Origin of the sequence: Streptomyces sp. NPDC002730, from assembly GCF_042888805.1 — a bacterium.
In the GTDB taxonomy this organism is placed as follows: domain Bacteria; phylum Actinomycetota; class Actinomycetes; order Streptomycetales; family Streptomycetaceae; genus Streptomyces.
The window spans coordinates 113,850-226,780 of record NZ_JBIAQG010000014.1 but is presented as its reverse complement, the minus strand read 5'-3'; the positions used below and the strand labels follow the sequence as shown (position 1 = coordinate 226,780).

Sequence of the window (112,931 nt, the reverse complement as noted above, 5' to 3'; positions counted from 1 at the left end):
TCGAAGGGGTGCAGGCGTTCGGCCGCGTGGATCCAGGCCGGCCGGTACCGCCGCATGTCCTGGGCCGCCTGTGCCGGGTCCAGGGTGTCGAGGACGGACAGCAGGGCGCGACGAAGGGGCCGGGGTACGGCTGCGAAGCGCGGGATCTCGACGAGTCCGGCGTCTCCGCCGGAGCGGACCGCGAGCACGCGCAGCACATCGGTGGCGGTATCGATCAGGCCGGCCGCAACGGGAAGGGCCTGTGGCACGGCAGTCGGGTCGGCAAGCAGCCACGCGACCAGGCGGGCCTTCGTCTCCCGGCCGGGCACGGTGGTCGGCAGCCGGTCGAGGTCGTCGCGCGTCCTGGCTGCCAGCAAGGCTTCCAGGTCGTCTGTGTCCTGGGGGCTGAGGGCGCCGGTGCGGGCGAGCAGCGTGTCCAATTCGAGAGCTGCGTCGGCGTCGCGGGCGGTGAAGTCACCGCCGAAGGACAGGAGACGCAGCCGCTCGGGCGGCGCGGCGCGGCGGAACAGCTGCCGGCGCGGGCGCCTGGGGCGCAGGAACGGGTCGGAGGGATCGATACGGCGCTCGCACACGGGGCACGCCGAGAAGTCGGCGCCGTCGAAGCACGAGCCGCACACCAGGTGGGCGCACGGCGACACGGGCACGACGCAGTCCACCGTGCCGCACAGCACGCACGGCTGCTCGGGGCGCTGGAACAGCACGGTGAGCACGCGGTCGACATAGTGCGCGTACGTGTCGTGCGGGGTGCTGTCCGGGAAGTCGCGCAGCAGGGGCACGTGAGGGCGATCAGCGCCGAGAGCGCTGTCGATGTCGTGCAGCAGTGCCCGGCCCACCGCGCCCATGGCCCGTGCGTCGAGCGCGGCAAGCGCGGCGCGCAGCGGCGGGGCCAACAGGTAGCCCCGGTCGACGAGGTCGGCCTCGAGCAGCACTGCTCCGCTGTTGCCGGCCGGATCCGAGACCACTGCCGGTGTCGGCAGATATACGGCTCCACGGCGCGACAGGAGCACCGTGGCGAGGGCCCGTGGACGGGCGGTGGTGGTACGACCGATGACCTCGGTGTTGGACAAGTCTCTTTCTCCCCCTCCCGGATGACCGGGTGTTGCGCGGGGCGGGAAGTGAGCACGCTGATTCATCAGAAGAAGTGAGAAGGAAGCACACTCGGGAGCCGCCCCGCGCCCCGCGAACCTAACAGCCGTCGGGCCTGCGGCTCATCCTGTTTTCAGGCGTGTGTCGTCCCTGCGCGAAAACCTCCCGTGCCTCACCGAGGCGCCGCCGCCCCAGCAAGGCGGCCGACGATCGGCTCCCAAACTGAACTCGAGCACGCCGCCGTGCAGCGCGCGACGACGTCCCGTCCCCGGTCCGCGATCCCTAGTCTCGGCATCTGTTTGGAGGACACGACTGTCGCCACGGCGCACAGGGCGCCGCTGCATGATGCTCCGGCGGCCGAACTCCCGCGTCACCGCAGCCTTTGAGTGCATGGCATACGCGAACACGACTATCAGGGCCGACCCCCCCTGCTCATCCACGAGTGGTTGCTTCGTGCGTGTGGTGAAGCCGTACCGTAACGGCAACAGAATGCCCACCCCATGACGTCCCCTCAGGTGAGCAAGGGTGATCGGGTAGCCTCGTCTCCCGAACACGAGCACGGGGGAGGACGACATGGGCGATTCGGGCAAGATTCTCAACATCTCGACCCAGGACCTGAAGAAGGCTGCGCCGACGTTCCAGGAGCAAAGCACGGCTCTCGCGAACGCGGCGAAGGCGCTCAAGGAGTCACTGGACGGGATGGGTTCGCCGTGGGGGGACGACGAGCAGGGTCAGAAGTTCGGTGACGCGTACTCCCCGAAGCGCAAGGAGATCGAGAGAGCGGTGGGCGTCCTCGCTCTCGGCCTGAAGAGCATCCACGCAGCCATGACCGACATGGCCGACGGTCACATAGAGAACGAGAAGCTGATCGAAGGCATGTTCAAGAAGGTGACGCCCGTCGCCGACGGAGGCAAGGGCGCCAAGTGAGCGTTGAGGACATCGCCAAGGACCTTCTCATCAAGGCCGGCATGTGGTGGCCGGACGCGAACTCCGGCACGCTGAGGTCGGCTGCGAAGGCGTGGCGGACCTTCGCCGAGGCAGTGGACGACGTCATCGGGCCGGTCAACAACAAGGCCGGTTCGATCATCCTGAACAACAAGGGTGAGGCGATCGACGCCTTCGAAACGTTCTGGGGTCGCTACCACAAGAGCGAGGGCGTGGGCTGGCTGGATGATACGGCCGAGGCTGCACGAGCCATGGCCACGGCGCTCGACGAGTTCGCCGACGCCGTGGACGACGCCATCGAACGGCTCTGGACCGAAATAGGCGTCGCGGCCGTGGTCATCGGCGCGGGTGTGGGACTGGCTGTTTTCACATTCGGTGCCTCCACGGCGGCCTCGGCAGCGGCGACCGCGGCCATCATCGAGATCGCCGCCGGGCTCGGCGTGACAGTGTCCACAACTGTCGCCACCATCGCCGCGACCACTCTGACCGGCATCGCCTTCGGCACGATAGAGGGCATCACCATCGACCTGGCCGTCGCCCAGCCGCTCAAGGTGGCGACCGGACTGCAGGACGGTTTCAGTCTCGACTCTGTGGCACAGGCCGGCGTCTACGGCGGCGTGTTCGGCGGTGCCTTCGGAGGTGCCGCAGGAGCGTCCCGTGCCGCGGGAGAAGTCGGCGGGTTCCGTAACCTCTTCGCGGGACAGGACATTCCCATAGGCGTAGTGAACCCGAATCTCGCCGGAGTCGGGCGGCTGCCGTCGGCGCTCGACAACATGGGGAAACGACGCACCTGGGACTTCTTGCGGAGCGAGGACTCGAAAATACCCGCGCCTCCGAGGGTGCCGGGCGACCATGCGCTCATTTCCGGCGACCCCGTTTATTTCGGTAAGCGGACCACGACCATCGGATATGACGAGCGCACGCTGGGAAACGCGCAACGCGTCGCACGCGAACCCGGGAAGCACGACGTTATCGTCCATGGCACGAACGAGGGCGTCTTTCTGCCCGGCCGGGTGAACAGCCAGGGCAAGACCCTCATGGATTTCGAGGTGCATCCGACCCATATCTCGGACGCCATCCGCAGCAACCCGAACTACGACGGCGGCCCGGTACGTCTCATCTCGTGCCACTCCGGCTACGCCGCGCCGAACTCCGTGGAACTCCCTCTCGCCCAGCGGGTGGCCAACGACCTCGGGGTGCCGGTGTACGCACCGACCAACAAGGTGGGAACATCGCCCAACTTAGGCCCGGGGCAGACACCTCAGATTGGCAACGACGGCTATTGGCGAATATTCTTGCCGATGGCCGAATAGCGGAACGATCAACGGAGACACAATGATCAAGCGAGTGGGGTTCTTTCGCGAGTTCGAGCCTCAGGACGCGGACCTCTCCGCTCCGTCGATTCATGATGCTGTACGACCGCATGGAATGGACGACGAGTCCGGAATCCTGGCGTACCTTTCATCGGGGACCGAGATCTTCAGCGCCATGGGGGCGGAACGGGATGTCATTACGGGTGACGAGTGGCTTCCTGGAGCCGGATCACTCGTCACCGACGGCACTTGGATGTGGCCGATCGAACTACACCATTACGTGAAGCGGCACCACGCAGAATTGCCGGAAGATTTCCTGGCGACTGTGCGCTCCACGCGCTACACCGCTCCGGCAGTGTCACGCGACCGCGTCGAGGAGATCGTTCGGGAAGTCTTCGGCGGACTTCCCTTCGCCACTGGGGCGAGCGGCAAGAAGGACACGGGCGGTTTCTTCTCCTGGTATCTGTCCGATCTGACCCCGCAGAGCTGCAGCAGGCTGCTGAAGATTCTGGATACCGCGGGGCTGAAGGCCCGGCATCCGCTCACCGGCGACATCTCCTTTTCCCGTACCGGGAACGGCGGTGTGGATGCCCAGCCCGTGCGCGACGCGGAGGACCTGGCCGACCTCCTGGCCGATCCCGGTGACGTCGAGATCGCCCTCCACCTGTGGTTCGCGGCGGACACCTTCACGGTGGTCCGGGTGCGTCGACTGGACGACGCCACGGCGGTTGTCGTCCACGAACTCGGCGACCTTCAGGAGCCGGAACGTGAGCAGGTGGTAGCTGCACTGGTTCGAGCCCTCGACCAACTCCGCGACCACTGCCGGGGATTCGTACTCGACCGCGCAGGACGCAGCCCACGTGTCGCCTGGGACTCGGTGATCTGCGAGGGCGCGTCGCCGACCGCGCCTCTCCCCGACAGCGTCGCGGTCGACGCGACCCGCTTCGCGCAGCCCTCCGGGTTCGGCACCATGACACGCACCTCGTACGGACACCTGACGGTCTTCAGCAGGAGTGCTACGGGCGAGGGCCGGCCGTAGCGTCGGAGACGTCCTCAGCGTCGAGCCGCAACATCGAACCGCCGGGTACGGCTTCGTCCTGGCGCGCGCAGTTGACAGCCACGTCATGCACGGCAGGCCGCTGCTCCTGCGGAGACGGTGCCGGCCGGGGGGCTTCCGTGGCCCTCACCGGCGGTGGGGTCGGGGAGCCGGGCGGGACACTTCGTACGCCGCGTACATTGGGCCGACGCCCGCGTACACCGTGTGTCCGTCCGCCCGTCGCCGCTGGTCAACGGTGGTGGCGAAGCGGAAGCGTTGACAGCATGAATCCGGCAACCACCCCGCCCGGGCGGCTCGTTCACGACCCCGCCACCACCCACGAGTTCACGATGCGGCTCACCTCGACACCCCGCGGCGCGCGCCTTGCTCGTCGGCTGGTCTCGCACCGGCTGCACGAGTGGGGCCACCCGTACGACTCCACCGCCAACGAGACGATCACGCTGATCGCGGCCGAGCTCGTCGCGAACGCCGTACGTCACGGGCACGTACCCGGGCGGGACTTCCGCCTCCGCCTTGCCGCGAGCCCGGCCGCCCTGCGCATCGACGTCACCGACACCCGCACCGAGAAGCTCCCGAGCCGGGTTCTTGCTCCCATGCCTGTCGAGGAAGAGTCGGGGCGAGGCCTGATCCTCGTCGACACGCTCGCGACCAACTGGGGCATCTCACCGCGCACCGCAGCGCCCGGCAAGACCGTCTGGGCCTCGGTGGATGTCGTCCCGTTCCCGTCATGATCCGGGTCCGCGCATGGTCCATGTCATCGCGCTCGACGCCACTGGATGACAGACGCCCCGTTCACACACCTTGCCGACGCCATGAGGCCCGGTCACGCGAGATGACCGCACCCCAATGGTGGGCCAGAACTTGTTCCCGTCGCAGCCTTGGACCTTCGCCGAGGCGTGCCCCGCCGGCCGCAGCTAGTACTTGGTGGTCGCCGGGGGCGGTGTCACGCCGGGCTCGATGGTCGACCTGACGTAGATACGGGTGGTGCCCGGCTTGAATTCGTGCGCAAAGAGGTCGACGCAACGGCGAAGGTACTGGCCTTCAGGGGTCTTGAGGTCATCAGGGCAAAGGCTCACCTGCCGCAGCCCTTCGACGAAGATCTCCGGCTCGGGCAGCTCGAGGTGGGCGAAGGCGGCCGCAGGACGGTAGTCCTTCTTCTCGGGATGGAAGTTCCGGATCATCTTCGTACCCTTCCGAATCAGCCGGGACGTGTACGCGTCCGCCTCCTGACTGGGAAGGGTGAAGGCGAGCAGCCCCGTGTCGTAGCGACTGCCGGTCTTGTAGCCGGCCCGCCGGTCCGAAGCCGTCTTCGGGATGCGGATGCCGATCTCCTCGCTCATCCAGGCAGGAGTGGCGCGGCTTTCCCAGCAGCAGTTCATCTCCTTGTCGGTCTGGGCCGACTCCACTTCGTCGGCAACATACGCGAACACGCCGACTGCCGCGGCGACGCAGGCGATTACCGCCAGCACCACGACACCCAGGACCTGCAGGCGGCGACGTGCAGTCCGCTCGCGGGAGGACTCATTGCTGGGGCTGTTCATGGGTGGACCTCTACCGGCCTTCCTGCTGTTCACGACCGGGATCCGTACGCCCGCCCTCACGCCCCGGCTCGTCGGGCTTCGGGAGCGGGTCGCCGTTCGGGGCGGAGGCGCCCAGGTCGTAGTGCTTGACCGAGCTGCTGCCCGCCATGTCGAACTCCTGGGCAATGCCAGTGGTGTGCAGGCGCGCCATCTGTCCATCCGGAATACTCATCGACGGCGCCCCCGGAATCTCGATGGTCACCCCCTTGTCCTTGTCCCAGTTGTAGCGGTCCCAGGCGTTGGCCTGGTAGTCGAGGCCGACCTTGGGCTCGCCGTTCGCATCCGGCACCACGGTGACCACTCCGGTGACGTTCGACCGGGTGGATCCGACCGCGTAGAACCAGTTCTTGTCTTCCTCCTTCTGGAAGCTGTAGTCGCGGTTTTCCGTCTCTACAGGCATCGAGACCGGCTGTCCCCCGTTCCTCTTGAACTCCGCGAGCGCTTGCTCGCGCCACTCGTCCTGGCGCTCTCTGATGTCGGACTCGATGTGGGTCCTGAACCCGGCGTCGTCGGTCATCATCTTGTCGACGGGCAGGTCCATGTCCTCTCCGCTGTTTCCCAAGTAGTGCGCCATATGGCGCGAGGCGTCGTTGTCGCCCTTCCAGTCGGCCAGCTCGGCGATCAGGTTCATCTTCTCCCGCGTCCTGCGCTCTGCCGCCCCGGGCTCCTCGACCCCGTGCGACCCTGCCCCCCGGTCGGGGGCGGCCTGCTTGACCGTCGGTGTCAGCAGACCCGCCGCCAGGAGATCGTCCTTGTGGCCCGTCCAGAGCTCAGCACGGGCCTGCGGACTCAACGACTGCCACAGCCGGCGCAGTTCAGCCCGCTGCGCCCCGTTCGCGTCGTCGCCGAGCGAGGCCAGCTTCGTGGCGCGTGGCAGTTGGTCCTCGTCGAGCGAGGTGTACGTCGCATGGCCCGCGTTGTTCGGGTCGCCGCCGTGGCTCCTCTTCAGTGCCCGGGTCACCGCCGCGTCGATCTCCGCCGCGTGGGTGACCAGCCCGGTGAGAGTGTCGGCGTACCACTGCATCAGGTCTTTGGTGCGCTGCGAGGTCCCCTTGACATCGCAGATCGCTTCCATCACCTTCACCGTGCCATTGGGGCCTTCCATCACCAACAGGCCGGGATCCGGTTCATCCGGTCTGTCCGGATCTCCCTTCCGGGCTTCCGCGGCCAGGTCCTTGGCCCGCTTCTGGATGTGCGTCAGTTCGCTGTGCGCGTCCTCCAGCACGCTCGAGATGCTCTTGGCCTCCCGGTACAGGTCCCAGACCTCTTTCGCCGTCATACGGACGAAGTCCTTGGTGACCCCGGCGTTCACACCGGCCCATTGCGCACCGTCGGACAGCTGCACCAGACCGCTGTAGACGTCGGACCTCAGCTTTTCCAGTCCGCCGGCCATGGTCTTCCAGTCGCCAGCCGCCGCATCCAGCTTCCCGAGGTTCACCTCGATGAGATCCGTATACGTGAATGCCCCCACTGCCCCCGCCCCTCTTACTTGACGTACTTCGATATCTCGGACACCGACACCGCCGAACCGTCCCGCCGCTTCAGCGAGGCAACGATCTCCGCCTCGTCGTTGGCGTGCATCTTCTTCGAGTAGTCCAAGTGGTTCGAGATGTGTGCGCACATCTGCAGTACGGTCTTGACCTGCGTACTCCAGACCTCGAGCGTGGTGTACAGCTCGTCGCCGGCACCGAAGTTCCGACCCTTCAGTTCCGCGGCAGCCTGGGCGGTCGACCCTGCCCCGCCCTTGCTCACGCCCGCGCCCGCGATGTCAGCCTTCTTCTGCAGCTCACCGTGGACCCGGAACGCCTCACTGCCGACCTTGCCCAGATCGTCCTGGTGCACCACCAGATCAGCCTTCGTCCCGGAACCGGACCCGCCAGGATCGGGCGCCGCCGCATTGAGTCGCATCTGCGCAGGTTGCCTGTCCTGAGCCTCGGACTTCAGCTCTGCCCACTCATCGTTGAACGTCATCGTTGCCCCCGCCCCGATCTGCATCAACGGCCAACATTATCAATGATGTTGTGGGGCTTCACTGCAGTTGCCGACCAACGGGATCGCGTCAGCAAACGACCGAGATCGCACCTGCGCGTGGTGAATCAGCGTGCACATGACGAGGATCCGACGTGCCTGCAGGCGTGTGCGCGAGGTGACATGCCCCGCATCACCGAGGCACGCGCGACAAGACACCCGGCTCGCGCTGGAGCGGTTCCTCGGCCATCCGGAGAGCGGGATCTTTCGGGGCCGTAGCTGCGGATCAGGACACCGTTCCACACCGCGCGAGACGGGTGGCAGCGCCATCTCGGGCTTGTTCCACGCGAGGCGATCCTGCGCCTGCAGCCGGTCGACGCGCTGCGCCACCGCAAGGAGTTGCAGCGGGCCCGCTCCCTGCTCTTCGTCGCCGCGACGCGTGCCCGTGACAGCCTCGACATCTTCTGGCACGGCAGTCCGAGCCAGTTCCTGCGGCCCCTCCTCTCCGCCTGAGCACGCGGGGCATGTGAGCCGTCATGCTGCCGCGGAGTATCCGGGGGTAGCCGAACGGAGTCTTAGGGCTTTCTTAGGGCTTCTTGAAGAAGGCCTGGCAAGAGGCCTCTCCACGCCGAATCGCGCCTACGCTCTCGTCAACCCCCCACAATCCCGGCGGGCGCGGTCGCGCCTGCCGGGGTTTCCCTGCTTCATTCGACTCCTCCCGAGGTGCCGTACGCATGAGTTCCCGCCGAGCCGCTCGACCCCAGCCCCGCTCCCACGCCCGCCCCAAGGGCGGAATCCGAGCGCGCAATGTCGTCCTGGCAGTGGGCGCACTCACCGTGACGGCCGGTGTCGCCGTCACTCTTGCCACCGGCGGTTCAGATCCGAGCGGCGACACGGCGGATCGGGTCACGACCAACGCTGCCGGGGATGTACCCGGAGGCACCGATGCCGGCGCGGACAGCGCTGATCCCCTCGCGCTGCCCTCCGCGAGCCCCAGCGTGGCCGCCTCTCCCACCCCGAGCGTGAAGGCCTCCGCCAAGCCCAAGCAGCCGGCGAAACCGGCCACGTCACCGAAGGTGGAGGCGAAGAGCGGGAGCGGCACGGGTGGTTCGGGTAGCGGGGGGCGGCCGGCCGTCACGCCTCGCAGCGGCTCGGGCTCCGGGTCCGGCAGCTCGGGCGGATCCTCGAACGGCGCCGAGGCCCAGGTCCTCGCGCTCGTCAACAAGGAGCGTGCGTCGGCCGGTTGCTCGCCGTTGACGTCGAACGCAAAGCTGGTCGAGGCCGCGGACGACTACAGCGATGTCATGGCCAGCAGTGGCGTGATGTCCCACACCGGCCCTGACGGTTCCACCATGTCCGGCCGGGTGGACGCCGCCGGATATGTCTGGTCCACGCTGGGCGAGAACATAGCTCGGGGCCAGTCCGACGCCGCAGCGGTCATGGACGCGTGGATGCACAGCCCCGGCCACCGCGCCAACATACTGAACTGCTCCTTCAAGGAGATAGGCATCGGCGTGCACTTCGGCGACGGCGGTCCGTGGTGGACGCAGGACTTCGGGGCGGGCCGCTAGGTTCCGTCAGCGGTCGGCGCCCGCCAGCCCGAACGCCACCTGCACCCGCGCCCCGCCCATGGGAGCGCGGGTGATCTGCATCTCTCCGTCGGCGGCGCGGGCGGCACGGGCCACGATGTCCAGACCGAGGCCGGTGGAGCCGCCGACGCTGACTCCGCGGGTGAGCGCGGCGTCCGGGTCGGCGACGCCGGGACCCGCGTCGTCCACCGTCAGAAGCACATGCCGGTCGGTGCGCTCCACTCGTACGGCGAAAGCGGTGCCCTGCGGGGTGTGCCGAAAGACGTTGCCGATCAGGGCGTCGACGACGGCTGCGAGATCGTCCTCCGGGAACCGGACGGGTGTCGGCCGCGGCGTGAAGGAGCGTTCGCAGGGCCGGTCCTGCTGGGTGGCGAGCACCGACCAGAAGTCGAGCCGGATCGCGACCACTTCGGTCACGTCGCACGGCCTCGCCGGTACTGTCCCGGTGGCCGGTCCGGCGGCCAGGGGAGTGCGGGCCGCGGTGATGATCGAGTCGAGTTCACTCTCCAGCTGTGCGACCGCTTCCGTGACCCGCCGGGCGCCCGGTGAACTGCCCATCAGGTCCGCTTCGAGATACAGGGCGGTCAGCGGTGTCCTGAGCCGGTGCGAGAGGTCTGCGACCATCTCCCGTTCGATGGCGAGGAGTTCCACCACCCGGTCGGCCATGGTGTTGAACGCGACGCCGGCCTCCTTCAGTTCCGGTGGCCCGTCGGGTTCCACCCGTACGTCCAGGTCCCCCGACCCCAGTGCCAGCGAGGCGCTCGACAGGCTCCGGGAGGAGCGGACCACGCGGGCGCCCAGCCGGTCGGCGACCAGTACGGAGCCACCCACCAGGCCCAGTGCGAGCAGCGACATGACGCCCCACGAGGCCCACACTCCCCGGGTCAGATCCGCACCCGGCACATAGGCCTCGACGACCGCGACGCGGTCCTTGGCGAGGACGACCGGCTGGAGATAGACCCACCCCTGAGCGGTGTCCAGAGCCAGCGTCTCCCGGTGGTCGACCGCACGCTGCAGAGCCTCCGGCGGTGCGTGCAGCGTGCCGACGAGTCCTCCGTCGGGAAGCCGTACGGCGAGCCGGTCGTCCGAGCCAAGCCCCGAGACCGCCTGCTGGACATCGGCGGGCCGGGTGGTCAGGGCGAGGACCGGCGAGAGAGCGGCGGCACGCTGTTCGGCGGCGGTGGTCACCCGGTCCCGCGCCTGTTCGCGCACGAGCAGGGCGAGCGGGATGAGGAAGGACAGCGCGACCATCAGCGTCGCGGACAGGGCGATCCCCGCGAGGGCACGTCTCATGAGGAGGTGACCAGTTTGATCCCGATACCGCGCACTGTGTGCAGATAGCGGGGGTCCGAGGGTCTTTCACCCAATTTCCTGCGCAGCGCGGAGAGATGGACATCAACCGTCTGGTCCTCCAGATACGGCTGCTGCCACACCTCGGCGAGTATGCGTTTGCGGGATATGACCTGGTCGGCGTTTGCCGCGAGGTAGGCGAGCAGGTCGAACTCCCGCCGGGTCAGCGACAGCTCACGGTCGGCGAGATGCGCCGTGCGGGCCAGCGGGTCGATCCTGAGGTCCGCGACCTGCATCACCGGCTGTCGGCCCCGGTCGTCCGCGGCCGGGACGGACCGCCGCAGTACCGCGGCGAGCCGGGCGGCGAGTTGGCCGCCCGAAAAGGGCTTGACCATGTAGTCGTCGGCTCCGGCGTTGAGCAGCTTGATGATCTCCGTGTCGTCGTCCCGGGCCGTGGCGACCAGTACAGGCAGCCGTGAGATGCCCCGGATCATGCGGAGCACGTCGAGGCCGTCCAGATCGGGCAGCCCCAGGTCGAGCACCACGATGTCCGGCGGGGACTGGGTGATCTCGCGCAGCGCCTCGAAACCCTGGTGCGCGGTCTTCACCGCGTAGCCGTGCGCGGTGAGCACCTCGATCAGCGCGGCCCGGATCACAGGGTCGTCCTCGACGACAAGTACGGAGGCCATGAGCAGGCACGTTAGCGGGTCCGCCACTATGGTGTCGTGTCCCGGTATCTGCGCTACCTGCTCATCTGGCTGTCGTGCACGGCGGCCAGTGTCACGGCCGTCATCATCACGGTCCACTTCGTGGTGGGATCGACCAGACCGACCGCGCCGGTCGCGCAGTCCGCGCCAACGGACTTCGCCGCCTCGGCGACACCGCGCCCCGGGGTCTCCCCGAGCCCCACGCCCGCACGGAGCAGCTCTGCCCCCGCTCCGGAGCCGTCCAGGAAGACCGAGAAGCCTCGTAAGGCATCGCCGACTCCCGTGGCCCGGAAGACCCTTCGCCCACCGGACGAGCCGTCCGGGACGAACCAGGTGCAGGGCTGCGAGGAAGGGGGCTCGGGTGTGCACACCATTTCGTCCCAGGGCGGGACGGTCACCGTGCGCTACGGAAGTGGCGGGGTGTGCCTCATCTCGGCGGTGCCGAACCAGGGCTTCACGGCGAGCACCACACAGAGCGCGCCCGACACCTTGACGGTGACCTTCGCGGGCGACCGGCATCGCTCGGAGATCACGGCGACAACAGTGCCCGTGGACCGGGCGAGTGTGCGGGAAACATCCTTCTAGTGCTCTGACCGGCGCCTCCCCGAACCTCGGACGGAACCTCGGACGCCTGCCCACAGCCAACCGGTCCGGACCGTGCCACCGCCAACCCGGTAAATCCATGCACCGCCAACCCGGTGAACCAATGCACCGTCATGCGCGGGGCTTCGCGCGGACGTGCATGCGCTCCCCCTGCCTCCCGAAGAGGCTGAGGATCTCGACGGGCCGCCCGTCCGCGCTGCTGAACCAGTGGGGCAGCCGGGTGTCGAACTCGGCGGCCTCGCCGGGGCCGAGGACCAGATCGTGCTCGGCGAGGACGATCCGTAGCCGGCCGTCCAGCACATACAGCCACTCGTAGCCCTCATGCGTACGGAGATCCGGCTCGGCACCCCGGTCGGAGATGATCATCTTGTACGCCTGGAGGGGGCCCGGGCTCCGGGTCAGAGGGACGAACGTACCGCCGCTCGGCAAGGGGTGAGGTGTCAGCCGTACCCGGGGATCCCCCACTTCGGGGGCGCCGACGAGGTCGTCCAGGGGCACGTCGTACGCACCGGCGAGCGGCAGCAGCAGTTCCAGGCTCGGGCGGCGCTGTCCGGACTCCAGCCGGGAAAGAGTGCTCTTGGAGATGCCGGTCACCTCGGAGAGCGCGGCCAGGGTGAGGCCGCGCTTGGCGCGCAGCCGTCTGAGCCGGGGGGCGACCTCGTCGAGGACCGCTTGGTAGGGCGGTGGTTTGTCCATGCGGGCATTCCACCCCGCTGTCCCGGAATCGGCAACAAGAGTTGCCGTCGCCACCCGGCGGCTGCACGCTCCTCGGCATGAGCCCACACAACGATTCCGGACACGGACACCACCACACCGACATCGACTGGGAGGTCATGGCCACCCAACTGGAGAACAGCGGCGAACTGCAGCTCCCGGTCCTCCGCCGGACGGCGGCCCGCCTGAGGGAACTGCTCGCCCCGGAGAAGGAGGTCCGGCGCATCCTCGACATCGGCAGCGGGCCGGGCGTGATGACCTGCGTGCTCGCCGAGGCCTTCGCGGACGCCGAGGCGGTCGCCGTGGACGGCACGCCCGGGCTGCTGGACCGCGCCCTGGCTCGCGCCGAGCGACTCGGCCTCGGCGGCAGGGTGGCCGTCCGGCACGCGGAGCTGCCCGAGGGCCTGGACGACGATGACGAGCATGGGGAAGGCGGCCTCGGCACGGCGGATCTGGTCTGGAGCAGCAAGGCCGTCCACCACCTCGGCGATCAGCAGGGGGCGTTGAACGCGCTCGCCGGTGTGCTGAGGCCGGGCGGCTTGCTCGCCGTAGCGGAGGGCGGCCTGCCGATGCGCTTCCTCCCACGCGACATCGGCATCGGCAGGCCGGGTCTCCAGGCCCGCCTCGACGCCGCCCTGGAGCACTGGTTCGAGGTCATGCGCGCCGAGCTGCCCGGCAGCACCACCGTGGTCGAGGACTGGCCCGCGATGCTCCGCCGCGCCGGGCTCACCCGCGTCGGCAGCTTCACTTCCCTCCTCGAGCTGCCGGCGCCTCTGGGCGAGACGGCTCGCGCCTTCCTGCACACCCAGCTGACCCGGCTGCAGGAGACGATGAGCGATTTCCTGGACGTGGAGGACCGCAAGACACTCGATGTGCTGCTCGATCCCCGGGCACCGGAGGGCATCCTGCGGCGGCCCGACGCCTTCCTTCTCTCCGCCACGACGGTCTTCACGGGCGTGCGCTCGGCTCGGTGACCGTGCCGGACACGGGGGGGGCGGCGCCCGGGCCGGAACGGGCTTGCGCACGCAGAGGGTCGGGCGGAATGAACCCGGTGGTAAAGGCAATGGCGTCCGGCGGGCCCTCGGAGTCGGTCGTGACCACTGCCCGGCACACCCGCATCCCGGGAAACCGGTCGGACTCCTCCGGCCATCCCCTCAGCCTTGGCCCACAGCGTCCACCACCTGCCGACACGTCCGGCTGCCCTGCCCGCCGTCGCCTGACGACCGGGCTTCGGGAGTCACCAGAGAGCGGAGTTCATGTTGAAGCCAATCAGTGCAGGACAGGATGAGGCAGCAGCCAGAAGTGCCGAGCGGACACCATCGGTTCGGTGGGCGCTCGCCGGCCTTTCGCTGTCCATGTTGCTGTCCTCGCTCGGCACCAGCATCGCCAATGTCGGCTTGCCGACGTTGGCACAGGCGTTCACCGCCTCCTTCCAGGAAGTCCAGTGGATCGTCCTCGCCTATCTCCTCGCCATCACCACCCTGATCGTCAGCGTCGGACGGCTCGGTGACATCATCGGCCGTCGACGGCTGCTACTGGCCGGAATCTTCCTGTTCACAGTGGCCTCGGTCCTGTGCGGCGTCGCGCCCACGCTCTGGCTGCTGATTGCCGCCCGGGCGGCGCAGGGCCTCGGAGCGGCCATCATGATGGCCCTCACCATGGCGTTTGTTGGTGAGACAGTTCCGAAGGCAAAGACCGGCAGCGCCATGGGGCTGCTTGGAACGATGTCCGCGATTGGCACCGCTCTCGGTCCATCGCTGGGCGGCGTTCTGATCTCCGGACTCAGTTGGCGGGCAATCTTCCTCGTCAACGCACCGCTGGGTATCCTGGCTCTTCTTCTCGCGTACCGCTACCTGCCCGTTGACCGGCGGGAGCCCAGGACCGATCGGGCCGGCTTCGACAATGTGGGCACATTGCTGCTTGCTCTGACGCTCGCGGCTTATGCACTCGCCATGACAATTGGGCGCGGCAGTTTCGGTTCGCTCAACATGGCTCTGCTGTTGGCCGCTGCCTTGGGAGTCGGCCTCTTTGTGCGCGCCGAGGCGAGAGCGGCATCACCCTTGATCCGATTGGCGATGTTCCGCGATCCAGTGCTGAGCGCGAGCCTCGCCATGAGCGCCCTCGTCTCGACGGTGATGATGGCTACGCTGGTGGTCGGGCCGTTCTATCTCTCTCGTACGCTCGGGCTCGATGAGGCTCTTGTTGGACTCGTCCTGTCGGTCGGTCCGCTTGTCACTGCGCTGACCGGTGTGCCGGCCGGTCGTATTGCGGACCGTTTTGGCGTACAACGCATGACCATCATCGGGCTCATCGGAATAGCGGCCGGTTCCTTCATTCTGTCGATGACGTCGGCGACGCTCGGCATCTTCGGCTACATCGCCCCCATCGTGGTCATCACCGTCGGCTATGGGTTGTTCCAGACGGCCAACAACACCGCCGTCATGACAGATATCCGCCCGGATCAGCGCGGCGTCACTTCCGGCATCCTCAACCTGTCGCGCAATCTCGGGCTCATCACCGGCGCATCGGTCATGGGCGCTGTGTTCGCGCTCGCCTCGGCGTCGACCGACGTCACAACGGTGCGTCCCGAGGCGGTTACTACCGGTATGCGGATCACGTTCGCAGTCGCGGCGATTCTGATCGTCGTCGCGCTCACCATTGCGGTGGGAAGCCGTGCTCTCTCGCGACACATTTCGAGCGGATGATGGTAGATGCGGAGCAGCAAGGCGGCCGCCGGCCCCACCCGGCCACGAATGACTCGGTCGAAGGAGCGATGACTTTCGACGGGCCGACACGTCTGCACTGTATGGACACCACATCACAGACCTCCTACCCCGACCTTCACCCCGCCGCCCGCGCCGTGGCTCAGCTGATCGACGGCGTCGACGACGCCCGGCTCGATGACCCGACCCCTTGTCCCCAGTACGCCGTACGGGAGCTGCTGGGCCACCTCGTCGGGCTGTCCACCGCCTTCCGGGACGCCGCACGGAAACACTTCGGGCCGTCGACGAACACCGACCCCGGGTCCGTGCTGCCCGTCCTCGACGACGACTGGCGCACCGTCCTTCCCCAGCGACTGGACGAGCTGGCGGAATCCTGGACGGCGCCGACGGCGTGGGACGGCGACACCCAGGCCGGTGGCATCACCTTCCCGGCCGCGATCGCCGGTCGGGTCGCCCTGAACGAACTCGTCATCCACGGCTGGGACCTGGCTCGCGCGACCGGGCAGGAGTACGCCCCCGAGGAGGCAAGCCTGGAGGTGTCGTACGGCGTGCTGAAACCGGCGGACGACGACCCCGGCCGGGGCGGGCTGTTCGGCCCCGTCGTGGAGGTGCCCGAGAACGCGCCGCAGCTCGAGAGGGTTGTCGGGTTCAGCGGCCGCCGCCCCGACTGGCAGCCGGGGGACTGACCGCCCGTGGGGCGCAGGAGGCGTCCGCCGCCTCAGGCGCCCAGGATCGCCCGGGCCCGTTCGCGGAGGCGTTCGTCCGCGGGGACTATTTCGGGCTCCAGGCCCGAGGTCACCACCCGCAGGTCGCGTTCGGCGAGCGACGTCAGTCGGGCCCTGGACTCCGGGGTCAGCGCCTCGGGGCCGAGCGCGAGCAGGGCGTCGAGTGCCGTTTCAGGGTCGGCGTTCCGTTCGGCCGAGTCCAGGAGGAGGCCGGCCGCGCGGGTGCGGTCGAGGTCATGGCCGAGCGCGAGGAGGGCGAGGATCGCGGCCGGGGACTGGTCCGGGTCGTCGAGGAGGCCTTCGAGCGCGGGGGCCAACGCGTGGGCTTCGGGTCCGAGTTCGGCGGCCGCCCGGGATGCGTGGCGGGCCGACCAGCGGGTCCAGGGGCTGTCCGCCGCCTCCGAGAGGACTCCGGCGAGGACCGGGACCGCCTCGTCCGCGGCACCGGTCAGCCGCCACAGCGCGAGGGCTATCTGTACGTCCGTGTTGAGTTCCGGCGTGGTGCGCTGCTTGCCGGGGGCGGTCAGGGCGGCCCGCAGCTGCGGCAGCAGAGCGATGCCGTCCGGGCCCAGACCGGCAGCCGCCCTGGGCGTCTCCGGGCGGATCGTGTCCGTCAGAAGGCGCTGGAGCTCTCTCACCAACGGGCCTTTCTCGCCGGTCAGTTCGCGAAGGGCTTCGGCTGCGGCGAACCGGCCTTCGTTCGGCCCCGACTCTGCTGCCCGGCGCAGCACACCGGCGGTGCGGTCGCGGCTCTCCGGCGGGCAGACCGCCGCGAGCGCCCCGGGGGCGAGGGACGGAAACCGCTCCAGCGCGGCGGTCAGTTCGGGCAGCGCGGCTGCCGCCTTCGCGCCCCATCTCGCCAGCAGCGCGGTCAGCCGCACCGGTTCGTTGCCGGCCAACCCGTCGGCACGCAGCCGGGTGCGGATCGCGTCGAGCAGCTCGGAGTCGTACGAAATCGAGGGCGCCGGCCGGACTCCCCGGAAGCCGCACGCCGCTCCAAGCGCACGGGGCCGGTCCGCCAGGTCGCGGGCGAGCAGCGGGGCTGCCTGCTCCGGAGCCACCCGTACAAGCACCTCGAGCGCACGGTCGGCGAGCTCACCGTCCGCAGCCACGAGCGCGGCCAGCGCGGGCGCGGCAGGGGCGGCATGAGCGCCCAGCTTGTCGAGGATCGGCAGCAGCGATGCGGTGTGCGTGGACGAAGGATCGGCCAGCAGGGCAAGAATCGCCTGCGCCAGCCGTGCCGGGGCGCTCCGGGAGATCATGCAGGCGTGCTCGACCGCCCACAGCGCCTCGCGCCGCGTATCGAGGTCCTCAAGGCGGAGCGCCGCCTCGATCAGCTCGTACGCCGACGAACGGTCCTCGGCCGTGTCGCGGCGCAACAGCGCGTCCACGACGCAGTGCAGCGGCTCGGTCCGGTCCTGGTCGAAGCGGCCGGAGACGAGCGGATCTGCCGGCAGCAGCGACAGCATGGTGTCCCGGTGCGCAGGCGACCACGGCAGCCCCGCGTCCAGGCACGCCAGGACGGCGACGATGCGCAGTGCGTCCGGCTCATCGGGCGCCATCGCCGCCAGGGCCGTCGCCGCGGCGGCCTCCGGGTCGAGGCGGACAAGCGCGGCGAGCAACTCCGCCCGCACGGCCGGATCCTGCTCCCCCACCCATCGCTTCCGCAGCGTGGGCAGGGCCCGTTCGGCACCGGTCCGCCCTGCCGTCCAGACCGCGGCCTGGCGCACATCCGCCTCCGGAGAGGCGATCAGAGGAAGTATCAGCGGCAGTTGAGCCGCAACGGCGGCCCGGCACGCCCCGGGCTCGTCGAAGCCGTACTCGTCCTCGCTCTCGGCTATTCCGCCAAGGAGGACCAGCAGATCCACGGGCCTGACCCCGGCCGCGACCATCTGCGCGAGAAACGGCACGGCCGAAGCGGTCGCTGCGTACACAGTGCCCTGATGCAGGATGCTGCCCCACAGCTCGTCGAGCGCTTCAGCCGCCTGCTCCTCGTCGCCCGCCAGCGCGCGCAGCACGCCCGGCAGATCCTCCGCGCTGCCGTACGCATGCTCCAGCTCGGCCCAGCTCACGCTGTCCAGATCGGCGAACACCCGTGCAAGTTCCATGCCAAGGATCATGGCAGCAGGGTCTGACAACGCCCTCCCGGCCAGGGCACAGGCGGGCTCAGGCCACGCCGCGCTCCTCGTCGTACGCCGCGCGCGACTCCGCGATCGTCACGCGGTTCCGGTCCGCCCACTCGGTCAGCGTGAGGAGCGTGCAGTGCAACTCCCGGGGCTATCACGTCGCCTTCGGGAGGGCTTCCGCGGTGGCGGTCGCGCTGATCCTGGCGGCTGTGGCGCTCCGCGCTCCGCGGGCCGGAAAGCCCCAAGCGGTCGGCGCAAGCAGCGCGTCCCGGAGCCCGGAGCCGGATAGCGTGTGATCATTCGCGCGGATCCGTGGGAGAACAGGTACAGCGGATCACATGCATGCGGATCAGGACATCTGAACCAGGTACATCTGGATCAGGTGCATGACGTCCCGGGGGGGGAACCGGGGGGACGGAGAGTCTGATGACGACGGCAGCGAGAGCACATGCCTGGAGGCGAACGACCAATCCACTGCTCGCCGTGTTCGCACTGCTCATCTCACTGCTGGCAACGGCCGGCCAGGCCCGTGCGGCAGCCGTGGCGCTGCCCGGCGGCAAGGCCAACTGGGTCGTCTCCGTGGGCAGGATGGACCTGCCCACGGCGAACAACTACCGCAACTGGGTGCGACTCGGGTATTACACCTTCAAAACCGACGGCACTGTCGTCACCAGCTACTGGAACTGGAATCAGCGCGACCAGCCCATGCGTGTGAACACGGTGACGGCCGACTGCGGCCAGCCCGTCCCCACGTGTGCGGTGAAGACGGTCGACGGCTTCCAGAGCGAGCCGAAGGGCGGGCTCCAAGGCACATACGCGTACACCGCGGACGAACGGCTCGCCGTGACCTGGAGCAAGGACGCAGCCGGCGGCGCCGTGGACGCGATGACCGAGTACTGGAAGCTGGAGACCGGCGTCGGCCCAGGGGGCCTGGCCCGTATCACCAGCCCCACCTTCTACGGCGCCATCCCCTCCAACAACGTGGAGATCCCGGCACCCGACGCCTTCTCCACCTACTCGGCCAACTTCGGCGTCGGCTATGGCAGTAACGCCTCACTGGGCCGGGAGAGCCGGGCGAGCATGACCGCGCTGCTCAAGGACGGCCGGTACAACAACCGTCCGTACAAGGGGTCGTTCGTCGTCGCCAAGGCGGGCCTGGTGGGCCGGGAAGGCGCGGGAGGCGACTGGAGCTTCAAGTCCGGTTCGCCGAAGGAAGAGAGCCCCGACCACAACAATCCGTGGCGTGGCTGCGCGAACGGCCTCTGCATCGGCTGGAACCAGCACAACACCGGCTGCCACAGCGACACGGACCCCGACAAGGACCGCATCCGCTATATCGCGGAGATCGGCGGCGGCCGCCGGAACACCGAGTGGTACTGGTGCCAGCTGCTCGCCCAGGGCAAGGACTGCTACCAGTACAACTCTCACCCTCGGCCCATGCTGCAGATCGTCGACGACTCCGGGACGTTCCAGGGCTGGGTGGGCGTCGAGGCATTCACTCATGTCGCCACCGCCACCGGACAGCCGAGCGGCGATTTCGCCCAGGGGTACTTCGGCATCTTCGACATGGTGCCGACCGCCTGAACTGCTGGCCCTACGCAGCTTGCGCGAAATCCGGATGTGCCGGGAGCAGCGCCGATGCGATGCTCCCGGCATGGCACGTCATGTAAAGCCCAGCCTCTATATCTCCGTCGACATCGAGGCCGACGGCCCGATCCCCGGCCCGTACTCGATGATCAGCTTCGGCGCGGCGGTTGCCGGTCGCCAGGATGCCGCGAGCTATACGCCGACCGACCCCGAGGCGCACACCTTCTACCGCGAACTGCGGCCCATCAGCGAAGACTTCGTGCCCGAGGCCCTCGCGGTCAGCGGGCTCGACCGGGATCGGCTGGTCGCGGAGGGCAGTGAACCGGCTGCCGCGATGGCCGAGTTCAGCGCCTGGGTGCGCGAGGTGAGCAGCGAGGTGGGCGAGGGCGCGCAGCCGGTGATGTGCGGCTACCCGGCTTCGTACGACTGGACCTTCCTGTACTGGTATCTGATGCGCTTCACCGGGGCGAGCCCCTTCGGGCACTCCGGATGTCTGGACATGAAGACGTTGTACGCGACCAAAGCGCGGCTCCCTCTGCGCGCCGTCGCCAAGGGCACCATGCCGCGCGGACTGCTCTCCAAGCGGCGGCACACCCACCATGCTCTGGACGACGCGATCGAGCAGGCGGAGCTGTTCAGTAACCTCATGGCGTGGCCGGGGCGCTGACCCCGGGAGGGGGAAACGTCATGAAGTCCTTGTTCAGAGCGCTGCTCGCGCTGGTGCTGCTGATGCTTGCCGGGTGCGCGGGGTCCGATGAGAAGCCGGCCGCCGCCGGGCTGGACGATCCGGCGAAGAAGGAGATCGCGATGCGGCTGGTCTCCAGCGCCGAGAACTCCTCGCTGGACTGGAAGGCCCAGTACAAGTACATCGAGGACATCGGCGACGGCCGCGGCTACACCGCCGGCATCATCGGCTTCTGTTCCGGCACCGGCGACATGCTCGCGGTCGTCGAGCGCTATACGAAGGCGCGGCCCGGCAATGCGCTGGCGCCGTTCCTGCCCGCGCTCCGGGCGGTCCGTGGCAGCGATTCGCACGAGGGCCTCGGCCGTCCGTTCACCGAAGCGTGGGCGCGCGCCGCCGTCTCCGACCCGGCTCTCCGGGCCGCGCAGGACGCGGAGCGGGACCGGGCGTACTTCACGCCCTCGGTGCGGCAGGCCGAGCGGGACGGTCTTGGCGCGCTCGGGCAGTTCATCTATTTCGACGCGTATGTGATGCACGGGTCGGGCGACACGAAGGGGTCGGTCGGCTTCCGCACGCTGCGGGAGAAGGCCCTGCGCACCGCGAAGCCGCCGGCGCGGGGCGGCGACGAGAAGGCGTATCTGAACGCGTTTCTGGACGCGCGGGTGGAGGCGATCCGGCGGGAGCCTTCACACACGGACACCAGCCGCATCGAGACGGCTCAGCGCGTCTTCGTACGGGAGGGCAGGCTCGGCCTGGAGCCGCCGCTGCGCTGGAAGGTGTACGGCGACAGTTACCGCATCGACGCAGAATAGGGCCATGGGTGAGAACCGGACAGGCTCAACCGTGCTCGACGACCAGCTGTGCTTCGCGCTGTACTCCGCCTCCCGGGCGGTGACCGCGGCGTACCGGCCGGTGCTGGCGGAGCTGGAGCTCACCTATCCGCAGTATCTGGTGATGCTGGCCGTCTGGGAGCGCGGCGAGGTCCCGATGAAGGAGCTCGGCGCGGCACTCGGTCTCGACTACGGCACGCTGTCGCCGCTGCTGAAGCGGCTGGAGTCGGCCGGGCTGCTGCGGCGGGAGCGGCGGACGGACGACGAACGGCTGGTCATGGTGGCGGCGACGGAGCGCGGCGAGGCGCTGCGGGAGCGGGCCGAGCGGGTGCCGACGGCGATGGGCCGGAGGTACGGGCTGACCGCGGACGAGGCCGACCGGCTGCGGGACCAGCTGCGGCAGCTGGTCGACCGCCTGAGCTGAACCCGGACAGAAGCACGGCCGACCAGAAGCACGGCCAGAAGCAAACCAAAAGCAAGCCAGAAGCACGCGGCGATGCGACGTGGCGACTGTCACAAGCAGTTACATCGTGCACAACTTAATTGCAGGCTATCTTTCTCGTAGAACACGCGACAGAGGAGAGGCCCGCCATGGATTTCGTCAGGTACGAGACGTACACCCCCGTCGAGCGACCCACCTACCAGCAGGAGCTGGACGAGGTCGTCAGCAACGTCGCCCGGCGCACCCGGAAGTCCGTCGAGCGGCAGGGCGTGGGCCGCGCGGTCAGGACGGCACACGGCAAGACGTACGGACTGGTGAAGGCCACCGTCACGGTGGGTGAGCTGCCGGGGCCGTACGCCCAAGGGATCTTCGCCGAGCCCGGTACGTACGACGCCGTCGTCCGCTACTCCAACGGGCTCGGGCATCTGCGGGCCGACTCGCTGCTCGGTGCGGCCTGCGGCATGGGAATCAAAATGTTCGGGGTGCCCGGCGACTCGCTGCTCACCGATGAGGCCGAGGCGACGACCTTCGACCTCAACCTGATCAACAACCGGGTCTTCTTCGCCAATACGGCGTACGACTACATGGTCATCGAGGAGCTGTTCGGCGAGCTGCCGGACGCGCTGGTGAACCCGGCTCGACGGAAGTCATGGATGGGCGAATTCCTCACCAGGCGGGGGACCTTGGAGACCTCGGACGAGTGGCTGTGGGACGAGCTGTTCGCGATGCTGTCCTTCACACAGGTCCCGCGGCAGAACCTCCTCTCGTACACGTACAACAGCATGGGCGCCTTCCGGCACGGCGACCACATCGCGAAAGTGCGGACCGTTCCCGTCTCGCCCGTCACGCATCTCACGGTCGATGTGCAGGCGGACGGCGAGGCGTTCCGCAACACGCTGGTGGCGGAGGCCGGTGAGCGCGACCACGAGTTCGAGCTGCAGGTGCAGCTCAACACCGATCTGACGCGGATGCCGGTGGACAACACCTCGGTGGAGTGGCCCGAGCAGCTCTCGCCGTGGGTGACCGTCGCCCGGATCGCGATCCCGCGGCAGGACATCGGCAGCGAGGAGAATCTCTCCGCCGCGGACGGTACGTCGATCACCCCCTGGCGCACGCGCGAGGACCACCGGCCGATCGGTGAAATCCAGCGGGTGCGCGAAGAGGTCTATCGCCGCTCCTCGATCGAGCGGCACCGCATCAACGGGCAGCCTCGCGTGGAGCCGGCGAGCAGCGCGGAGCTCCTGGACCGAGACAACTGAACCCGGGCAACCGAACCGGGACCAACTGAACCCGGGCAACTGAGGCGCAGGTCGGTGCGGCGGGCCCCAACTCCCGCACGCAGAAAGGGTGTACGCCGCTTCCGCACTCTGATAGGAAAGCTTCCTAACAGAACACCGGAACGACGAACTCCCTATGGAGGCAAGGTGCCCACCCCCCACGTACGCGCCCCACGTCCGCTCAGGTTCCTCCCCCGCATCGCGCTCGGCGTGGCGCTCCTCGCCGTGCCGGCCACCGCCGTCGCGGCCACCTCCGACGAGCCCGCCGAGCATGTCGGCGCCACCGCGGCCCCCGCCGCCATCGGGCTCGACGACCCGGCGAAGAAGGAGATCGCCATGCAGATCGTGTCCAGCGCGGAGAACTCCTCGCTGGACTGGAAGGCCCAGTACAAGTACATCGAGGACATCGGTGACGGCCGCGGCTACACCGCCGGCATCATCGGCTTCTGTTCCGGCACCGGCGACATGCTGGATCTGGTCGAGCTCTACACCGACCGCAAGCCCGGGAACGTCCTGGCCAAGTACCTGCCCGCGCTGCGCCAGGTCGATGGCAGCGACTCACACGCCGGTCTCGACCCGAACTTCACCAAGGACTGGAAGAAGGCGGCGCAGGACTCGGAGTTCAAGAAGGCCCAGAACGACGAGCGCGACCGGGTCTACTTCAACCCCTCGGTCAACCGCGGCAAGCAGGACGGTATCGGCGTCCTCGGCCAGTTCATCTACTACGACGCGATCGTGATGCACGGCGACGGTGGCGACAGCACCAGCTTCAGCAACATCCGCAAGAAGGCTCTCGCCAAGGCCAAGCCGCCGGCGCAGGGCGGCGACGAGAAGACCTATCTGAACGCCTTCCTCGACGCCCGGGTCTGGGCGATGAAGCAGGAGGAGGCGCACGAGGACACCAGCCGGGTCGACACGGCCCAGCGGGTCTTCGTCAGGAAGAACAACTTCAATCTGAACACGCCCCTGGACTGGAAGGTCTACGGCGAGAGCTTCCACATCGACTGAGCGCCGAGCGAAGGGGCCGGGGCCCGAACGGGACCCGGCCCTTTCGACCTTCGGGGATCCGGGCGGCACCGCCGGCGCCACTCAGGAGATCACCGTCAGGCTTGGCCGACCGCCTGGTCAGCGGATGGATCAGTGGACCGCGATGGGCTCCGAGCCAGTCGTGGTGGCCACCGGCTCCTGCGAACTCCCCTTCTTCCCCAGGTGGTTGAAGGCCAGGTTGAGGACGATCGCCACGATGCATCCGGTGGAGATGCCCGAGTCGAGAACGACGAGCGCGTCCTTCGGGAAGGCGTGGTAGAAGTCCGGCGCGGCGATCGGGATCAGGCCGATGCCGACGGAGGCCGCGACGATCAGGGCGTTCTCGCCCTTCTCCAGAGCGGCCGAGGCCAGCGTCTGGATACCGCTGGCGGCGACCGAGCCGAAGAGCACGATGCCCGCGCCGCCGAGGACCGGCAGCGGGACGAGCGCGATCACGGAGGCGGCGACCGGGCAGAGGCCCAGCAGGATCAGAATGCCGCCGCCCGCGGCGACGACGAACCGGCTGCGCACCTTCGTCATCGCGACCAGGCCGATGTTCTGGGCGAAGGCGCTGCACATGAAGCCGTTGAAGAGCGGGCTGATGGCGCTGCCGAGGGTGTCGGCGCGCAGCCCGCCCTCGATGATCCGCTCGTCCGCAGGCCGGTCGACGATCTTGCCGAGCGCGAGCATGTCGGCGGTGGATTCGGTCATACAGACCAGCATCACGATGCACATCGAGACGATCGCGGCGATCTCGAACTGCGGTGCGCCGAAGTGGAACGGCGTCGGGAAGCCGACCGGATCGGCGTTCTTGATGGCGTCGAAGCTGGTCATCCCCATCGGAATGGCGATGAGTGTGCCGGCGGCGAGTCCGAGCAGGATGGCGATCTGCTGCAGGAAACCGCGCAGCAGTTTGCGCAGCGCGAGCACGATCACGAGGGTGAGGGCCGCCATGCCGATGTTCTTCATCGAGCCGTAGCCGTCGGCGGTGGGGTTGCCGCCCTGCGACCAGTTGAAGGCGACGGGGAGCAGCGAGACACCGATCAGAGTGATGACGGTGCCGGTGACGACAGGCGGGAAGAAGCGGACCAGTTTCGAGAAGTACGGAGTGAGGACGAAGCCCAGCACGCTGGCGACGATGATCGCGCCGAAGATGACGGTGATGCCGTCGGCTCCGCGGTCCTTTCCGATGGCGATCATCGGGGTCACACCGGCGAACGAGACTCCGTTGACGAACGGGAGCCGCGCGCCGACCTTCCAGAAGCCGAGCGTCTGCAGAAGGGTGGCTATGCCTGCGGTGAAGAGGCTCGCCCCCATCAGGAAGGCGGTCTCCTTGGCGCTGAGGCCCACGGCGGGCCCCACGATCATGGGCGGGGCCACCACGCCCGCGTACATCGCGGCCACATGCTGCAGCCCGCTGGTGAACATCTTCAGAGGAGGCAGCGTCTCATCGACCGGATGCTTCTGCTCCGGTGCTGCGACTGCATCTTCTGCGACTGCATCTTTCGAAAACCTGGGCTGTGCGACCACGGGTGGTTCCTCCGGTCGGGTACACGTCGGCGGTGACGTGGGTGTCAGGGAGGTGGTGCGATGGTGCAGCGGTGAGCGCGGGCTTCTGGGGTGTGAAGACACGAGTCACCGTCCCGGGAGGTGCGGCACCGATGGGCGGTGCCGCACCTCCCGGTCACGGCTGCCATGGACCCCGCTCGGGTCCACGGCCGCCGGTCGAGGGCCGTCCCCCTCGACCGGACTTCCTTCGGGTCAGTCCTGCGCGGCGATCCGCGCCAGGCGCTGTGCCTCGTCCCGCGCGGAGCGGGCGATGGCGTCCTCGTCCACCGTGGTCAGGTGGTTGTCCTCGACGACGGTCTTGCCGTTGACGAGGGAGAGCGAGACGGGGGCGGCCGCGCCGAAGACGAGAGCGATCACCGGGTCGGCGATGGAGGAGTGGGCGAGTGTGTCCAGCTTCCACAGCACCAGGTCGGCGAGCTTGCCGGCCTCGATGGAACCGATCTGGTCGGCGCGGCCGAGGACCTGGGCGCCGCCGTACGTACCGAGGCGCAGCGCCTGCCGCGCGTTCAGAGCGGCTTCGCGGTGGGCTCCGAGGCGGTTGATGAGGAGCGCGTTGCGCAGCTCGGTGTGCAGCTCACCCGACTCGTTGGAGGCGGTGCCGTCGACGCCGAGGCCGACCGGGACGCCGGCTTTCAGCATGTCGGGGACCCGGGCGATACCGGCGGCGAGGCGGGCGTTGGACGACGGGCAGTGCGCGACGCCGGTGCCCGTACGGGCGAAGGCGGCGATGTCCGAGTCGTTCATATGGACGCAGTGCGCCATCCACACGTCCGGGCCGAGCCAGCCGGTCGACTCGAAGTAGTCGGTCGGGCCCATCCCGAAGAGCTCCTTGCAGAACTCCTCCTCCTCGACGGTCTCCGAGCCGTGGGTGTGCAGCCGAACGCCCTTGCGGCGGGCCAGCTCGGCGCCCTGCCTGAGCAGTTCGGTGGAGACGGAGAAGGGGGAGCACGGCGCGACGGCGATCTGCGTCATCGCGTCGAAGGAGGCGTCGTGGTGCTTGTCGATGGTGGCCTCGGTGGCGGCCAGCGCGCCCTCGAGGGACTCGACGGCGAAGTCCGGCGGCAGGCCGCCGTCCGACTTGCCGCGATCCATGGAGCCACGGGCGAGGGTGAACCGCACACCCATGTCCGAAGCGGCGCCGATGATCGCGCCGGTCAGGTCGCCGGAGCCCTGCGGGTAGACGTAGTGGTGGTCCATCGCGGTGGTGACACCGCCGCGGGCCATCATCGCGAGGGAGCCCTGCGCGGCGGCGCGGACCATCGGCTCGTCGATGCGCGCCCACGTCGGGTAGAGCGCGACCAGCCAGTTGAAGAGGTTGTGGTCGGTGGCCAGACCACGGGTGATCCACTGGTAGAAGTGGTGGTGCGTGTTGATCAGGCCGGGGGTGGCGAGATGGCCGGTGCCGTCGATACGGCGGACCACGTTCTCCAGGTCGGAGGGGGCCTTGCCCGCTCCGACCGACTCGATCCGGTTGTCCGCGACGACGATGTAGCCGGAGGCGTACTCGGTGTCGTTCGCGTCCACGGTCGCGATGGAACAGTTCTCGATGACGATGCGCGAAGCCGCCATGGCGGGTCCTCGTTCTTCCCAGTTGATTGAACGGACCCGGGGGGCGAGCGGGGTGACGACCGGGTCCGGGGTTCTGTTGTTGCGCAGATGCCCCCGCTCTCCCCCTGGGACTGACGCCGGCGCAAACGTCGGGGGTACAGCAGAACTCCTACAGGTTGGTCATGTCGACCGGGATCCGCGGCTCGATGCCGTCCCGCAGGATGGTGGCCTCGATCAGGCCGTACGGGCGGTCGGCCGCGAAGTACACCTCATTGTCGTTCTTGAGCCCGAAGGGCTCGAGGTCGACCAGGAAGTGGTGGTTGTTCGGCAGCGAGAAGCGGATCTCGTCGATCTCGCTGCGGCTGTTGATGACCCGCGAACCCATTTGGTACAGGGTCTGCTGCAGCGAGAGGGAGTACGTCTCGGCGAAGGCCTGCAGGATGTGCTTCTTGGCCTGCTCGTACGACTTCTCCCAGTTGGGCATCCGGTCTTCGTCGCTGGTCCAGTTGTAGCGCCAGGCGGCGGAGACATCGGTGCACAGGATGCGGTCGTACGCCTCCTTGAGCGTCGTGTACTTGTCCTTGACATAGCCCCAGAACTCCGAACTGGTGGAGTTCATGACCGTGAGGTCCTTGAGACCGGAGATGATCTCCCAGTTCTCACCGTCGAAGGTGATCTGGCTGGTGCGCAGCTCCTGGCCCTTGCGGACGAAGGAGTGCCGGACCTCGTCCGAGCCGATGAACTTGGAGTTGGCGTCGGAGGTGGCGATCCGCTCCCAGGAGTACTCCTCGATGCGGATGCGCGCCCGGTGGATCGGCTCCTGGCTGGTCACGAAGTGACGGGCGAGGTGGATGCCGAACTGCTCGGCCGATTCGATGCCGTGCTCCTTGGCGAACGCGTACACCGTGTTCTTGGTGGTGTCGGTCGGCAGGACGTTGGCGTTGGAGCCGGAGTAGTGGACGTCGTCCATGTCGCCGGAGAGGGCGACGGAGACGTTCAGGTCCTTGATGTGGTGGGTGTCGCCGTCCCGCGTGATCTTGACGACGCGGTTCTCTGCTTTGCCGTACTGGTTCTGGCCGAGAATCGTGGGCATGTCTGCTAGCTCCCTCGGTAAACGGAGTAGCCGAACGGGTTGAGCAGCAGCGGTACGTGGTAGTGCTCGCCCGGCTCGACGGCGAAAGTGATCGCCACCTCCGGGAAGAACGCACCGCTGTCCCTTACGCGGGGGGCGTCCTGCTGCGCCTCGGCTTGCTGGTTGGCACTGTGCTTGTCTGAGAAATACGCCTCGGTCTCGAAGTCGAGACGTACATGGGTCGTCCCTTCCGGCAGCGCCGGCAGGTCCTTGCAGCGCCCGTCCGCGTCCGTCTTCGAGCCGCCGAGCGCGACCCACTCCGCGTCGAAGCCGCTGCGGGCCGCGAGCGAGATGGCGACACCCTCGGCGGGGCGTCCGATGCTGGTGTCCAGGATGTGCGTGGACACCGACGCGGTGGTCTCGGTGCTCAAGACGTCATTCTCCTTCTTCTGCGAGGCGGGCCAGCCGGATACGGTTGATCTTGCCCAGCTCGGTGCGGACAATTTCCCGCTCCTGCTCGGGCGAGTTGCCGATCCGGGTCCTGAGCGCCTCGAGCATCTGCTCACCGGTCGCGCCGGTGGCGCAGATCAGAAAGACATGGCCGAACCTGTCCTGGTAGGCCAGGTTCCGCTCGAGCATTTCGGCCTTGAGCTCCTCGGAGGCGCCGGCCATCCCACGCTGCTCGCGGGATGAGGTCGGGTCCCCGGGCTTCGGCCGGCCGATCGGCGGGTGCCCCGCCATCGCCTCGGCCAGATCATCGGCGCTCAGCTCGGCCATGGCGGCGTCGCTGGCGTCGAAGAGGGCTTCCACGGTGGCGTACGGGCGCTGGGCGAGCAGCTTGCTCCCCCACGCCGAACTGGCGCACACCTCGTGCAGTGCGGCCAGGGCCGCGCTGTCCGGTGAGGTGTTGAACCGGGTGAGACCCGCCGGGGGTTCGGGGGCCTCCCCCGGCAAGCGCTGTGGACTCGAAGTCACGCGAGCCTCCGTGGCTGTTTTTCGCTGTGCGTTGGACGGGCTGCGGCTAGCTAACGCCCTCCGGCAACACAACGTCAACACTTTGTTGAAAACTCGGCAACGCAAAAGCCGCCGCCCGGACATCCGAACGGCGGCTCGCGACGGTGCGTTCTCAGCCGTTCTTCGCGGCGTTTTCCCTGTTCAGGTAGTTGTATACGGTGAAGCGGCTGACCCCGAGGGCCCCCGCCACCGTCTCTACACCGTGTCGTACGGAGAACGCGCCGCGCGCCTCCAAGGTCCGTACGACCAGCTGTTTGGTCTTGCGATCCAGCTCGGACAGGGGCATGCCATGCCTGCGCTCCATCGCGGCCAGGATGTGGTCGAGGGAGTCCGCGAGCTGTGGAAGGCGTACGGCGAGGACCTCCTCGCCCTCCCAGCTGAGTATGACGTCGTCCTCGCGGGCCTCACCGGGTGCGAGCAGCTCTCCGCCCATGGCGTCCACGAGCGGCTTGACCGCCTGCGCGAGTGCGTGGTCGGCGGGCCCGGTCATTCCTCGCCCTCCACCACATTGACCTGCAGCGAGACCCGGGTGGCCCCGGCGTCCAGGGCCCTGCGCAGCAGCGCGTCGACCGCGCTCAGCACCTCATCGGCGCCACCCTCGGCCGTATTGCCGAACGGGCCGACGTCCACCTTGTCCAGATCCGCGCCCTGGACGACCTCGCGGACGGCCAGGGCATGCGCCGGCGGCTCGTCCAGGTCGAACGGCTCGGTCGTGAACTCCACTCTCAGTCGCACCATGCCCCCACGTTAGCCGCGCGCTTCCGCGCCGTCGTCGGCCCTCCCGGCACGGAAAAAGTACGACTCCGTGCGACGGACCTGCGCCGGTGCCGCGTAGAGCAGGTGAAGAAACGCCGCGCGACAGCGGCACTGGGAGGGGTCTGCATCATGACAGGGCGCAAGCGCAAAGGTGTCAAGGCGACAGCGGTCGTTACGGCGGCCATGGCGGCACTGACCGCCTCGCAGGCACCGGGACCGGCGGCACACGCCGCGGCCCCGGCGAAGGCTCACCCGGCCTCGCCGGGGCCGAGCGTCTCCGGCGACACCCCGTACCGCACCGAGTTTCCGCCGCTGAGGGCGCGCGGAACGGCAGGCGGCACCGACGGCAGGGAGGCCGCGGAGGGCTCCGGAGCAGCGGTCGGCGGCCTGCTGCCGGCCACCGTTCTGGCCGCGTACCGGCAGGCCGAGAAGGAGCTCGCGGACAGCAGGCCGGGCTGCCGGCTGCGCTGGCAGCTGCTTGCCGCGATCGGCCAGGTCGAGTCCGGGCAGGCGCGCGGCGGCCGGGTGACCGCGGACGGCACGACGCTCACGCCGATCCTCGGCCCGCGGCTGGACGGCAATGGGTTCGCCGCCATCGGGGACACCGACGGCGGGGTGTACGACGGGGACGCCGTGTACGACCGTGCTGTCGGCCCGATGCAGTTCATCCCGTCGACCTGGGCCGTCTGGGGCTCCGACGGCAACGGCGACGGACACCGCGATCCGGGCAACGTCTACGACGCGGCGCTCGCTGCGGGGCGCTATCTCTGCGCGGGCGGGCGGGACCTCTCCGAGGCGGCGGACCTGGACCGCGCGATCCTGGGCTACAACCACTCCACTGCGTATCTGCGCACGGTCAGGGCTTGGTTCGCGTACTACCTCGAAGGTCACCGGGTCGTGCCGGACCACGGCTCCGGACCGGCCGTCCACCCCAAGCCGAAGCCGTCCCACACACCTCGGCCGCGGGTGTCCTCCACGGCTCCCGCCCGCCCGGCAGACCATGACGGCGAGCCCAAGTCCTCCCCCACGCCCGCCCCTTCGCCCTCGCCCTCCAAGAGTGCGGACGGCGCCGCGGAGCCTGCAGCGCCGCTGCTTCCGGTCCCGAGTCCCGTCGCCGGGCTGCCCGGCGTCGGTGCGTTGACCAGCAACGGAAAGGACTCGATGCGCGCCTCCCCCTCCACAAGCCCGGATACTGGGCGGTAATCTCCCCCGCGCCGGGCCTTGCGCCTGCCCGGCCGGGGTGAGTGCGAAGGGGCCCTCATGACGATGGATACGAACGCGGCCCACAACCGGTGGCAGCGCGCGTGGAGCCACCGTGAGCAGCTGCTCAAGGTCGCCCGCCGCAGATCCATGAGCCAGGAGGACGCCGAGGACGCCGTGCACGAGGCGATGCTGCGCGCCGCGGAGCACCCCGATCTGGACGACGAACGGCTGGGCGCGTGGCTGACGACAGTGACGATGCGGCTGTGCGTGGACCGGTACCGGCAGGTCAACCGCGAGACCGAGGTGCGCAGCAGCCCCACGCTGCTCACCCCGGTCCCGGTGCCGGTCGAGGAGGCGGTCTGCGACCGGGCAGAGGCAAGGTGGCTGGCGCGCCGGAGCGGTGAGCTGCCCGCCCGCCAGGCCGAGGCCCTGTGGCTGAAGTCCGAGGATCTGGACGTCGGCCAGGTCGCCGTGAAGATGGGGCTGAGCTACCGGACCGTCGAGTCGCTGCTGGCACGGGCCCGCCGGACGCTGCGCAATTCGCTGGCCGCCACGCTGGGTCTTGCGCTGTGGCTGATCGGCCGTGGCCGCCCACGGGGCGGGAACGCGCAGGCGGTGGCGGTGGCTTCGACCGCGGCGACGCTGGCGATCGCGGGCCTGATCCTGCCGTACGCCCACGACGGGGACGGGCCGCACCGATCGCGCCCGGCGATCCCCGCCGTCTCGGAGTCCGCCGATGTGCAGTCGCCGACGGCGGGTGGCGTGACGCCGGCCCCCGGCAGCCGCACGGATGCCGGGCAGGGTGCCGGGCCGGCCGGGACGCAGCGGTACGGCGGCCCGGGGATCACCGTGCCCTCGCTGCCCGCGCTGCCGGAACTGCCGCTGCCCACGCCCGACATTCCGGATGTGTCGACCCTGCCGAAGGTCCCCGTCCCGGACCTCACCGGCGTGCCCGACCTCGCGTCCGCGCCGGACCTTCCCGCCGTACCGGATCTGCCCGCGGCGTCGGGCGTGCCGTCCGCGCCCCTGCCGAAGCAACCGCTCCCCACGGATGTGCCGGAGGCGAAAACGTCGGTGCCGCAGGTGCTCCCGAAGCCCTAGCACACCAGCGTGCATCTCCTGTTCCGCCGTGATTCCGCCCTGATTCCAGGCCCGTAAAAAAATCTTCGCCTCGTTGCGACGGACGGGCCCTCCCTCCCCGTAGAGCAGATGTCGGACCGCTCCACGGCTGAAGGGTGAACCGGATGGGTGTCGAGATCTGTGTGGAAGGGCTGACCAAGTCCTTCGGCCACCAGGTCATCTGGCAGGACGTTTCACTGACGCTGCCCGCCGGGGAAATCTCGGTGATGCTCGGCCCTTCGGGCACGGGCAAATCGGTGTTCCTGAAGACGCTCGTCGGGCTGCTGCGGCCCGAACGCGGGTCGATCCGGATCGCAGGCACGGACATCACCGCCCTGCGCGAGCACGACCTGTACGAGGTGCGGAAGCTGTTCGGCGTGCTGTTCCAGGACGGTGCGCTGTTCGGCTCGATGAATCTGTACGACAACATCGCGTTCCCGCTGCGTGAGCACACCCGCAAGCCGGAGAGCGAGATCAGACGGATCGTGCTCGAGAAGATGGACATGGTCGGACTGATCGGCGCCGAGGAGAAGCTGCCCGGCGAGATATCCGGCGGTATGCGCAAACGAGCCGGTCTCGCGCGCGCCCTGGTACTCGATCCGGAGATCATCCTTTTCGACGAGCCGGACTCGGGGCTCGACCCGGTGCGGGTGGCCTATCTCAACCAGCTGATCGTCGACCTCAACGCGCAGATCGACGCGACCTTTCTGATCGTCACCCACGACATCGCGTCGGCGCGGCAGGTGCCGGACAACATCGGGCTCCTGTTCCGGCGCGAGCTGGTGATGTTCGGCCCCCGGGAGAAGCTGCTGACCAGTGAGGAGCCGGTCGTACGGCAGTTCCTCAACGGGCGGATGCAGGGTCCGATCGGGATGGCCGAGGAGAAGGACGCGGCCCAGGTCGAGCAGGAGCTGGCGCAGCTCGGCGCGGGCGCGGATCCCACGCCGCCGGGCATACCGGATCTGACGCCGCGTCTTCTGCCCACGGCGGGGATCACCCGGCCGCCTCGCTGGGAGGCGATCGCCGAACGGGAGTCGCTGCGGCAGGTGCGAGCCACGGTGCGCGGGAAGGCGGCCGGCGCATGAGCCTGTCCCCCACCGGAGCCCTCAGGCATACGGGCAGCCTGTTCGCGATGGGCCTGGATGTCGTACGGACCCTGCCCAGGCGCCCGTTCCAGATACGCGAGTTCATCCAGCAGGCCTGGTTCATCGCGAGCGTCACGATCCTGCCCACCGCGCTGGTCTCCATCCCCTTCGGGGCGGTCATCGCCCTGCAGATCGGCAGCCTGACCCGGCAGCTCGGCGCCCAGTCGTTCTCGGGCGCGGCTTCGGTGCTCGCGGTACTGCGGGAGGCCTCACCGATCGTGACCGCACTGCTGATCGCGGGGGCAGGAGGCACGGCGATCTGCGCGGACCTCGGGGCGCGCAAGATCCGCGAGGAGATCGACGCGATGCAGGTGCTGGGCATCGACCCGATCCACCGACTGGTCGTGCCGAGAGTGCTGGCCTCGATGGTGGTGGCGGTGCTGCTCAACGGACTGGTGTCGGTCGTCGGTGTGGCCGGCGGCTACTTCTTCAACGTCATCCTGCAGAACGGCACGCCGGGTGCGTATCTCGCCTCCTTCACCACTCTCGCCCAGCTGTCGGATCTGTGGGCGGCCGAGCTGAAGGCCCTGGTGTTCGGCGCCATCGCCGCCATCGTCGCCTCGTACAAGGGCCTGACCGCCAAGGGCGGCCCGAAGGGCGTCGGCGACGCGGTGAACCAGTCGGTGGTGATCACCTTCATGTTGCTCTTCGTGACGAACTTCGTGATGACCGCGGTGTACTTCCAAATCGTTCCGCAGAGGGGCTGACCGTGGCGCTCATCAGTCGATTCGTGGGGCTTCCGCTCCGCTCCCTGGAGGAGCTCGGCACCCAACTGTCCTTCTACGGGCGCTCGCTGGCCTGGACCGGCCGCACCCTGCGCCGCTACAAGAAGGAGATCCTGCGTCTGCTGGCCGAAGTGAGCTTCGGCCGCGGCGCGCTGGCCGTGGTCGGCGGCACGGTCGGCGTCATCGCCTTCCTGTCCTTCTTCACCGGCACCGAGGTCGGCCTGCAGGGGTACGCGGCGCTCAACCAGCTGGGCACCTCCAACTTCGTGGCGTTCCTGTCGGCGTACTTCAACACCCGTGAGATCGCCCCGCTGGTGGCCGGCCTCGCTCTGTCCGCGACGGTCGGGGCCGGGTTCACCGCACAGCTCGGCGCGATGCGGATCAGCGAGGAGACCGATGCCCTCGAAGTGATGGGCGTTCCCTCGCTGCCGTTCCTGGTGACCACCCGGATGATCGCCGGTTTCGTCGCCGTCATCCCGCTGTACGTGATCGGGCTGCTGTCCTCGTACTTCGCCGCACGCACCATCACCACCGGCTACTACGGCCAGTCCGCGGGCACCTACGACCACTATTTCCAGCAGTATCTGCCGCCGGTGGACGTGCTGTGGTCCTTCGGCAAGGTGATCGTCTTCGCCGTCGTGATCATCCTGGTGCACTGCTACTACGGCTACTACGCAAGCGGCGGCCCGGCAGGCGTCGGGGTCGCGGTCGGCCGTGCCGTGCGGACGTCCATCGTCGCCATCAACCTTCTGGACTTCTTCCTCAGTCTGGCGATCTGGGGCGCCAACACGACCGTACGGATTGCGGGGTAGTGCCGATGCGCATTCCAGGACTCGTCCCGACGCGCGGCGCGCGACTGCGGCTGTACGGCCTCGTCTTCATCGCCGTCATCGCGCTCCTGCTGTCGCTGTCCGTCGCCGTCTACCAGCAGGCGTTCACCTCCGTCGTACGGATCACTCTGGAGGCCGACACCCTGGGCAACCAGCTGGATCCACGGGCTGACGTCAAACTGCGCGGGCTGCTGGTCGGCGAGGTGCGAGAGGTGCGGGCCGACGGTGAGAAGGCGACGCTCGACATCGCGCTCAAGCCGGAGCACATCTCCCGTATCCCGGCCGATGTGCAGGCCCGGCTGCTGCCCAAGACGCTGTTCGGCGAGAAGTTCGTCGATCTGATGCCCCCCCGGGGGTCATCGGCCCGGCACATCCGCGCCGGGGACGTCATCACGCAGGACCGCACCAAGGCCGGTATCGAGGTGCAGCAACTGCTGAACGATCTGCTGCCGCTGCTGCGGACCGTGCGGCCGGCGGATCTCAACGCCACGCTCTCCGCGTTCTCCACCGCTCTCGAAGGGCGGGGCGACCGGATCGGCGCCAACCTCACCCGTCTGGAGGGCTATCTGAGCAAGCTCAATCCGCATATGCCGTCCCTCAAGGAAGACATTTCACGGTTCGCCGATGTGGCCGAGGTGTACGGCGACGCGGCGCCCGATCTGATGCGCGTCCTGCGGAACTCCGTCACCACGAGCCGCACCCTCGTCGAGAAGCAGGGCCAACTGGCCTCGGCGCTCACGGCGACGGCCACCACCGCCGGTACCGCCGACGCGTTCCTCGACGAGAACGGCAACCGGCTGATCACTCTCGGCCGCGTCTCCCGCCCCACGCTGGCGCTGTTCGCCCGCTACGCGCCGGAGTACCCCTGTCTCCTCGACGGCCTGGTGCGGCAGGAGGCCGCATCGGAGAAGGCCTTCAGCGGCGGGGAGATGCGCATCACGCTCGAATTCGTCCGCCCACGATCCGCGTACCGACCCGGCGAGGAACCGCGCTATGCAGAGCGCTCAGGACCCGATTGCAGAGGTCTGCCCCACCCCCAAGTGCCCGCACCGGACGTCAAGCTCAATGACGGTACGTCGGGGACGCACTCAGGCGGTGCACTGCCCGGCGGGGCCAATGTGTCCGCCACGGAGGCCGAGCAGCGGGCCATCGGCTCGCTGGTGGCCCCGGTCATGGGAGTTCCCGCCGACCGGGTTCCGGCAGTCGCCACGCTGCTGTTCGGCCCGATGGCACGCGGAACGGCGGTGAGTGTCGCATGAAGGTGAGCCGAGCCACAGACACTGCGGCACCGCTGGTCAAGTTCATTCTCTTCGCCGTGGTGACCGTGCTGGCGACGACGCTGCTCGCGGCGACGATCGTCAATATCTCCTTCGCCCCCGAGCACACGTACCGCGCGGTCTTCAGCGATGTCACCAGCCTGGAGGAGGGCGACGACATCAGGGTGGCCGGCGTGCGGGTCGGTGAGGTCCAGGAGGTGAAGATCAAGGACCGGACGCTGGCCGAGGTGACCTTCAGCGTCACCGACGACCGCCCGCTGCTCACCACCACGGGCGCCGTCATCCGCTACCGGAGCCTGGTGGGGCAGCGGTACATCGCGCTGACGGAAGGTGCCGGCAGCGGTACGCAGTTGAAGCCCGGCGGCCGGATCCCACTGTCCAGGACCCAGCCCGCACTCGATCTCAATGCGCTGCTCGGCGGTTTCAAGCCGCTGTTCGCGGCACTGAGCCCGAAGGACGTCAACCAGCTCGCCACCGAGATCATCAAGACCCTGCAGGGCGAGGGCGGGACGGTCAACAGCCTGCTCGCCCACACGGCGTCGCTGACCACCACACTCGCCGGCCGCGACAAGCTGATCGGGTCCGTGATCGACAACCTCAACGAGGTGCTGAAGACCGTGGACAAGCGCGGCGCCCGCTTCTCCGCCCTGCTCAAGCAGTTGCAGCGGGTGATATCCGGGCTGTCCGCCGACCGCAAGCCCATCGGCGAATCACTGGTGAACATCGGTGCCCTGACCGACGCCACCTCGGGTCTGCTCGAGGACGCCCGTCCGCCGTTGCGGGACGACATCGCCGAGCTGACCGACCTCACCGGAACGCTGAACGACAACGAGAAGACCGTGGAGGGCGTGCTGAAGCGGCTGCCGAGCAAGCTCAACAAGCTGACAGGGACGGCCTCGTACGGCTCCTGGTTCAACTTCTACCTCTGTGACTTCGACGGCCGGATCGTGCTGCCGAAGACCAGGCAGGTCATCACTCCCGAGCTTCACGTCGCCCGGGCGAGGTGCTCATGATTCCCTTCCGTGAGCGCAATCCCGTGGTGATCGGGGCCGTCGGCATCGCCACGCTCGCGCTGCTGGCCGCGGCCGCGTTCAATGCCGACAGCCTCCCGGTGATCGGCAACGGTGACACGTACACCGCGGCCTTCTCCGAAGCGGGCGGGCTCAAGCCCGGCGACGAGGTGAGAATCGCCGGGGTCAAGGTCGGCAAGGTCGACGAGGTCGATCTGGACGGCGACCATGTGAAGGTGACCTTCCGGGTCAAGGGCGACCCGGCATTCGGCACCAGGACCGGAGCGGCCATCCGGATCAAGACGATCCTGGGCGCGAAGTACCTCGCACTGCAGCCGAAGGGGACGGGCCAACTGCGGCCGGGCAGCGAGATCCCGCTGAACCGGACGGTACCGGCGTACGACGTCGTGGCGGCATTCAGCGAGCTGACGACGACCACGGAGAAGGTCGACACAGCCCGGCTGGCGACCGCCCTGGACACCATTTCCACCACCTTCGAGGACTCGCCCTCCGAGGTCCGGGCGTCCATCAAAGGTCTCTCGAAGATCTCCCGGACGGTGGCCTCACGCGACCAGGCCCTGCGTGAACTCCTCGACCACGCCAACGGAGTCACCGGAGTGCTCTCCGACCGCTCCGGCGACCTCGGCGTTCTGATCAAGGACGGCGACAAGCTGTTCAAGGAGATCTCCAGGCGGCGGGCGGTGATCCACTCGCTGCTCAAGAGCTCCGCCGCGCTCGGCATCCAGCTCTCCGGCCTGGTCGCGGACAACCGCAAGGAGATCGGCCCGGCGCTCAAGGGCCTGAATTCGGTGGTCACCATGCTCGAACGCAATCAGGCGAGCCTCGACCGGAGCGTCAAGCTGCTCGCTCCCTATGTGCGTGTCTTCACGAACACCCTCGGCAACGGCCGTTGGTTCGACAGCTACATCCAGAACCTGGTCGCACCCACTCCGGTGGCTCCGCGGACTGGAGGCTCACGATGAACGGCCGCTTCCTGCCGAAGGGGCGCTTCCTGCCGAAGAGGCTCGTGCCGAAGGGGCGTCTCGCGCGCTGCGTGGCGCTCGGCGTCGCGCTGGCACTCGTCGCCGGCACGGCGGTCGTGCTCTGGCCACGATCGTCGCCGGTCCGCGTCACGGCGTACTTCCCGCGCACGGTCGGCATCTATCCCGGCTCGGACGTACGAGTGCTCGGTGTCCGTATCGGCGAGGTCAAGAAGATCACGCCGGAGGGGAAGCGGGTGCGGGTGGAGCTGGAGTACGAGTCCGGGCGCAGGATCCCGGCGGATGCCCAGGCGGCCATCATCAACTCCTCGGTCGTCAGCGATCGTTACGTCCAGCTGCTGCCGGTGTACCGGAAGGGGCCGGCCATGCGCGACGGCGCTGTCATCCCCGAGAGCCGCACGGCCGTGCCGGTCGAACTGGACCGTATCTTCGACAGCCTGCATACGACGGCCGAGGCATTCGGCCCGCGCGGCGCGAACGCGGACGGTTCACTGGCCCGGCTGCTCGGCGTGAGCGCGGACAACCTCCAGGGCCAGGGTCAGCAGCTGAACCAGACGGTCGAGGACCTGTCGCTGGCGGTCACCACACTGTCCGACGGCCGGAAGGACCTGTTCGGCACCATCCGGAATCTGCAGGTGTTCACCGCCGCGCTGGCGTCCGACGACACCAATGTCCGGTCGTTCAACGACAGCCTCGCCAAGGTGGCCGACCAGCTCTCCGGGGAACGCAAGGACCTCGCGGCGGCGCTGCGGAATCTGGGACCGGCGCTCGCGGACGTGGCCGACTTCGTGAAGAAGAACAAGAAGGCGCTGACAGCGGATGTGAAGGGCCTCAGCAAGGTCACCAAGGTGCTGGTCACCCAGCGCGCCGCGCTCGCGGAGCTGATGGAGGTCGCACCCACCGGCCTTTCGAATCTGCAGAACGCCTACAACCCGTCCTCCGGCACCCTGGACACCCGCAACAACCCGGACAACCCGCAGGACCCGGCCGCGCTGCTGTGCTCCCTGCTCAAGACGACCGGAGACGCCGGAGGGAAGAACCCCGACTGCGGAGAACTGACGAAGCTGTTCGACTCCCTGCCGGAACTGCCGTCGGCCAAGCCGGTGTCGGGCGCGGGTTCGGTCGACAGGACGCTCGGCGGAATCCTGGAGGCCCGAGCATGAGGGTACGGCGCAAGACCGTGGTGGCCGCGTGGGCGGCTGTCGGTTCGGTGCTGCTCACCGGCTGCGAGTTCAACGGCCTGTACGACGTCCAACTGCCTGGGGGCGCAGCCGCCGACGGCAACGCCTACCGGGTCACGGTCGAGTTCAGGGACGTCCTCGATCTGGTGCCGCAGTCGGCCGTGAAGGTCAACAACGTCACGGTGGGCAGCGTCGAGAAGGTGGAGCTGGTCGGCTGGCACGCCCGGGTCCGGCTGCGGGTGGCCGACTCGGTGAAGCTGCCCGGGAACGCGATCGCCGAACTGCGGCAGACAAGCATGCTGGGCGAGAAGTACGTGGCGCTGTCCGCCCCAACCGGCACCTCGCCGGCCGGCAGGCTCGCCGACGGCGACCGGATCCCGCTGTCCCGCAGCGGCCGCAACCCGGAGATCGAAGAGGTGCTGTCGGCGCTGTCGGCGCTGCTCAACGGCGGCGGGGTGGCCCAGCTCAAGACCATCACCACGGAATTGAACAAGGCCCTCGATGGCCGGGAGAACCGGGTCAAGTCCCTGCTCACCGAGCTGGACACCTTCCTCGCCGGCCTGGACAGCCAACGCGCGGAGATCATCCGCGCGCTCAAGGGCATCGACCGGCTGGCCGCCCGACTCGGCGGTGAGAAGAAGACGATCGCCCTGGCCGTCGACACCCTGCCGCCCGCCCTGAAAGTGCTGGACGGCCAGCGCCGCAATCTCACCCGGATGCTCACCTCGTTGTCGAAACTCGGAGTGACGGGCACCAAGGTGGTCAATGCCTCGCGGGACGACGTGGTCGCCAACCTGCGGAATCTGCGGCCGATTCTGGAACAGCTGAACAAGGCGGGCAGCGATCTGCCCAACTCCCTGGAACTGCTGACGACGTATCCGTTCCCGCGCAATGTCTCGGACGCCATCAAGGGCGACTACGTCAATCTCAAGATCACCGCCGATCTCGATCTGGCCAGTATCTACGGGAATCTCGCCGACAAGCCCAAGAAGCCGGGCGTCCCGGCGAAGCCCGAACTCCCGAAGGTCCCGGAGATCCCCGGTCTCCCCCTGCCCACCTCACTGCCGGACGCGCCTGGCCTGCCCACGACGCCCCGCGCCCCCTCGGCGCCCTCAGGCTCTTCGGGCGGCGGCGACCCGCTGTGCCCGCCGGTGTGCACCAGCAGCTACGCCGCGTACGGAAGCGGGGACGGCAACCGCTACCCGGCCGGGGTCGATCTCGCCCTCGCCGAGCTCATGCTGAAGGGGATGCAACTGTGATCACACCTACGGTCAAGGCCCAGTTGCTCGCCTTCGCCACCGTCACTGTCGTCGGCGTCTCGTATGTCGGCGCCCAGTACACAGGGCTGGGCGACAGCCTTCTCGACCGTGCCTACACCGTGCGTGCCGACTTCGTCGATTCCGGGGGCGTCTTCCCGGGCGCCGAAGTCACCTATCGCGGGGTGCCGGTGGGCCGCGTCGGCGAACTGCGGCTGACCGGCTCCGGCGGAGTGTCCGTGGCACTGGACATCGAGGACGCATCGCGGATCCCGGCGGACAGCCTGGCCGTCGTGGCGAACCGTTCGGCAGTCGGCGAGCAGTACGTGGATCTGCAGCCGCGCGCCTCCGGCGTCCCCTATCTGCGGGACGGCAGCACCATCGCCCGCCGCGATACGCGGGTACCGCTGCCCACCTCGGATCTGGTCCTCAGCCTGGACCGACTGGTCAACTCGGTGGGCAAGAAGGATCTGCAGATCACCGTCGACGAGCTGGGCAAGGCGTTCGCCGGGACGGGCCCGCACCTGAGCCGGCTCGTGGACTCGGGCAACGAGCTCGTCGAGTCGGCGTCCGGCTCGCTGCCGCAGACGATCGCGCTGATCGAGGACTCGCGGAAAGTCCTCAAGACACAGGCCGATCAAGGCTCGGCCATCAAGTCGTTCTCACGTGACCTGGCCGATCTCACGGGCCAAATGAAGGCGAGTGACGGTGACCTCCGCAGAGTCATCGGCTCCGGCGCCCCCGCCGCACAGGAGGTGAACTCGCTGCTCCAGACCAACCGGCCCCATCTGCCGGTCCTGCTGGGCAATCTGATCAGCGGCGGCCAGATCACGGTGGCCCGGCTGCCCGGCGTCGAGCAGGCCCTGGTCACCTTCCCGCTGGTGGTCGCCGGCAGCTACACCGTGATCCCCGGCGACGGCACCACCCACTTCGGCATGGTCGCGGGCGCCGACGATCCACCGCCGTGCCGACAGGGTTACGGCACGCAGCGGCGCGACCCCTCGGACACCGGCGAGCGGCCCGCGAACACCGGCGCGCGCTGCACGGCTCGCGGCGGCGGCACATCGGTCCGCGGCGCCCAGAACGCCCCCGGCGCCTCGGGACACGGCAGCACCGGCGGAGCGGACCCTGCCGCGTACATCACCCCGTACGACCCGGAGACCGGCACCGCCGTCGGCCCGGACGGAACGCCTGTCGAGATCGGCTCGACGGGCGGCGAACAGAACGTGTTCGGAAAGGACTCGTGGCAATGGCTGCTCGTCGGACCGATGGCATGAGCAAGGGCCCCGTCGCGTACGCGATCCGGCCGATCCGCCGCCTGGGTGCCAGGCTGATGGGCGCCGCGCGCCGCGGCAGGGCGCTGCCCGCGGCTCTCGCCGTGGCGACGGCCGTGACAACGGCCCTGAGCGGCTGGCTGTGCGTCCAGCTGTTCGAGCAGCGGGCGCAGGAGCATCGGAACCAGGACATTCTGGCCGCGGCCCGCCAGTCGGCGCTGAACTTCACCTCGCTCGACTACCGGCACTACACGCGGGACAGCACCAACGTACTGAAGGGTGCCACCGGCGACTTCAAGGAGCAGTTCGCGGCGCAGACCGCGGAGCTGACGAAGCTGGTCGCCGCGAACAAGTCGGTCTCCGAGGGACAGGTGCTCGAAGCGGGCATCACCCGGGCCGACGAACGCAAGGCCCGCGTCCTGGTGGTGGCCGACAGCAAGGTGACCAACACCGCCGCTCCCCAGGGACAGGCCCGCACCTACCGGCTGCAGCTCGATCTCGTCCACGAGGGCGGTCGCTGGCTGACGTCCTCGGTCGAGTTCGTCGGCTGACCGCGCGCCCGAGCACACACCCGTAACACCAGCAGTGAGGAGCAAGACCGTGGCGAACCTGACTGGACGAGGCTCCGGCGTCGCATCCCCCGGCCGCCGCTCGATGGCCGCGGCCGCCCGCGCGGCGGCCAAGCGCACGGAACGGGTCGGGCCCGGACCGGACGCACCGGTCCGCGTGGCGGAGCGCAGTGCCGCAACGAGTACGAGGGCGGGCGCGGCAACGGACCTGGCGGAGCCGGACGGGATACGGCTGGAGGCGCCGGACGACGTGAGCCAGGCGCGGCGGCCGGACGAGCAGCACGCCGGCCCTGTCCTGCACGCCGACGACCCGGTGGCCGACGCGGCACGCCGACGCCGGCGTGTGCTGGGCAGTGCGGCGCTCGCCGTGCTGGTCGTGGCCGGGCTGATCGCGGTCGCGGTGCTCGGCTCGGCGTACCGGGACAGCCGGCAGGCGGATACGGCGCGGGTGCAGGCCCTCGCCGCCGCTCAGAAGGCGGCCCCGGTCGTCCTGTCGTACGACTACCGGCGTCTCGACAAGGACTTCGCCGCGGCACTCGGCCATCTGACCGGTGCCTTCCGCGACGAGTACCGCAGAACGACCACGACGGTGGTCGCGCCGACCGCGACGAAGTACCACGGGGTGGTCAAGGCGACGGTGGCGAAGCCGCAGGGCGGCGGCACCCCCGCGGCCTCGGTGGTGTCGGCCTCGCCGGACAAGGCCGTCGTTCTGCTCTTCGTCAACCAGGTCACCCGGAGCACCCAGGTCACGGGAGACCGCGTCGACCTCAACCGGGTGCGGATGACCCTCACCCGCACCTCGCACGGCTGGAAGGTGAGCGCCGTCGACGCGCTGTAGCCCGGTACGGCTGCGCGCGGGACCGCGTGCCGCCGTACACCCTGTGCGCGCCCGCCCGGACACTCCTGAGTGCCTCCTGAGCGGGGACGACAGAAGCCTGGAGAAGTGCTTCTGTCGTCCCCGCTCGGGGGGCACTTTTTCGTGTCCGCTCTTGACAGTCCTCCCCCGCTCCAGGCAGTCTTCCATCAAGCAGAAATTAACTTCCGCAATACGGAAGGAGCGCAAGCCCCTCATGGCCCCTCTTTTTCGGGACAAGCGCGGCGCGGACCAGCGCTTCGATGTGAACCTCTCGATCCTCTTCACGGAACTCCCGCTCCTGGAGCGCCCCGCGGCCGCGGCCGCGGCGGGCTTCACGGCGGTCGAGCTGTGGTGGCCCTGGATCGAGACCCCGACCCCGCCGCAGGCCGAGCTCGACGCCCTCAAGAAGGCGCTCGACAACGCCGGCACCCAGCTGGTGGGACTGAACTTCTACGCCGGGCAGCTGCCGGGCCCCGACCGCGGCGCGCTCTCCGTGCCCGGCGACGAGTCAGACCGCTTCCGCGCCAATATCGAGGTGGCCGCGGACTTCGCCGCCTCGGTGGGCTGCAAGGCGCTCAACGCGCTGTACGGAAACCGCGTCGAGGGCGTCGACCCGCAGGTGCAGGACACCCTCGCCCTGGAGAATCTGGTCCTGGCGGCCCGCGCGGCCGACCGGGTCGGGGCGATCCTGCTGGTCGAGACGCTCAACAAGCCGGAGTCCCCGCTCTACCCGCTGGTGAGCGCCCCGGCCGCGATCGAGGTCGTCGACAAGGTGAACGCGGCGACGGGACTCGGCAACGCCAAGTTCCTGCTGGACATCTACCACCTGTCGATGAACGGCGAGGACGTCAGCCAGGTCATCGCGGCCTACGCCGACAGGACCGGCCACGTACAGATCGCGGACAACCCGGGCCGTGGCGCGCCGGGCACCGGCTCGCTGCCGCTGGAGCAGCTCCTCGACGAGCTGACAAAGGCCGGTTACGACGGCTGGGTCGGCCTGGAGTACAAGGCCGGCGACCGCCCGAGCGCCGAGTCCTTCGCCTGGCTGCCGGCCGAGGCCCGCGCCGCCAACTGACGTGACGTACAAAAGTTTTGAGAGAGGCACCCTCATGAGCACCCCCGCAGCTTCTTCCCACCCGGCCCGACCGGCGATTGCCTGGATCGGTCTCGGCATCATGGGCTCGCCCATGTCCGAGAACCTGCTGAAGGCGGGTTACGACGTCACCGGTTTCACGCTGGAGCAGGACAAGCTGGACCGTCTTGCCGCGGCGGGCGGCACCGCCGCCGGCTCGATCGCCGAGGCCGTGAAGGACGCCGACGTCGTCATCACGATGGTGCCCGCATCCCCGCACGTCGAGGCCATCGCGTACGGCCCCGACGGCATCCTGGAGAACGCCAAGCAGGGCGCCCTGCTGATCGACATGTCCTCGATCACCCCGCAGACCTCGGTCGACCTGGGCAAGGCCGGTGCCGAGAAGGGCATCCGCGTGCTTGACGCCCCGGTCTCCGGCGGCGAGGCCGGCGCGATCGAGGCCGTACTGTCGATCATGGTCGGCGGCGAGCAGGCCGACTTCGATACCGCGCTGCCGATCCTCGAGGCTCTCGGCAAGACCATCGTGCTGTGCGGTCCGCACGGCTCCGGTCAGACGGTGAAGGCCGCCAACCAGCTGATCGTCGCGGTCAACATCCAGGCCTGCGCCGAGGCCGTCGTCTTCCTCGAGAAGTCCGGCGTGAACCTCCAGGCCGCCCTGGACGTCCTGGGCGGCGGTCTGGCCGGTTCCACGGTCCTGACCCGCAAGAAGGACAACTTCCTGAACCGGGACTTCAAGCCCGGCTTCCGGATCGACCTGCACCACAAGGACATGGGCATCGTCACCGACGCCGCCCGCAACGTCGGTGCCGCGCTGCCCGTCGGTGCGGTCGTCGCCCAACTGGTCGCCTCCCTGCGCGCGCAGGGCGACGGCGGCCTGGACCACTCCGCCCTGCTGCGCTCCGTCGAGCGCCTCTCCGGTCAGCAGGTCTGAGTGACCGAGGCTCATCGCCTCACCCCCTGATCTCCGGGCCGCGGCAGCGCTGACACCTGTCCTGTCGCGCCCAGGCGCTGCCGCTGCCCGGGAACCACAACTTCAATTTCAACAAACTGTTGACGTTACATTCTCCGCGAATCTACGCTCCAGGGGCCGTCAGCAGCTCCAGCCCGGAAGGTCAATCCCGCCACCATGACGCAGCGTGTGCTTACGACCGAGTCAGGCGCCCCGGTCGCCGACAACCAGAACTCCGCCACCGCCGGCGTCGGTGGCCCGATCCTTCTCCAGGACCAGCACCTGCTGGAGAAGCTCGCCCGCTTCAACCGGGAGCGCATCCCGGAGCGCGTCGTGCACGCCCGCGGCAGCGGCGCGTACGGCTACTTCGAGGTGACCGACGATGTCACCGGCTTCACCAAGGCCGACTTCCTCGGCAAGGTCGGCAAGCGCACGGAGACGTTCATCCGCTTCTCCACCGTCGCCGACTCGCTCGGCGGCGCGGACGCGGTCCGTGACCCGCGCGGCTTCGCGCTGAAGTTCTACACCGAAGAGGGCAACTACGACCTCGTCGGCAACAACACCCCGGTGTTCTTCATCAAGGACCCGATCAAGTTCCCCGACTTCATCCACTCCCAGAAGCGCGACCCCTTCACGGGCAAGCAGGAGCCGGACAACGTCTGGGACTTCTGGGCGTACGCCCCCGAGGCGACGCACCAGGTGACCTGGCTGATGGGCGACCGCGGCATCCCCGCCTCGTACCGCCACATGAACGGCTACGGCTCGCACACCTACCAGTGGACGAACGCCGCCGGCGAGGCCTTCTTCGTCAAGTACCACTTCAAGACGAACCAGGGCGTCCGCTCCCTGTCGAGCGAGCAGGCCGCCGAGCTCGCGGGCAAGGACGCCAACAGCCACCAGACGGACCTGCTGCAGGCCATCGAGCGCGGTGTGAACCCGTCCTGGACCCTGTACGTCCAGGTGATGCCGGCCGCCGAGGCCGCGGACTACCGCTTCAACCCGTTCGACCTCACCAAGGTGTGGCCGCACAGCGACTACCCGCTGCAGCGCGTCGGCCGTCTGGTCCTGGACCGGAACCCCGACAATGTCTTCGCCGAGGTCGAGCAGGCCGCGTTCTCGCCGAACAACTTCGTTCCGGGTATCGGTCCTTCGCCGGACAAGATGCTCCAGGGCCGGCTGTTCGCCTACGCGGACGCGCACCGCTACCGCCTGGGCGTCAACCACACCCAGCTCGCGGTGAACGCGCCGAGGGCGACGGTTGCCGAGAACTACGGCCGCGACGGCCTGATGGCGACCCGCAACGGCCGCCGCACCGACAAGAACTACGAGCCCAACTCGTACGCCGGTCCCGCACAGACGGACGCCGCGCTGTCGGCTCCGCTCGCGGTCCAGGGCTGGACCGGCACCCACGCGGCGCCGGCCCACGTCAAGGACGACGACTTCTTCCAGGCGGGCGAGCTCTACCGCCTGATGTCGAGCGAGGAGAAGTCCCGTCTGATCGCCAACATCGCCGGCGGTCTCTCGCAGGTCACCCGCGACGACGTGATCGAGAAGAACCTCGCCCACTTCCACGCCGCCGACGCCGACTACGGCAAGCGCGTCGAGGAAGCGGTCCGCGCCCTGCGCGAGGACTAACAGCAAAGCTGCGCCCGGGATCTGACAGAAAGCCAGATATCCGGGCGCCGAGCCCGCACCGCAAGATCCGGATGAGGGGTGGTCATGCGGAGCGGGTGGAGGCGAGGACCGCAGCGGCAGGTGATGCCAGTGCGGTGGTGAAGGTCTCCAGGTCCCCTTTCTGACCTGAAGGAAGGGGAGCCCGGGGAGCAATCACCGCCGCTGCGGTCCCAGCCCGCCCCACAGTCTCCGCCCGGCGGCGCGAACGTCCTGTCGCGCCAGCCTCGTGCCGTCGGGCGGTAACAACTTCACAGCCTGAGCGCCGAGTACGGACAGCCCCGTACTCGGCGCCCTCCTTTGCCCCGGCGGCCTCACACGGCCAGCGCCCGGCGGCCCAGGCCGGTGACGGCGAGGGCGATCAGACCCGCGGCGAAGGCGAAGAGGAAGCCGGCCGCCGAGCCGTACGCATCGACCAAGTGGCCCGCCAGGGGCGCGCCCAGGGCCGTGCCCGCCGACGCCGCGGTGCTCAGCCAGGTCATGCCCTCCGTGCGGGAGTTCCGCTACGAACGCGAACCGGTGGGCGCGCTGCAGGGCCTGGCCGCGGACCGGGTGGTCGCGATCGGTACCGTCAGCAAGTCTCTGGCGCCCGCGATACGGCTCGGCTGGGGTCTCTGCCCGCCGGCACTGGCCGTCGCGGTCGCCGAGCTGAAGCGGCGCCACGACCGCGGCTGCCCCGAACTCGACCAGCTCGCGCTGGCCGCGCTCATCGAATCGGGCCGCTACGACCGGCATTTGCGCCGGATGCGCACGGTCTACGCGCAGCGGCGTGCCGCGCTCGTCGAATCACTCACCGAGCACGCGCCCGAGGTCCGGCTGACGGGTCTCGCGGCCGGCTTCCATGCCGTGGCCCATCTGCCGCGAGGCGCCGACGAGCAGTCGGTGATCACCGCGGCCGGGGCACGCTCGGTGGGCCTGTACGGCATGAGCCCGCACCGCTCGTCGGGCGCGACGGACCCGGCCCAACTCGTCCTGGGCTTCGGCAATCTCGGCGAGCGCGCCGTCCGCGCGGGTATCGAGGCCATCGGCGGCCTTCTGCGCGGAGACGGCGCGGGCAATGAGGCGGACAACGAAGCGGCCTCCGTCCGGAGTGACTCCGGGACGGAGGCCGTTCGTGACTGCGGCATTCCACACCGCGGCATTCGACACCGCGGCATTCCACACGGCGGCATCGGACGCCGCGGGGTGAGCGTCAGACCTTGAGCGGCTTGATCGAGGTCGGGGCGTGACCCGGCTCGGTGGCGAGCTCTTCCCACTCGTTCACGCCGTCGATCTGGACACCCATCGAGATGTTGGTGACCCGCTCCAGGATCGCCTCGACCACGACCGGGACGCGGAACTCCGCGGCCAGCTTCTTGGCCTCCTCGAAGGCCGGCAGCAGTTGGCCGGGCTCGGTGACGCGGATCGCCTTGCAGCCCAGGCCCTCGACGACCTTGACGTGGTCGACGCCGTAGACGCCCAGTTCCGGGGAGTTGATGTTCTCGAACTCCAGGTTGACCTGGAAGTTGATGTCGAGATTGCGCTGTGCCTGGCGGATCAGGCCCAGGTACGCGTTGTTCACCAGGACATGGACGTACGGGATCCTGTGCTGCGCGCCGACCGCCAGCTCCTCGAGCATGAACTGGAAGTCGTAGTCGCCCGAGAGCGCGACGACCGGAGTCTCCGGGTCGGCGGTGGCGACACCGAGCGCGGCCGGGATGGTCCAGCCGAGCGGGCCCGCCTGGCCGCAGTTGATCCAGTGGCGCGGCCTGTAGACGTGCAGCATCTGCGCACCGGCGATCTGGGAGAGGCCGATGGTGGTGACGTAGCGCGTCTCCGGACCGAAGGCCTTGTTCATCTCCTCGTACACGCGCTGCGGCTTCATCGGCACGTTGTCGAAGTGCGTACGGCGCTGCAGCGTGGCCTTGCGCTCCTGCGCGGAGGCGGCCCACTCGGCGCGCTCCGGCAGCCGGCCGGCGGCCTTGAGCTCCTTCGCCACCTCGATGAAGAGCTCCAGCGCTGCCTTGGCGTCGGAGGCGATGCCGTACTCCGGGGCGAAGATCTTGCCGATCTGGGTGGGCTCGATGTCGACGTGGACGAACGTGCGGCCCTTGGTGTAGACGTCCAGGCCGCCGGTGTGGCGATTGGCCCAGCGATTGCCGATGCCGAGGACGAAGTCCGACTCGAGGAAGGTCGCGTTGCCGTAGCGGTGCGAGGTCTGCAGACCGACCATGCCGGCGTTCAACTCGTGGTCGTCGGCGATGATGCCCCAGCCCATCAGGGTCGGGACGACCGGGATGCCGGTCAGCTCCGCGAACTCGACCAGCAGCTCGGAGGCGTCGGCGTTGATGATGCCGCCGCCGGCGACGATCAGCGGGCGCTCGGACGCGTTGAGCAGCTTGATGGCCTTCTCGGCCTGGGCGCGGGTCGCGGACGGCTTGTAGACCGGCAGCGGCTCGTACGTCTCCGGGTCGAACTCGATCTCGGTCAGCTGAACGTCGATCGGCAGGTCGATGAGGACCGGTCCGGGCCGTCCTGACCGCATCAGGTGGAAGGCCTGCTGGAAGACGCCGGGGACCTGCGCGGCCTCCAGGACCGTGGTCGCCGCCTTGGTGACGGGCTTGGCGATCGAGGCGATGTCGACGGCCTGGAAGTCCTCCTTGTGGATCACCGCGGTCGGCGCCTGGCCGGTGATGCAGAGGATCGGGATCGAGTCGCCGATGGCCGAGTAGAGGCCGGTGATCATGTCGGTGCCGGCCGGACCCGACGTACCGATGCAGACACCGATGTTGCCGGGGTTGGCGCGGGTGTAGCCCTCCGCCATGTGGGAGGCGCCCTCGACATGGCGGGCGAGCGTGTGGTCGATGCCCCCGCCGGCCTGCAGTGCCTTGTAGAAGGGGTTGATCGCCGCGCCCGGCACACCGAACGCGTTCGTGACGCCTTCGCGCTTGAGGATCTCAACTGCCGCTCGGGCAGCGGTCATACGAGGCATGGGTGCTCCTGCTTCGGCCAGGCGGAGTCGGGCTCTTTCACGTCACTCGAGAGCATCGATTCCATAATGCGGAAGTTTAGTTCTGCTATACGGAAGTAATGTAGGACGCCTACGGAGGGACGTCAAGGGATGCCCGAAGTCGCTCCCCAAGGCCTCGCGCTTGGTAGACGATGGACCGGAGCACCTGGGGAAGGGGGACCGCGATGGCCGAGACCGTGCCGGTGCGCTGTCCGGCCTGCCGCCGCGACCACCTGTACGCGCCGACGCTCTATCCCTGCGCGTGCGGTGCCCCGCTCGCACCGCCGCTGCTGCGCGGCGCTCCCCCGGAACGGATCACCCACCGCACCTGGACGGACGACTGGGTGACGGTCCGCTGCCAGGAGTGCGGGCGCCAGGACCAGTGGCCGCAGCCGGAGCTCGGCTGCCCCTGCGGCATGGTGCTGCGTATCCCGGTCCGCCCGGTGAGCGCCCCGCTCCCTGCGTCACCGGCCGCCACGTCGGCCGCCCCGCTCATGCGCCCGGCGCCCATGCCGTTCCCCCGTACGGTCACCGCGCCGCGCCCCACCTTCCGCCCGGTCACCATCCGCACGGCGCGCGACGCGGTGACCGCGGCGGCGCTCTATCTGAAGTGGCTGGGATTCCGCGATGTCGTCCAGCCGGAGGTCAGGCCCTCGTCCGGAATAGATCTGCGCGGTCCCGGCCTGGTCGCCCAGGTCGACCCGTCAACCCACCCCGCCACTCTGCGCGATGTCGAATGCCTCTGGCTGAACGGGCTGAGCATCTCGGCCGCGAGCGTCTTCTTCTCCCTCGCGGGGTACGCGGAGGACGCCAGGTCCCGCGCCGACCACCTCGGCATCCCGCTCTTCGTCATGGACCTCACGGGCAGCCCTCAGCCGGTCAACGCCCCGGCGGACGAATTGATCTCCACCGGCGTATAACGGCATGGAATGTCGGTCGCGCTGTACGGGGATCCGGCCCCGCTCCGGTACGCACCGCACTTCGCCCGGAACGGCGCACTGCTCGGGCGCGGCAGCAACGATCCCGGCTTCTCCGTGCACCACAACCCGACAGGCGACGGAGCGAGCTGCGGGGCTTGAAACCGCTGGGTCATACTCCCCGTATGCGTATCCGACCGGCCGCACTTGCCGAACTCCCCCTGCTCCAGGACATCGAGAGGGCTGCCGGAGAGCCCTTCCGCGGCCTCGGCATGGCGGCGATCGCCGACGACGAGCCCCCGGCTCTCGATCTCCTGGACCGCTACCGGCGGCGGGGCCGCGCCTGGGTGTCGGCCGACGGATCGGGCCGCCCGCTCGCGTATCTGATCTCCGACGAGGTCGACGGCGCGGCCCATATCGAGCAGGTGTCGGTCCATCCGGACGCCGCCCGTCGCGGGCTGGGCAGCGCCCTGATCGACCACCTCGCGGCGTGCGCCGTCGCCGACGGGCTGACGGCGCTGACGCTGACGACGTTCACCGAGGTGCCGTGGAACGCGCCGTACTACACCCGCCTGGGCTTCCGCACGCTCGACGAGGACGAACTCACCGAAGGACTGCGGGAGATCAGACGTGCGGAGGCCCGGCACGGCCTGGACCACTGGCCCCGGGTGTGCATGCGCCGGGAACTGGGCGCTAGCTCTCCTCAGGGCCGTACCGCCGGCGCAGCTCCACCTTTCTGACCTTGCCGCTCACCGTCATCGGGAAGTCCGCGAGGACCTCCAGCCTGCGGGGAATCTTGTAGTGCGCGAGCTGTTCGCGGCAGTACTCGGCGAGGTCCTCCAGCGTCGGCGGGTCCGCCGGATCGCGCGGGATCACACAGGCCAGGATCTCCTCGCCGTACTTCTCGTCGGGGACACCGACGACCTGGACGTCCGCGATCTTGGGGTGGCCGTACAGGAACTCCTCGATCTCGCGCGGATAGACGTTCTCTCCGCCCCTGATGATCATGTCCTTGATCCGGCCGACGATCTGGAGACAGCCGTCCTCGCGCATCACCGCCAGGTCGCCGGTGTGCATCCAGCGGCCCGCGTCGACCGCCTCCGCGGTCTTCTCCGGCTCGTTCCAGTAGCCAAGCATCACGCTGTAGCCACGGGTGCACAGCTCGCCCGCCGCCCCGCGCGGCAGGGTCACGCCGCCGGCCGGGTCGACGACCTTGACCTCGACATGGGGCAGGACACGGCCGACGGTGCCGGTGCGGCGTTCCAGGTCGTCGTCGCGACGGGTCTGGGTGGAGACCGGGGAGGTCTCCGTCATGCCGTAGCAGATCGACACCTCCGCCATGTTCATCTCGGCGACGACCCGTTTCATCACCTCCACCGGGCAGGGCGAGCCCGCCATGATGCCGGTGCGCAGCGAGGAGAGGTCGTACGTCGCGAAGTCGGGAAGGTTCAGCTCGGCGATGAACATCGTCGGGACGCCGTAGAGCGAGGTACAGCGTTCCTCGGCGACCGCGCGGAGCGTGGCGGCCGGATCGAAGGACGGCGCCGGGATGACCATGCACGCGCCGTGCGAGGTGGCCGCGAGGTTGCCCATGACCATGCCGAAGCAGTGGTAGAAGGGCACGGGAATGCAGATCCGGTCCTGCTCGGTGTAGCCGACCGACTCCCCCACGAAGTAACCGTTGTTGAGGATGTTGTGGTGGGAGAGCGTGGCGCCCTTCGGGAAGCCGGTGGTGCCGGAGGTGTACTGGATGTTGATCGCGTCGTCGCAGGACAACTGGACCTCGCGGGCCGCCAGTTGCTCGTCGGTGACCGTGCCGGCCGCGTCCAGGAGCACATCCCAGGAGCCGTCCTCGATGTAGTGGACGGCCCGCAGCTCGGGGCAGCTGGGGCGCACCTGCTCCACCAGTGCCCGGTAGTCGCTGGTCTTGTGCCGCTGCGAGGCGAACAGCACCGAGATCCCGGCCTGTTTCAGCACGTACTCGAGCTCGTGCGCCCGGTACGCCGGATTGATGTTCACCATGATGGCGCCGATCCGGGCGGTGGCGTACTGCACGAGCACCCACTCGGCACAGTTGACCGCCCAGATCCCGACCCGGTCGCCCTTGGCGACCCCGGTCCCGAGCAGCCCGCGCGCCAGCTGGTCCACCGCCGAGCCGAATTCGGCATACGTCCAGCGGGTGCCCGCGGGTACGTCAACAAGCGCCTCGCGGTCGGGGTACGCGTCGATCGTCCGGTCGAGGTTCTGGCCGATGGTGTCACCGAGCAGCGCCGTCGTGCCGGTGCCGTGCGCGTACGAGAGTGCCGTCGTCGCAGGTGCCGTCATCGCAGGTCCCCCTCGTCGTACTCGACGGCCGAGCCCTCGGCCGTACGCTCGCGCAGCTCGATCCGGCGGATCTTCCCGGACACCGTCTTCGGCAGCTCGGCGAACTCCAGGCGGCGGATGCGCTTGTACGGGGCGAGGACGGCGCGCGAGTGCTCGAAGAGCAGCTTCGCCGTGTCCGGCCCCGGCTCCCAGCCCTCCGCCAGCACGATGAACGCCTTGGGCACGGCGAGCCGCACCGGGTCCGGGGCCGGTACGACCGCCGCCTCCGCCACCGCCTCGTGCTCCAGGAGCGCGCTCTCCAGCTCGAACGGCGAGATCTTGTAGTCGGAGGCCTTGAAGACGTCGTCGGAGCGCCCGATGTAGGTGATGTATCCGTCGGCGTCCCGCGCGCCGATGTCACCGGTGCGGTAGAAGCCGCCCGCCATCGCCTCGGCCGTACGCTCCGGGTCGCCGTGGTATCCGGTCATCAGACCGACCGGACTGCCGGACAGGTCGAGCGAGATCTCGCCCTCCGTCGCGCCCGGCCGGCCCGTCACCGGGTCGAGCAGCTCCACCTTGAAGCCGGGACAGGGGCGGCCCATCGAGCCGGCCTTGAGCAACTGGCCCGGAGAGTTGGCGACTTGGACGGCGGTCTCGGTCTGGCCGAAGCCGTCCCTGATCACCACGCCCCACTCCCGGCGGACCGTCTCGATGACCTCCGGGTTGAGTGGTTCGCCCGCCGCGACGACCTCGCGCGGCGGCGTGTGCAGCCCGCTCAGATCGGACTGGATCAGCATCCGCCAGACGGTCGGCGGGGCGCAGAAGCTGGTGACGCCCGCCCGGTCCATCTCGGACATCAGCCGACCGGCGTCGAAGCGTGTGTAGTTGAGGATGAAGACGGTCGCCTCGGCGTTCCAGGGCGCGAAGAGGTTCGACCAGGCGTGCTTGGCCCAGCCGGGCGAGGAGATGTTGAGGTGGACGTCGCCGGGCCTGAGGCCGATCCAGTACATGGTCGACAGGTGGCCGACGGGGTACGAGACATGGGTGTGCTCGACCAGTTTGGGGCGGGCCGTGGTGCCCGAGGTGAAGTAGAGCATCAGCGGGTCGTCCGCATGCGTGACGCCGTCGGGCTCGAAGTCGCCGCGGCCCGGCACGGAGAACGCCTGGTGGAAGTCGAGCCAGCCCGGCACACCGGCCGCGCCCCGGTCCGCCACCGCGATCCGGGTGTAATCGCCCGGCACCTCGGCGAACTTGGCGGTGTCCGCCTCGCGCACGACGACATGCCGTGCGCGTCCACGTTCGATCCGGTCCCGCAGGTCCACCGGGCCGAGCAGCGGGGTCGCGGGAATGACGACCGCCCGCAGCTTCATCGCGGCCAGCGCGGTCATCCACAGTTCCTGCTGGTTGCCGAGCATCACGAGGATCCGGTCGCCGGCCTCTACGCCCTGCGCCCGCAGCCAGTTGGCGACCTGGTCCGAGCGCACGGACATCTCGCCGAACGAGACCTTGACCTCGCTGCCGTCCTCCTCGACGATGTGCAGCGCGGTCCTGCCGTTGCCGGTGGCGATCTCGTCGAACCAGTCGAGTGCCCAGTTGAAGCGCTCGAGCCGCGGCCAGGCGAAGCCTTCGTACGCCGTTGCGTAGTCATCCCTGTGCTGCAGCAGGAAGTCCCGGGCGGCCCGGAACTTCTCCGTCGCGCTGCCAGACGTCATGTGTCCTCCTCATTGCGGGACCGGCTACCGACATCGTGTAATCAGTGACCCATGTCTCACTACCCCCGTACGGGGGTGACCCCTCCCAGAGAGAAGAGCAGGTGTCCGAGTCGGCCGATGCTGTGGAGATGCGAGCGGCGCTGCAGCGGCTGCGCCGCTCGACCGGGCTGCCGGTCGCCTTCGGCGGACTGCTGCCCAATGCCCGACAGCTGCGGATCGCCGAACTGAGCGGCACGGCGACGGGAGCGTTGCGCGGTCTCGCGATCAGCGCGGGCAACGGCCTCGGGGGGAAGTCCATCGCGCTGTCACGGCCGTGCGCGGTGAGCGACTACCCCTCGGCACGGCACATCAGCCATGAGTACGACGCGGCGGTGGCGACGGAGGGGCTGCGCTCGGTGCTGGCGGTGCCCGTCGTCGTGCGGCGCAAGGTGCGGGGTGTGCTGTACGGCGCGCTCCGTGAGCCGATGGCGCTGGGCGAGCGGACCTTCGACGCGGCGGTCGCGGCGGCACGCGATGTGGAGCAGGCCCTGGTCGTACGGGACGAGGTGCAGCGGCTGCTGGCCGCGGCCCGGGAGCCGGTGGCCGGCCCCGGGGCGTGGGAGGAGGTCCGCGAGGTCCACGGGGAACTGCGCGCGCTGGCACCGCGGATAGGCGACCAGGCACTGCGGGAGACGCTCCTGGCGGTCTGCCGCCGGCTGGCGGCCGCGGCGGGCGGCCCGCCGGGCGAGCAGACCGTCGCGCTGGCGCCGCGCGAGCTGGATGTGCTCGCCTGTGTCGCGGCGGGCTCGACGAACGCGGCAGCGGCGGAGCGTCTTGGCCTGAAGCCGGAGACGGTGAAGGGGTATCTGCGGGCCGCGATGCGGAAGCTGGGGGCGCACACCCGGCTCGAGGCGGTGGTGGCGGCGCGCCGCGCGGGCCTGCTGCCGTAGCTGGGGGCAGGCCGCCGGACGACCAAGCCCCACCGCGGATCAAGGCCCGGACAACCAATCCCCGCCGGCGATTGAGGCGCGGACAACCGCCGCAACCCAGCGGGCCGACCCTTGCGCAAGGAGCGCGTCAAATACCGGTCGCCCAGCGTCAGCGGCACGTCAGGGGCCCGCTGACCCGCCTCTGTACGGGCATAGCTTCAGGTGGTCAGGAAAGCGATCGACTCCCCTGCGGAGGACACCATGAAGACCCTCACCCGCGAGGAAGCGGACCCTGCGGAACCCGACGAACCTTGCCCGGCAGGGCCGCTGTACGTGCCGGTTCGACTCGGCTCTGCCGGAGGATGCCAGGTGCGCTTCATGCGCACACCGCTCGGTGTACGCACAGCCATCGGCTTCACCGGCCGGGACCGGCTCGTCGCCGTGCTCGGTGAACGACAGCAGTGGATCAGGATCGCCGAGCCCGCGCTGAGTGCGCTCGCCGAACCGCTCGGGGTCACCACCGTGACGGTGGACCCCCGGCTCACCGCGCCCGCCGCTGCCAGGGCCGCACCCGCTCCCGCTCCCGTACCGCAGTGCGCGCGTCGCGAGGTCTCCCCGGTGCACGCCCTTTACGACTGACGCCCTGCCGGCGTACACCACGTCCGTCGGGCAGACCGTCCGGCGCGTACCCCGTGTCGATGGCATCGGACTACAACATGACGGGCCGGGGGCTACTCGCTGAAGGTCCCGAATCGGATGTCGTGACCGGTGGCCGAGGTCATCGTGGTGAGCATCCGCTCCCCCTCCTCGGCCAGCGCGTCGCACTGCGCTCGGGTCAGCTTTCCGAAGGCCTGCACGGTCAGGGTCGCGCGCTCCTTGGTCTCGGCCAGCCGCCAGATGCCGGCCAGGTAGCCGTCGACGAGGAAGGTGCAGTAGGCCATGTTGCCCTTCCAGGTGCGCGCCTTGTACTCCTCGGCCACCACCCGGCTGCGGTCGGCGTGCGAGAGCAGCAGATTGTCGAACTCGGGGAGGAAGCGGGGCGGCGCGGGGGTGTCGGCGTCGGGGCGGGGCGCGTCGGGGAGGTCGAAGAGCTCGACGCCCTTCTCGTCCTGGAAGACGGCCAGCTGCGGCCGGAGCCGCTCGAAGACCTCCCGCATCCGGGTCAGTCCGGACCACATCTGCATGTCCTTCACCGATGCGGGCCCGAAGGCGGCGAGATAGCGGAGCACGGTGCCGTCGGGCGCGGGCACCGGACCGGTCGCCCTGCCGAACCAGTGCTCGGCGGTGGTCAACGTGACCTGGCCGCTTCTGCCCCACAGCCCACGCGGGGTGACCTGCACCAGCGGCAGTACACAGCGGGCGGCGACGGAGAGTGCGAACGGATCGGCGTCCGGCCACTCCTTCAGCAGAGCCTCGCGCAGCTCCTTCATGGTCCGCGGCTGCTCCTCGACCAGCTCGCGGGCGAGGGCGCCGAGCCGGTCCAGGTCGACCCCGGCCAGACCCTTGCGGAACTGCGTGAGCTCCCGATCGCGCGCCGCCTGGACCAGGGGCCGCAGCGTGAGGCAGTCGTCGGCGGAGTGCGTGTGAATGGTGGAGCGCATGGTGACCAGGCGGGCGACGTCGCGGGAAGCCATCAGCGCGGAGAGCTCCTCGGGGTCGAAGCCGTCCAGGCGGGCGGCGAGCGCGTAGTACGGGGGCTTCACGTTCTGCGCCTGGAGGCCCACGAGGTGCTCGACGGCGCCCTTGACGGACATCGCGGACTTGGGGGCGCGGCGCAGCAGGAGCTGACGGTCCAGGGTGGCGCGGTTCAGCGCGCGGTTGCCGAGTACGGGGTTCGTCGTCTTCGAGGCCATGCGCCACACGCTACCCAGGCTTGCGGACAACTTCTGTCCGCAATGGTGGTACGCCTGGGCCGCCACCCCGTCATGCCAGGGCAATTCGGCCCGGATATCCTGCTCCGAGGCCATACCGGCGCAAGCCGCAGACGTTCGAGGTGGGAGGTGAGACCGCGATGCCACGCTCCTCGAAGAGGCACCAATGGCGCCGCCGCCCACTGCCGCCCGCGAGCCCGCCGCCACAAGCCCCCGCGGCCGCCGAGCCGCCCGCTCTCTCCCCCGTACACAAGGACCAGGGCAGCATCGTCCAGGCCGCGCTCTACCGCGACGGACGCCGCGTCTCGACGCCGGACTCGCTCGCCGAGACCTTCCGTCAGCTGCGTGAGTACCCGGACGGCATGGCATGGATCGGGCTGCACCGCCCGTCCGAGGCCGAACTCCTCTCGCTGGCCGCGGAGTTCGACCTCCATGAACTCGCCGTCGAGGACGCTCTTGAGGCCCACCAGCGCCCGAAGCTGGAGCGGTACGGCGACACCTTGTTCGTGGTGCTGCGCGCCGCCCGCTATCTCGACGCCCAGGAGGAGGTCGACTTCGGCGAGCTGCATGCCTTCGTCGGCAAGGACTTCCTGATCACGGTCCGCCACGGAGCAGCCCCGGACCTGTCGGCCGTACGCAACCGGATGGAGAAGACTCCCGAACTTCTCGCGCTCGGCCCGGAGGCGGTGCTGTACGCGATCCTCGACGCGGTCGTCGACGGCTACGCCCCGGTCGTCGCGGGCGTGCAGAACGACATCGACGAGATCGAGACCGAGGTGTTCGGCGGCGACCCGGCGGTGTCCCGCCGTATCTACGAACTCTCCCGCGAAATGGTCGAGTTCCAGCGGGCCACCCGCCCCCTGGTCGGCATGCTCCACGGCCTGATGGCGGGCTTCGCCAAGTACGGCACGGACGAGGAGCTCCAGCGCTATCTGCGCGACGTCGCCGACCATGTCACGCACACCAGCGAGCGCGTGGACGGCTTCCGGCAGGCGCTGGCGGACATCCTCACGGTCAACGCGACGCTGGTGACGCAGCAGCAGAACGCGGAGATGCGGGCGCTGGCGGAGGCCGGCTTCGAGCAGAACGAGGAGATCAAGAAGATCTCCTCGTGGGCCGCCATTCTGTTTGCACCCACGCTCGTGGGAACTATTTACGGCATGAACTTCGAGACGATGCCGGAATTGAAGTGGGCTGCGGGGTATCCCTTCGCGATCCTACTGATGGCGGTAGTTTGCGTCAGTTTGTACTTCATCTTCAAGCGTCGCGACTGGCTCTAAGTCGCTCTACCCCACCCTCACCGACCGCACTATATTTGCGATTGAATACGTGCCGTCGCGACACTCAAGTGTCCTGGGGAGCGGCTGGGGAGACCCGGCGCGCTCGTGATCTCCTCTACCCCCCGGTGAGGGCTGCTGGAACCTGGTCCGTAAGCGCCGCCAGGTCCTTCCAACTGCCGAGATTCGATCATTGTTGGTAGCCGTCGACCGCGTGAACACCGGCATTATTAGCGACGACCGCGGCCCATTCCCACACGCGAGTGATGTGGCCCAGCTGCAGGCCGACATGTGGGTCGGGCTGGACGAGGAGGGTGGAGTGGCCGCGGGCGGTGCGTTCGGCGGCCCAGGTGTGGTCGAGGGCCGTGAAGTCGTCGTCGATCCAGGCGACGGGGGCTGAGCCGAGCCAGGGGTCTAAGTGGTCGCGTTTCCAGAGGTAGCCGTGAGGGTGACTGGTCGTGATCTGGGGGCGCGGCAGGTCGAGGTAGGGGAAGTCGGGCAGGCCGACGAGCGGTCCGATGATCGTGGTCGCATCCTTGCGCCAGCTCGTGCACCACACGGAGTTGACGAGACCACTGGTCAGGAGGCCAGTGAGCAGAGGACCGTGGCTGGGGTCGAGCCAGATGGGGACGGGGTCGTCCGGGTGCCGGCCAGTGGGCAGGACGGTGTGGCAAACGTGGGTGGGCGGGGTGCTGCCGTCCGCGGCCGGGAAGGGTATGAGGACGCCGTCGATGTCCAGGAGCAGGTAGGGCAGGGTCATCGGTGTCTCCGGGGTCAGCGTTTGCGGGCGGTGATCAGGAGGGTGGTGGGCCATGGGTCGCGGCGTGGGTGGCGCAGCTCCAGCGCAGAAGAGATCCGTAGACCGGTCCGCGAGAGGTGGGCACCCCAGCGGTGGGCGTCGAACTCCCATCGAGCGATGGGCAGTCGGGTGTGGTCGGGCATGGTGACGTAGTCCTCACACGGACAGTCGTCCGTGGACGGATGTCTTCCGGCCCGTGCCGGGTGCGGGACGGAGAAGGCCAGGACTCCACCTGGCCTGAGGCGGCGGGAGATCGCGGCGAGTAGGAGCTCGGGGGCGACGAGGCCGACGGCGCCGAAGACGGAGTAGATCGCGTCGCAGGTTTGGCCGGTGGCCTGCAGGTGGTGCAATGCGTGGCCGGCGGCGAAGGTGGCGCCGTCGATGTGGCCGTAGTGGGAGCGGGCGCGACGTATCTGCGGGCCGACCAAGTCCACGCCGGTGACCCGGGCCCGGTGGTGTTCGGCAAGGTGGGCGACGTTGTGGCCGGGGCCGCAGCCCAGCTCCAGGATGCGCTTGCGGCGCAGGTCCGGGCCGAGAATCTCGGCGCCGGGACCGAGGCCCGGGTGGGTGTTCCATGCCATCCGGGTCGGTGCAGTGAGCGCGCGGGCGGGGGCAGCGGCTATGCGCTGGGCGGCGTGGGCGTACCAGGGGGAGACCTGGGCGAGCACCTAGACCTCCAAGAGTTGGACCACGTCGTTCAGGTGGCGGTGGACGACGGGGATATAGGCGGGGTCCTTGGCCTGGTCGTTGATCCAGCGGATGGCCTGCTCCATGAACCACTCCACAGCCCACATGCGGTGCCAGCCAAGAGCCCATGCCTCGGCGGCCAGGCCACCTCGGGCGGCGAGGGCGTCCTCGTGGCCGCCTGCGGTGACGTACTGCTCCAGGAACACCCGCAGTCGCACGGGGCTCGGCGCGTCGGTGGTGCCTTGGTACGAGGCGAGGTCGATCAGGCCGGGTCCGGTGATGGCGCGCGCGAAGTCGAGGAGGTGCCAGCCGTTCTCCCCGATGTGGATGCTCGTGGGGTGGAACTCGGAGTGGACCCAGCCGAACGGGTCGAGCGTCGCACCCTGGCCGCGGGCCTCAGCCGCGGCGGAGATCTTCCCCAGAGCGGTCTCGATGTCGTCGCAGTCCGTCCACCGGTCGGCCTTCCGCAGCCGCTGGAGGTGATCGAGGGCTTGGCCGGGCAGGGCCGCGAGGCCCTCGCCGTCGAGGAGGGGCAGGCCGCCCGCCGGGCGGGCGGCGTGGAGCATCACGGCGGCGGCGACGCCGTCGAGCTCGTCGGCATCCCGTACGGGGGTGCCGAGGTCATCCATGAGCATCCCGAGCCACTTGTCCTGCATGGCGGTGGCGTGGAGCTCGGGGACCGGCAGCCCGCGCTGCTGCGCCACCCGCAGGGCCTGTGCCTCGCGGTCGAAGGGCTCCTTGGCGTACTTGAAGACGGCCGTGGTGCCGTCGGGGAAGGTGACGCGTTCGACGCCGGACATGCCCCAGACGCGGATCTCGGCACGTTCGGGGAGGGGCTTGCCGACGAGGGTGCACAGGTCGTCCAGCAGGGCGGTGGTCAGGTTCTGGTCCATGGGGGTCTCCAAGGGGCTGGTGGGCTCCGGGGCGGGCGAGCAGGTCAGCCCGCCCCGGAGTCGTAGTCGGGTTGGAGTTACTCGGCCGCGGTCACCCGGTGGGCATAGACCTGCTCAATCCAGCCCGCTTTGAACTCGGCCAGGTCGTCACGGAAGTTGGCCATCGAGGCACCGTAGGGCGCCACAACTCCGCCGGTCTGGTCTGGCACGGACTGGCAGCCGTGTACGAGCCGGCCGCCGAGGGCGGCGTGGGCCTTGATGGACTCGATCCGGCGGTGCTCGTTGAACCAGCCGCCGTGGTAGACCTCGTCCAGCATTCCGCCCATCTGATCGTCCAGGTCGAAGACGACGGAGGTGGCGGCGGGGAAGAACCAGCAGGGGCCGACGTTGGAGATGTGCCCGTCCAGCTCGACCTTGTTGAGCGCCATCAGCGTGGCCGCCTCGCGCAGCATGCGCAGGTGGTCGGCGGTGATCTGCGGAAGGCCGAGTCCGTCGAGGTGCTCCTCGCGGAAGAGGTACGAGTAGACCTCGTACGCCGTCGCCAGCACGCGGGGCGCGTCGGAGGTGGACTCGCCGTGGTTCTTGATGAAGTCGAGCGCGAGCTGCTCGACCGCGCTCTCGGTCGTCTCGTCCACGCCCAGGAGTTGGGACTTGACCAGCTCCCAGTTGGCGACGAGCCAGGTGTTGGACTCCAAGCGGAAGAAGTACTCGGCCGGGTCGATGGTGATGCGTCGGCCGTCCACCTGGATGCCGGGCAGGCGGCTCCAGCGCGGGTCGAAGGCGTCGGGCAGCTCGACCGTGATGGTCGCGGTGTCGATGGTGGTCACCGTTTCTCCGTCTCTGATCGGCCGGGCCGGGGCATAGGAATGCCCGAGCCCGGTAGGGCGTACGGAACTTGGGGGCCGCCCGGCCCAAGAGTGGGGCGGCTGTCGACAAGTGAACAGCCCGCTACGCAGAGTGGGTACCGTGTGACCGAGGCCAAGCGGTATACGCGGTTTACAGCTCCGGACGGAGGAGATCGTGCCAGCGCCGAGCAACCCCAACTCCTGCCTGCGCGAAGCCATTGCCACCGCCGGATGCACGTACGAGGCACTCGCCAAGGACGTACGCCGCATCGCCGCCGAGAACGGCGACCTGCTCCAGACCAACAAGTCGGCGATCTCCCACTGGGTGAACGGCACCCGCGCGCCGTCCGGACGGACAGGGCAGTACCTCACCGAAGCCCTCTCCCGCAGACTGGGCCGCGTCGTCACTCAAACAGAGCTCGGTCTCCACTCACCCGACATGGAGTCGCCACCGGGCACCGACCCCGTCACCACGGTCACGGACCTCGGCCGGGCGGACGTCGAACGCCGCCGCTTCCTCGCCATCGCCGCCTTCACCACAGCCGGCGTAGCCATGCCCCTCCTGCACGATCACGAAGCCACATCGCGGATGCTCCGATCCCGCACCGCTCGCTCCCTCGTCGGGGGCGAGGACATCGACGTCGTTCGGCAGATCACGGCAGCCTTCAGCGCTGCCGACGAACGCCTCGGCGGCGGCCACAGCCTGACCACAGTCACTGCCTACCTCGCCGACACCGCCGCCCCCATCCTGCGCGGACGCTTCCCCTCCGAAGCCTTACGCCAGGCAGCCTTCGGCGCCGTCGCCGAACTCGCCTACCTCGCCGGCTGGAAACACCACGACCTCGGCCACGAGGGCGCTGCCCAGCGCTACTACCAGGTCGGCTACCAGCTGGCCTGCGAAGCCGACCCCCACGGCCACGCGGCCTGGATGATGCGCGCCCTCGCCCACCAGTCCCTCAGCCTCAAGCAGCCCCACCATTGCGTCGATCTCGTCGAAGGCGCCCTCACCCGCGGCCTCGGCCACGTCGACGGCCAGACCGAAGCCCTCCTCCACATCACCCACGCCCGCGCCTACGCGGCCATCGGCGAGACCCCCTCGGCCGCACGTGCCCTCCTCGCCGCCGAAGACGCCCTCCTACGCGAGGACGGGCCCCAGCCCAGCTTCTCCCGCGTCAGCGGCCCAGCAGCCGGCACCGTGGCCAGCCATACCGCACGCACCCTGACCGACCTCGCCGACCACGTCGGCACCGAACAACAGCACCGCGACGCCCTCACCCGCTGGGACCCGAAGAAGTACAAGCGCGTCCACGCCCTCACCCACGCCGACCTCGGCGACAGCCTCGCCGCCCAGGCCCGCGCCGACGAAGCGGTCGCCGCCTGGACCCAGGCCCTCGTCCTCATGGAGGGCATGACATCCGACCGCACCCGCAAGGCGATCTCCTCGATCCGCTCCACCCTCGCGGTGTACCAGCGCCGCCGCGTCCCCGGCGCCGCCGATCTCGCCCGCCGCGCCCGCGAGGCCCTCGCCTAACATGCCCAACAACCCGCCCGACGAAGGGAACCCCGTGGCTCAGCAGACCGACGACCGCTCCCAAGCCCTCAAGCCGGCGCACGGATCGATGACCCTGCTGGTCGCGGCCGTCATCGTCCACGACAAGGCCACCAACCGCGTCGTGCTCCTCCAGCGCAGCGAGAACGCCAAGTTCGCCCAGGGCCTGTGGGATCTCCCCGTCGGCAAGAGCGAGCCGGGCGAGCCCATCACCGAAACCGCAGTCCGCGAGCTGTACGAGGAGACGGGCCTCACGGTGAAGCCCGAGTCCCTCAAAGTCGCCCACATCATCCACGGTGCCTGGGGCGTTGAGGCTCCCAACGGCTTCCTCACGGTCGTCTTCGCCGCCCACGAATGGACCGGCGAACCCGAAAACCGCGAACCCCGCAAGCACTCCCGAGTCCGCTGGGTCGACGCCAACGCCATCCCCAAGGAGTTCGTGGACACCACCGCCAGCGCCCTCCACCGCTACCTCACCGAAGGCTCCCAGGTCTCTCTCGACGGCTGGTCCTGACACGGCAGTTCCGGTCAAGCCTTAAGGATCAGCTGGCGGCCGACCGACCGTGTCGCCGCCTCCCCTCTGACCGTCCTCCCCCCTGACGCTCTATCTGGCCATGGCCGTTCCCGTCTTCCCCGAACTCTGGGCTGCGGTCAGCAGCCCGGACCGCGACGGATTCCGCGAGCGGTCGTCACGCGACGGCGCGCGGCTGACGGCACCGCCCCGGTGCCACGGAACGCCTGACGACAGGACCTACGGCACCCGCCTCGCCGCTCCGGAGGACGGGTGCCGCTGGCGGTGCCGGGACGTCTTCCCCGTCTCCGTCCCCGGCCGGTCGTGCCGCAGTTCGTCGAAGAGCCGGGACGACTTCTTGGCGTCCCACTTCAGTACGTTGCCCTTGGGCGTGGGGACGCCGATGCCGGACACGGGCACGTTGATCTGCTTGCCCTGTCCGCCCGAGACGCTCTGCACGGCGCGGAACATCCTGCTGAGATCGCGCAGGCTCATGCCCTTGTCGACGATGAGCGTGTCGAGCCCGGCCTGCATGGCCGGACCGATCTCCAGCGGGTCGAAGAGGGTGCCGGGACGGGCGGCCTGGTGGGCGAGGGTCGACAGGAACTTCTGCTGGTTCCTCGACCGGCCCAGATCGCCCTCCTTCTCCTGGTGCCGCTGGCGGACGAAGGCGAGCGCCTGCTTGCCGTTCAGGGTGTGACAGCCCTTGCGCAGGTCGGCGCCCGACCTCTTGTCCTTGATGTCCCGGTCCAGGCACATGCGAACGCCGCCGATGGCGTCAACGATGTTCACGAACCCGGCGAAGCCGATCTCCGCATAGTGGTCGATGCGCAGCCCGGTGTTCTTCTCGACGGTGTGCACCAGCAGTTCGGGGCCGCCGTAGGAGAAGGCGGCGTTCAGTTTGTCCCCCTCGGGCCGCTTGGTCTTGCCCGTCGATGTGTCCAGGCGGCCGGGCACGGTGATCCAGGAGTCGCGCGGCAGGCTGACCATGCTGGTTCCGTGGGCCCCGGTGTGCAGCAGCATCATCGAGTCGGTGCGCCGCCCGCCGCCCCCGCCGGCGTGCAGGTCCTTCACGTCGTCCGGCGAGAGCCCGTCGCGGCTGTCCGAGCCCACGATGAGGTAGTTGGTGCCCTCGCCGGCCGGCGGACGGTCCCCGTACGCTCCGAGGTCGACGTCACGTTGCAGCCGGGTCTCGGCCCAGCCGTACGTGCCGCCCACCGCGACGACCACAACGGCCAGCAGGACGAACACCGCCCGCCGCAGCCTCCTGCGCTTCTTCGGCCGCCGGGCGTGGGCGCGCCGGGGCCCGTAGCGGGAGCTGGGGCGTTCGGCGAACCGCTCACGAGCGGCGGAGCCTTCCGGGGCCGCGTACGGATCCGGATCGGCGTACGGATCCGGATCGGCGTACGGATCCGGATCGGCGTACAGCTCCGGGTCGACGTACGGCCCCTGGCCAGCGTACGGATCCGGCGCAGCGTACGACTCCGGGCCGGGTGTCGGCCCCCGCCCGGCCCTCGGCTCCGGGTGCCACAGCTCGCCCGTCATCTGCACCGGCGCACGGCGCACGGGATGGCTCCCGGCGTCGCCGTTCCAGCCGTGCTCCCCCATGGGTATGGTGCGTCCGGCCCGCTGGTCAAGCGGGTCTGTCATGGTCAACTCCCTTGGTCATGTCCCAGGTCCGACTCGCGCGGCCGCTCGCCGGTTCCCCTCCCGTCGCCTCCCGCCCCATCCCACACCTGGATCACTGCGACGACAGGCTCCGCCGCGGGGGCGGCTCGTCGAGCGGATCTCCGGACGTCTCCCCGGACGGCACTTCGAGCAGATACGGGTCGGCGGTTCCGGTGCGCTTCATGCTGTGCCACTTCAGTCGGGTGCCGAGCAGCGCCGTGGTCACGGAGTGGATGACCACCAGGTACATCAACTGCCGGTAGACGAACTGCTGGAGCGGCAGCACCCACAGCACGCGCAGCCGTTCGCGGTCGAGCCGCAGCGCGTACGCGGCGGTGACCAACTGGACGGTGAGGAACCCGAACCAGACGAGGGCGGCCTCCAAGGGGTCGCGGAACAGCGCCCCGAACAGGGCGAACATGTCCACAACCGGTGCGCACAGCGGCAGCACGATCTGGAACAGCGTGACGTAGAGCAGCACACGACGGCCGAAGCGTCCGGCGGGGCCGACCTCCGTCACCGCGTGACGGTGCTTCCACATCGACTGGAGGGTGCCGTAGCACCAGCGGTAGCGCTGACGCCACAACTGCCGCACGGTACTGGGCACTTCGGTCCAGGCGACCGCCGACTCCTCGTAGACGACGCGCCAGCCGGCCCGCCAGAGCGCCATCGTGAGGTCGGTGTCCTCGGCCAGGGTCTCGTCGCTGACGCCGCCGACGCCCATCAGCGCGTCCCTGCGGAAGGCGCCGATCGCCCCCGGCACCGTCGGCATGCACTCCAGGACCTCGAACATCCGCCTGTCGAGGTTGAAGCCGAGGACGTACTCCAAGTGCTGCCATTTACCCAGCAGGCGGCGCCGGTTGCCGACCTTGGTGTTGCCACTGACCGCACCGATCGCCGGGTGGGCGAGCGGCTGGACCAGCCGGGCCAGCGCCTCGGGTTCGAAGATGGTGTCCGCATCGACCATGACGACGATGTCGTGCCGCGCGTGCGCCAGGCCGGTGTTGAGGGCGCTGGGCTTGCCGCCGTTGGGCTGCCGGATCACCGTCACCCGCGGGTCGTCGATGTCCTCAGCGATGTCGGCGGTGGCGTCGGTCGAGCCGTCGTCGATCACGATGATCTGCACGTGCGGGTGGGTGGAGGCGAGCAGCGAGTACACGGTGGAGGCGATGCCGGCCTCCTCGTTGTACGCCGGCACCAGGACCGTCACCGGCTCCCGCACCTCGCGCAGCCGTGGTGCGCCGGGCCGGTACCGGTGCAGCCTGCGCACGTGGAGCCGGGCGAACACCGCGAACAGGAGCATCCGCAGGACGCCGAGCACGCCCGTGAGGGTCAGCGTCCACACCATCACGGTGAGGAAGGCGTGCCCGAGTCGCTGCGACCAGATCAGCCCCTCGCCCTTGATCTCCTGGGCGACCGGGACCTGGTCGAGGAAGGAGGGACGTTCAAGGCCGCCGCTGACGGTGGTGAACCGTTTCACGCTGCGGTCCCGCAGCAGTTCCTCGGCCTCGTGGTAGCCCAGATCGGTCTGGCTGTGCTGCGTCACCACCCCCCGCCACGGCTTGCGGTCCTTGTGGTCCGAGGCGACCACCAGGTACCCCTGCGCCGCCGCGCGCTTCGCGGCCGACCACTCGGCGCCGCAGAGCGTGTCCGCGGCCGTGGTGTGCGGCAGCCGCAGCAGGGTGGTATTGATGCCGACCGCACCCGCGAAAGCGGTCTGGGTGAGCGACAGTTCAAGGCGCGCGCGCACCGGCGAGGCGACACCGAGGTCGCCGCCGCTGTAGGTGTACGAGCCGATCTCGTGGCCCTCGTACAGGATCCGCCGCATCAGCTCCGGGTGCCGGGCCGCGTCCTTCCCGTAGACGAAGAAGGTCGCCCGCGCGTGGTGCCTGCGCAGCAGGTCGAGCAGGCGCGGCGTCCACACCGGGTCGGGCCCGCCGTCGAAAGTGAGCGCGGCGGTCCCCGGCGGCATGGCCGCGGTGGTGACCCCCGTCGGGCCGAACCGCAGCAGCGGCTTCCCGTCGTCCGCCTCGCGCGGGATCGGCCGGGTGCACGGCGGCTTGGTGCGCGCGGCGTCGACCTGGTGGGTCGTCCAGCCCTCGAAGAGGAGGGTGACGGCGACCACCAGGAGAACCAGCAGGAGGACGAGCCAGTGTCCGCGCGGCGGGCGGCGAACAGCGGCGCGCCGGCTCACTGCTTCAGGCCTCCGGCCGGCGGGACGGATCTGCCGGTCGGCGGGCGGCGGTCGTCCCGGTCTGCGTGGGCCCTGGCCGGTGGCCGGTGGGCCTCTGCTCGGGCCGGTGCGCCGGGGCCGTGCGGCGCCTTGCCGGTGTCCGGGCCGGAAGGCGCTGGTCCGTTCGTACTCGGCGGGTGCGTGCCGACGGGCTGCCGGAGTCCGCTGATCAGCGTGCCGACGAACAGCAGATACCCGAGGCAGGCGCAGCCCACGGCCAGCGCCACGCCTTGCAGCGTCCGCCTGCGCCAGCCCGACTGGTCGATGAAGATGGGGAGTTGGGGGGCGGCGGCCTGGGGACGTTGTGCCACCGGGGTCACGCGAGGCGCCGCCACCCGGTGCGGCATGCGCTGTGTCATGTCCCGCCCCGTGTGCTGCTCCCTGCGGGCAGGGGGTACGGACGACAATCGCCCGTCGTGCGGTGTGCTGGCTATGTGGGGGATGCCCTGCACTGGTGCTCCTGATCTGCGGCCGCGCACGCGCGACTCTTTGTGTGTGGGGGGTACGGACCCGGGGGTCCGCTGTACTGCCCGTGAGACGTCGGAGCCGCATCCCGGTGCCCGGCGCGTACGGAGGGTTCCCGTACGTGCGCATGCCATGCGCCCTTCCCGGGTGGGGCCGGGAAGACCACGTACGCATGTGCCCTCACAAGGGCCGGGAGGCCAGGGTGCGGCCGTCAGCCATCACGCAGCCCCCGACCCTAACTCGGGCGGACGGTGTCGGGCACCCCCGAACGGGCGGGCGGTCACCCGGGCGGCACGGCAACAGGCCGTCCTGGCCTTCGACATCGCGATGAACGACATGGAGCGGCGGCGGTGCCTGCCCCAGCACCCTGGCCCGCTCCGAACCGTCCCTCACCTTCGGCGTCGCCGCCCCCTTTGAATTCACTGAACTGCGGACAGAGCCCTGAAATTCCCCACAGCTGCTCTTACTCCCCCACCACCGGGGAGAGTCGTGTCGGATGCCCGGGTGGGTCAGCAGTTGGCGAGCAGTGCGAGTTTGCTGAGCCGGTGATGCGGCTCCCGTCGGGCGCGGCCCAAGTACTCCTCGCCGCTGGCGGGGTGGTGACATGCTGTGCCGTTTGATGGCACGCTCGAATGCCGACTTGCAGCGCGTGATCGACCGGGTGGTGGGATTCGATGGCATCGTGCGGGCTTCGTCGGCGATCACGTTGGAGAATCCGGTGCCGCTCCGGATCACTCCACTGGTACGCCAGGCGTCGCGGCAGGCGCCGTATGGACCGCTGACCGCTGGAGGACCGGCCTTGAGGGAGGGACCGAGAAGTGAGCTTCTGGGAGTACCTGGGCACCCGCTACCAGCAGCTGCTGGTGGACGCCTATCAGCACGCCAGCGCCGTCTTCCAGTGCATGGTCGTCGCCACGGTGCTCGGAGTCTTGATCGGCGTCCTCACCTACCGCACCGAGTGGGCGGGAAACCTCGCGATCACCACGACCGCAAGCATCCTCACCGTCCCCTCCCTGGCTCTCCTCGGCCTGCTCGTCCCGGTCGTCGGCCTCGGCGTCGCGCCGACCGTCATCGCGCTGACGCTGTACGGACTGCTGCCCGTGGTCCGTAACGCGGTCGTCGGGTTGCGCGGAGTCGACCCGGCCCTCGTCGAGGCCGCCAAGGGCATGGGGATGTCACGGTTCGCCCAGCTGCTCAGGGTCGAACTGCCCCTCGCCTGGCCGCCGATCCTCACCGGTGTCCGGGTGTCGACCCAGATGCTGATGGGCATCGCGGCGATCGCGGCCTTCGCCTCGGGGCCCGGGCTCGGCAACCAGATCTTCCGTGGGATCTCCAGCCTGGGCAGTGCGAACGCGCTCAACGAAGTACTGTCGGGGACGCTCGGAATCGTCGTCCTGGCCCTGCTGTTCGACGCCGGGTACGTGCTGATCGGACGGCTCACCGTCTCACGGGGGATCCGTGGCTGACTCTGCCGAAATCGTCGAACCGACCTCCCCGACGTCCGGCGCCGCAGGCCCCGGCGGATCCGCCCGATCCGCCGGGCCCGACCGGTCGGCCGCCGCCGGCGCGAGTATCCGGCTGGACAACCTCACCAAGCGCTATCCGGACAGCCAAGCCCCGGCCGTGGAGGACGTGACCCTGGACGTCGCGGCCGGCGAAACCGTGATCCTTGTGGGGCCCTCGGGCTGCGGCAAGAGCACCACCCTCAAGATGATCAACCGGCTGATCGAGCCGACCTCGGGGCGGATCACCATCGGCGGCGAGGACGTCACCGGCATCAACCCCGTGGCGCTCCGCCGCACCATCGGCTACGCCATCCAGGCCACGGGCCTCTTCCCGCACATGACCGTCGCCGAGAACATCGCGCTCGTACCGAAGATGGCCGGCTGGCCCCGCGCGAAGGTGCGGGACCGGGTCGAGGAGATGCTCGAACTGGTCGGGCTGGATCCCGGGGAGTTCCACGGCCGCTATCCGCGCCGGCTCTCCGGCGGCCAGCAGCAGCGGGTCGGGGTGGCGCGGGCGCTGGCGGCCGACCCGCCCGTGCTGCTGATGGACGAGCCGTTCGGGGCCGTCGACCCCATCACCCGCGAGCGCCTGCAGGACCAACTCATCCGGTTACAGCGCGAGTTACGCAAGACGATCGTCTTCGTCACGCACGACTTCGACGAGGCCATCAAGGTCGGCGACCGGATCGCGGTGCTGCGCGACCGGTCGCAGATCGCCCAGTTCGACACTCCGGAAACGATCCTGGCCAGTCCGGCGGACGACTTCGTCGCCGGTTTCGTGGGCGCGGGAGCCGGGGTGAAGCGGCTGCACCTCAAGCGCGTACGGGAGGTGGAGCTCGCCGACGTCCCGACCGCCACCGTCGACGACCCGCTCGAGACCGCCCTGCACCTGCTGGACGCGGGCTCCGCCTCCGCCGACCACCTGCTGCTACTGGACCGGGAGCGGCGCCCGCACTCCTGGCTGCGACGCGAGGACCTGACGCGCGCCCGGAGTGCGCAACCCGCCGGAGAGCCGCTGCCGTTGTCAGCGGGCACCCCCGTACGGAGCCGGATCGGGGTGGACATGACGCTGCGGGACGCTCTGGAGGCGCTGCTGGCCGACCGTGCGGGCCGCGTCGCGGTCACGGGACAGGACGGCGCGTACGCCGGCGTGGTGGACATGTCGACACTGCTGAACGCGATGCACGGGGCGCCGGGCGAGCGGGGAGCCGAGGAGGCTCGGCCGACCGGCCGGGGTGAGCCCGCGTGAGCCGGAGCGAGGTCGGTGTCGGGGCCGGTGGTGGAGCCGCTCCCGAGGCCGGTCACGGGTCCCCGGCCCCGGGGCCAGGGCCAGGGCATGACGAGCCCGTGACCCGGCTCGCCGCACTGGACCGGGTCCCGCCCCGTATCACCTGGCAGAAGCTGGTGACGCTGCCGGCCTTCGTCGCGGTCGTCCTCGGCGCCACCGCGCTGTATCTCCGCACCACCGAGCTGGACTCGATCGCCAGGAACGCCCTCGCAGACGGCGCCGTGCGCACCGCACTCCTCCAGCAGACCGAACTCGTCGCGATCTCCACCTTCTTCGTACTCATCATCGCGATCCCGCTGGGCATCGCGCTGACGCGCGGGGTCCTGCGCCGGGCCGCACCGCCGTTCGTCGCGGCGGCCAACATCGGCCAGGCGACCCCGGCCCTTGGCCTGCTGGCGCTGCTGGTGATCTGGCTCGGCATCGGCCAACGAGCCGCCCTGGTCGGCATCGTGGCATTCGCGGTGCTGCCGGTGCTGAGCAACACCGTGGCCGGCCTGAGGGCCACCGACCCGGCACTCGTGGAGGCGGCGCGCGGCATCGGGATGTCGCCGCTGCTGGTTCTGTTCCGGGTCGAACTGCCCCTGGCCGTACCGCTGATCCTGGCGGGCGTACGGACCGCGCTCGTGCTGAACGTCGGCACCGCGACGCTGGCCACCTTCGGCGGCGGAGGAGGACTCGGGGACCTGATCTCCTCCGGCATCACCAACCAGCGCATGCCGGTGCTGGTGCTCGGCTCCGTACTGACGGTCGCCATGGCGCTGATCGTGGACTGGCTGGGGATGCTCGTCGAGTTGCTGCTGCGCCCACGCGGCCTGGAGGTGGACTGATGCGCCTGACCCGGGTACGGACGGCCGTCGCGGGCGCGGGCGCCCTGCTGCTCGCCGCCGCAGGGCTGAGCGGCTGCGGACTGACCAGCGGCAGCCCGCTGGCCGACTCGGTGCAGCCCGGCTCCATCGGGAAGGGGCGACCGCTGGAGGGCGCCCAACTGACCGTGACCTCCAAGGAGTTCACCGAGCAGATCATCCTGGGCCAGATCATGGGGCTGGTCTTCAAAGCGGCCGGCGCGGAAGTCCTGGACCGGACGAACATCCAGGGCTCGATCGGTGCCCGCGAGGCGGTCAAGTCCGGTGCGGCGGACGGGATGTACGAGTACACGGGCACGGCCTGGATCACCTACCTCGGTCACACCAAGCCGGTCGTCGACCCGTACGAGCAGTGGGAGGCCGTACGCGACGAGGACCGCCGCAACGGCATCACCTGGCTGCCCGCCGCCGCGCTCAACAACACCTACGCGCTGGTCGCGAACCGGGCGAATGCGCAGAAGTACCGGCTGCGCACTCTCTCCGACGTGGCACGTCTGACGAAGAAGGACCCGGGCGCGGCGACGATCTGCGGCGGAAGCGAGTTCTCGGTGCGCGAGGACGGCCTGCCGGGCGTGGCGAAGACGTACGGATTCGCCCTCCGGCGCGGGAACTTCAAAAAGATGGACGACGGCGTCGTCTACACCCAGGTCGCCAAGGGCGCGGCCTGCACCCTCGGCGTGGCGGCCACCACCGACGGCCGCATTCCGGAACTCGAGCTGAAGGTGCTGGAGGACGACCGGCACTTCTTCCCCAACTACAACGCGGCACCCGAGATGAACAGCGCCACGATGAGAAAGTACCCCGCCATCGCCGACGTCCTCGCCCCGATCACCAAGCGGCTGACGGGGGCGGAGGCCCAGCGGCTGAACGCGCGGGTGGACGTGGACGGGGAGGACCCGCACGAGGTGGCGAAGGACTGGCTGGTGCGGGAGGGCTTCATCCGGGAGGGCTGACAGACGGCTTCGCCCCAGGCTTGAGCTCCATCACAACCGGCTCACCGCCCCGAAGAGATCACGGCACTGGCCCGCACGTTGGCTCCGCCCGCTTGCTAGATCTGCAGACCTCGCCCTGGGGTCTCGGCTCGCCGGGCCCCAGCGAGTACGCCGAGTAGCTGGCGCAGCGATCCCGTGAACTCGTCACCCAACCGCCCCCGCGACCCGCGCCGCTGGGGAGAATCTGGGGAGACTCAGCGCTCGTGATCTCTTCTACCTTCCGATCGGCAACAGCTGGACCTTTGAGGCGGCCGACGTGCTGGCATCCGCGCCGGGGCCGCCCGCGCGGCACCTCAAGATCCTTCAGTAGGATGCTTGGACGATTGGTCCCCTGCTGATCGCCACTGATCTCGACGGCACTCTTCTGCGCAACGACGGAGTGCTGTCGGAGCGGACCCGGCGGGCCCTCCGACAGGCGACCGATGCCGGAGCTGAGGTGGTGTTGGTCACCGCCCGGCCACCCCGGTTCGTCGATGCACTCAACGCGACCCACGGCTTGACCGGAACGGCGGTGTGCAGCAACGGCGCCCTCGAGTACGACATGGGATCACGTACCGTGATCACATCGCGTACGCTGCTGGCTGATTCGGCCCGGCGCGCCGCTGACGCCCTGTCAAAAGCCGTTCCCAACATCGGCTTCGCTGTCGAGACGGGCCACAAGGTGATGTTCGCCCCCGGATACGGTCTACGCCTTCCCGAGGACGCCGACGCCGAGTGCGCCGTCTCCAGCGTCGACGATCTGTGGGCCGCCGACGTCCCCATCGTGAAGCTTCTCGCCTGGTCGGGCCGGCTCGACGCGGACACTATGCTCGCCGCCGCCGAACGTGCCGCTGGGGCCATGGCGCAGATCACCCACTCCGGCGGCACCGGACTTCTTGAGATCAGTGCTTCCGGCGTCACCAAGGCAGGCACCCTGTCCAGGCTGTGTGGCGACCGCGGGATCGACGCCGCCGAGGTGATCGCCTTCGGTGACATGCCCAACGACCTGAGCATTCTCGATTGGGCGGGTACCAGCTACGCGGTGGCCAACGCGCACCCCAGCGTGCTGTCGGCGGTGCCGCGGCACACCGCGTCCAACGAAGAGGACGGGGTGGCAGTCGTTCTGGAGCAGCTCTTCGGCGTCTAACGCCTTGGCGGTGTCCAGGGGTGTCGGCCGGATATCACGGCCCTGATCTGCGCAGGCTCGTCAGACCCGGGCCTACCGGCCGACGCTACACCCACCGGCCTTCGGCCACTGCACGCCCTACCGGTTCGCGCTCTGTCAGTCCGTGCGCTTCCCCGCGCCCGGATGCGGGCGGGCGGCCAGTGCCCGGTTGCTCCAAGCCGCGTCGCCGGTCAGCTCCTCGCCGAACCAGGACGGAGGGTGAAAGCCGCGCGCCTCCTCAACACTGCCGAACTCGACCTCCACCAAGCGCAGTCCAGCCAGGTCACCGTCAAACACGTCGACCGTCGCGGTGTGTTGGCCGACAGGGACGCTCCAGCGTGCCTTGCTGAGCCGGTCCCCTGCCACCTCCCACAGCCGGTGGAAAACGTCCTCGGCGATTGCGAACTCGACCTCCACGCGGACCATGCGATAGTCCGAGGCCCCAGAGGTCTTGACCGTCATGAACGGCGCGCCGTCCTTCATCCGAACGCGAACCTCCCTCGCGGCTCCCGGCGGCGTGAGGTAGGCCTGGCGCGCCTGCGCGCACCGCGTCGGCGGGCACCTCCCATCCGTCGACTACCGTGAACTTTCGCTCAATCTCCAGATCGGCCATCACGAATATCTCCTGCCTCAGGGCGTACGCGGCGCGCCTACGCCGGAACGGCCCGACGCAGACGCGGTCCAGGCGCAGAGGACATCCATCCCGGACGCACTGGCAGCCAAGTTCCCCAAAGCTGCAGCCCACTTGGACGCCGCCCAGGGCGAGCTGCTGGCGCTCACCGCGTTCCCGCGTGAAATCTGAAGGCAGATCTGATCGAACAATCCTCACGAGAGGCTGAACGAGATCCGCCGCCGCACCGACGTCGTCGTGATCTTCCCCGACCGCACCGCCGTGATCCGCCTGGTCGGCGCCGTGCTGGCCGAGCAGAACGACGAGGTCAACCCTGACCATCGTCCAAGTCCGGCCCTGCCATTCGGCTCAGGCTTCCAACTGCTGCCGCTCCTACGTTCGGGCCATGGAAACGCACTCTCAAAAGAACTTCTGGGTCGCCCGGCTGATGGGCTCCGTGGCATTACTGGGAGCGGGAGCCGGAGCGATTGTCCGGCTGTCCCCAGGCGGGTTGGGCGAGGCCGGCGCAACTGAGGTCACGAAAGGGGCTTCGGTATCCGCGTACCGGTCGGTGACCGAAGCGGTGGCGGACGCACCGGCGTGGATGGGCTCGCTTCTTGAGGTGGCCACCGAGGGCACCCTGGTGATCCTAGGGCTGTTGCTGGTCTGGCTGTGCTGGACCGCAGTCCGCCGCAAGGACGCGGTCGGCGCCGCAGGAGCCATCGTGATCGGTGTCGGCACCGTTGCCGCCTACGCGATCAGCGAGGCGCTGAAACTGGTCGTGGACGAGAAGCGGCCCTGCCGAACGTTGCGAGGGGTCGCCGCGATCGCGGAGTGCCCGGGGGCGGGGGACTGGTCTTTCCCGAGCAACCACGCCACCCTGGCCGCCGCTCTCGCGGTCGGGCTGGCCATGCTGCGGCCTCGACTGGCTTCCGTGACACTGCCGTTGGCCGGGGCGGCGGCGCTGCTGCGCGTCCTGGTGGGAGTCCACTACCCGCACGACGTGCTCGCCGGTGCGATTCTCGGCGGTACCGTCGTGGCTGCTGTGTTGCTCGCCGTGATGCCGCTCGCGGTACGGGCAACATCACTGCTGGTCAGGCGCTGCTGGGGGAACGATGCCGGCCTCGTGGGCCACAACGGCGGCAGCGGCGCGGTTGTCGACGCCCAGCCGGGCCAGAACGGAGCTGACGTGCGCCTTGACCGTTCCTTCCACCACATGCAGTCGGCGGGCGATCTGGCCATTGGACAACCCGCTGCCGAGGTAGGACAGCACTTCGCGTTCCCGGGCGGTGAGCCCACTGACCCGCTCACGGGCGGCGCCGCGCCGACTGGCCAGGGCACCAGCGCCGCTCGACGCGAGGTGCGCGACCACTCGGGCCGCGACCTTCGGTGACAGGTAGGCGGCGCCGTCAGCCACCGCGCGGACTCCCGCGATCAGTTCCTCGGGCTCGCCCGATTTGATCAGGAAACCGGCGGCGCCACCGCCCAGAGCCTGGAGGATGTAGTCGTCCTCCCCGAACGTCGTCAGCATGATCACACCGGTGGTCGGCACCGTCCTGTGGATCTCTGCCGCCGCCTCGATGCCGTTGACCTTCGGCATACGGATGTCGAGCACGGCTACCTGAGGGCGATGGCGTCGGACCAGTTCCACAGCGTCTTGTCCGTCGGCGGCCTCGGCGACGATGTCTATGCCTGGATCGGTGGACAATACGGCCCGCACGCCCGCACGGATCATCGCCTCGTCGTCGGCGATCAGCACCCGGATCATCGGACGCTCAGGGCGTCAGAGCATCGAGAGACACCAGCATGTTCCGCTGGAAGCACAGCCGGTACGCGTCTCCGGAACGATCGTCGAACCGGTCGGCTGTCATCCCGTAGTACTCGCACGTAATGCCTCGTCCTTTTGGTTCGGTAGCCGACGGGCGGTGGATCGTCTGACGGTCCGGCAGCACACGCTCCATCTCGGAGCGATCCTGCCCCACCCGAAGGCGGGCGTAGTCGCGCGGGTCCAACACCGACCGCGACGCGGACAGCATCTCCCACCCCATCAGCGCTCCGCTCAGCCCCGCGCCGGTCACCAGGGGCAGCATCACCGCGGTGACGAGGGTGCGGCCGGCACGGCGTCGAGCGCGGCGGTATTCCTGCGGCAATTCGCCCCCCTGCCGATGAGGAGTGGGGGCGGCAGGTCGCGACGGCTGCGTCGGGGGCATGTGCGGAAGCCGGGCGACGACCGCGAAACCGCCGCCCTGGGTCCCGTACTCTAATGAGCCTCCGGCCAGCCGGACACGTTCATCGAGACCGATGAGGCCGCGGCCTCCACTCCAGGCACGAGGACCGGCCGCAGCCGACGCGGGGCCGTTCTTCACCAAGACCTTTGTTTCTGTGGCCGTATGCGACACATGGACCGTCGTCGCCGCATGCGGAGCGTGCTTGGCCACATTGGTCAGCGCCTCCTGCACGACGCGATGCGCGGCCCGCTCGACCACCGGGGGAAGGTCGGCCCCCTCACCATCGACGCGCAGTTCGACCGCGAGCCCGGACGCGGATACCTCGCCAACCAGATCCGTAAGGCTGGAGTCGGACGGCCGCATCGGTGCGTCATCCGTCTCCTCGCGCAGGACACCGATCACCTCGCCAAGACGCTCCACCGCGGCCGCGGCCTTGGCCCTGATGTCCTGGGCAGCCAGCCGGTGTTGGTCTTCCAGGCCAGGGGCGAGCTTCAGGGCGCCGGCCGACAGCGCGATCAGGCTGAGATCATGGCCGAGTACGTCATGCATGTCCTGCGCAATGCGAGCCCGCTCAAGCAACCTGGCCTGCTCAGTGACCAACCGCTGCTCTCGTTCCAGATGCTCGGCCCGCTCCCAACCAGCCTTGATCAGTTCCTGGTACTGGCGCCAGAATCGGCCCGCGAACCAGGGCAGCATGGCGGCGAGGACCACCACCCCCACGAACCGGCTCCCCAGAGCGAGCCACGAGGGCACCATGGACGCGGCCACCACTCCTGCCGCGAGAACTGCGACCAGTACCAGTAGTGTCGGACGGATTCTTCCAGGCCGCCGCCCTGCCAGAAACGCGGTGATCACGGTCGGCACAGCCCACCACAGGCTCACCACACTCAAACCGGCCGCGACCGTCGCAGCCGCCGCCAGCAGGTTGCCCGGATCAAGCACCCGCCGGAAGCCGGCCGCCCCGGACCCGGCCGCGCTCTCGTCTTCGGTCGTGGTCTCGTTCACGGACGTGACGGTACGGAAGACCTGGGCCATCCGGCACTGCCGAAAGTTCAATCCGTCGTGGCATCGAGCGGGCAGCTCACGACCAGGCCACGACGAACGCCAGTAGGTCGGAGCAGGCGGGCACGACCCAGGTCGTGCCCGGGTGGGCACGCCCCAGGTCCCGGGGACCTGGGGCGTGCCCACCCAGTTCATACGGCGCTGCGGTCGGACCTTCCGCTACGGGTGCAGCACGACCTTCGTGTAGCCCTCGATCCGCTTGTCGAACTTGTCGTACGCCGACGGCGCCTGGTCCAGGGGCAGTTCATGCGAGACGACGAAGCTCGGCTTCGCCCTGCCCTCGATGATCATGTCGCGCAGGTACCGGTTGTAGCGCTTCACGTTGCACTGCCCCGTACCCATCCGCAGGCCCTTCTCGAAGAGCTTGCCGATCGAGACGAGGAGCATGCCGTGCTTGGCCTGCTCGTCAGGGCCTCCGGGGTCGGCCGGGACGTAGAGGCCGGGCACGCCGAGCGCTCCCGTGGCCCGGACCGTGCCGACGAGCGAGTTCAGGACGGTCGCCGGTTCCTCGCGCTCAGCGCCGTGCGCCATCGCCTGATAGCCGACGGCGTCCACGCCCTTGTCCGTGCCGACACCCTCGGTCTGCTCCTTGATCTGCTCCACGGCATCGCCCTCGGCGAAGTTGATCGGAACCGCGCCGATCTCCCGGGCCTTCTCCAGCCGCTCGGGAACCCGGTCCACGACGAACACCTTCCTCGCGCCGCGCAGCAGGGCCGAGTAGGCGGCCATGAGCCCGACCGGCCCGCCGCCGTACACGGCGACGCTCTCACCCGGGCGGACCTGGGCGAGTTCACAGCCGTGGTAGCCGGTGGGGAAGATGTCGGCGAGCAGCATGAAGTCGGTCTCGTTCTCGTTTCCCGGCGGCAGCTTCAGGCAGTTGAAATCGGCGTAGGGAACGCGCAGGTATTCCGCCTGGCCGCCCGGCCAGGGCCCCATGGCGACATAGCCGTAAGCGCCGCCCGCGAAGCCGGGATTGACGGTCTGACAGAATCCGGTGAATCCCTCGACGCAATTGGTGCAGAACCCGCAGGCGACATTGAAGGGCATGACGACGCGGTCGCCATTCTTGAGCGAAGTGACGCCTTGGCCGGTTTCCTCGATGATTCCCATGTTCTCGTGGCCGAAGACTATGCCGGGCTCGGCGGCAGTACGGCCTTCATACATGTGCAGGTCGGAGCCGCAGATCGCGGTGGAGGTGACCCGTACGATCACATCGTTCGGGTGCTGAATCTTTGGCTTTTCAACGTCTTCGACCGCCACGGAGAACGGTCCCTTGTACACGACAGCTTTCATGACTGGCACCTCCGCTCGGCAATGCACGTAAAATTTCTCCCCCCGCCCGCTCTATTTCGCGTGACCTATCTCTCATGATTCTCCGACCTGCGCCAACAGACAACCCGCTACGCTCGGGAGGAATATCAGGCCTGGTGTCGCACCGGGAAAAGGAGGGCGAGGAAATGGCAGCACAACGGCTCGGGACCCTGCTCGTCCCAGTACCCGGACTGTCCGGCACTACGTACCCGCCCGGAACGACGGTGGCGGTACGCGGTCGCGGCGCAACTGTCGATGCCTTTGTCAACGGCGACTGGCTGCCACTGTCGTGGTGGGAGTTCTCCGACGGCCTCCGCGAGGACATCGCCGACCGCTGACCCCGGTGCCCGAACGGTGATCCGCCCAGACGCCCAGGGCCTCTCTTTTTCACGATCATGCCCATGCTCCGCTCGTTCTCCGGCCCCCCGTGACCGTCACGCCCTGTTCCGGTCGAGGCCGCGCATGCGTGCACCGCGGTCACGACGGTCAGCGACCGCCCGTGACCGCTGGGGCGCCGATGCCGATCTGTAGGGTGGTCGGCGCGGCACAGCAGCCCCCGCCGGAGGTCTCGCCGGCTGCGGGCTCGTCGAAGAGTCCGGCGCCACCGCAGACTCCGGTCTCGGGCAGGGTGAGTTCGATACGCTCAGCGGCCTCCCGGTCGCCGGCGAGGGCCGCGGCGATGGAGCGGATCTGTTCGTAGCCGGTCATGGCCAGGAACGTGGGCGCGCGGCCGTAGGACTTCATACCGACCAGATGGACACCCTTCTCCGGGTGGGACAGCTCGTTCACGCCGTGCGGATGGACCGTGCCGCAGGAGTGGACGTTGGGGTCGATCAGCGGCGCCAGCGAGGTCGGAGCCTGGAGACGCTCATCCAGGCCGAGGCGGACCTCGGCGAGGAACGACAGGTCGGGGCGGAAGCCGGTCAGGACGACGACCTCGTCGACCTGCTCGGTGCGGCGGCCGTCCTCCGCCACCAGCACCAGACGACCGTCGCCATCACGCTCGACGGCTTCCGTGCGAAAGCCGGTGACCGCGCTCGCGCGCCCGGCCTCGACCGCAGCCTTCGCGGCGAGCCCCAGGGCGCCGCGAGCGGGGAGCTGGTCCGCTTCGCCGCCGCCGTAGGTATTGGCACCGATTCCCCGGCGCAGGATCCACATCGCGTGCGTACCGGATTCACCCTTCGCAAGGTCGGCGAGGGCGGCAAGGGCGGTGAATGCGGAAGCGCCGGAGCCGACGACAGCGGTGCGCTTGCCGGCGAAACGGGCGCGTACGGCCGCGTCGCGGAGGTCAGGGACGCGGTAGGAGATCCGGTCGGCAGCCGCGCGCTCGCCGATGGCGGGCAGGCCGTCGGCGCCGATCGGGCTGGGGGTCGTCCACGTGCCGGAGGCGTCGAGGACCGCGCGGGCGGTGATTCGCTCCTCCCGGCCGTCCGCCGTGGTCAGGTGCACCGTGAACGGCTGCTCGTCACGCCCGGAGTCGACGATGCGGTCACGGCCGGCCCTGGCGACTCCGGTGACGGTCGCGCCGTAGCGGACCATGTCGCCGAGGGCGTCAGCCAGCGGCTGGAGGTACCGCTCGGCCCAGTCAGCGCCGGTCGGGTACGTCGCGCCGTCCGGGCGCACCCAGCCGGTGGGAGCGAGCAGCTTCTCGGCGGCCGGGTCGACGACCTCGCCCCAGGGGGAGAAGAGCCGCACGTGCGACCACTCCCGCACGGCGTTGCCCGCGGCCGGTCCGGCTTCCAGGACCAGCGGTTCCAGGCCGCGCGCGATCAGGTGGGCAGCGGCGGCCAGGCCTACAGGTCCGGCCCCGATCACGACGACGGGCAGCTCGGTAATGGCGGGCGCAGTCACGACGGGTCTCCTTTGTTTCGACGTTTGTCGATGTCCGATGGAGTCAGCATGAGCTCTGCATCGACATCCGTCAACATAGACATTTATCGAACTCGCAGGAACAATGGACGCATGCCGACTACGAAGACACTGCCGCTCCTGGAGCCGGAGTCCGTGGCGCCGTGCTGCCCGCCACTGACCGAGCGTCCACTGACAGCCGAAGAGGCCGTGCGCACCGCCGCGATGTTCAAGGCTCTCGGCGACCCCGTGCGGCTCCGGCTCTTCTCGCTCGTCGCCTCGCACGCGGGCGGCGAGGCCTGCGTGTGCGACATCTCCGACGTCGGCGTGTCCCAGCCGACCGTCTCCCACCATCTGAAGAAGCTCAAAGAAGCCGGACTTCTGACCTCCGAGCGGCGCGGGACCTGGGTGTACTACCGGGTGGCCCCTGAGGTGCTGGCCGCCATGGCCGGCCTGCTGTCCGCCAGTCGTTGATCATGCCCCGCCGACGTGCACCGGCGGTCAGACCTCGCCGCCGAGGGAGCGCCGACCACGATCACGCGCTGCCCGGCGACGCCATGCGGGGAGCGGCGGTCCACGGTGTGCAGCTGTACGCCGTGGAAGTCCCCCGGGACGCCAGGGAAGAAGGGGCGCCACCAGGTGCCCGTCGCGATGATGACAGCTTCAGGCGTGCGGCTGGGCGCCGCCGATCACGACCGCCTGCGCCGTCTGCACCGTCCGACATCATCCAGCGCCGATACCAGCCCGGGCTGAGCCGTAGGGGCCGCCGAAGGGCTCCCAACGCCCCATTCTCTCGAGACCGACACCCACGTCACCGAGCTGCTCGGCTCCCTCCCGGGCAACTGAACGCCCCCCGCCCGCCCCCCTGTTGAACCGTCTCGCAAAGGGAAGAACTGATGCCCTCCACCCCCGTCGCGTCCGTGCTGTTCGTCTGCGTCCACAACGCCGGACGCTCACAGATGGCCGCCGGATTCCTCTCCCACCTCGCCGGTGACCGTGTCGAGGTCCGCTCGGCCGGATCGCTGCCCGCCCAGCAGGTCAACCCGGCCGCGGTCGAGGCGATGAAGGAGGTCGGTGTCGACATCTCCGCGCAGCAGCCGAAAGTGCTGACCAGCGAGGCCGTGAAGGCGTCCGACTACGTCATCACCATGGGCTGCGGCGATGCCTGCCCGATCTTCCCCGGCAAGAAGTACCTGGACTGGGCGCTGGAGGACCCGTCCGGCAAGGGTGTCGAGTCCGTACGCCCCATTCGCGACGAGATCAAGAACCGCATCGAGGCCCTGATCGCGGAGATCGACGCCACGCAGGAGGCATGAGGGCGGCCCTCGACGACATGCGCGAGGGCACCTCGGCGTCGTCTTCCGATCCTGCTCAGCACGTCAATCTCGGGGTAGACGCACCCCGTGCCGTCGGCTAGCCGGACAGCACGTCTCACCGGGGGGACGAAGCAGAGCCAAGGAGCGCTTCATGTTCCTCATCCTCGGACTCATCATTCTGATCGCCGCAGTCACCATCGGCGTGGTCGGCGTCTTCGCAAACGACGGCAGCGCGCACGGACTCACCGGCGGTTTCTCGGTCTTCGGCTACGACGTCACCGGCTCTACCGGCACGCTCTTCCTCTCCGGCATCGTCATCGGGGCAGCAGCTCTGCTCGGACTGAGCCTGCTGCTGATCGGCGCGCGCCGCGCCAGTCGCCGCAGCGCCCTCACGCGCCGCGGGCCCACCCAGTCACGGCGCGAAAGGGCCCTTGCCGACCAGGAGCATGTTGACCTGATCCAGGAACGGGATACCGCCTGGGGCGAGACGGCCAAGGTGCAGAGGGACGATCGCTCTGCCGTCACGGGGCAACGTCGCCGCGGGCCGCACTGGTTCGGTCACCGGTCCGCCCCGCGGTGAGCAACTGCGTTAGCCGGAGCTGCCTGTGCCGGGCGGGTGTCACGGCGAGCCGGTCGACACTGCTGCGACTGATCCCGCGCCCTGCCCGAGCCGGCGACGCACACGCCCATGGTGCTCAGCCGGCCCACCGTCCCGAGGTGAAAGCCACGGCGAGGATCGTCATCAGGGGGCTCGCCGCGCAGATGTAGGCGGTCTTCGCCCAGGGCCGTTGCAGACTCCACTCGGCCAGCGCAACCCAGAGCGGCCACCACAGGAGCGACGCGCGCGGGATGGACATGTACCAGTACGAGGTGCCCAGCGCCCACAGATTGAGCCCGATGAACGCGGCCTCCGGCCAGCGCCGTCGAATCGCCAGCACGCACAGCAGCACGACACCGACGACCATGGCGACGAGTTCGGCCTGGAACATCAAGGCGTATCCCGTGGTCTGGGCGTGGGAGAAGGCTGCGTCCCAGGTGTTGTGCCACGCCTCCCATGGCGCATGGAACTGGCGAAACCAGCCGCGTTCCTGCGCGTGTTTCCACGCCATCCAGTCGCCGGTGTACGCCTGCAAGTACCAGGTGTAGGCGAGGAGGGGCAGGGCGGGAAGCATCAGCCACGGCAGACACCGCCAGCGGCGGCGTCCTTCGCCGGCGGTCGCGAACTCGACCACCAGTGCCACTGCCAGGAAGATGCCGCTCACGCGGACGGTGGTGGCCAAGCAGGCCAGTACGGCTGCGAGTGGCCAGTTGCCCTTCTTCGCGGCCAGCCAAGCGGGCAGGGCACAGGCGAGGAAAAGGGCTTCCGTGTAACCGGCAGCCAGGAATACCGCACAGGGCGAGAGCAGCAGGAAGAAGACGGCACGCGGCCCTGTGCGACTGCCCGGGAGGTGCAGTTGCGCGATTCGCGAGAGGGCAAGCACCGCTACTGCCCCAGAGGCGAAGGAGATGACCAGGCCCGCCACAGTCCAGTCAGGGACAACGACATGAACGGCCCGCAGCGCCAGGGGGAAACCCGGGAAGAATGCCTCGCGATTGTCCGGGCGTCCGGTGCCTTGGCCTCCAGAGCCGGGGAAATAGCCGTCCTCGGCAATGTTCAGGAAGTGCGTCCAGTCCCACTGCTCCCAGCGTGACATCAAGGGCGGGGCTTGATGGGATCTGCCGCCACCGGTGAACAGCCATCCGGTGCAATAGGCGGTCACCCAGATGCCTATCCGGGTGAGCAGGTACATCGACAGCACAGTCCGGTCCGCGGAGTTGAGCGAGGGGAGCAGGCGGTAGGCAACGACGCGTTCCGGGCGACGGCCGGATCGGGGCTGCGGCCGCCCTGCTGTTGCCGTGTCCGGGGACAGTGCGTAGGGCGTGGTGGTTGTGGGAACAGGACGTTGCGCAGGCGTCCAAGGCGCTTTTGCTTCAGCCATGGTTCGGCTCCTTACAAGGGCATGGAGGCATGACGAATCGCCCGGTGGCAGGCGCTGCCGTACGGGAAAGCGGGGTGTTGGCGCGCTAGCGCGGCGGCTCGGTGGCCTCCCCCGAGAAGCCGGGCTCGGTGGTCTCCCCCGAGAAGCCAGGTGCGGTGGCCTCGCCCGAGAAGCCGGGTGCGGTGGCCTCGCCCGAGAAGCCGGGTGCGGTGGTCTCAGGTGCGGTGGTCTCGGTTTGTCCGGGCATGGAGGAGCCGGCCGTCCGGGAAGGATCCGTTGTCTGCGTGGGCCGGCCCGTCCGACTGATGGACGGGCTGGGAGAGATTTCGGAGGGGGAGGTTGCCGGGGGGGTGCCGTTCCCCGCGCTGCCAGGCAGCAGGACCGCAGCGGCCGCGCTGGTTCCACTGATGGCCAGGCAGGCAGCGGCGGCAACTGCGGCGAACCGGCGGTGCCTTGCACGGTCGCCGCGCACCATGATCACGGAGATCGGCACCGGTCTCACTCGGGCCTGTCCGGCAGCGGCGGCGGCCTTGACCGCGGCCCTCAACTGGTCATGGGGCTCAGGCACCTGGGGCCTCCTCAGCGTGCGAATCCTGAAGACGGTGGGCAAGAGCGGCCCGGCCCCGGGACAGATGCGTCTTGACGGTGCCGCTGGACGAGCCGGTCTCGGTGGCGATCTGGTCGATGGACAGGTCACACAGGTAGTGCAAGACGACCGTGCGCCGCTGTTTCGGCGACAGCTCCCGCATTGCCGAGACCAAAGCGACCTGCCCCGGCCCAGGCTCCTCGACGGGTGGTGGACCCCCATGTCGGCGCCAAGCCTCTTCCGAGCGCCGACTTCCCCGCCAGCGGCTCACCGCGAGACGCCAGGCAACCGTGCGGATCCACGCCTCCGGATTGCCTTCCCTGGCCAGCTGCCGCCGCCGACTCCAGCCGCGGACGAAAGCCTCCTGCACGACGTCCTGAGCTTCATGCAGATCACCAAGCATCATGTAGAGCTGACCGGTGAGCGGTCTGACCGCATGTGCGTAGAACTCTTCGAACTCATCAACGGTCACCAACTGCTCCCAGATCTCTTCGACCTCACCTGGCATACGCTCAAGCCCTGGCCACCGGTTGACACCGGACTCGAAGTCAGGACGTGACGTCCCCCACACCTGGGAAGTCAGCCACTCGGCTTCGTCGGCAGCAGGCCGAGGTTCGCCGGGCGAACGCGCGTGGTGGGCATCGTCGGCCCAGCCGTGTTCAGATGGCGCGACAGCCCCTGCGCCAGGGTGCGGACATGGGCGCGCACCGGCGGGTGAGCTGTCAGGAATGCGGCGGGTACGGGTTCATCCGGGCGGCGGGTCCTCCGGGCGCTGCCCGCCACCGATGCCCTGAGTGTCGCCCATCCGCGCCGTGGCGCGGCGGAAGGGATCCGTGAACTCCCGCGCGACCGAGTCCTCGAGGAGCCTGAGCTCCGTGCGGACGGCCGGCAGGTGCTCGGCCGGCAGGGTGTCGAGCAGGCCCTCCAGCAGCGCGCGGAGCCGTCGGCAGACCTGGGTGGATCCCGCCCCGTACTCACGGATCTCGGTGACGGCGAGCTGGAGGTAGTCCTCCCACACCCGGTCCGGCATCACCAGTCGCGGCCGGCCGCGGTCGTCGTTGAGCACGTGCCGGCGAGGGAGTTCGGTCCTGCCGGCGCTGTAGAGAAACGCCTCGATGTGGTTCAGCACCTGGACGGCGGTCGTGGGGTCGTTCACGGCCGGGGAGAGCGCGCGGATGGCGATGTCGACGAGAACGCGCAGGGCGAAGGCGGGGTCCTGCTCGATGGTCCGCTCGGCACCGAGGGCGACAAGCCCGGTCACCCGCCGCGGATCGGGCGCCGAGGTCCCGCCGTGGACCTCGACCAGGGTGGCGCCCGCCGGTATGTAGTCCCCGACCTGGTGGGTCACCACGAAGGTGCAGTCGTGGCGCGCCGCGGCTGCCGTCAGCCCGACTATGTGGAACGCCTGGATGACTCCGCCGTGTTCGGACCGAATGCCTGTCACCGGGCGGCCCGACAGCGGGGGTCCGTCGTCGCGGGGCGCGGAGGCGCCGGTCCCGGCCGCCCAGCGGGTGAGGACCTTCGCCCCCATGCGACCGACCAGGTCGGCGATGGCCACCGGCCGGAGGTTGTGGGTGAACCGGTTGAGGTAGACCAGCAGAAGCAGCAGGCTGACGGAGACGGCCAGCCCGGCCAGGGTGACTCCCAGGTTGGGGACGAAGTCCGACCCGATGCTGCGGAGCAGGGAGAAGGCGAACGCGAACGTCCCGGTGAAAGTGGCCAGCACGGCTTTCTGCAGGCGGTCCCGGTACCACAGGCGCATGTACCGCGGGGACAGCGTTCCCGTGGCCTGCTGGACGACAAGAACGCCGATGGTCACGACGAATCCGAGCAGGGCGACCATGGCCCCGACGATGGCCGTGAGCACACCGCTCGCCGTGGTCGGGGAATACTGCCACTTCACCGACAACCAGCCCGTTCGGTCCGCGGCCATGGCGCACTCGGCGAGAATCACCCCGAGTACGAGTCCGAACAGCGGGACGATCCACAGGCTGGCTTTGGCGTATTGCCGCAGCTGAAACGCGAAGGCCCACGACAGCACGGGGCACCCTCCGGGTTCAGCTCTGGAATGCGGCCTTCAACATCCACGCTAATGCCGTACCCCGGCGGGCGCAGAAACAGGACGCTGTCCGGGCTTCCCGGAATTGCACGCTTCCGGGTCCGCGCCGTGTTTCCGCCGCTCAAAAGGCCAGGTCCGGACCGGCTCGGCAGGCCCGTGGGGAGTTCCTTGCTTAAGCTGACCGGGTGGCACCGGATCGGCTCAACGGCGCATGAGGTTGATGTCCGCGATGCTGCCGAGCCGTACCTGGGGGGTCGCGCGGCCGTGCGTCTCCGGCCCGGGCCGGAAGGGGCTCACAATGGACGACTACCCGCTGATCGAGAACCACGGCCTGATCGGTGATCTGCAGACCGCGGCGCTCGTGACCACCGACGGGACGATCGACTGGTTCTGCTGTCCCCGCTTCGACTCGCCAAGCGTGTTCGGCGCTCTGCTGGACCGTGAAAAGGGCGGGCATTTCACGGTCGCCCCGGCCACCAAAACCTACGCGACAAAGCAGTTGTACCTTCCCGACACCGCGATTCTCGTGACCCGGTTCATGACCGAGTCGGGCGCCGGCGAGGTGGTCGACTTCATGCCGGTGACCGGGCAGACGGCCACCCCTCGGCACCGGCTGGTCCGCATGCTCCGATGCGTGCGCGGCAGCATGACCTTCGAGATCGACATCGCCCCCCGATTCGACTACGGCCGGAAACCGCACAAGCTGCACATCACCGACCACGGAGCGGTGTTCACCGCGGAGGATCTGGAACTGACCGTCCACGCGGTCCGCGAACCGGAGGACGAGCGGCTGCTGAACTCCCTCACGGGCGAACAGGATCTGCACTTCTCGGTGACCCTGCACGCCGGTCAGCAGCGGGGCCTGGTCATGGAGTCGTCCGCCGGCGGACCGCCGCGCGAAATCCGCCTCACCGAGTTCCAGCAGCTCTTCGACGACACCGTCCAGTACTGGCGGTCCTGGCTCGGCCAGTCCCGGTACTCGGGCCGGTGGCGGGAGGCGGTGGAGCGCTCCGCCGTGACGCTGAAGCTGATGACGTACGCACCCAGCGGCGCCCTGGTGGCGGCCCCGACGGCGGGGCTGCCCGAGCAGCTGGGCGGCGAGCGCAACTGGGACTACCGGTTCACCTGGATCCGCGACGCCTCGTTCTCCGTGTACGCCCTGCTGGGACTGGGGTTCAAGGAGGAGGCGACCGCGTTCATCGGCTGGCTGCGCGACCGGGTGAAGGAGAAGGCCGGCAGTGACGGTGACACAGGCCCGCTGAACATCATGTACCGGGTCGACGGCTCCTCCGACCTCTTCGAGGAGACCCTGGAGCACTGGGAGGGATACCAGCGCTCCGCCCCCGTGCGCATCGGCAACGGCGCCGCCAACCAGCTGCAACTGGACATCTACGGCGAGGCGCTGGACAGCATCTTCTTCGCGCACCAGCGCGGTATCCAGCTGGACCACGGGGGCTGGACCTCGCTGCACACGATCCTCGACTGGCTCACCGATCACTGGGACCAGCCCGGGGAGGGCCTGTGGGAAACCCGGGGCGGCCGCAAGGACTTCACGTACGGCCGGGTGATGTCCTGGGTCGCCTTCGACCGCGCGCTGCGGCTCGCGGCCGCCAGCGGCCGGCCGGCCGCGCTCGACCGCTGGAGCAGTGAGCGGGACAAGATCTACGAGCAGGTTCTGACGCGGGGCTGGGACCCGGAGCGCAACGCCTTCGTCCAGCACTACGGCAGCGATGTGCTCGACTCCTCGCTGCTGCGGATGCCGACGGTGGGCTTCATCACCCCCGACGACCCGATGTGGACATCCACTCTGGACGCGATGGACCGGGAGCTGGTCACCGACAGCCTGGTCTACCGCTACAACCCCGAAGCCTCGCCCGACGGTCTGCGCGGCTCCGAAGGGACATTCTCCCTGTGCACGTTCATGTACGTCGACGCGCTGGCGCGGGCCGGGCGGACCGATCAGGCCAGACTTGTCCTGGAGAAGATGCTGACGTACGCCAACCATCTGGGCCTGTACTCCGAGGAGATCGACCTGACGGGTCGACAACTGGGCAATTTCCCACAGGCGTTCACCCATCTGGCGCTCATCGACGCGGCCATCACCCTGGACGCGACCTTGAACCGGGCGCGGGAGACGGGGACTTCGATTCCGCTCGGTACGGCGGACCGGGCTCCCATCTCGACGGTGCCGGTCGGGGACCGGCCGAACGTCGGCGGCTGACGGTCGATACCCGGCGCGGAAGTCGCTGCCCGGGGCGGCAGTCGCCGGGCCTGGCGGGGAGGAGCCGAGGAGTACGACGGTGTCGCCTTGTCGGGGAGTGACCGCCTGCGTCTCGGTGACCGGGTCGAGCCGGCCGTCGGCCCCTACCACGAACAGCGTGTCGTGCTCCGGCGGGAGCGGCTCGGAGGCGGGCCGCACCAGGAAACGGCTGCCCTGCGCGTACCGGGCCGCCAGGGTGTGCCGGACGAGTGACCTGCCGAAGAGGATGTCGCTGCCGGGGTAGGGGGATCCGTCGCGTCTTGTCCGTAGGTCTGACGTGATCGAGCAGCGGACCGACGACGATCGGCCCGGACGGCTTCAGCCCGGACTCCAAGGTGACCGGGCTGAGCTCCGTGTCGGCGAGTAACCGGCCGACGGCCAATCAGACCACCATCGCCCACTGGGTCTTCGACCATGCGTGCCCTTGCTGTTCGGGATGGCGCAGGGAGATCGGGGGAACGTCAGCCGCCGGTGGCGAAGCCGGGGAAGAGGGTCATCCCGCCGTCCACATAGAGGGTCGTTCCCACCACGTAGTCCATGAGGTCGGAGGCAAGGCCGACGACGGCATGGGCGATGTCCTGGGGTTCGCCGATGCGCTTGTACGGGATGAGCCGCAGCAGATCCTCCTGGGCCTCCGGCGTCTCCCAGGCACTGCGGTTGATCGGCGTCTTGATGGCTCCCGGGGCGACCGCGTTCACACGGATCTTCTGCGGTGCGAGTTCCTGGGCCAGTGTCTCCATCATCATCTGTACGCCGCCCTTGGAGGAGGCGTAGTTGACGTGCCCCGCCCACGGGATGAGCTGGTGCACCGAGCTCATACAGATGATCTTCCCTGCCGCGCTCGACACCTCCGGGACGACCCCGCGTCGCAGGAACTCCTTCGTCGCCTCCCGGGCGCACAGGAACTGACCCGTCAGGTTGACGTCCAGCACCTTCTGCCACTGGGCGAGGGTCATCTCCGTGAACGGGGCGTCGCGCTGCAGACCGGCGTTGGCGACCAGGATGTCGATCGTCCCGAACTCCTGGACCATCCGGTCCATCATGCCGACGACCTGGTCCTCCTGGGACACGTCCGCCTCGTACGCCGCCGCGCGCACCCCGAACGAGGTGATCTCCTTGACCACTTGCTCGGCGGCCGCACGGTCGGCCACATAGTTCACGACCACGTCGGCGCCGGCTCGGCCAAGACCGATGGCCGTCGCCATGCCGATTCCGGAGTTGGCGCCCGTGACCAGTGCCTTCTGCCCCTTCAGCAGATGCGTCGGGATCACGCCCTGGGGTACACCCGCGGTGGAATTCACGATTGCCTGCCTCCTGGCTGCGTGGCCCCCGGTCCGCCGGCCCGCGGCCGGGTGAGTCCCGGCGTCAGAGAATCACCGGTGGCGGGACGCGGCACCTCCGGCGAGCTGACGTTGGGCTGCCCGGCGGAGCATCTTCGCCCGGTCGGACCAGTGGCCGGCCCGGCGGTCAGCTCAGCCGTTCCATGAGGTGGTCGCCCACCCGCAGGGCGTTGGCGATGGCCGTCAGGGACGGGTTGACCGCGCCGATGCTCGGGAAGAAGCTCGTGTCGACCACGTAGAGGTTGTCCAGGTCGTGGGCCTTGCAGTTGACGTCCAGGGCGGAGGCGGCCGGGTCGTCGCCGAACCGGACGGTGCCGGCCTGGTGAGCGGTGGCGCCGATCGGCATGCCCTTGTGCAGATAGATGCTGTGCGACAGCAGATGGTGCTCGTGCATGCCCAAGTGACCGAGCATGCCCTGGAGTTTGTGCTGCAGACGCTTCAGGCCTTCCACGTTGTTCTTCTCGTCGAGGGCCAGATGGATGCTGCCGTCGCCGTCCAGGGTGACGCGGTTGTCGGACAGCGGAAGGTCCTCGCCGCACAGCCAGAAGTCGACGGCGTGATGGGCCAGCACCTCGAAGGGCATGTCCGGGGTCACCGCTCCGGCCCAGCGTGGGGCCTCGCCGTGGATCTGCTCGGCGTCCGACTTGCCGAGCATCTGGATTCCGCCCAGCGGGTAGTCCCAGTCGTCCGCGCCCAGATACCAGTCGTTCATGGCGAGGGTCTTCTGGAACTGCGTGTCGTTGGGTTCCTTCGACACGGCCATCAGGGCCAGGTTGTTGTGCCGCATATAGAAACGGCCGACCACGTCGGAGCTGTTGGCCAGCCCGCGGGGGTGCCGGTCGTTGGCCGAAGCCAGCAGCAGAGCGGCGGAGTTGACCGCCCCGCAGGCGACGACCACGATGTCCGCCGCGTACCGGTCCTCCGACCCGTCCGCGTTCCGGGTGACGACCGTGCTGACGCTGCGTCCGGCCGGGTCGGTCTCCAGCCGGACCACTCGGGCATTGGTGATCATCTCGACGTTGGGGTGCTGCAGGGCGGGTTCCACGCAGATCACCTGGGCGTCGGACTTGCCGCGCACCAGACACGGGAATCCGTCGACCCGGTTGCAGCGGATGCAGACGCTGGAGTGGGTCGCCCGCCCGTTGCTGTCCTGGGTCAGGTTGACCCCGATGGGCAGATGGAAGGGGTGCAGGCCCCGCTTCTCCAGGTCGTCGCTCAACTGCTGGATGCGTGGCTCGTGTTCGACGGGCGGGTACGCGTACTGCGCGCTCGCCGGCCCTTCGCCGGGGTCCTCGCCGTGCCGCCCGTGTACGAGATAGAGGTGTTCGGCCTGGGTGTAGTACGGCTCCAGATCCTCGTAGCGGATCGGCCAGGCGGGCGAGACGCCGTCGTGGTGGCGGAGTTCACCGAAGTCCTCTGGCCGCAGCCGGAAGAGGGCGGCGCCGTAGAACTTGGTGTTTCCTCCGACGTAGTAGTTGACCTCGGGCGGGAACTCGTTGCCGTGCTTGTCGAACCAGAATTCCGGGGCCCGGTACTTGCCCTTGACGAACACGGCGGTGGAGTCCCAGTTGTCCCGCTCACGCGGGAGATAGTCACCGCGTTCGAGGATGAGCACCCGTTTGCCGGAGGGGGCGAGCCGGTGGGCGAGCGTACCGCCGCCGGCGCCGCTGCCGATGATGATGACGTCATAGTGCGGGGAGTCGCCCACGGCGACCACCGTCCTTGCTCTCGCGGCCCTGCCCTCTCGCCGGGACCTGTCACATCACGCTGCGGAGACAAAGGAACCATTCCGCCTTTTCGAACGTAACCGCCCTTCCGGTTCGCGGCGACCCGGGAGCCGCCGTGCGGACGCGGTCACAGAACGGCGATCGGATTCACCGGAGAGCCGGTGGCCGCCGGCAGCCGCAGCGGCGCGACCACACACAGGAAGCTCCAGCGGCCGGCCCGTTCGCACGCCGGAGCCAGCTCCTCGAACTGCAGGTAGTCCATGAGATGCACTCCCAAGGCGTGCATGGCCAGCACATGCACGGGAAAGGCGATCTCCGCCACCGCGCTGGGGGCGGTGTCGTTGTTGCCGTCCCCGCCCAGCACCGCGACCTTCCGCTCGGCCAGGAACCGCATCGCCGTCGGATGGAGGCCGCACCGGGCCTGCGCCGCGTCCCAGGCCCCGAGCTCCCGGCGCCTTCCCCGGTGCCCCACCCGGACGAGCAGTAGATCCCCCGGCCCGACCCGGACCCCTTGGGCGGCCTCGGCCGCGGTCAGGTCGTCGGCTGTCACATGGTCGCCGGGTTCCAGCCAGGGCACCCCGCGCAGCCGCGGGATGTCCAGAAGTACGCCGCGGCCGACGATGCCGTCCCGTACCACGTCGAGGGAGAGCGAACCGGCGCCGTCCCGCGTCACAGTGCTCGCCGGCACCCCGTTGTAGAGCTCGCCGTCGAACAGCACATGGCAGAGCGCGTCGAGATGGCTGTCCGCGTCCCCGTGCACGTTCATCGCGAACCGGTCGAGGGCGAAGTGCAGCCCGTCCGCGCCGATGTCACCGGGCGCGGGTCCGGTCATCCGGTGCTCCGCGGGCTCGGGATTGTCCGGGCCCGGCCGGGTCTCGATGGGCGAGGCGAGGGACACCGTGTGCCCGGACCTGACCTCGGCGGCGGCTGCGAGCACCCGCTCGGGCGTCAGGTGGTTGAGTGCTCCGCGCCGGTCGTCGGGACTGCGCCGGGCGCCGTCGCGCAGGTGCTCGTACAGCTGCCGGAAGGCTTCCGCGGTCATGGGCTGCGGGGCTGCGGGTTCCGTGTACGGGGCCATGGGGATGCTGCCTCCCGCCGACGATTCGGGCGTCCGGCGTCTCATTGTCGGGCGGCCGGTCCAGGCCCGCGACAGCGGCGCCGGCCTCAACCGGTGGTCTCCCAGGGGCCGAGGCCCCACCGGAGCACATGGCTGGCGCCCGGCTCCAGGGTGGTCAGATCCGTACCGCTGCGGAAAGCGTCCGCCGGACAGGACATGGCTTCCACGGCGAGACCGCGGCGCCGCCACCCGGGCTCGGACAGGGTGTCACCTGTGTACACCTGGACGTACCGGGTGCCTTCGTCGAGCCGTACGTCGATACCGCGCAGCCCCGAAGGGTGCGCCAGCCGCACCACGGCCCGGCCGGAGGGATCCCGGTCGAGTCCGGTGAACGCGGTGTCCAGCTGCTGCTCGCCGATGGGCCGGGCGACGCGGAAGTCGTACGCCGTGCCTTCGACCGGTTCCCGGCCGACCGGCAGGCTCTGCTCGTCGGTGCGCAGCCGGTAGCGGGCGGGTACGGTCAGCAGCGCCGTGTCCACCAGGTCCGTGCCCACGGTCAGATAAGGGTGCTGGCCCGCGCCATAAGGTGCCGCGGTGTCCCCCACGTTGGTCGCGGTGACGGTGACCTCGAGCCCCTGCGGCCCCAGCCGGTACTCGGCGACGACCTCCAGCAGGAAGGGATAGCCCGGCTGCGGGAAGAGCGTGGTGCCGACCCTGACTCCGTCGTCGCTGCGGGCGAGCAGCTCCCACGGGGTCCAGCGGAGGAGTCCGTGGATCGCGTTGTGATTCTCCGGCTCGGTCAGTGGGAGTTGCAGATCCTGGCCATTGAAGTGGTAGCGCCCGCCGCCCACCCGGTTGGGCCAGGGAACGAGAAGTTGCCCTCGGCCGCCGGTGATCCGTGCGTCGGCGGTGAATCCGTCCAGCAGCGGACGGCCGTCCACCTCGTAGTGGCGCAGGGCGCCGCCCAGCTGGATCACGACGGCCGTCTGCTCGGCGTGGCGCAGCTGCCACTGTTCTCCCGTCGCGTGTTGCCTTGTCGCGTGTTCGTCCGTCCGGTGTTCGTCTGTCGCGCTGGGGGGCATGCGCAGCTCCTCACTCAGTACGGTGCCTACGGCCGGCGCGCCGGTCCGCGGGGGAACCGATGCGGTGTCCGCGCGCAGCAGGGATATGACGGCCTCGACGACGGCTTCCGGCCGCTGGTCGATCTCCACCACCAAGGGGTGTTCGTCGGGCTCCGGCTCCTGGAGATCCGCGAACTGACTGTCCAGCAGTCCGGCCTGGAAGAAGTGGCCGTGCCGGGCGACCAGTCGGGAGCGGATGAGCTGCCGCGAACCGTGCAGGTACACCAGGCGCACGGGCCGTCCGCCGAGCAGTTGGTCCCGGTAGGCGCGCTTGAGCGCGGAGCACGTGACCACGGCCGGTTGCCGCGCGGCAATCTCCTGGTCCATCCAGGCGGCGATGGCGTTCAGCCACGGTCGCCTCTCCTTGTCGGTCAGCGGTTGACCGGCCGCCATCCTGGCGCGGTTGGCCGGGGGGTGGAAATCGTCCGCGTCCCGGTAGGGCCAGCCGAGCCGGTCGGCGAGCAGCCGCGCCACCGTGGACTTGCCCGATCCCGCCACGCCGACGACAAGCACCAAGGCATCGGGCACCCCGGCGGCCGCGTCACCCGCCGGAGCCGGGAGCGCCCCGGTCATCAGTCCTCCAAGGACGGGGAGCTGCGCACAGCGCCCGGATGACGAATCCGGCGACAACGATCACGACGCCTCCCATCACGGCCCATGGTGTCCGCTTCATGTCTCGGCGGCTGCGCGCGGCCACTCTCAGGCGGGGCCGGCCACGCGGGCGGCCGGAGATACGGCGGGCTTGACCACCGGCGGAACAGCGCGGCCGGGAGGCAGCAGCTCGGTGGTCACGAAGGCCACAACGGCCGCCAGGATCACCACGGGGATCATGTCGGTCTCGCCGAGCAGCAGGACGACGAGCACCACGCTGCTGACCGGCAGCCGCAGGGAACTGGTCGCCGCGGCCGCCATGCCCGCGGCCATTCCCGGTACGACCCCCAGACCCGGAAGGGGCGCGAGCAGCACACCCACCGCGCCGCCCAGGAACAGGGAGGGAAAGATGGGTCCGCCTCGCAGGCTGCCCAGACAGAGCGCGTAGGCCGCGCCCTTGCAGATCAGTACGGCGATCAGGGCACCGACCCCCCAGGCGTGCGGATCGGCGGCCATCCGGGTCAGCGTGGCCTGACCGGACGAGGCCACGTCAGCAGGTGACAGGTCGGTGGTGAGCGCGTACACGGAGGCGCAGACTCCGGCGGCCAGCGCGCAGACGGCGGTGTGGACGACGGGGCGCATCGAGACGAACACGGCGGCCAGCCGGCCTCCGGCCAGGATCAGATGCACGAAGACACCGATCGCGACAGCCATCAGCACCGACCAGACCACGTCACCGGTATCGATACGGGGAACCGGTTCGCCCAGTTTCAGGGACAGGCCGCCCGTCGAGAGGCCGGTCCAGCGGCCGAAACCGGTGAACACGAGCGAACCCACCCCGCTGGACAGCAGCACCGGCAGCATGACCGCGAACAGCTGCGCTCCGCCGACCCCCGCCATCTCCATGAGCAGCACCGCGGCCATCAGCGGGTTGCCGAAGATCGTCGAGACGGCCGCCGCGGCGCCGGCCGCGCCCAGGAGTGCCTTGTTCTGCGGGGTGGCCGGCGTCCGGACGAGGTTCCTGAAGAGCAGCGCCAGGCCCCCGCCGAGGGCGACCAGCGGGGCTTCGGGACCCAGGGCGGCGCCGAGCGGGAGGCTGGCCGCGGCCGCGAGGATCACTCCGGGCAGCGCCGCGGCCGAGGAGCCCGCGGCGTGCAGTCCGGAGGCGGGGATGTGGCCGCCGGCGCCGGGCAGATGTGTGACCAGCAGGCCGACGAGGATGCCGGCGACCAGCAGCAGGGGCAGCGGCCACCACCACGGCGGGGCGTCCCAGCCCAGGGCCTGCGGCACATTGGTCCACATCAGATGCTCCAGCTGGTGGAGCCCGACGAGGAACCAGAACGCGGCGAGCGACACCGGAATACCGATGAGGGCGCTGAACGCGAGCGTTTTCAGGTAGGTCGGGGTGCGCAGCATGTCGCGCAGCCGGTCCGCCTCCTCCGGCTGCGTTCCACTGCCGGACGCGGCTGGTCGCGGGCTCGGCTCCGTCATGGAGTCGTCCTTTCCCGGTCCCCAACTCCGGTGTCAGCCAAGGATCTTGCGCTTCTCTGCCGCGAATTCCTCTTCGGTCAGCACCCCTTGGGCCTTCAGGTCGCCCAGTTGCTTGAGCTGATCAATCTTGTTGCTCATGTCGTCGCCGGGTGGAGCGGGCGGCGTTGGGGCCGGAGCGGGTGCCGCGGCCTGCGGCTGCTGCTGGTCGTCGTGCTGCGCCCACCGACCCGCCTGACGCCGCGACACGCGGTTGGACACCGCGGTCGCGGTTCCGGCGACGACGGCGGTGCGGGCGACGCCACGAATAAGTCCGGGCATGTTCACTCATCTCCCACGGTGGGTGCGGGCGGACCGCTGCAGGGACGGTCCATGGGCCCGTTGCCTTCAGTCGGCGGCGGGTCCGCCGGGGGCCGTCGCCTCGACCTCGTCCAGGGAGGCCAGCAGGGCCTGGACGGGAATTCGGCCGCTCGTCACCAGTTGGGCACCGCTGCGCCGCATGGCTCGGGCGAAGGGTGCCGCCCAGAGGTTCTCGTACACCAGGATTCCGGCGGAGTTGCCCGGCTCCAGCGCGGTCGCGGCCTCGTCGAGATCGTCCTGGCCCAGCAGCCCGGACGAGGCACCCTCGAAGACCGTCAGGTCGAGCCCGTCCCCGAGATCCGTCAGTTCAAGTGCGGTAACCGAGCCGTCGCTGTCCTTGCGGATGAAGCAGAGGTCGAGGATGCGGATGATGCCGCGATCGACCAGATCGACGAGCAGGGGGAAGCCCTCGCCCGTCATACGGTTGCCGGGGAACTCGACGACCAGGTAGTCGACGGGGCCCATCTCTTCGATGTCGTCGCCCATGGCCACTCCTCACGAGCGCGTCGGGTACGGGCCTCGACCACCGCTCGTGTCCGGCGGCGCTCGCCGCGACAGACGGCGACGGAGCGGCCCTTTCAGGCCATTGCAACACCCGGCGGAAGGCTTCGCACTTCCTGAGACCTGGCGCCTGCCGCGTCAACTGGTCAGCTGGTAGATGCTCTTCCCGGTGAGCCACAGGCCGAGAAACAGACAGATGGCCACGATCGCCGGCTCCTGGTGGCCTTCCAGCCAAGTGCGCAGTTTCATCAGCCGGGCCTGGGCCGCCTCCGGTGCGAACACCACATACAGCTCGGCGGCCAGCAGACTCGCGGTGGCGAGGATGCAGAAGCCGAACAGTGCCAGATACGACGAGAAGTGCGACAGGTCGGCCTCGATGACCGTGGTCGCCCCCGCGGCGACGATGCCCCAGGGCTGCAGGAACACGGCAAGTCCCGCCGCCGCCCAGGCCGAGCTGCGGTCCATCCGGGAGGTCGTGGAAGGGGACGACGGGGAACGGGAAGACTTGCGAGACGGCTTGCGGGCGGACCCGGAGGCCGGCTCGTGAGCCTCTCCAAGCCGCCGTCGCCGGTGTTCGCCGTAGAGCACCAGCGTGAGGCCGATGGCGAGTTTGGCCGCGAGCCCCGCCGTGGACGGCGGAGATCTGGGCGGCGGGGGTTGTCCGCCGGTCAGCGCGAGGACCAGAGCGATCACACCGACGAGACAGGCCAGCCAGCCCAGGATGAAGGCCAGCCCCTTCCACGCACCCCTGGTGGACGACACCACCAGGACAAAAGCCATGATCGGCAGAGGGTCGAGCGTGATGGCCAGCGCGATGAGGAGCAGGTCGATGACCATGGCGACCCAATCGTGTGGCGACATCACGAGACTATGCAAAGGACGCGGAAGCGACACCTTTTGGTCACCGCGCTGCCGGCTTGCCGAAGATGCCGCCGCGCACTCCGTCCCCCACCCTGGACGCAGGGAAGGAGCAGCGCCATGACGCATTCCGTACGGGTGCCGTGGAAGGCAGGGGGCCGTTCGCAGAGCCCGGGTGCCGTACCCGCCGGCTGATGCCTCCCAGTGAGCCCGAGGACCTTCGGGGGCGGCCGAGCAAGGGGACGCACGCCGAGGAAGAGGGCGCGGCGGACCGCCGTCCTGGCTCCGTCTTCCGGCCGTCCTGGTGGCAGGTCCGGTCCCGGAAGCTGGTCGCCACCGCGAAGTGGCTGCACACGCGGGCCGAGGCCCGCTTCCCGGTCATCTCGCATCTCGCCGCACGGATGGTGTCGGTGAACATCTTCGACTCCGCCACCCGGCTGGCGGCGCAGTGCTTTCTGACCGCGGTCCCGCTGCTCTTCGTCGTCGGGTCCTTCGCCCCGGAGGCGGTGCGCAATCAGCTGATCAGCTCCGTGCGCGCGGTCTTCGGGCTCGGCGGCGCCGCGAACGACGAGCTGGAGCAGGTGTATCGGTCCGGTACCGACACTCTGCGTGAGGCCACCGGTGTGGTGGGCGCGCTCATGCTGCTGCTCTCCGCCACGGCCGTCAGCCGGGCGATGCAGCGGCTGTGCAAGCGGGCCTGGGAGATCCCCAGGGCGGGAACCGGGATCGCCGCCTGGCGGTGGCTGGCATGGATCGGGATCTGGCTGGCGGTTCTGGTCGTGCAGGCGCCGCTGCGCGACGGCTTCGGCGCCGGGCTGTGGCTTGGCGTCCCGGTCACGGTGCTGACCCAGACCGCGCTCTGGTGGTGGACCCAGCACCTGTTGCTGGGCGGCCTGATCCGCTGGCCACCTCTGCTGCCCGGAGCCGTCATCACTGCGATCGCCGTTACATTTCTGTCGATCGGAGCGCGTTTCTACATGCCCCGGGCGCTCAATCGCGCCCTTGCCGAGTACGGGTCGGTCGGCTCGGTCTTCGTACTGCTCTCGTGGCTGATCGTGGTGTGTGTGGCGGTCGCCATCGGCATCTGCGCGGGAGCCGTCGCGGCCCAGGAACCGTTCCTGGCCCGTCACCTGGGCAGTCCACCTCCCACCTGGCAGAAGGCCGGAGGCACTTGACCCATGGTTTCTGCTCCTGGGGCAACCCTCGGGCCGGTCGTGCCGGCCCGGGCTGCGACGGCTTCGCCCGCGCAGCCCGGGCCCCGATTGAATTTTCAGCCCGGCGGGTGCAGGGCGTTCACTGCACGATCCGAGCCTCCGTGTGCAGACCTGCCTTGTCGACGTCCGCGTGCACGGTGACGGTGCCGTCGGTCCAGCGGACCAGGACGTCGTTGCGGCGGGTGTCGGAGCCGAAGGCCCCGGCAGTGACGACAACGGCGCGGGTCCACGGGGACTTCGGGGGTCGGATCTTGATCTCGCCGTGCATGCCGGCGGTGTCGACGCCCGGGTGGATGGTGGTTTCACCGTCCACCCAGCGCACAAGCAGGTCGCCGGTGTTCCTGCCGGTGAACTCCCCGGCGGTGATCTGTGCGGCGAGCGGCCACGTCTTGTTCGGCTTCACCAGGAAGGTGCCCTTGCTCACCGCTTTGCTGTCGACGTCGGCGTACATCCCGACGGAGCCGTTCGCCCAGACGACGGCCAGGTCGTCCCGCAGCGCCCCCGGGGTGTGCCGGCCGACGGCGATGAGCCTGGCGTTCTGCCAGTTCTTGTGTTTGGCCAGAGTCTTCTCGTCGTGGAAGCCCGTCTTGTCGACGTGTCGATACTCGCTCAGCTCACCGTCGCTCCAGCGCACCACGAGCCCGTCCGTGCCACTGCCGGTGAACCTGCCGCCGCTGATGGCCCGCGCGTTCTTCCAGATACTTCCGGGGGCGGCGAGCCGGTGGACGGCGGAGAACGGACGCTTCGGGTCGCCGGCACCGCTGCCCTGGTAGAGAACGACCGACCCGTCGGCCCACACGACGAGCAGGTCGCCGCTCCCGTTGCCCGTGAAGTCCCCGGTGGCCAGCAGCCTGGCGTTCTGCCACTGCTCCCAGCCGCCCATCGCGAAGGGCAGGGCCGGCTGGACGTAGGGGCCGAAGTCGCTGTGACGGCCGTTGTCGGCATCGTCGTACAGCTGGAGGAACCGATCGCCGTACACCGGGCTGTAGGTGATGCGGTTGTACGCCGGGTGAGTGGCTGGTACGCCCGGCCCGCCACCGTTCCAGCCGCCCACGTTGCCGATGATCTCTCCGGTGCCCTTGGCGCGGTCGAGGGTGGAGAAGAACGGCCCGCCGGAGACGCCGTCCCACATGCCTGCGCAGTCGATGCGCATCTGGTTGAAGTCCGGCAGTGCCTGGGTGCGGCTGGTGCACTGGACGGGCCGGTCCTGCGGATTTCGGCCGACATTGGGATAGCCGATGGTGGTGACGGCGTTCTCCGATGTGGTGGGACGGGCCGGCGTGTTGCCGCCGACGGCGTCCTGCAGGTTCCTGGTGCCGTTGGGCTTGACCCGGGCGAACGCGTAGTCCAGGTCGGACTCCGGGCCTCTGCTGTTCTTCACGTATCGCTTGTCGGCGAACCATTCGTCAACCGGCCAGATGCCGTAAGGCTGCTGCGCGAGGCTCTTGGCCGGGTCGTACTTCGGCACGAAGACGGCCTTGGTATTGAGGCAGTGACCTGCCGTCAGGATGAGGTTGCGTCCCTTGCTCTGCACCGTGCTGGCCGAGCAGTAGTGCGTCCGCATATCGGCGCCGACGGTGAAGAGGATGCCGACGGAGGGGATGCCCGCAAACTGCTGCCCCACATCCGCTCGGGCGTGTGGTGACGTACCCCGCCCCGGCAGGCCGGCGCCGGGGCGGCCGGAAGGATCGGTGGCGGACGCGATGCGCTCCGGTGTCCAGAACTGCAGCGCCTCGGCTACCGACCAGCTGTCGTCGTCCGGCCGCGCCGGCGTGCCCGCCCGGTCCGCTGCCGCGGGGGAAGCACCGGGCGATGGACTCGTGGGTGCGGGTGACGGCCGGTCGGCCGCCATGGAGGCGGGGCTTGTGGCGACGGTGGCCAGGGCGCAGCACGCCAGGGAGACGGTGAGGCGGGGCAGGGAAGGTATGCGCAAGGGGGAACTCCATCGGGTGGGAGAGGTGTGGGCGGAAACGGGCGCGAAGGGTCCGGGTGCGACGGCTGCTGAAGAGAGCGGCGACCGGAGGGACGGGGCGGGCGGGGTCAGCCGACGAGCTGCACCTCGCTGTGCGTGCCGGCGGCGTCCACACCCGGGTGCAGGGTGAGCCTGCCGTCGTTCCAGCGGACCAGCAGATCACTGGTCTTGGCGCCGGTGAACTCGCCCGCACTGATCTGGTCCGCGTACGTCCAGGTCTTGTCCGCCTTGGCGGACCGGACGTCCTCCGCGCGAGCGAATATCACCTGAGGTTTCCTTCCAGATGGTGCGCGGCGTATGGAGTCGCCGCGAGAGAAGGTCCTCTCCCCCGGTCCTCCACGAAAAAGTACCACTCTCCTATTCCGTTCCTTCACCAGCACTCAGCTATAACGAATCAGTAACACCCATGCATTGAAGGCAACGTTTCGCCCGACATTACTGTCCGGTACGGAATTGGCCGCTCCGTTTCATTGGTGGCTCTTAGTGCGTTTGTGGGGGGCTATTCTCGGCGGGACCAAGTTTCAGCCAACTGCACGACGAGCGGGTGGCGCTGTCGCAGATGGGTCGGTCTACGTCGAGTTCGACGTTCCGCATTCCTCGCTGACTCCAGGTGGAAGGCCTGGTGACTACACGATGTCCGGACCTGACTCGTTCGAGGCCCGGCTCGCGAAGAAGAAGGGCCTGCCGATTCCGGAGCTTCCCGCGGCGGGCAATATCCGGCTGGGTGCATGCTGATGGGAGCGAACGTGCTGGAAGCCCTGAGGGAGTGGGTGGCCGCGAGCGAAGCGCGTCTTCGTGAGAGCGGAATCGCATGCGAACTCGTCGAGTCTCCGGCGGAATTCGACCCGAGCTCGGTTCAGTTGATTCTGGAGACCGAGGAAATGCTCGGCGAGATCATTGTATGGAGCAATGGCAAGGCCGAGATTCAAGTCGCGGAAGTCTCGACCGGCCGGGTCGAGAGAGAGCAGCGGGAGATCGTCTCGCGGACCTCTCTGGACGAGGCCATCGAGAACGTGATCGCTCGGATGACAGCCTGATCACATCCCACTGAGCAAGAGTGACGTGGTAGCGGTCCCGCCGGAATACTCCGGCGGGGCCGCCGTGCATTGCAACGGATTCCGCCGACGTCAAGCCCCCGCGAACGTTGACCAGGGATTCGAAGGGATCGATCGGTGAATGCGATATCGAATCACCCCCTGGAGCGGTAGCGACGGCACCAGACGGCAACGGGCCCGGCGGAATTTCTGCCGGGCCCACTGCCGTGCCGCGTGGGGACTACTCGTGTCGCCTCGTTCTGCGAGGAGTTCAGGGGCGTTCGGTGAGGGGTAGCCGATGGCTCACCTCTTGCTGGTCGGCTCCTCCTCTCCGCCGGCCGGATTGGGCGGCGAGTCGGTCCGCAGGAGCGCGGGGCTGCGACCTGACGAAGCGCTCCTAGGCCTGGGCGATCAGACGGTCCACCGCTGCCGTGCCCGAGGTGTAGCCGGCGGCAGTCTCCCCGTACGCGGCGGGCATGGGAGAAGCGGCAGGCATGGCGCCGGCAGGCGGCAAGTTCTGCTGCCGGGCCGCCGGGGCCAGGCCCCGGGCGGCGACCGGCTGCTGGGCCAGAGCGAGCATCGGTGTCTGCTGCATCGGTGTCTGCTGCATTGGTCTCTGCTGCTGCGGCGCGGGCGCCTGGGCCAGCATCGGTGCCATCGGCTGCGGGGGCGGTTCGGCCACCTGGGTGCGCTGTCCGTACAGCACCTGTTCCATCGCCGATATCAGCCGGATCACGTCCTGATGCGGACGCACCACGAGGCGCAGGAAGCGGCTCGAGCTGCCGACCTTGTTGCTGCACTCGCGCACCAATACGCCGTGTTCGGCGAGCATCCGGTCCCGCAGGACCGCCCCGTCCACACCCTCCGGCAGGCGGACATAGAGGAAGTTGCCCTGCGAGGGGTAGATGGTGAGGCCCGGCAGCTGAGAGAGGCGCCAGGTCATCTCCTGCCGGTCGCGCCGGGCCTGCTGGAGGCTCTCGGCGTACTCCTGGCGGTGCTCCTTCAGCATGAACACCACTGTTTCGGCGAAGGAGTTGAGGTTCCACTTCGGCAGCGCGACCCGCACCTTCGCGGCGAGGCTGGGATTCGACACGAGGTAGCCGAAGCGCACGCCGTGCAGCCCGAAGTTCTTGCCCAGACTGCGCAGCACGATCACGTTCGTCCGCAGTACGGCCTCCGCCGCGACGCTCGGCTCGGGTTCGGCATCCGCGAATTCGAGGAAGGACTCGTCGACGACGACCAGGTCCAGGTCCTGGAGTGAGTCGAGCATGGCGAGGAGCTGCTGTTTGGGGAGGTAACCGCCATCGGGGTTGTTGGGGTTGCAGATGACCGCCGCGCGGGAGCCGCGGCTGCGGATGAACTGCACGAAGGACTCCGGGTCGAGGCCGAAACCGCGTGCCTCCGGCAGCAGGAGCATGTCCACACGCTTGCCGGTCTCCATCGGCTGGTCGGTCCACCGTCCGAAGGTGGGGACGGGGACCGCCAGCGACTCCTTGACCAGCAAATGGTCGATCCAGGTGATCAGTTCGGTGGAGCCGTTTCCCATGGCGACGGTCTGCGGGTTGAGGCCGAGTACCTGGCACAGCTCGGCGGTGATGGTGTCCGCACTGCTCGGGTAGTACGTCAGGATCTCGCGTAGGCGGTCACCGAGCTGATCGAACATCACTGGGGTGGGGAAGTACGGATTGCAGGGGATGCAGAAGTCGGTGATCTCGCCGCCCTCGCCGCCGGCTGCCCTGTTCAGGGTGAAGTACGAAGGGCTGTGCGCGGTGGACGCGCGGAAGAGTGCGGTGACATTGCTGCCGGCCATAGATCTGCCTCCCCTGCCGGAACGGCCCATGCGGAAGCACATGAGCCGCCCAGGTATACGGAAGGGGATGGGACGGCGTTCAACGGCTGGGGCGTGCGGGACACCCCCGGGGCTGATCAGCCGGACTTCTCGGGGCCCGTCGTCCGGTGGACAACGTTCGGCTGTCGGCCGAAGTAGTAGGCGCCGGTGCTTCACACCTGCGCCATGCCGCCGTCCACGAAGAGCTCCACGCCGGTGATGAAGCTCGACGCATCGCTGGAGAGGAACACCGCGGCCTTGCCCATCTCGCGGGGATCCGCGATTCGCCCGGTCGGGTTGCCCTCGCCCATGGTCTTGATCGCGGCGTCCACCTGATCGGCTCCCTGCGCCATCCCCAGAGCGCGCCTGAGGGACTCGGTGTCGACCGCCCCGGGACTGAGGACGTTCATCCGGATACCCGACCCCTTGATGTCCTGGATCCAGGACCGGATGAAACCGCGCACCGCGGCCTTCGCGCCGCCGTACATGCTCATCCCGCGCGGAGGCTGGATGGAAGCCGTCGATCCGATGATGACGACCGTTCCACCGGACGGCAGCAGCGGCAGTGCCGACTGGACGGTGAAGAGGACGCCCTTCGCATTGACGTTGAAGGTCCGGTCGAACTGCTCCTCCGTGATCGAGCCGAGCGGGGCGTGAGCGCCGATGCCGGCGTTGGCCACGACCGCGTCGAGCCGTCCGTACCGCGTCTTGACCTCCCGGTACATCATCTCCATGGACGCGAGACTCGTGACATCCGCGACGATGCCGGAACAGTTCGGTCCGATCACCGCGACTGCTTCGTCCAGCTGTTCCTGCTGGAGATCGGTGATGACCACGCGGGCGCCCTGGTCAACGAACTCCTGGGCGATACCCAGACCGACCCCCGACGCACCGCCGGTGACAACGGCGACCTTTCCTTCGAGCGAGAGATTCATTTCCTTCTCCTATGACGTTCTTGGTTCCCGCGCAGTGCTCCGCTGTGGGTAACGACGCGCATGGCGGCGGCGGGGAGATGTGGGGCGAGAGCGCCCTTCCCCTTCCGGGAAGCGAATGCGGGCAGCAGATGCCCTACAGTGGAAGTGGAGGCGCCGCCACTTCATTGACCATAAGCGGATGCTCCTCCACTTAGCAACCCGGGACGAGAGGAGACCGCCGATGACCAGAGAGACAGGGCGCCCGCTGCGGGCCGACGCGCAGCGCAACCGGGACAAGATCCTCTCCGCTGCGGTGCGCGTCTTCGCCGAGCAGGGACTGGACGCACACCTGGAGCGCATCGCCAAAGAAGCCGGCGTAGGCACCGGGACCCTCTACCGGAACTTTCCGACCCGGGAGATCCTGATCGAGGCCGCGTACCGCAATGAGCTGAGCCGGCTGTGCGACGCCGCCCCCGACCTTCTGGCCACGATGGAGCCGCGTGAGGCGCTGCGCGCCTGGATGGGCCGCTTCATCGACTACGCGACCGCCAAACTGGGCATGGCCGATGCCCTGCGGGCCCTCGTCGAGTCGGGCGTCAACCCCTACGCACAAAGCCACGAGATGATGCTGTCCGCCCTGACCTCTCTCCTGGACGCCGGCGTAAGCGCCGGCACCATCCGGTCGGACATCAGCGCGACCGACATGTTCGCCGGCCTCACCGGTATTGCTCTGGCCTCCGGAAAACCCGAACAGCGCGAGCAGGCCGAACGTCTCCTCGACCTCATCCTGGACGGACTGAGCACCGACCGGCACTGACGCGCGCGGCGGTTGTCCTGACGCTCTGTCAATTCACAGGAGGACAGTGCTGAAGCGAGGTTCTCGACGGAACCGGGCGGGCGGCCATGAGCTTTCCTACGGTGCGGAGAGACCGGATCTCGAACCAATCGGCCTTGGGTGGACGGCAGTTCGAGATCCGGACACTCCTCAGAGAGTGCCGAGCCGCTCCAGCGGGAACGGCGGCTGGGCCAGCGGGCGCACCGCAAGCCGGGTCAGCGGCAGGGCATTGTCGTCACCCGCCGTGCGGTTGGCGTGGAGCACCCCGCAACCGGTGCAGCGGTGGACGAGCACCCACTCGCCGTCGCCGCGGACGGAGATGGCGAGAGGTTCCATCCGGGCTCCGCAGTCGGCAGCCCGGTCGCCGGGGGTGTCGTCGAGATGACGGCTCCACAGGCAGTTGGGGCAGTGATTGCGGTGACCGGTACCGGCTGCGGTCATCGATACGTCGAGACCGCAGTGGAGGCAGCGGAAGGACTGGGCACGCGCTTCGGTGCGGGCGCGTCTGGAGGTGTTGCCCGGGGACTTGCGTGAGGCGTTGCGGGACATCGTGGACACGACTCCTGGTGTGATGCGCGGGATGGGCGTCAGCTCTGAACGCCGTCTCGCATCAAGGGAGTTCATACCGCGAGGGCGGGAGGCCTTCCTCGATCGCGAGAACGGTTCCGCTGGGCCCTGGGCATACACGCACCACCTCTGCCTCGACATCCGGTCGCCTGATGAGATCCCGCCGCACGGGCATACAGCAACCGAATTTATTCAGCACGCCGGGCAACGGAAGGCCGCAAACGGCGTCAGGCGACCGAACCTATCCGCCCCACCGAGGCCTGCAGGCCATCATGGTGGATCGGGGTGTGCGCTCCCGTCAGGGAGACTCCGCTGCCGCCGCGCCGGTTCGCCACTATCTCCGCACCGATCGACAGCGCCGTCTCCTCCGGCGTACGCGCGCCGAGGTCCAGGCCGATCGGCGAGCGCAGTCGGGCCAGTTCGAGTTCGGTCACGCCGACCTCACGCAACCGCTTGTTGCGGTCCTCATGCGTACGCCGGGAACCCATCGCGCCGATATAGGCGACGGGAAGTCTCAGGGCCAGTTCGAGCAGCGGGACGTCGAACTTGGCGTCGTGGGTGAGGACGCAGAGGACGGTGCGGCCGTCCACCTCCGTCGACTCCAGATAGCGGTGCGGCCAGTCGACGACGATCTCGTCCGCCTCCGGGAAGCGGGTCCTCGTCGCGAAAACGGGACGGGCGTCGCAGACCGTGACGTGGTAGCCGAGGAACTTGCCGACCCGGACCAGTGCCGAGGCGAAGTCGATCGCGCCGAAGACGATCATGCGGGGGGCCGGGACGCTCGATTCGACCAGGAGCGTCAACGGCTGTCCGCAGCGGCTGCCGTCCTCGCCGATGACGACCGTGCCGGTGCGGCCGGCGTCCAGCAGCGCGCGAGCCTCGGCCGCAGCCGTGCGGTCCAGCTCGGGATGACCGCCGAGGACCCCGTCGTACGAACCGTCCGGCCGGACCAGCAGCGCACGGCCCCTGACCTCCGCCGGTCCGTCGGTGATCCGCGCGACCGCCGCCGCCTCCCCTCCGGCGGCGGCGGACAGCGCGGCCGCGAACACCTCCCTCGCGGGAGAGTTCGCGCGTACCGGCGTGACGAGGATGTCGATGATTCCGCCGCAGGTCAGGCCCACGGCGAAGGCATCATCGTCGCTGTAGCCGAATCGCTCGAGGACGGTGAGACCGTCCTCGAGCGACTGCCGACACAGCTCGTACACCGCCCCTTCCACACACCCTCCGGAGACCGACCCGATCGCCGTGCCCTCTCTGTCCACCGCGAGAGCGGCGCCCGGCTGCCGGGGCGCGCTGCCGCCGACCGCCACCACGGTGGCGACAGCGAATTCGCGTCCCTGCTCGACCCACCGGTTCAGCTCTTCGGCGATGTCCAGCACATCGGTCTCCTCAAGGTGTGTGTAGGGGCGACGGGGAGTTACTTGACTCCCAGCCAGCCCTCGATCGGGTGAAGGGCGAAGTAGGCCAGGAAGACGACGGACAGCACCCACATCAGCCAGCCGACGTCGCGCGCCTTGCCCTGCACGGCCTTGATCAGGACGTGGGCGATGACGCCCGCCGCGATGCCCGCGGTGATCGAGTACGTGAAGGGCATCAGCACGGTGGTCAGGAACACCGGGATCGCGGTGGCCTGGTCGTTCCAGTCGATGTGCTTGGCATTTGTCATCATCATCGATCCGATGACGACGAGCGCGGCGGCGGCCACCTGGGTGGGGATGACCTGGGCGAGTGGAGTGAAGAACAGGCAGAGCGTGAAGGCGAGGCCGGTGATCACGCTGGCGAAGCCGGTGCGCGCACCGTCACCGACGCCCGCCGTGGACTCCACGAACACCGTCTGGCCGGAGGCGCCGGCGAGGCCGCCGAACGCGCCGCCCGCACCATCGATGGCCAGGGCCTTGTTGAGGCCCGGCATCTTGCCCTTGTCGTCGGCGAGGTTGGCCTGCTGGCCGATGCCGATGATGGTGCCCATGGCGTCGAAGAAGCCGGCCAGCACCAGGGTGAAGACGATGACGCCGACGGTGATGCCACCGACGCCACCCATGCCGCTGAAAGAGACACTGCCGAAGAGACCGAAGTCCGGCGTGCTGACGATGGAGCCGGTGATCTCGGGTGCGTTCAGTCCGCCCCAGGCCTTCTTGTCGAGGCCCGCGAACTGGTGGACCACCGCGGCGAAGACCGTACCGCCGACGATGCCGATGAGGATCGCGCCGGGGACCTTGCGGACCTGCAGCAGGAAGATCAGCAGGACGGTGACGGCGAAGCAGAGCACCGGCCAGCCGGTGAGCATGTCGCTCGTGCCGAGCTGGATCGGCTTGGCTCCAGCGATACCGCCGTCTCCGGGCATGGAGGTGACGAAGCCCGCCTGGACCAGGCCGATGAGGCAGACGAAGAGGCCGATCCCCATGGTGATCGCGTGCTTCAGTGCCAGGGGGATGGCGTTCATGATCAGTTCACGCAGGCCGGTGACGACGAGCAGGACGATCACGGCGCCGTAGATGACGCACATGCCCATCGCGTTTTCCCAGGTCATCTCCGGGGCGACCTGGAAGGCCATGACGGCGGAGACGCTGAGTCCCGCCGCGAGGGCCAGCGGCACATTGCCGATGAAGCCCATCACGATGGTGGTGGCCGCGGCGGCGAAGACGGTCGCGGTGGTGAGCTGATCACCGTCGAGCCTGTGACCGGCCGCATCCGGAACCGAGAGAATCACCGGGTTGAGAAGGATGATGTACGCCATCGCCATGAAGGTGGTGATGCCGCCACGCACCTCCCGACCGACGGTCGATCCTCGCTGGGTTATGTGGAAGTACCGGTCGAGCCAAGACCTTCCGGCGGGCTGGCGCGTACCCGCGCCGGCGTCCTCCGCCGTGGTCTTGGTCTCAAGGGACTGCTGGGTCATGGTGCCTACTCCCAAGGTTCACAGGGGCACCCGCATGGGGACTGAAATCGCGGGATTTGGGATGGTGCGCTGGCTGCACGACCCGGGGGACGGCCCGAGGCGAACTGGATGGTGCCGGGTGCTGCTGGTGGTGCGGGGTTTCAAGGACCGCGAGCGGTGCGGTACTCGAGTTCTCCGGGCGGCGCGTCGGGCGGGCGGGAAGTGTGACGTTCCTCGGAAGCACGGCGCACCGCCCGGAGAAGGCGGGGATCAGGTACCGGTGAGGTGCTCGGGGCGTACCGGTGTCCTGTTGAGCTCCAGCCCCGTCGCGTTCCGGATCGCCGCGAGCACGGCCGGGGTCGACGAAAGGGTCGGAGCCTCGCCGATGCCGCGCAGTCCGTACGGCGCGTGGTCATCGGCCAGCTCGAGTACGTCGACGGGGATGGTCGGCGTGTCGAGGATGGTGGGGATCAGATAGTCCGTGAAGGAGGGGTTGCGCACCTTCGCGGTCTTCGGGTCGACGATGATCTCCTCCATGACCGCGACGCCCAGGCCCTGGGTGGTGCCACCCTGGATCTGGCCGACGACGGACAGCGGGTTGAGCGCCTTGCCGACGTCCTGGGCGACCGCGAGCTCGACGACCTTGACCAGGCCGAGCTCGGTGTCCACCTCGACGACCGCGCGGTGCGCGGCGAACGAGTACTGGACGTGGCCGTTGCCCTGACCCGTACGCAGGTCGAAGGCCTCGGTGGGGCGGTGGCGCCACTCGAGCTCCAGATCGACCGACTCGCCCTCGAGTACGTCCACCAGGTCGGCGAGGACTTCGCCGCCGTCGGTGACGACCTTGCCGCCTTCGAGCAGCAGCTCGGCGGTGGCCCACGCGGGGTGGTACGAGCCGAACTTGCGGCGGCCGATCTCCAGGACCTTCTCGCGGACGTTCTCGCAGGTGTGCTTGACCGCGCCGCCCGTGACGTACGTCTGACGGGAGGCGGAGGTGGAGCCGGCCGAGCCGACCTGGGTGTCGGCCGGGTGGATCGTCACCTGCGAGACACCGAGCTCGGTGCGGGCGATCTGAGCGTGGACGGTGACACCGCCCTGGCCGACCTCCGCCATCGCGGTGTGCACGGTCGCGACCGGCTCACCGCCCACGACCTCCATACGCACCCGCGCGGTGGAGTAGTCGTCGAAGCCCTCGGAGAAGCCGACATTCTTGATCCCGACCGCGTAGCCGACACCGCGGACGACACCCTCGCCGTGCGTGGTGTTGGACAGACCGCCCGGCAGGGCGCGGACGTCCGCCTCCTCACCGGCCGTGAGCCACTGCTGCTCGGGCGGCAGCGGCCTGGCCTTGACACGGCGCAGCAGCTCGGCGACCGGGGCCGGGGAGTCGACCGGCTGCCCGGTCGGCATGATCGTGCCCTGCTCCATGGCGTTGAGCTGGCGGAACTCCACCGGGTCGATGCCCAGCTTCGCCGCGAGCTTGTCCATCTGAGCCTCGTAGGCGAAGCACGCCTGGACCGCGCCGAAGCCGCGCATGGCGCCGCAGGGCGGGTTGTTCGAGTAGAGCGCGATCGCCTCGATGTCGACGTCGTCGACGACGTACGGGCCGACGCTGAGCGAGGACGCGTTGCCGACGACCGCCGGGGATGCGGAGGCGTACGCGCCGCCGTCCAGGACGATCCTGCACTTCATGTGCGTGAGCTTGCCGTCCTTGGTGGCGCCGTGCTCGTAGTAGAGCTTCGCCGGGTGCCGGTGGACGTGCCCGAAGAAGGACTCGAACCGGTTGTAGACGATCTTGACCGGCTTGCCGGTGCGCAGCGCCAGGAGGCAGGCGTGGATCTGCATCGACAGGTCCTCACGGCCGCCGAAGGCACCGCCGACGCCGGAGAGCGTCATCCGGACCTTCTCCTCGGGCAGGCCGAGGACGGGGGCGATCTGACGGAGGTCCGAGTGCAGCCACTGGGTGGCGACGTACAGCTCGACGCCGCCGTCCTCGGAGGGGACCGCGAGGCCGGACTCCGGGCCGAGGAAGGCCTGGTCCTGCATGCCGAAGGTGTACTCGCCCTTGACGATGACGTCGGCGCGCTCGGCGGCCTCGTCGGCGTTGCCGCGGACGATCGGCTGGCGGTGCACGATGTTCGGGTGCGGGACATGACCGATGTGGTGGTCGTCGCGGCCCTCGTGGACCAGGACCGCGTCGGGGGCGGTCGCGGACGCCTCGTCCGTGATGACCGGCAGCTCGACGTACTCGATCTTGATCTTGGCGGCGGCGCGGCGCGCGGTCTCGGGGTGGTCGGCGGCGACCAGGGCCACCGGCTCGCCGTGGTGGCGGACCTTGCCGTGGGCGAGGACCGGGGTGTCCTGGATCTCCAGGCCGTAGTTCTTCACCTCGGTGGGCAGGTCGTCGTACGTCAGTACGGCGTAGACGCCGGACGTCGCCAGCGCCTCGGAGACGTCGATCGACTTGATCTCGGCGTGCGCGACGGTGGAGCGCAGCGTGTGGCCCCAGAGCATGTCCTCGTGCCACATGTCCGAGGAGTACGCGAACTCACCGGTGACCTTGAGGGTGCCGTCGGGAC

The 112,931-nt window shown here is 69.1% G+C and carries 107 protein-coding genes and 5 pseudogenes (2 of these 112 cut by a window edge); 58 read left to right on the top strand and 54 right to left on the bottom strand.

Annotated features, from left to right (window positions below):
- A protein-coding gene (locus ACFYXH_RS32530) for an MXAN_6230/SCO0854 family RING domain-containing protein (RefSeq protein ID WP_389570574.1) crosses the window boundary here: on the bottom strand, positions 1-1,067 show its 5' end (the start). Its footprint begins 1,561 nt before the window's first position; the window shows 1,067 of its 2,628 coding nt (coding positions 1-1,067); its start codon is at positions 1,065-1,067; the stop codon falls past the left edge of the window.
- 592 nt (positions 1,068-1,659) lie between these two features.
- On the opposite strand from ACFYXH_RS32530, the gene ACFYXH_RS32525 reads away from it, so the two are divergent.
- The 4 genes from ACFYXH_RS32525 to ACFYXH_RS32510 all read left to right on the top strand — a co-directional run bounded on the left by ACFYXH_RS32525 (position 1,660) and on the right by ACFYXH_RS32510 (position 5,132).
- Entirely contained in the window at positions 1,660-2,013 is a 354-nt protein-coding gene (locus ACFYXH_RS32525) for a hypothetical protein (RefSeq protein WP_389570571.1), read from the top strand.
- Entirely contained in the window at positions 2,010-3,344 is a 1,335-nt protein-coding gene (locus ACFYXH_RS32520) for a hypothetical protein (RefSeq protein ID WP_389570568.1), read from the top strand. Before ACFYXH_RS32525 ends, ACFYXH_RS32520 begins: the two co-directional genes overlap by 4 nt.
- A 115-nt stretch (positions 3,345-3,459) precedes the next feature.
- The gene (locus ACFYXH_RS32515; RefSeq protein WP_389570565.1) at positions 3,460-4,383 is read left to right on the top strand and encodes a hypothetical protein; all 924 of its coding nucleotides are present in this window, start codon (positions 3,460-3,462) and stop codon (positions 4,381-4,383) included.
- A 281-nt stretch (positions 4,384-4,664) separates the two neighbouring features.
- Complete coding sequence (locus ACFYXH_RS32510) at positions 4,665-5,132, top strand: ATP-binding protein (RefSeq protein ID WP_389570562.1); 468 nt, start codon at positions 4,665-4,667, stop codon at positions 5,130-5,132.
- 183 nt (positions 5,133-5,315) lie between these two features.
- Here the strand turns inward: ACFYXH_RS32510 and ACFYXH_RS32505 are convergent, their stop codons facing one another.
- Genes ACFYXH_RS32505 through ACFYXH_RS32495 form a run of 3 tightly spaced genes read right to left on the bottom strand, consistent with a single transcriptional unit; the run spans position 5,316 to position 7,952 of the window.
- Positions 5,316-5,942, bottom strand: a complete 627-nt coding sequence (locus ACFYXH_RS32505) for a hypothetical protein (RefSeq protein ID WP_389570559.1) — start codon at positions 5,940-5,942, stop codon at positions 5,316-5,318.
- Positions 5,943-5,952: 10 nt separating this feature from the next.
- The gene (locus ACFYXH_RS32500; RefSeq protein ID WP_389570557.1) at positions 5,953-7,452 is read right to left on the bottom strand and encodes a hypothetical protein; all 1,500 of its coding nucleotides are present in this window, start codon (positions 7,450-7,452) and stop codon (positions 5,953-5,955) included.
- A gap of 14 nt (positions 7,453-7,466) precedes the next feature.
- Positions 7,467-7,952 (bottom strand): hypothetical protein, encoded by a 486-nt coding sequence (locus ACFYXH_RS32495; protein ID WP_389570554.1) that lies wholly within the window; start codon positions 7,950-7,952, stop codon positions 7,467-7,469.
- Between the two features lie 330 nt (positions 7,953-8,282).
- Here ACFYXH_RS32495 and ACFYXH_RS32490 point away from each other — a divergent pair.
- A pseudogene (locus ACFYXH_RS32490) lies at positions 8,283-8,462 on the top strand (DNA helicase); the annotation flags it as partial.
- A gap of 221 nt (positions 8,463-8,683) precedes the next feature.
- Positions 8,684-9,520, top strand: a complete 837-nt coding sequence (locus ACFYXH_RS32485; RefSeq protein WP_389570551.1) for a CAP domain-containing protein — start codon at positions 8,684-8,686, stop codon at positions 9,518-9,520.
- Positions 9,521-9,526: 6 nt separating this feature from the next.
- Here the strand turns inward: ACFYXH_RS32485 and ACFYXH_RS32480 are convergent, their stop codons facing one another.
- The 5 genes from ACFYXH_RS32480 to ACFYXH_RS32460 form a co-directional block, all read right to left on the bottom strand.
- A complete protein-coding gene (locus ACFYXH_RS32480; RefSeq protein WP_389570547.1) occupies positions 9,527-10,831 on the bottom strand; it encodes a sensor histidine kinase in 1,305 nt (434 codons plus the stop codon).
- Complete coding sequence (locus tag ACFYXH_RS32475; protein ID WP_385301562.1) at positions 10,828-11,517, bottom strand: response regulator transcription factor; 690 nt, start codon at positions 11,515-11,517, stop codon at positions 10,828-10,830. Before ACFYXH_RS32475 ends, ACFYXH_RS32480 begins: the two co-directional genes overlap by 4 nt.
- A gap of 53 nt (positions 11,518-11,570) precedes the next feature.
- A complete protein-coding gene (locus ACFYXH_RS32470) occupies positions 11,571-11,933 on the bottom strand; it encodes a hypothetical protein (RefSeq protein WP_389570542.1) in 363 nt (120 codons plus the stop codon).
- 6 nt (positions 11,934-11,939) lie between these two features.
- Positions 11,940-12,068: a hypothetical protein gene (locus ACFYXH_RS32465; protein ID WP_389570539.1), complete on the bottom strand. Its 129-nt coding sequence runs from the start codon at positions 12,066-12,068 to the stop codon at positions 11,940-11,942.
- A 181-nt stretch (positions 12,069-12,249) separates the two neighbouring features.
- The gene (locus ACFYXH_RS32460) at positions 12,250-12,834 is read right to left on the bottom strand and encodes a helix-turn-helix domain-containing protein (RefSeq protein ID WP_385301559.1); all 585 of its coding nucleotides are present in this window, start codon (positions 12,832-12,834) and stop codon (positions 12,250-12,252) included.
- Between the two features lie 77 nt (positions 12,835-12,911).
- Between ACFYXH_RS32460 and ACFYXH_RS32455 the strand changes: the two genes are divergently transcribed.
- The 3 genes from ACFYXH_RS32455 (at position 12,912) to ACFYXH_RS32445 (ending at position 16,261) form a co-directional block, all read left to right on the top strand.
- Positions 12,912-13,826 carry a class I SAM-dependent methyltransferase gene (locus tag ACFYXH_RS32455; RefSeq protein ID WP_389570536.1) on the top strand — a complete coding sequence of 305 codons (915 nt, stop codon included), beginning with the start codon at positions 12,912-12,914 and terminating at the stop codon, positions 13,824-13,826.
- A gap of 282 nt (positions 13,827-14,108) precedes the next feature.
- The gene (locus tag ACFYXH_RS32450) at positions 14,109-15,557 is read left to right on the top strand and encodes an MFS transporter (RefSeq protein ID WP_389570533.1); all 1,449 of its coding nucleotides are present in this window, start codon (positions 14,109-14,111) and stop codon (positions 15,555-15,557) included.
- 101 nt (positions 15,558-15,658) lie between these two features.
- A complete protein-coding gene (locus tag ACFYXH_RS32445; protein WP_389570531.1) occupies positions 15,659-16,261 on the top strand; it encodes a TIGR03086 family metal-binding protein in 603 nt (200 codons plus the stop codon).
- Positions 16,262-16,293: 32 nt separating this feature from the next.
- On the opposite strand, the gene ACFYXH_RS32440 is transcribed toward ACFYXH_RS32445, so the two are convergent.
- The gene (locus tag ACFYXH_RS32440; RefSeq protein ID WP_389570528.1) at positions 16,294-18,408 is read right to left on the bottom strand and encodes a HEAT repeat domain-containing protein; all 2,115 of its coding nucleotides are present in this window, start codon (positions 18,406-18,408) and stop codon (positions 16,294-16,296) included.
- A gap of 444 nt (positions 18,409-18,852) precedes the next feature.
- Here ACFYXH_RS32440 and ACFYXH_RS32435 point away from each other — a divergent pair, with 444 nt between their 5' ends.
- The 6 genes from ACFYXH_RS32435 (at position 18,853) to ACFYXH_RS32410 (ending at position 24,252) form a co-directional block, all read left to right on the top strand.
- A complete protein-coding gene (locus ACFYXH_RS32435; RefSeq protein WP_389570525.1) occupies positions 18,853-20,010 on the top strand; it encodes a hypothetical protein in 1,158 nt (385 codons plus the stop codon).
- A gap of 70 nt (positions 20,011-20,080) precedes the next feature.
- Positions 20,081-20,680: an exonuclease domain-containing protein gene (locus ACFYXH_RS32430; protein WP_389570522.1), complete on the top strand. Its 600-nt coding sequence runs from the start codon at positions 20,081-20,083 to the stop codon at positions 20,678-20,680.
- A gap of 20 nt (positions 20,681-20,700) precedes the next feature.
- On the top strand, positions 20,701-21,507 hold the full coding sequence (locus ACFYXH_RS32425) for a chitosanase (protein ID WP_389570519.1): 807 nt from the start codon (positions 20,701-20,703) through the stop codon (positions 21,505-21,507).
- Between the two features lie 4 nt (positions 21,508-21,511).
- The gene (locus ACFYXH_RS32420) at positions 21,512-21,949 is read left to right on the top strand and encodes a MarR family winged helix-turn-helix transcriptional regulator (RefSeq protein ID WP_389570516.1); all 438 of its coding nucleotides are present in this window, start codon (positions 21,512-21,514) and stop codon (positions 21,947-21,949) included.
- Positions 21,950-22,116: 167 nt separating this feature from the next.
- Complete coding sequence (locus ACFYXH_RS32415) at positions 22,117-23,226, top strand: catalase family protein (protein ID WP_389570513.1); 1,110 nt, start codon at positions 22,117-22,119, stop codon at positions 23,224-23,226.
- A gap of 165 nt (positions 23,227-23,391) precedes the next feature.
- Positions 23,392-24,252, top strand: a complete 861-nt coding sequence (locus ACFYXH_RS32410) for a chitosanase (RefSeq protein ID WP_389570510.1) — start codon at positions 23,392-23,394, stop codon at positions 24,250-24,252.
- A gap of 129 nt (positions 24,253-24,381) precedes the next feature.
- Here ACFYXH_RS32410 and ACFYXH_RS32405 read toward each other — a convergent pair whose 3' ends face one another.
- The 7 genes from ACFYXH_RS32405 to ACFYXH_RS32375 form a co-directional block, all read right to left on the bottom strand.
- Positions 24,382-25,800, bottom strand: a complete 1,419-nt coding sequence (locus ACFYXH_RS32405; protein WP_389570507.1) for a nucleobase:cation symporter-2 family protein — start codon at positions 25,798-25,800, stop codon at positions 24,382-24,384.
- Positions 25,801-26,031: 231 nt separating this feature from the next.
- Positions 26,032-27,408 (bottom strand): 8-oxoguanine deaminase, encoded by a 1,377-nt coding sequence (locus tag ACFYXH_RS32400; RefSeq protein ID WP_389570504.1) that lies wholly within the window; start codon positions 27,406-27,408, stop codon positions 26,032-26,034.
- Positions 27,409-27,556: 148 nt separating this feature from the next.
- Entirely contained in the window at positions 27,557-28,480 is a 924-nt protein-coding gene (pucL, locus tag ACFYXH_RS32395; protein WP_389570501.1) for a factor-independent urate hydroxylase, read from the bottom strand.
- Between the two features lie 5 nt (positions 28,481-28,485).
- Positions 28,486-28,890, bottom strand: coding sequence for a hydroxyisourate hydrolase (gene uraH, locus ACFYXH_RS32390; protein ID WP_327326844.1), 405 nt, complete (start codon positions 28,888-28,890; stop codon positions 28,486-28,488).
- 4 nt (positions 28,891-28,894) lie between these two features.
- Entirely contained in the window at positions 28,895-29,434 is a 540-nt protein-coding gene (uraD, locus tag ACFYXH_RS32385; RefSeq protein WP_389570496.1) for a 2-oxo-4-hydroxy-4-carboxy-5-ureidoimidazoline decarboxylase, read from the bottom strand.
- Positions 29,435-29,585: 151 nt separating this feature from the next.
- Positions 29,586-29,963, bottom strand: coding sequence for a helix-turn-helix domain-containing protein (locus ACFYXH_RS32380; protein ID WP_389570493.1), 378 nt, complete (start codon positions 29,961-29,963; stop codon positions 29,586-29,588).
- On the bottom strand, positions 29,960-30,208 hold the full coding sequence (locus ACFYXH_RS32375; RefSeq protein ID WP_327328539.1) for a hypothetical protein: 249 nt from the start codon (positions 30,206-30,208) through the stop codon (positions 29,960-29,962). Before ACFYXH_RS32375 ends, ACFYXH_RS32380 begins: the two co-directional genes overlap by 4 nt.
- A 150-nt stretch (positions 30,209-30,358) precedes the next feature.
- Here ACFYXH_RS32375 and ACFYXH_RS32370 point away from each other — a divergent pair, with 150 nt between their 5' ends.
- From ACFYXH_RS32370 to ACFYXH_RS32295, 16 genes are all read left to right on the top strand, one after another.
- Complete coding sequence (locus ACFYXH_RS32370; RefSeq protein WP_389570490.1) at positions 30,359-31,432, top strand: lytic transglycosylase domain-containing protein; 1,074 nt, start codon at positions 30,359-30,361, stop codon at positions 31,430-31,432.
- A gap of 57 nt (positions 31,433-31,489) precedes the next feature.
- A complete protein-coding gene (locus ACFYXH_RS32365; protein ID WP_389570487.1) occupies positions 31,490-32,533 on the top strand; it encodes a sigma-70 family RNA polymerase sigma factor in 1,044 nt (347 codons plus the stop codon).
- A gap of 143 nt (positions 32,534-32,676) precedes the next feature.
- The gene (locus ACFYXH_RS32360; protein WP_362677041.1) at positions 32,677-33,636 is read left to right on the top strand and encodes an ABC transporter ATP-binding protein; all 960 of its coding nucleotides are present in this window, start codon (positions 32,677-32,679) and stop codon (positions 33,634-33,636) included.
- A complete protein-coding gene (locus tag ACFYXH_RS32355; RefSeq protein WP_362677043.1) occupies positions 33,633-34,403 on the top strand; it encodes an ABC transporter permease in 771 nt (256 codons plus the stop codon). The genes ACFYXH_RS32360 and ACFYXH_RS32355 overlap by 4 nt, the downstream gene beginning before the upstream one ends.
- Before the next feature lie 2 nt (positions 34,404-34,405).
- Positions 34,406-35,233 (top strand): ABC transporter permease, encoded by an 828-nt coding sequence (locus ACFYXH_RS32350; RefSeq protein ID WP_326653530.1) that lies wholly within the window; start codon positions 34,406-34,408, stop codon positions 35,231-35,233.
- A gap of 5 nt (positions 35,234-35,238) precedes the next feature.
- Positions 35,239-36,510: an MCE family protein gene (locus ACFYXH_RS32345; RefSeq protein ID WP_389570480.1), complete on the top strand. Its 1,272-nt coding sequence runs from the start codon at positions 35,239-35,241 to the stop codon at positions 36,508-36,510.
- Positions 36,507-37,541 (top strand): MCE family protein, encoded by a 1,035-nt coding sequence (locus ACFYXH_RS32340; RefSeq protein WP_389570477.1) that lies wholly within the window; start codon positions 36,507-36,509, stop codon positions 37,539-37,541. The genes ACFYXH_RS32345 and ACFYXH_RS32340 overlap by 4 nt, the downstream gene beginning before the upstream one ends.
- Complete coding sequence (locus tag ACFYXH_RS32335) at positions 37,538-38,521, top strand: MCE family protein (RefSeq protein WP_389570474.1); 984 nt, start codon at positions 37,538-37,540, stop codon at positions 38,519-38,521. Before ACFYXH_RS32340 ends, ACFYXH_RS32335 begins: the two co-directional genes overlap by 4 nt.
- 71 nt (positions 38,522-38,592) lie before the next feature.
- Positions 38,593-39,702, top strand: a complete 1,110-nt coding sequence (locus ACFYXH_RS32330; RefSeq protein ID WP_389570786.1) for an MCE family protein — start codon at positions 38,593-38,595, stop codon at positions 39,700-39,702.
- Complete coding sequence (locus ACFYXH_RS32325) at positions 39,699-40,979, top strand: MCE family protein (RefSeq protein ID WP_389570471.1); 1,281 nt, start codon at positions 39,699-39,701, stop codon at positions 40,977-40,979. The genes ACFYXH_RS32330 and ACFYXH_RS32325 overlap by 4 nt, the downstream gene beginning before the upstream one ends.
- Positions 40,976-42,253: an MCE family protein gene (locus ACFYXH_RS32320; RefSeq protein ID WP_389570468.1), complete on the top strand. Its 1,278-nt coding sequence runs from the start codon at positions 40,976-40,978 to the stop codon at positions 42,251-42,253. The genes ACFYXH_RS32325 and ACFYXH_RS32320 overlap by 4 nt, the downstream gene beginning before the upstream one ends.
- Positions 42,250-42,801, top strand: a complete 552-nt coding sequence (locus ACFYXH_RS32315) for a hypothetical protein (RefSeq protein ID WP_389570465.1) — start codon at positions 42,250-42,252, stop codon at positions 42,799-42,801. The genes ACFYXH_RS32320 and ACFYXH_RS32315 overlap by 4 nt, the downstream gene beginning before the upstream one ends.
- A 49-nt stretch (positions 42,802-42,850) precedes the next feature.
- A complete protein-coding gene (locus ACFYXH_RS32310; RefSeq protein WP_389570462.1) occupies positions 42,851-43,657 on the top strand; it encodes a hypothetical protein in 807 nt (268 codons plus the stop codon).
- 232 nt (positions 43,658-43,889) lie between these two features.
- Positions 43,890-44,750, top strand: coding sequence for a TIM barrel protein (locus tag ACFYXH_RS32305; RefSeq protein WP_389570459.1), 861 nt, complete (start codon positions 43,890-43,892; stop codon positions 44,748-44,750).
- A 34-nt stretch (positions 44,751-44,784) separates the two neighbouring features.
- Positions 44,785-45,699, top strand: coding sequence for a 2-hydroxy-3-oxopropionate reductase (locus ACFYXH_RS32300; protein WP_389570456.1), 915 nt, complete (start codon positions 44,785-44,787; stop codon positions 45,697-45,699).
- A gap of 195 nt (positions 45,700-45,894) precedes the next feature.
- Positions 45,895-47,352 carry a catalase gene (locus tag ACFYXH_RS32295; RefSeq protein ID WP_389570453.1) on the top strand — a complete coding sequence of 486 codons (1,458 nt, stop codon included), beginning with the start codon at positions 45,895-45,897 and terminating at the stop codon, positions 47,350-47,352.
- A 350-nt stretch (positions 47,353-47,702) separates the two neighbouring features.
- Here ACFYXH_RS32295 and ACFYXH_RS32290 read toward each other — a convergent pair whose 3' ends face one another.
- Positions 47,703-47,870, bottom strand: a complete 168-nt coding sequence (locus ACFYXH_RS32290) for a hypothetical protein (RefSeq protein WP_389570450.1) — start codon at positions 47,868-47,870, stop codon at positions 47,703-47,705.
- Between ACFYXH_RS32290 and ACFYXH_RS32285 the strand changes: the two genes are divergently transcribed.
- Positions 47,869-48,591, top strand: a complete 723-nt coding sequence (locus tag ACFYXH_RS32285; RefSeq protein ID WP_389570447.1) for an aminotransferase class I/II-fold pyridoxal phosphate-dependent enzyme — start codon at positions 47,869-47,871, stop codon at positions 48,589-48,591. The two genes, ACFYXH_RS32290 and ACFYXH_RS32285, sit on opposite strands and share 2 nt — an antisense overlap.
- On the opposite strand, the gene gcl is transcribed toward ACFYXH_RS32285, so the two are convergent.
- On the bottom strand, positions 48,581-50,359 hold the full coding sequence (gcl, locus tag ACFYXH_RS32280) for a glyoxylate carboligase (protein ID WP_389570444.1): 1,779 nt from the start codon (positions 50,357-50,359) through the stop codon (positions 48,581-48,583). The genes ACFYXH_RS32285 and gcl overlap by 11 nt on opposite strands.
- Before the next feature lie 203 nt (positions 50,360-50,562).
- On the opposite strand from gcl, the gene ACFYXH_RS32275 reads away from it, so the two are divergent.
- The 3 genes from ACFYXH_RS32275 to ACFYXH_RS32265 are packed head-to-tail and all read left to right on the top strand — an operon-like array spanning position 50,563 to position 52,034.
- Positions 50,563-51,297 carry a hypothetical protein gene (locus tag ACFYXH_RS32275; protein ID WP_389570442.1) on the top strand — a complete coding sequence of 245 codons (735 nt, stop codon included), beginning with the start codon at positions 50,563-50,565 and terminating at the stop codon, positions 51,295-51,297.
- Positions 51,298-51,306: 9 nt separating this feature from the next.
- Complete coding sequence (locus ACFYXH_RS32270) at positions 51,307-51,456, top strand: hypothetical protein (RefSeq protein WP_389570439.1); 150 nt, start codon at positions 51,307-51,309, stop codon at positions 51,454-51,456.
- 23 nt (positions 51,457-51,479) lie between these two features.
- Positions 51,480-52,034, top strand: a complete 555-nt coding sequence (locus ACFYXH_RS32265) for a GNAT family N-acetyltransferase (protein ID WP_389570436.1) — start codon at positions 51,480-51,482, stop codon at positions 52,032-52,034.
- Here the strand turns inward: ACFYXH_RS32265 and ACFYXH_RS32260 are convergent.
- Positions 51,988-53,619 carry an AMP-binding protein gene (locus tag ACFYXH_RS32260; RefSeq protein ID WP_389570433.1) on the bottom strand — a complete coding sequence of 544 codons (1,632 nt, stop codon included), beginning with the start codon at positions 53,617-53,619 and terminating at the stop codon, positions 51,988-51,990. The genes ACFYXH_RS32265 and ACFYXH_RS32260 overlap by 47 nt on opposite strands.
- On the bottom strand, positions 53,616-55,310 hold the full coding sequence (locus tag ACFYXH_RS32255) for an AMP-binding protein (RefSeq protein WP_389570431.1): 1,695 nt from the start codon (positions 55,308-55,310) through the stop codon (positions 53,616-53,618). The genes ACFYXH_RS32260 and ACFYXH_RS32255 overlap by 4 nt, the downstream gene beginning before the upstream one ends.
- 128 nt (positions 55,311-55,438) lie before the next feature.
- On the opposite strand from ACFYXH_RS32255, the gene ACFYXH_RS32250 reads away from it, so the two are divergent.
- Positions 55,439-56,239 (top strand): response regulator transcription factor, encoded by an 801-nt coding sequence (locus ACFYXH_RS32250; RefSeq protein WP_389570784.1) that lies wholly within the window; start codon positions 55,439-55,441, stop codon positions 56,237-56,239.
- A 357-nt stretch (positions 56,240-56,596) separates the two neighbouring features.
- Positions 56,597-56,857, top strand: a complete 261-nt coding sequence (locus ACFYXH_RS32245) for an SAV_915 family protein (RefSeq protein ID WP_389570428.1) — start codon at positions 56,597-56,599, stop codon at positions 56,855-56,857.
- Positions 56,858-56,949: 92 nt separating this feature from the next.
- Here the strand turns inward: ACFYXH_RS32245 and ACFYXH_RS32240 are convergent, their stop codons facing one another.
- Entirely contained in the window at positions 56,950-58,071 is a 1,122-nt protein-coding gene (locus ACFYXH_RS32240) for a winged helix DNA-binding domain-containing protein (RefSeq protein ID WP_389570425.1), read from the bottom strand.
- Between the two features lie 158 nt (positions 58,072-58,229).
- On the opposite strand from ACFYXH_RS32240, the gene ACFYXH_RS32235 reads away from it, so the two are divergent.
- Positions 58,230-59,369 (top strand): magnesium and cobalt transport protein CorA, encoded by a 1,140-nt coding sequence (locus ACFYXH_RS32235; RefSeq protein ID WP_389570422.1) that lies wholly within the window; start codon positions 58,230-58,232, stop codon positions 59,367-59,369.
- 187 nt (positions 59,370-59,556) lie between these two features.
- Here the strand turns inward: ACFYXH_RS32235 and ACFYXH_RS32230 are convergent, their stop codons facing one another.
- The 4 genes from ACFYXH_RS32230 to ACFYXH_RS32215 all read right to left on the bottom strand — a co-directional run bounded on the left by ACFYXH_RS32230 (position 59,557) and on the right by ACFYXH_RS32215 (position 62,572).
- Entirely contained in the window at positions 59,557-60,126 is a 570-nt protein-coding gene (locus ACFYXH_RS32230; protein WP_389570419.1) for a hypothetical protein, read from the bottom strand.
- 14 nt (positions 60,127-60,140) lie between these two features.
- Positions 60,141-60,833: a class I SAM-dependent methyltransferase gene (locus ACFYXH_RS32225; RefSeq protein WP_389570417.1), complete on the bottom strand. Its 693-nt coding sequence runs from the start codon at positions 60,831-60,833 to the stop codon at positions 60,141-60,143.
- Positions 60,834-61,745 (bottom strand): aminoglycoside phosphotransferase family protein, encoded by a 912-nt coding sequence (locus tag ACFYXH_RS32220; protein ID WP_389570414.1) that lies wholly within the window; start codon positions 61,743-61,745, stop codon positions 60,834-60,836.
- 77 nt (positions 61,746-61,822) lie between these two features.
- A complete protein-coding gene (locus ACFYXH_RS32215; protein ID WP_389570411.1) occupies positions 61,823-62,572 on the bottom strand; it encodes a hypothetical protein in 750 nt (249 codons plus the stop codon).
- A gap of 193 nt (positions 62,573-62,765) precedes the next feature.
- Here ACFYXH_RS32215 and ACFYXH_RS32210 point away from each other — a divergent pair, with 193 nt between their 5' ends.
- From ACFYXH_RS32210 to ACFYXH_RS32200, 3 genes and pseudogenes are all read left to right on the top strand, one after another.
- The gene (locus ACFYXH_RS32210) at positions 62,766-64,121 is read left to right on the top strand and encodes a tetratricopeptide repeat protein (RefSeq protein WP_389570408.1); all 1,356 of its coding nucleotides are present in this window, start codon (positions 62,766-62,768) and stop codon (positions 64,119-64,121) included.
- 1 nt (position 64,122) lies between these two features.
- Positions 64,123-64,653, top strand: a complete 531-nt coding sequence (locus ACFYXH_RS32205) for an NUDIX domain-containing protein (RefSeq protein ID WP_389570405.1) — start codon at positions 64,123-64,125, stop codon at positions 64,651-64,653.
- A 30-nt stretch (positions 64,654-64,683) separates the two neighbouring features.
- Positions 64,684-64,834, top strand: a pseudogene (locus tag ACFYXH_RS32200) (DUF4281 domain-containing protein); the annotation flags it as partial.
- Positions 64,835-64,890: 56 nt separating this feature from the next.
- Here ACFYXH_RS32200 and ACFYXH_RS32195 read toward each other — a convergent pair.
- The 3 genes from ACFYXH_RS32195 to ACFYXH_RS32185 form a co-directional block, all read right to left on the bottom strand.
- Positions 64,891-66,300, bottom strand: a complete 1,410-nt coding sequence (locus ACFYXH_RS32195) for an LCP family protein (RefSeq protein WP_389570402.1) — start codon at positions 66,298-66,300, stop codon at positions 64,891-64,893.
- Positions 66,301-66,391: 91 nt separating this feature from the next.
- Positions 66,392-68,512, bottom strand: coding sequence for a bifunctional polysaccharide deacetylase/glycosyltransferase family 2 protein (locus ACFYXH_RS32190; RefSeq protein ID WP_389570399.1), 2,121 nt, complete (start codon positions 68,510-68,512; stop codon positions 66,392-66,394).
- Positions 68,509-68,910: a hypothetical protein gene (locus tag ACFYXH_RS32185; protein ID WP_389570396.1), complete on the bottom strand. Its 402-nt coding sequence runs from the start codon at positions 68,908-68,910 to the stop codon at positions 68,509-68,511. The genes ACFYXH_RS32190 and ACFYXH_RS32185 overlap by 4 nt, the downstream gene beginning before the upstream one ends.
- 704 nt (positions 68,911-69,614) lie before the next feature.
- Here ACFYXH_RS32185 and ACFYXH_RS32180 point away from each other — a divergent pair.
- The 6 genes and pseudogenes from ACFYXH_RS32180 to ACFYXH_RS32155 form a co-directional block, all read left to right on the top strand.
- A pseudogene (locus tag ACFYXH_RS32180) lies at positions 69,615-69,785 on the top strand (Lrp/AsnC family transcriptional regulator); the annotation flags it as partial.
- 49 nt (positions 69,786-69,834) lie between these two features.
- Positions 69,835-70,482, top strand: a complete 648-nt coding sequence (locus ACFYXH_RS32175; protein WP_389570393.1) for an ABC transporter permease — start codon at positions 69,835-69,837, stop codon at positions 70,480-70,482.
- On the top strand, positions 70,475-71,770 hold the full coding sequence (locus tag ACFYXH_RS32170; protein WP_389570390.1) for a betaine/proline/choline family ABC transporter ATP-binding protein: 1,296 nt from the start codon (positions 70,475-70,477) through the stop codon (positions 71,768-71,770). The genes ACFYXH_RS32175 and ACFYXH_RS32170 overlap by 8 nt, the downstream gene beginning before the upstream one ends.
- A gap of 98 nt (positions 71,771-71,868) precedes the next feature.
- The gene (locus ACFYXH_RS32165; RefSeq protein ID WP_307666114.1) at positions 71,869-72,636 is read left to right on the top strand and encodes an ABC transporter permease; all 768 of its coding nucleotides are present in this window, start codon (positions 71,869-71,871) and stop codon (positions 72,634-72,636) included.
- Positions 72,636-73,625, top strand: coding sequence for a glycine betaine ABC transporter substrate-binding protein (locus ACFYXH_RS32160; RefSeq protein ID WP_389570387.1), 990 nt, complete (start codon positions 72,636-72,638; stop codon positions 73,623-73,625). Before ACFYXH_RS32165 ends, ACFYXH_RS32160 begins: the two co-directional genes overlap by 1 nt.
- A gap of 361 nt (positions 73,626-73,986) precedes the next feature.
- Positions 73,987-74,790, top strand: coding sequence for an HAD-IIB family hydrolase (locus tag ACFYXH_RS32155; RefSeq protein ID WP_389570781.1), 804 nt, complete (start codon positions 73,987-73,989; stop codon positions 74,788-74,790).
- A gap of 135 nt (positions 74,791-74,925) precedes the next feature.
- Here ACFYXH_RS32155 and ACFYXH_RS32150 read toward each other — a convergent pair whose 3' ends face one another.
- Positions 74,926-75,291, bottom strand: a complete 366-nt coding sequence (locus ACFYXH_RS32150; protein ID WP_389570385.1) for a hypothetical protein — start codon at positions 75,289-75,291, stop codon at positions 74,926-74,928.
- A gap of 229 nt (positions 75,292-75,520) precedes the next feature.
- Here ACFYXH_RS32150 and ACFYXH_RS32145 point away from each other — a divergent pair.
- Both ACFYXH_RS32145 and ACFYXH_RS32140 read left to right on the top strand, forming a co-directional pair.
- Positions 75,521-75,745, top strand: a pseudogene (locus tag ACFYXH_RS32145) (transposase); the annotation flags it as partial.
- Between the two features lie 79 nt (positions 75,746-75,824).
- Positions 75,825-76,463 (top strand): annotated as a pseudogene (locus ACFYXH_RS32140) (phosphatase PAP2 family protein); the annotation flags it as partial.
- Positions 76,464-76,502: 39 nt separating this feature from the next.
- On the opposite strand, the gene ACFYXH_RS32135 reads toward ACFYXH_RS32140, so the two are convergent.
- From ACFYXH_RS32135 to ACFYXH_RS32125, 3 genes are all read right to left on the bottom strand, one after another.
- Positions 76,503-77,186: a response regulator gene (locus ACFYXH_RS32135; protein ID WP_389570382.1), complete on the bottom strand. Its 684-nt coding sequence runs from the start codon at positions 77,184-77,186 to the stop codon at positions 76,503-76,505.
- Between the two features lie 7 nt (positions 77,187-77,193).
- Positions 77,194-78,681, bottom strand: a complete 1,488-nt coding sequence (locus tag ACFYXH_RS32130; RefSeq protein ID WP_389570379.1) for a sensor histidine kinase — start codon at positions 78,679-78,681, stop codon at positions 77,194-77,196.
- 186 nt (positions 78,682-78,867) lie between these two features.
- On the bottom strand, positions 78,868-80,001 hold the full coding sequence (locus ACFYXH_RS32125; RefSeq protein ID WP_389570376.1) for a glutathione-independent formaldehyde dehydrogenase: 1,134 nt from the start codon (positions 79,999-80,001) through the stop codon (positions 78,868-78,870).
- 164 nt (positions 80,002-80,165) lie between these two features.
- Here ACFYXH_RS32125 and ACFYXH_RS32120 point away from each other — a divergent pair, with 164 nt between their 5' ends.
- Entirely contained in the window at positions 80,166-80,357 is a 192-nt protein-coding gene (locus ACFYXH_RS32120; RefSeq protein WP_327326814.1) for a hypothetical protein, read from the top strand.
- 148 nt (positions 80,358-80,505) lie between these two features.
- Here ACFYXH_RS32120 and ACFYXH_RS32115 read toward each other — a convergent pair whose 3' ends face one another.
- Positions 80,506-81,870: an NAD(P)-binding domain-containing protein gene (locus ACFYXH_RS32115; protein WP_389570373.1), complete on the bottom strand. Its 1,365-nt coding sequence runs from the start codon at positions 81,868-81,870 to the stop codon at positions 80,506-80,508.
- Positions 81,871-81,981: 111 nt separating this feature from the next.
- On the opposite strand from ACFYXH_RS32115, the gene ACFYXH_RS32110 reads away from it, so the two are divergent.
- The 3 genes from ACFYXH_RS32110 (at position 81,982) to ACFYXH_RS32100 (ending at position 83,763) form a co-directional block, all read left to right on the top strand.
- Complete coding sequence (locus ACFYXH_RS32110) at positions 81,982-82,341, top strand: metalloregulator ArsR/SmtB family transcription factor (RefSeq protein WP_362677092.1); 360 nt, start codon at positions 81,982-81,984, stop codon at positions 82,339-82,341.
- A gap of 422 nt (positions 82,342-82,763) precedes the next feature.
- Entirely contained in the window at positions 82,764-83,183 is a 420-nt protein-coding gene (locus ACFYXH_RS32105; RefSeq protein ID WP_389570370.1) for an arsenate reductase ArsC, read from the top strand.
- A 151-nt stretch (positions 83,184-83,334) separates the two neighbouring features.
- The gene (locus ACFYXH_RS32100) at positions 83,335-83,763 is read left to right on the top strand and encodes a hypothetical protein (RefSeq protein ID WP_389570366.1); all 429 of its coding nucleotides are present in this window, start codon (positions 83,335-83,337) and stop codon (positions 83,761-83,763) included.
- Positions 83,764-83,878: 115 nt separating this feature from the next.
- Here ACFYXH_RS32100 and ACFYXH_RS32095 read toward each other — a convergent pair whose 3' ends face one another.
- From ACFYXH_RS32095 to ACFYXH_RS32080, 4 genes are all read right to left on the bottom strand, one after another.
- Positions 83,879-85,162 carry a mannosyltransferase family protein gene (locus ACFYXH_RS32095; protein WP_389570363.1) on the bottom strand — a complete coding sequence of 428 codons (1,284 nt, stop codon included), beginning with the start codon at positions 85,160-85,162 and terminating at the stop codon, positions 83,879-83,881.
- A gap of 85 nt (positions 85,163-85,247) precedes the next feature.
- Positions 85,248-85,730, bottom strand: a complete 483-nt coding sequence (locus tag ACFYXH_RS32090; protein WP_389570360.1) for a hypothetical protein — start codon at positions 85,728-85,730, stop codon at positions 85,248-85,250.
- On the bottom strand, positions 85,723-86,256 hold the full coding sequence (locus ACFYXH_RS32085) for a SigE family RNA polymerase sigma factor (protein ID WP_389570357.1): 534 nt from the start codon (positions 86,254-86,256) through the stop codon (positions 85,723-85,725). Before ACFYXH_RS32085 ends, ACFYXH_RS32090 begins: the two co-directional genes overlap by 8 nt.
- A gap of 237 nt (positions 86,257-86,493) precedes the next feature.
- Positions 86,494-87,789 carry a DUF2254 domain-containing protein gene (locus ACFYXH_RS32080; protein WP_389570354.1) on the bottom strand — a complete coding sequence of 432 codons (1,296 nt, stop codon included), beginning with the start codon at positions 87,787-87,789 and terminating at the stop codon, positions 86,494-86,496.
- A 316-nt stretch (positions 87,790-88,105) separates the two neighbouring features.
- Between ACFYXH_RS32080 and ACFYXH_RS32075 the strand changes: the two genes are divergently transcribed.
- Both ACFYXH_RS32075 and ACFYXH_RS32070 read left to right on the top strand, forming a co-directional pair.
- Positions 88,106-90,028, top strand: a complete 1,923-nt coding sequence (locus tag ACFYXH_RS32075) for a glycoside hydrolase family 15 protein (RefSeq protein ID WP_389570351.1) — start codon at positions 88,106-88,108, stop codon at positions 90,026-90,028.
- Between the two features lie 87 nt (positions 90,029-90,115).
- Positions 90,116-90,280 (top strand): hypothetical protein, encoded by a 165-nt coding sequence (locus ACFYXH_RS32070; protein ID WP_389570348.1) that lies wholly within the window; start codon positions 90,116-90,118, stop codon positions 90,278-90,280.
- A gap of 248 nt (positions 90,281-90,528) precedes the next feature.
- On the opposite strand, the gene ACFYXH_RS32065 is transcribed toward ACFYXH_RS32070, so the two are convergent.
- The 8 genes from ACFYXH_RS32065 to ACFYXH_RS32030 all read right to left on the bottom strand — a co-directional run bounded on the left by ACFYXH_RS32065 (position 90,529) and on the right by ACFYXH_RS32030 (position 99,089).
- The gene (locus ACFYXH_RS32065) at positions 90,529-91,323 is read right to left on the bottom strand and encodes an SDR family oxidoreductase (RefSeq protein WP_362677282.1); all 795 of its coding nucleotides are present in this window, start codon (positions 91,321-91,323) and stop codon (positions 90,529-90,531) included.
- Between the two features lie 211 nt (positions 91,324-91,534).
- Positions 91,535-93,115 (bottom strand): GMC oxidoreductase, encoded by a 1,581-nt coding sequence (locus ACFYXH_RS32060; protein ID WP_389570344.1) that lies wholly within the window; start codon positions 93,113-93,115, stop codon positions 91,535-91,537.
- Positions 93,116-93,261: 146 nt separating this feature from the next.
- Positions 93,262-94,176, bottom strand: coding sequence for a cyclase family protein (locus ACFYXH_RS32055; RefSeq protein ID WP_389570778.1), 915 nt, complete (start codon positions 94,174-94,176; stop codon positions 93,262-93,264).
- Positions 94,177-94,298: 122 nt separating this feature from the next.
- Positions 94,299-95,885: a gluconokinase, GntK/IdnK-type gene (locus tag ACFYXH_RS32050; RefSeq protein ID WP_389570342.1), complete on the bottom strand. Its 1,587-nt coding sequence runs from the start codon at positions 95,883-95,885 to the stop codon at positions 94,299-94,301.
- Positions 95,886-96,011: 126 nt separating this feature from the next.
- Positions 96,012-97,394 carry a chloride channel protein gene (locus ACFYXH_RS32045; protein WP_389570339.1) on the bottom strand — a complete coding sequence of 461 codons (1,383 nt, stop codon included), beginning with the start codon at positions 97,392-97,394 and terminating at the stop codon, positions 96,012-96,014.
- Between the two features lie 33 nt (positions 97,395-97,427).
- Complete coding sequence (locus ACFYXH_RS32040) at positions 97,428-97,712, bottom strand: SHOCT domain-containing protein (RefSeq protein WP_389570337.1); 285 nt, start codon at positions 97,710-97,712, stop codon at positions 97,428-97,430.
- A 66-nt stretch (positions 97,713-97,778) separates the two neighbouring features.
- The gene (locus ACFYXH_RS32035; protein WP_389570334.1) at positions 97,779-98,237 is read right to left on the bottom strand and encodes a DUF6325 family protein; all 459 of its coding nucleotides are present in this window, start codon (positions 98,235-98,237) and stop codon (positions 97,779-97,781) included.
- Between the two features lie 153 nt (positions 98,238-98,390).
- Complete coding sequence (locus tag ACFYXH_RS32030; protein ID WP_389570776.1) at positions 98,391-99,089, bottom strand: GAP family protein; 699 nt, start codon at positions 99,087-99,089, stop codon at positions 98,391-98,393.
- A 215-nt stretch (positions 99,090-99,304) separates the two neighbouring features.
- Here ACFYXH_RS32030 and ACFYXH_RS32025 point away from each other — a divergent pair, with 215 nt between their 5' ends.
- Positions 99,305-100,285 carry a YhjD/YihY/BrkB family envelope integrity protein gene (locus ACFYXH_RS32025; RefSeq protein WP_389570332.1) on the top strand — a complete coding sequence of 327 codons (981 nt, stop codon included), beginning with the start codon at positions 99,305-99,307 and terminating at the stop codon, positions 100,283-100,285.
- A 118-nt stretch (positions 100,286-100,403) separates the two neighbouring features.
- Here the strand turns inward: ACFYXH_RS32025 and ACFYXH_RS32020 are convergent, their stop codons facing one another.
- Together ACFYXH_RS32020 and ACFYXH_RS32015 are read right to left on the bottom strand one after the other, a co-directional pair.
- Positions 100,404-102,257 (bottom strand): trypsin-like serine peptidase, encoded by a 1,854-nt coding sequence (locus tag ACFYXH_RS32020; RefSeq protein ID WP_389570328.1) that lies wholly within the window; start codon positions 102,255-102,257, stop codon positions 100,404-100,406.
- Between the two features lie 107 nt (positions 102,258-102,364).
- Entirely contained in the window at positions 102,365-102,562 is a 198-nt protein-coding gene (locus ACFYXH_RS32015) for a hypothetical protein (RefSeq protein WP_389570325.1), read from the bottom strand.
- Positions 102,563-103,042: 480 nt separating this feature from the next.
- On the opposite strand from ACFYXH_RS32015, the gene ACFYXH_RS32010 reads away from it, so the two are divergent.
- Positions 103,043-103,333 carry a hypothetical protein gene (locus tag ACFYXH_RS32010; RefSeq protein WP_389570322.1) on the top strand — a complete coding sequence of 97 codons (291 nt, stop codon included), beginning with the start codon at positions 103,043-103,045 and terminating at the stop codon, positions 103,331-103,333.
- A gap of 394 nt (positions 103,334-103,727) precedes the next feature.
- Here the strand turns inward: ACFYXH_RS32010 and ACFYXH_RS32005 are convergent, their stop codons facing one another.
- Both ACFYXH_RS32005 and ACFYXH_RS32000 read right to left on the bottom strand, forming a co-directional pair.
- Positions 103,728-105,140: an aminotransferase class I/II-fold pyridoxal phosphate-dependent enzyme gene (locus ACFYXH_RS32005; protein ID WP_389570320.1), complete on the bottom strand. Its 1,413-nt coding sequence runs from the start codon at positions 105,138-105,140 to the stop codon at positions 103,728-103,730.
- 191 nt (positions 105,141-105,331) lie between these two features.
- Entirely contained in the window at positions 105,332-106,093 is a 762-nt protein-coding gene (locus tag ACFYXH_RS32000) for an SDR family NAD(P)-dependent oxidoreductase (protein ID WP_389570316.1), read from the bottom strand.
- 220 nt (positions 106,094-106,313) lie between these two features.
- Here ACFYXH_RS32000 and ACFYXH_RS31995 point away from each other — a divergent pair, with 220 nt between their 5' ends.
- Positions 106,314-106,889: a TetR/AcrR family transcriptional regulator gene (locus tag ACFYXH_RS31995; RefSeq protein WP_389570313.1), complete on the top strand. Its 576-nt coding sequence runs from the start codon at positions 106,314-106,316 to the stop codon at positions 106,887-106,889.
- Between the two features lie 168 nt (positions 106,890-107,057).
- On the opposite strand, the gene ACFYXH_RS31990 is transcribed toward ACFYXH_RS31995, so the two are convergent.
- The 4 genes from ACFYXH_RS31990 to ACFYXH_RS31975 all read right to left on the bottom strand — a co-directional run.
- Entirely contained in the window at positions 107,058-107,456 is a 399-nt protein-coding gene (locus ACFYXH_RS31990) for an RNHCP domain-containing protein (RefSeq protein ID WP_389570773.1), read from the bottom strand.
- A 245-nt stretch (positions 107,457-107,701) separates the two neighbouring features.
- Positions 107,702-108,853: an XdhC family protein gene (locus ACFYXH_RS31985; RefSeq protein WP_389570311.1), complete on the bottom strand. Its 1,152-nt coding sequence runs from the start codon at positions 108,851-108,853 to the stop codon at positions 107,702-107,704.
- 38 nt (positions 108,854-108,891) lie between these two features.
- Complete coding sequence (locus tag ACFYXH_RS31980; protein WP_389570308.1) at positions 108,892-110,373, bottom strand: NCS2 family permease; 1,482 nt, start codon at positions 110,371-110,373, stop codon at positions 108,892-108,894.
- Between the two features lie 249 nt (positions 110,374-110,622).
- Positions 110,623-112,931: the 3' portion of a xanthine dehydrogenase family protein molybdopterin-binding subunit gene (locus ACFYXH_RS31975; protein WP_389570305.1), read on the bottom strand. 76 nt of this gene lie beyond the right edge of the window; 2,309 of the gene's 2,385 nt are visible here — the last part of the coding sequence; its start codon lies off the right edge, out of view; the stop codon is at positions 110,623-110,625.

Bases quoted from the DNA above. Each gene is read 5' to 3' on its own strand.
- ACFYXH_RS32220 (WP_389570414.1), bottom strand. From the start codon at position 61,745: ATGGACCAGAACCTGACCACCGCCCTGCTGGACGACCTGTGCACCCTC.
- ACFYXH_RS32000 (WP_389570316.1), bottom strand. From the start codon at position 106,093: ATGAATCTCTCGCTCGAAGGAAAGGTCGCCGTTGTCACCGGCGGTGCG.
- ACFYXH_RS32485 (WP_389570551.1), top strand. From the start codon at position 8,684: ATGAGTTCCCGCCGAGCCGCTCGACCCCAGCCCCGCTCCCACGCCCGC.
- ACFYXH_RS32400 (WP_389570504.1), bottom strand. From the start codon at position 27,408: ATGGCGGCTTCGCGCATCGTCATCGAGAACTGTTCCATCGCGACCGTG.
- ACFYXH_RS32275 (WP_389570442.1), top strand. From the start codon at position 50,563: ATGGCCGAGACCGTGCCGGTGCGCTGTCCGGCCTGCCGCCGCGACCAC.
- ACFYXH_RS32205 (WP_389570405.1), top strand. From the start codon at position 64,123: ATGCCCAACAACCCGCCCGACGAAGGGAACCCCGTGGCTCAGCAGACC.
- ACFYXH_RS32475 (WP_385301562.1), bottom strand. From the start codon at position 11,517: ATGGCCTCCGTACTTGTCGTCGAGGACGACCCTGTGATCCGGGCCGCG.
- ACFYXH_RS32305 (WP_389570459.1), top strand. From the start codon at position 43,890: ATGGCCCCTCTTTTTCGGGACAAGCGCGGCGCGGACCAGCGCTTCGAT.
- ACFYXH_RS32335 (WP_389570474.1), top strand. From the start codon at position 37,538: ATGATTCCCTTCCGTGAGCGCAATCCCGTGGTGATCGGGGCCGTCGGC.
- ACFYXH_RS32455 (WP_389570536.1), top strand. From the start codon at position 12,912: ATGAGCCCACACAACGATTCCGGACACGGACACCACCACACCGACATC.
- ACFYXH_RS32085 (WP_389570357.1), bottom strand. From the start codon at position 86,256: ATGCCAGGTGAGGTCGAAGAGATCTGGGAGCAGTTGGTGACCGTTGAT.
- ACFYXH_RS32260 (WP_389570433.1), bottom strand. From the start codon at position 53,619: ATGACGGCACCTGCGACGACGGCACTCTCGTACGCGCACGGCACCGGC.
- ACFYXH_RS32290 (WP_389570450.1), bottom strand. From the start codon at position 47,870: ATGACCTGGCTGAGCACCGCGGCGTCGGCGGGCACGGCCCTGGGCGCG.
- ACFYXH_RS32230 (WP_389570419.1), bottom strand. From the start codon at position 60,126: ATGACCCTGCCCTACCTGCTCCTGGACATCGACGGCGTCCTCATACCC.
- ACFYXH_RS32450 (WP_389570533.1), top strand. From the start codon at position 14,109: ATGTTGAAGCCAATCAGTGCAGGACAGGATGAGGCAGCAGCCAGAAGT.
- ACFYXH_RS32370 (WP_389570490.1), top strand. From the start codon at position 30,359: ATGACAGGGCGCAAGCGCAAAGGTGTCAAGGCGACAGCGGTCGTTACG.
- ACFYXH_RS32355 (WP_362677043.1), top strand. From the start codon at position 33,633: ATGAGCCTGTCCCCCACCGGAGCCCTCAGGCATACGGGCAGCCTGTTC.
- ACFYXH_RS32030 (WP_389570776.1), bottom strand. From the start codon at position 99,089: ATGGTCATCGACCTGCTCCTCATCGCGCTGGCCATCACGCTCGACCCT.
- ACFYXH_RS32360 (WP_362677041.1), top strand. From the start codon at position 32,677: ATGGGTGTCGAGATCTGTGTGGAAGGGCTGACCAAGTCCTTCGGCCAC.
- ACFYXH_RS32110 (WP_362677092.1), top strand. From the start codon at position 81,982: ATGCCGACTACGAAGACACTGCCGCTCCTGGAGCCGGAGTCCGTGGCG.
- ACFYXH_RS32125 (WP_389570376.1), bottom strand. From the start codon at position 80,001: ATGAAAGCTGTCGTGTACAAGGGACCGTTCTCCGTGGCGGTCGAAGAC.
- ACFYXH_RS32100 (WP_389570366.1), top strand. From the start codon at position 83,335: ATGTTCCTCATCCTCGGACTCATCATTCTGATCGCCGCAGTCACCATC.
- ACFYXH_RS32035 (WP_389570334.1), bottom strand. From the start codon at position 98,237: ATGGGCGACGACATCGAAGAGATGGGCCCCGTCGACTACCTGGTCGTC.
- ACFYXH_RS32425 (WP_389570519.1), top strand. From the start codon at position 20,701: ATGAAGTCCTTGTTCAGAGCGCTGCTCGCGCTGGTGCTGCTGATGCTT.
- ACFYXH_RS32255 (WP_389570431.1), bottom strand. From the start codon at position 55,310: ATGACGTCTGGCAGCGCGACGGAGAAGTTCCGGGCCGCCCGGGACTTC.
- ACFYXH_RS32245 (WP_389570428.1), top strand. From the start codon at position 56,597: ATGCGCACACCGCTCGGTGTACGCACAGCCATCGGCTTCACCGGCCGG.
- ACFYXH_RS32415 (WP_389570513.1), top strand. From the start codon at position 22,117: ATGGATTTCGTCAGGTACGAGACGTACACCCCCGTCGAGCGACCCACC.
- ACFYXH_RS32055 (WP_389570778.1), bottom strand. From the start codon at position 94,176: ATGACCGCGGAAGCCTTCCGGCAGCTGTACGAGCACCTGCGCGACGGC.
- ACFYXH_RS32160 (WP_389570387.1), top strand. From the start codon at position 72,636: ATGCGCCTGACCCGGGTACGGACGGCCGTCGCGGGCGCGGGCGCCCTG.
- ACFYXH_RS32435 (WP_389570525.1), top strand. From the start codon at position 18,853: ATGACGACGGCAGCGAGAGCACATGCCTGGAGGCGAACGACCAATCCA.
- ACFYXH_RS32050 (WP_389570342.1), bottom strand. From the start codon at position 95,885: ATGACCGGGGCGCTCCCGGCTCCGGCGGGTGACGCGGCCGCCGGGGTG.
- ACFYXH_RS32515 (WP_389570565.1), top strand. From the start codon at position 3,460: ATGGACGACGAGTCCGGAATCCTGGCGTACCTTTCATCGGGGACCGAG.
- ACFYXH_RS32045 (WP_389570339.1), bottom strand. From the start codon at position 97,394: ATGACGGAGCCGAGCCCGCGACCAGCCGCGTCCGGCAGTGGAACGCAG.
- ACFYXH_RS32235 (WP_389570422.1), top strand. From the start codon at position 58,230: ATGCCACGCTCCTCGAAGAGGCACCAATGGCGCCGCCGCCCACTGCCG.
- ACFYXH_RS32120 (WP_327326814.1), top strand. From the start codon at position 80,166: ATGGCAGCACAACGGCTCGGGACCCTGCTCGTCCCAGTACCCGGACTG.
- ACFYXH_RS32095 (WP_389570363.1), bottom strand. From the start codon at position 85,162: ATGGCTGAAGCAAAAGCGCCTTGGACGCCTGCGCAACGTCCTGTTCCC.
- ACFYXH_RS32150 (WP_389570385.1), bottom strand. From the start codon at position 75,291: ATGAAGGACGGCGCGCCGTTCATGACGGTCAAGACCTCTGGGGCCTCG.
- ACFYXH_RS32505 (WP_389570559.1), bottom strand. From the start codon at position 5,942: ATGAACAGCCCCAGCAATGAGTCCTCCCGCGAGCGGACTGCACGTCGC.
- ACFYXH_RS32005 (WP_389570320.1), bottom strand. From the start codon at position 105,140: ATGGCCGGCAGCAATGTCACCGCACTCTTCCGCGCGTCCACCGCGCAC.
- ACFYXH_RS32420 (WP_389570516.1), top strand. From the start codon at position 21,512: ATGGGTGAGAACCGGACAGGCTCAACCGTGCTCGACGACCAGCTGTGC.
- ACFYXH_RS32265 (WP_389570436.1), top strand. From the start codon at position 51,480: ATGCGTATCCGACCGGCCGCACTTGCCGAACTCCCCCTGCTCCAGGAC.
- ACFYXH_RS32345 (WP_389570480.1), top strand. From the start codon at position 35,239: ATGCGCATTCCAGGACTCGTCCCGACGCGCGGCGCGCGACTGCGGCTG.
- ACFYXH_RS32325 (WP_389570471.1), top strand. From the start codon at position 39,699: ATGAGGGTACGGCGCAAGACCGTGGTGGCCGCGTGGGCGGCTGTCGGT.
- gcl (WP_389570444.1), bottom strand. From the start codon at position 50,359: ATGCCTCGTATGACCGCTGCCCGAGCGGCAGTTGAGATCCTCAAGCGC.
- ACFYXH_RS32025 (WP_389570332.1), top strand. From the start codon at position 99,305: ATGCCTCCCAGTGAGCCCGAGGACCTTCGGGGGCGGCCGAGCAAGGGG.
- ACFYXH_RS32510 (WP_389570562.1), top strand. From the start codon at position 4,665: ATGAATCCGGCAACCACCCCGCCCGGGCGGCTCGTTCACGACCCCGCC.
- ACFYXH_RS32130 (WP_389570379.1), bottom strand. From the start codon at position 78,681: ATGGCCCAGGTCTTCCGTACCGTCACGTCCGTGAACGAGACCACGACC.
- ACFYXH_RS32285 (WP_389570447.1), top strand. From the start codon at position 47,869: ATGCCCTCCGTGCGGGAGTTCCGCTACGAACGCGAACCGGTGGGCGCG.
- ACFYXH_RS32525 (WP_389570571.1), top strand. From the start codon at position 1,660: ATGGGCGATTCGGGCAAGATTCTCAACATCTCGACCCAGGACCTGAAG.
- ACFYXH_RS32445 (WP_389570531.1), top strand. From the start codon at position 15,659: ATGGACACCACATCACAGACCTCCTACCCCGACCTTCACCCCGCCGCC.
- ACFYXH_RS31995 (WP_389570313.1), top strand. From the start codon at position 106,314: ATGACCAGAGAGACAGGGCGCCCGCTGCGGGCCGACGCGCAGCGCAAC.
- ACFYXH_RS32380 (WP_389570493.1), bottom strand. From the start codon at position 29,963: ATGACCGGGCCCGCCGACCACGCACTCGCGCAGGCGGTCAAGCCGCTC.
- ACFYXH_RS32075 (WP_389570351.1), top strand. From the start codon at position 88,106: ATGGACGACTACCCGCTGATCGAGAACCACGGCCTGATCGGTGATCTG.
- ACFYXH_RS32340 (WP_389570477.1), top strand. From the start codon at position 36,507: ATGAAGGTGAGCCGAGCCACAGACACTGCGGCACCGCTGGTCAAGTTC.
- ACFYXH_RS31990 (WP_389570773.1), bottom strand. From the start codon at position 107,456: ATGTCCCGCAACGCCTCACGCAAGTCCCCGGGCAACACCTCCAGACGC.
- ACFYXH_RS32495 (WP_389570554.1), bottom strand. From the start codon at position 7,952: ATGACGTTCAACGATGAGTGGGCAGAGCTGAAGTCCGAGGCTCAGGAC.
- ACFYXH_RS32185 (WP_389570396.1), bottom strand. From the start codon at position 68,910: ATGACACAGCGCATGCCGCACCGGGTGGCGGCGCCTCGCGTGACCCCG.
- ACFYXH_RS32295 (WP_389570453.1), top strand. From the start codon at position 45,895: ATGACGCAGCGTGTGCTTACGACCGAGTCAGGCGCCCCGGTCGCCGAC.
- ACFYXH_RS32440 (WP_389570528.1), bottom strand. From the start codon at position 18,408: ATGGAACTTGCACGGGTGTTCGCCGATCTGGACAGCGTGAGCTGGGCC.
- ACFYXH_RS31980 (WP_389570308.1), bottom strand. From the start codon at position 110,373: ATGACCCAGCAGTCCCTTGAGACCAAGACCACGGCGGAGGACGCCGGC.
- ACFYXH_RS32105 (WP_389570370.1), top strand. From the start codon at position 82,764: ATGCCCTCCACCCCCGTCGCGTCCGTGCTGTTCGTCTGCGTCCACAAC.
- pucL (WP_389570501.1), bottom strand. From the start codon at position 28,480: ATGCCCACGATTCTCGGCCAGAACCAGTACGGCAAAGCAGAGAACCGC.
- ACFYXH_RS32195 (WP_389570402.1), bottom strand. From the start codon at position 66,300: ATGACAGACCCGCTTGACCAGCGGGCCGGACGCACCATACCCATGGGG.
- ACFYXH_RS32480 (WP_389570547.1), bottom strand. From the start codon at position 10,831: ATGAGACGTGCCCTCGCGGGGATCGCCCTGTCCGCGACGCTGATGGTC.
- ACFYXH_RS32040 (WP_389570337.1), bottom strand. From the start codon at position 97,712: ATGCCCGGACTTATTCGTGGCGTCGCCCGCACCGCCGTCGTCGCCGGA.
- ACFYXH_RS32430 (WP_389570522.1), top strand. From the start codon at position 20,081: ATGGCACGTCATGTAAAGCCCAGCCTCTATATCTCCGTCGACATCGAG.
- ACFYXH_RS32315 (WP_389570465.1), top strand. From the start codon at position 42,250: ATGAGCAAGGGCCCCGTCGCGTACGCGATCCGGCCGATCCGCCGCCTG.
- ACFYXH_RS32460 (WP_385301559.1), bottom strand. From the start codon at position 12,834: ATGGACAAACCACCGCCCTACCAAGCGGTCCTCGACGAGGTCGCCCCC.
- ACFYXH_RS32300 (WP_389570456.1), top strand. From the start codon at position 44,785: ATGAGCACCCCCGCAGCTTCTTCCCACCCGGCCCGACCGGCGATTGCC.
- ACFYXH_RS32240 (WP_389570425.1), bottom strand. From the start codon at position 58,071: ATGGCCTCGAAGACGACGAACCCCGTACTCGGCAACCGCGCGCTGAAC.
- ACFYXH_RS32270 (WP_389570439.1), top strand. From the start codon at position 51,307: ATGTCGGTCGCGCTGTACGGGGATCCGGCCCCGCTCCGGTACGCACCG.
- ACFYXH_RS32135 (WP_389570382.1), bottom strand. From the start codon at position 77,186: ATGATCCGGGTGCTGATCGCCGACGACGAGGCGATGATCCGTGCGGGC.
- ACFYXH_RS32365 (WP_389570487.1), top strand. From the start codon at position 31,490: ATGACGATGGATACGAACGCGGCCCACAACCGGTGGCAGCGCGCGTGG.
- ACFYXH_RS32250 (WP_389570784.1), top strand. From the start codon at position 55,439: ATGCGAGCGGCGCTGCAGCGGCTGCGCCGCTCGACCGGGCTGCCGGTC.